This is a genomic window from Kribbella ginsengisoli, from assembly GCF_039537185.1.
Taxonomy (GTDB): domain Bacteria; phylum Actinomycetota; class Actinomycetes; order Propionibacteriales; family Kribbellaceae; genus Kribbella; species Kribbella koreensis.
The window spans coordinates 1-112,500 of sequence record NZ_BAABAA010000005.1 but is presented as its reverse complement, the minus strand read 5'-3'; the positions used below and the strand labels follow the sequence as shown (position 1 = coordinate 112,500).

Sequence of the window (112,500 nt, the reverse complement as noted above, 5' to 3'; positions counted from 1 at the left end):
CCGTAGGGCTTCGGGAAGCTGTACGCCGGCGCCGACCATCGACGAGAGGATCCGGCAGAATCGCTCGACCAGAGCGAACTGGATGGTGCCACCGAGCACGGGAAGCTTGAGGAACAGCTTGTCCCTGGCATAACGACCGCCGTGCGTCCTGGTGACAGCGAACACGAGCAGGCACACCGACGCCGCCCCGATGCCGACTGCCCACCACCAGGCAGTGAGGAAGTCGGTGACCGCGAGCAGCATCCGGGTCGGCAGCGGAAGCGTGGCGTGCAGACTCGCGAAGAACTCCTTGAACCGCGGCAGCACGAACGCGGCCAGCACCACGACGGTGACCAGCGACATCAGCGACACGATGGCCGGGTAGATCATCGCCTGCTTGATCTTGCGCCGCGCCTCCAGGTCACGCTCCAGGTACTTCGCGAGCTGGGCCAGCACCGAGTCGAGCTGTCCGCTGAGCTCCGCCGATCGCAGAATGCCGCGGTAGAACTCGGGAAAGATCTTGGGATGCCGGTCGAAGCAGTCGGACAGCTTCTCGCCACCCCGCAGGCCCTCCTCGACCTCGGCCATCATCCGGCGAACGGAGTTGTTGTCGGCCTCCTGGCCGAGACTGTGGACGGCATCGATCAGCGGCAGGCCGGCCTTGATGAACGCGCCGAGCTGGCGGGACAGGTGCATGACCTCCTCGCGCTTGACCCGCCGGGCGGTGATCTCCAGCTGGAGCACACCTGGCTTCTCGGTCACCCGGATGTCGCGGAGCTCGCGCTCGTACAGAGCCAGCTCGGCCTCCTCGCGGGTGTCCGCCTTGGTGATCCCCTTGGCGCGCTGACCGTCGGGCGCGATCGCGACGTACGCGTATCTGGTCATCTCAGCTCCCGACCACGTAGATGGAACGCACGACCTCGGCGACCGTGGTGACGCCCGCGCCGACCAGCCGGACCGCTTCCTCTTGCAGGGTTCGCATTCCCTCGTACCGTGCGGCCTTGCGGATCTCGTCGTGGGAGGCCCGGTCGACGATCAGCTCGCGGATGGTGTCGGACACCGGCATCAGCTCGTAGACCCCGGTCCGCTCGAGGAACCCGGTCTGCGCGCAGAAGTTGCAGCCTGCTCCGCGGACCAGCCCGCCGACCGGGACGCCACCGCCGAAGGTGTCCAGGAACGCGAGCTCCTCGGCGGGCGGCTGGTAGCTCTCGCGGCAGTTGTGGCAGATCCGGCGTACCAGCCGCTGGGAGACCACCGCGCTGATCGAGGATGCGATCAGGAAGTTCTCGATTCCCATGTCCAGCAGGCGATGCAGCGCCGTCGCCGCGTCGGTCGCGTGCAGCGAGGAGAGCACGAAGTGACCGGTCAGGGCGGACTGGACGGCGATCCGCGCGGTCTCCACGTCGCGGACCTCACCGACCAGGATCACGTCCGGGTCCTGCCGCAGGATCGACCGCAGCCCGCCGGCGAAGGTGATGCCGGCCGACTCGTTGATCTGGATCTGGTTGATCGAGGAGAACGTGTACTCGACCGGGTCCTCGATGGTCATGATGTTGCGCTCGGGGGTGTTGATCTCGCCCAGCGAGCCGTAGAGCGTGGTGGTCTTGCCACTGCCGGTCGGCCCGGCGCAGATCACCATCCCGTACGGCGACCTGAGCAGGCTGGAGTAGCGCGCGGCCATCTCCGGTGGCATCCCGAGCTGTTCCAGCTTGAACAGCGGACGGCTCTTGTCGAGCAGCCGGAGCACGACCTTCTCGCCACCGACCACGGCCGTCGTGGAGACGCGGATGTCGACCTCGCGGCCTTCGACGTCCATGCTGATCTGGCCGTCCTGCGGCCGGCGCCGCTCGACGATGTTGAGGTCTGCCAGGATCTTGATCCGGCTGACCACCGCGGGGCCGATCGAACCGGGCAGCTCGAGCTGGTCGTGCAGGGCGCCGTCGACGCGGAACCGGATCCGGACCCGGTCGTCGTGCGGTTCGATGTGCACGTCGGAGGCCCGGTCCCGCAGCGCTTGGGTGATGATGAGCTGGACAACCTGGACGACCGGGGCTTCGTCGTTGGCGGAAGCCACCTCGACCCGGCTGGAGTCCTTGCGGATCACGTCCCGCGCCTCGAACATCTTGAGCCGGGAGTCGATCCCGGTCAGGGCCCGGAAGCTGTTGCCGATGGCGGTGAGGATGTCGGTCGGCGCGGCGATCCGTAGTACGACTCTGCCGTCGAGCACTGCCCGCAGATCCGCCTCGACCTCCGGATCGGCCACCGCGACGGTGATGCTGTCCTCGTCGATGGTCAGCGGGACGGCGGTGAGCGCGCGGGCGGTCTGCTCGTCGATCAGCGCCGCTGCCGCGGGATCCGGGGTGACCGTGCGGAGATCGACCTGAGCGAGTCCGTGCTGTTCGGCGATCTGCCGAGCCCGGTTGCGCTCGATCTGGAGGTCCTCCTGGGTCGCGGCCGGACGGACGTCGGGCCGCGCGGTGAGGGTGACGACGGCCGCGGCCTGGTCACGCTTGCGGTGCCTCATGCCGGCACTCCTGCCCGCAGCCTCGGCCGCGACTCGATGTCCTTGGGATAGAGGCTGCGCGCGGCGGCGTCGTCGTACGAGACCGCGCCGGACTGGACCAGCCCGGACAGCGACTGCTCGAGCGTGAGCATGCCTTCGCGCTGGCCGGTGACGAGGGAGTTGCGCAGCTGGTGCGTCTTGCCTTCCTTGATCAGGTTGCGGATCGCGGAGTTCGCGACCATCACCTCGTACGCCGCGATCAGGCCGCCGCCGACGCGGGGAATCAAGCGCTGGTAGACGACTCCGCTGAGGGCCGCGGCGAGCTGGACCCTGACCTGGGACTGCTGCTCGGGTGGGAAGACGTCGATGATGCGCGCGAGGGACTGCGCGGTGTCGTTGGTGTGCAGGGTGGCGAAGACCAGGTGGCCGGTCTCGGCGATGGTGAGCGCGAAGCGGATCGATTCGAGGTCACGCATCTCGCCGACCAGCAGGACGTCGGGGTCCTCGCGGAGAGCCGAGCGGAGCGCGTCGGGGAAGGACGCGGTGTCACTGCCGACCTCGCGCTGGTTCACCGCGGAACGCTTGTGGTCGTGGACGTACTCGATCGGGTCCTCGATCGTGATGATGTGGCAGGCACGGTCGGTGTTGATCTGGTTGATCACGGCGGCGAGCGTGGTCGACTTGCCGGAACCGGTCGGGCCGGTGACCAGGACGAGGCCCTGATGCTGCTTGGCGAACTGGCCGAGGATCGGCGGCAGGCCGAGCTCGGCCATCGTCGGGATGGTGCGCGGGATCATCCGGAGCGCGATCGTGCTGTCGCCGCGCTGGCTGAACGCGTTGCCGCGGATGCGGGCGTGGTCGCGCCAGGAGAAGGAGAAGTCGAGCTCGAAACTGTTGCACCAGGCATCGGCCTGGGCCGGCGTGAAGAGCTCGGTCAGCAGGTTGTCGGTGTCGTCGTGGGTCAGCGCCGTGGTGCCGTTGACCGCGTGCAGTGCGCCGTGGACGCGGATCTGCGGAGGCATGCCCACGGTGAGCAGCAGGTCGGTGCCGCCTGCGTTCCAGAGCTCCTCCAGCAGCACGTCGACGCGGCTACCGCGAGCAAGACCTTTCATGAGATTCCTCCAGTGAGGCGGTTGGAACACTGCCGGGGAAAGCCCTTGGGGGTCAGCCCTCCCCGGCAGTGGCTTGTGGTGGATCGGTCAGCTGCAGGCACCGGAGGCGGTCACGACGCCGCCCGCCCCGAGCGTGATCACGTAACCGCCGTTCGCCATGGTGGCCGTCGGGGCGCTGCGCAGGAACTTGTCGGGAGCCGTGGTCAGCTGCAGGTAGCCGTCGGCGCCAGCGTCCGGATACCTGGTGTTCTTGGCGTAGTACGCCTCGACCGCAACCTCGACCGTCGAGCGGTCCGACTTGCAGGCGGCGGCGTTGCCGCGGTCCTGGATGCCGGAGACGGCGAAGACGACGATGCCGGAGAGGACGCCGAGGATGACGATGACGATCAGGAGTTCGATCAGGGTGAAGCCGGACTCGTTCTGACGAGCTTGACGCAATTGCTTGAGCATGATGGTTTCGCTTTCTTTTCAGGGATCTTTGAGTTGGTTCGAAGGCTGGTGCTAACCGGGCGGCGGATCGCGGCTGCACCTCCCGTCGCTGGGGAGGACGGCGGCGGCTAGTTGCCGGATCGCCTGGCTGACCGCGTGGTCGGGTTGGGCGGAGGTGAGTGGTTCGCCGCGGTTGATCGAGGCGGGGACGCCGTCCCAGGTCGGCAGGTGACCGGCGATCGGGCTTCTGAGCAGTTCGTCCAGGAGTCCGGGCGGCAAGGCCGACGAGGCGTCGGAGCGGTTGATCACGATCGAACGGGCGGTCCGGTCGTACGGCAGCAGGTCGAGCATGTCGAGCGTCACCCGGAGGTTCCTCAGCGCGGGCCGCTCCGGCGTCGTGACCAGGATCTGGTGGTCCGCGACGTCGAGCGCCGCCAGGACATGCGGGCCGAACCGGCTGGGCGTGTCCACGACGACGAAGTCGTAGCTGAGTGGAAGGACGGCGAGCAGGCGGCTCACCAGTGAGGCCGGGATCAGCCGATCGTCACCGGGCCGGGTCGGCGCCAGCAGACAGTCGAACCCGGGGAGGTAGTTCGTCATCAGTCCAGCGACGATCTCCGGGGTCAGCTGATCGGCCACCGGGAGCGCGTCGACCATGCTGCGCTCGGACCGCAGGCCGAGCAGGCTGGCGGCGTCGCCGAACTCGAGATCGAGGTCGAGCAGGCAGACTCTGCGGGCGCCACGGTCGTGCAGGACCGTGGCCAGGTTGGTCGCCACCGTGGTCTTGCCGCAGCCACCCTTGGCCGCGAAGACCGTGACGATCCGGCCGTCCGCCATCTCACACCCCCCGCCGTTTGGACGGGATCAGCACTCTGTGTCACTGCCTTCGGCACTGCTCCCGCCTAAAGAGTGGGCGCGAGGGGCTTGCCCGTTACAGCGGGTGAACGGGTGACAGAGAAGGTGGCGACCGGGTGGGCCATCCGTCCTACGCCTGTCGACCGAATGGCCGACAGACAGAACTGCGATTACGTGGCGTCGGGGAGGGTTGCCAGGAGGTGGAGGGCGACCTGGATGTTCAGGGCGCGGTCGGGGTCCAGCCAGCCCTGGCCGAGGAGGACCGTCACTCTGTCCAGGCGTTGCTGGACGGTGTTGGGGTGGACATGCAGGACCTCTGCGGCGCGGGTAGGGCTCTGGCCGGCCGCGAAGTACGCGCGGAGGGTGCCGAGGAGGTCGGTACCGCGCTGTCCGTCGTACTCGATGACCTTGCCCAGTACGTGGTTCACGTGGGTCGCGACGTCGACGTGGGCGGCGCCGACAAGGCCTGCGAGGCCGAGGTCGTCCGGTGCTGCGGCCTGGGCGGTTCTCTGCAGCCTGAGCATGGTCGCAACCAGGCGGCCGGCCTGCTGGTGCGCACTGACCAACTGGTCGCCCCACCGCGCTGGACCGGCCACTGCGATGGTCACGCCGGTACGCCGGGCTACGTCGTCCAGGCGTTGGGCCGCTGTTGTCGCGTTGGGCAGGTCGAGCAGCATGACGAGATCGCCTGCGTAGGCGCCTGACAACGTGAGCCTGTCCTGCAGTGGAGCGTCTAGGCGGGCCAGTACGCCGGTATGGTCACCGCGGCACACTGCGACGACTACCTGCTTGGGCAGTTCCTTCTTACCCAGCAGGCGAAACCGGTCTGCCAACGCTGTCGAGCCGGTGAGCGCATCACCCAGGATGTCGGCTTGCGCCCGCTCCGCCTGCTCAGCAGCCTGTCGACGGAACAGCAGTACCAACGCTGTCACCACAGCCGCCCGCTCCACAATCCGCTGGTCGGCGCCGGACAGCTCGTCCACTCCACCGATGACCAGCGCCCCCAGCCGCTCGCCCTTGGCCGTAGCGGCCACCACCCAGCAGTCGCCGGTCCGTGTCAGCCGCCCCGAGGCCGGCGACTCCGCCCAAGGCATCGGCCGACCGCCCGCCACTCCCGCAATGGGTTCGGGGTCCACCTCGCCCGCTCGAGCCAGTTCGTTGCCGATGGCATCGACCAGGACGACCCATACAGCCAGTAGTTCGGCTAGGGCGGCTGCTATAGCGTCTACGTCGCCGCCGGAGAGGACTATTTCGGCGAAGCGGTCGTGGGCGGCGGCTGCGTGTTCGGCGCCGGCGTGGGCGGCTGAGAGTTGCTCCAACGCGGCGGCGGTCTCGGCGGTGGCCCGGACCTGGACCAGGGTGACCGCGGCCAGGGTTGCCAGCGATCCGAGGAGGGAGACCTCTTCGCGGCTGAACGGGCGCCGGGTGCGGTTGGAGGCGAACAGTACGCCGACGAACGCGCCGTCGACGATCAGCGGCGTACCGCAGATCGCGACCAGCCCCTCCTCGCCGACCGCGTGGTCGATCCGGGACGTGTGCTTGAAGCGTTGGTCGCCGGGATAGTCGGCTGTCCAGTACGGCTTGTGGGTCTTCGCGACGAGCCCGCCGAGCCCCGCACCGAGTGGCAGCCGGAGTTGCTGGAAGGCGGCCGAGACGGACCCGTCGGTGGCCCGCATGAAGGTGTCGCCTTGCGCAGCGTCGTACAGGGTCAGGTACGCGACGTCGGTGCCGATCAGCGTGCGGGCGCGATGAACGATCGTGTCGAGGACGCCGCCGGGGTCGCGGGCGGAGGCGAGCTCGCGGGCGACGTCGACGAGCGCCGACAGTTCCGTCTCGCGCTTCTTGCTCGCGTCCATCCCGGCGCGGATCCGGAGCGCGAGATCGCGGGCGGCCTGGTTCGTCCCGGCCGCCCGCGCGAGCTCGCTCCCTGGCGCGTCATCGGCCAGCAGTCGCAGCAACTCCTCCATCAGCGGATCATGTCACCGCTTGAATCACAGCGTCGTGAGATCGCGTTGCCGGGTCTCGCCGTAGCTGAGCACCGCGACGATCGAGATCACCGCGCACACCGCGACGTACACCGAGATGGCAAAGCCGGAGTCATACGCCTTCAGCAGCGCGATCGCGATGAAGGGCGCCAGCCCGCCGGCGATGATCGAGGCGAGTTGGTAGCCGACCGAGACCCCGGAGTACCGGACCCTGGTACCGAACAGCTCGGTGAAGAAGGATGCCTGCGGCCCGTACATCGCGCCGTGCAGCACCAGCCCGATGGTGACCGCGACGACCGCGAGCCCGAAGTTCTTCGTGTCGACCAGCGCGATGAAGACGAATCCCCAGACACCGACCCCGATCGCGCCGAACAGATAGACCGGCTTGCGTCCGACCCGGTCCGACAACGCGCCCCACAACGGGATCGCGCAGAAGTGCACCGCGGCGGCGATCAGCACGGCGTTCAGCGCGAACGACTTGCCCAGCCCGAGATGCTCCTTCGCGTACGTCGCGATCACGATGGTGAAGATGTAGTAGCTGACGTTCTCCGCCATCCGCGCGCCCATCGCGGTCAGCACCTCGCGCGGGTAGTTCGTGATCACCTCGACGAACGGCAGCTTGTCGGCCGGCTCCTGCTTGGCCCGCGCCTCGCGGAACACCGGCGACTCCTCGATCCGCAGCCGCACCCAGAGTCCGACCAGGACCAGTACCGCCGACAGCAGGAACGGGATCCGCCAGCCCCACTTGTCGAACGCCGCGTCGCTCTGGAAGGCCGCCAGTCCTGCCAGAACTCCGTTGGCGATCAGCTGCCCTGCCGGTGCGCCCGCCTGAGGCCAGGACGACCAGAACCCTCGCCGCTTGGGATCGCCGTGCTCCGACACGATCAGTACCGCTCCACCCCACTCGCCGCCGAGCGCGAAGCCCTGGATGAGCCGCAGGACGGTCAGCAGGATCGGCGCCAGCGCTCCCACCTGCGCGTACGTCGGAAGCAGGCCGATCGCGAACGTCGCCATGCCCATCATCAGCAGCGACAGCACCAGCAGGTTCTTGCGGCCGAGCCGATCGCCGAAGTGGCCGAACACGACGCCGCCGATCGGCCGGGCGAAGAAGCCGACGGCGAAGGTGGCGAAGCTGAGCAGCGTCCCGGTGAGCTGCTCGCCCTTGGGGAAGAACAGGTCGCCGAAGACGACGGATGCCGCGACGCCGTACAGGAAGAAGTCGTACCACTCGACGGTCGTGCCGATCAGGCTGGCGCCGACGACCCTGGCGATCGGGGTCCTGGTCCGCGTGGGTTCTGTTGATGTTGCCATGTGGGCGGGCTCCTTGTTAGTGGGCGGTCCAGCCGCCGTCGAGGACTAGCGAGCTCCCCGTGAGCGAGGCCGAGGCGGGTCCGCACAGGAGTGCGACCAGCTCAGCCACCTCTTCCGGCTCGATCAGGCGCTTCACGGCGACCGGCTCGAGCAGGACCTTGTCGAGTACTTCAGCCTCGGTCAGGCCGTGGACGAGCGCCTGGTCGGCCAGTTGGGCGGTGACGAGCGGCGTACGGACGTACGCCGGATTGACGCAGTTGCTGGTGACGCCGTGCGGGGCGCCTTCGAGCGCGACGACTTTGCTGAGGCCTTCGAGCCCGTGCTTGGCCGCGACGTACGCCGCCTTGAACGGGCTGCCGCGGAGGCCGTGGACGGACGAGATGTTGACGATCCGGCCCCAGCCACGGCCGTACATGTGCGGGAGGGTCTGCCGGATCAGGCGGAACGGGGACTCCAGCATCAGGCGCAGCAGGTAGCCGAACCGGTCCGGCGGGAACTGCTCGATCGGCGCCACCTGCTGGACCCCGGCGCTGTTCACCAGGATGTCGATGTCGGTCGGCAGGTGTTCGAGGCTGTCCAGCTCGGTCAGATCGGCCGTGATCGTCTCGATGCCGTCGGCCGCCAGGTCGCTGAGCGCTGCGGTGTCGTAGTCGACCGCGACGACCTGTACGCCGTCCGCGGCCAGCCGGTGGACGCAGGCGGCGCCGATGCCGGACGCGGCTCCGGTGACGAGGGCTCGACGGGTCTCCATGGCCGAGGACTCTAGAAATCCGCGCCGCCGCGCACTATGGGGTGACCTCACACAGTGCGGGGTTCGGTCATGGTGCCGCACCCCACCCAGCCACACCGTGACCTATCAAACCTGCTTGTGGTGATAGGACGATTTACAGTTGAACCCATGGTCGACATCGAACAGCCGAAGAAGAAGGCCGCCGGCGTCCCCGCCGTGCTCTCGTCGTTCAAGTTCGGGCTGCGGGAGATGGGGGCGGCCCGGACCGGCAAGGTGTTCCTCAAGATGAACCAGGACCGCGGCTTCGACTGCCCGTCCTGCGCCTGGCCGGACCCCGACAGCAAGCGCAAACACGCGGCCGAGTTCTGCGAGAACGGCGCCAAGGCGGTCGCCTGGGAGGCGACCCGCAAGCGGGTGCCGCGGTCCTTCTTCGCCGAGCACTCGATCGATGACCTGGGCAAGATCTCCGAGTTCGAGCTGGGCAAGCTCGGCCGGATCACCGAGCCGATGCTGCTGCGGGCCGGCGCGACCCACTACGAGCCGGTCGGCTGGGACGAGGCGTTCCACGTGGTGGCCCGGCACCTCAAGGCGCTCGTCGACCCGAACGACGCCGTCTTCTACACGTCCGGCCGGACCAGCAACGAGGCGGCCTTCCTGTACCAGACCTTCGTACGGGCGTACGGCACGAACAACCTGCCCGACTGCTCCAACATGTGCCACGAATCCTCCGGTACTGCGCTGTCGCGGGTGATCGGCAGCGGCAAGGGCGCCGTGACGCTGGACATGCTCGAGGAGGCCGAGCTGATCGTCGTGGTCGGCCAGAACCCTGGTACCAACGCGCCGCGGATGCTCAGCCATCTGGAGATCGCGAAGAAGAAGGGCGCCGACATCGTCTCGGTGAACCCGCTGCCCGAGCCGGGGCTGATGAACTTCAAGAACCCGCAGCGGCCGTCCGGCTGGGTGGGCAAGGGGACGGCGCTGGCCGATCAGCACCTGCAGATCCGGATCGGTGGCGACCAGGCGCTCTTCCTTGCCGTCGGCCACTTGCTGCTGGAGGCCGAGGCGGCTGCGCCGGGGACGGTGCTGGACAAGTCGTTCATCGAGAGCCACACCAGCGGGTACGAGTTGTATGCGAAGCACAATTCGGAGCTGGACTGGGCTGCCGTCGAGCAGGCGACCGGGCTGACCCGGGCCGAGATCGAGGAGTTCACGCAGCGGTTCATCAAGTCGAAGGCGACGGTGATCTGCTGGGCGATGGGGCTGACCCAGCATCGCGAGGCGGTCGCCACGATCACGGAGATCGTGAACGTGTTGCTGCTGCAGGGCAATATCGGCAAGCCGGGCGCCGGGCCTTGCCCTGTTCGGGGGCATTCGAACGTACAGGGCGATCGATCGATGGGCATCTGGGAGAAGATGCCGGACGCGTTCCTGGATCGGCTGGATCACGAGTTCTCGTTCACGTCGCCGCGGGAGCACGGGATCGATGCTGCCGAGACCGTGCATCGGTTGCGGGACGGCGCGGTGCGGGTGTTCTTCGCGATGGGTGGGAACTTCGCTTCGGCTACGCCGGATACGGAGGTCGTGGCCGAGGGGTTGCGGCGGTGTGATCTGACCGTGCACGTGTCGACGAAGCTGAATCGGTCGCACACGATCGTCGGACGGGAGGCGTTGATCCTGCCGACGCTGGGGCGGACGGATCATGACCACACTCCTGCCGGGCCGCAGTCGGTGACGGTCGAGGACTCGCAGGGTGCTGTGCACCTGTCGACGGGGAACTTGTTGCCGCCGGCACCTGAGTTGAAGTCGGAGGTGGCGATCGTCTGCGGGATCGCTTCGCTGGTGGTGCCGGAGATCGGGGAGATTCCGTGGGCGGACTTCGCTGACGACTACAGCTTGATCCGGCAGCGGATCGGGCGGGTCTGCGATGGGTACGAGGACTTCGAGCAGCGGTTGCAGGCGACGGGTGGGTTCTTGCTCGCGCACGCGGCACGGGACAAGCGGGTCTTCAAGACGTCGGATGCGCGGGCGCAGTTCAGCGCCAACGAGTTGTCTTGGTTGCCTACTGAGCCGGGGCGGCTGCTGTTGCAGACGATGCGGAGTCACGACCAGTTCAACACGACGATCTACGGGTTGGAGGATCGGTACCGCGGTGTGCACGGGACGCGGGAGGTCGTCTTCGTCAACCCGTCGGACCTCGCGGAACTCGGGCTGGAGGACGGGCAGCGGGTCGACATCGTCAGCGAGTTCCGGGGTGTCGAGCGGCGGGCTTCGGGTTTCCGGCTGGTCTCGTATCCGACCGCGCGCGGCTGCGTAGCGGCGTACTATCCCGAAACCAACGTCCTGATGTCGGCCGACGACGTCGCCAAAGGCAGCAACACCCCCGTGGCCAAGGGCCTGACCGTCCGCCTGGAGCGCACCAACTAGCCTTGCGCGGCGACTGGTGGGTCAGGACTGCCAGTCGCCGATGTTGTTCCAGGTGTTCTGCAGGGTGAGGACTTCCTGCGGGATCCAGTCGGCGGCCAGCTCGTACGCGTCGCGCATCGCCTCGATACCGCCGGCCTCGTTGAGGATCTCCCCGATCGCCCGGGCCCGGCGGTCCCCCGCAGTACCTTCCCGGAACGACGTCGCCTGCCCGAGCCCGACCAGTTCGCGAACCAGCGGCGGCAGATCCTCCAGCGGAATACGCCGCGCCCGCCGGAGCTGCTCTTCCTTCTCGTTGTACGCCCGCAGGTGCTTGAGGTCCCGGAGATCCTTCTTACTCAGCCCCGGCCCACGCCGCCATCGCTCGAACATCCAGCCTCCTCGAATTGTCCGACCCGATGACTAGTGTCCCGTAAGCGATGTGGCTTGAACGATAGCGGTGTCCAGGTGCGTGCATCGTGGTGCTTGAGCAGTGGCCTCGATGCGGAGCATCGTGGGCGCTGGGCAAGTGCCGCGAGGTGCGTGCCTGGGCGCCGATAGCGTCGAGCCACATCGCTTACGGGGCGCTAGCATCCCGCATCGTGAAGGCATCTCGCATCGAGCAACCTACCGATCTCGACACGGTCCGCGCCTCGTACGACCGTGTGGCCGACAACTACGTCGCGATGAACCTCGGCGACATCACCGCCTACCCCTGGCTCCGCACCGCAATCGACGGCTTCGCGACCGCAGTACAGGGTGTCGGCCCGGTACTGGACGTGGGCTGCGGCCCGGGCGACGTGACCGCCTACCTGGCTGACCGCGGCCTCGACGTCTCCGGCGTCGACCTGTCGCCCCGGATGATCGACCATGCCCGCCGTCGGTACCCCGGCCGGCAGTTCTCCGTAGCCTCAGCCACCGACCTGAACCTCGCGGACTCATCACTCGGCGGAATCCTCGGCTGGTGGTCGCTCTTCAACCTCCCCCGCCACGTCCTCCCCCAGGTCCTGAACTCCTTCGCCCGAGCCCTGGTCCCCGGCGGCCACCTCATCATCGGCACCCACCAAGGCGACGACGACCTGGTACGAACGCAGGCGTACGGCGCAGTCCCGGTCACCTGGACCACCCATCTCTGGCAACCCGAACAGCTCTGGCAACTCCTCACGTCGGCCGGCCTCTCCCCAGTAGCCGACCTACGCCTGTCCGAAAGCGTCGCCGGCGTCCCCTCGCTGGTCCTCGTCGCCCAACGCCCCACCACCTGACCCCTCAACCGGTGGGCACAGGCGGCCTGCTCAACCGGTTTGGGGAGGTTCTTGTCCGAGCATGGGGAGCAAATTGCCCCCGATCCGGGCCATTTGTCTCCCCACTCCCCCTTCTCCTGAAGAGGTCCCGCTCACGGGTTCGTGAGCGGGACCTCTTGGCTTGGGAGTGTCAGCCGACTGGGGTCAGTTCTCGGTCGGGTTCGGGGGTGGGGGTGGTGGCGTGCTTGGGCTGGCGGCCTCGGAGCCACTTGGGGGCCCACCAGTTGGCGTCGCCCAGGAGGGTCATGATGGCGGGGAGGACGACGGCTCGGATGATGGTGGCGTCGATCAGGATTGCCACCGCGAGGCCTACGCCCAACTGCTTCATGTCCAAGGTGCTCAGGGTGGCGAAGACTGCGAAGACGCCGATCATGACGGCGGCTGCGCTCGTCACCACGCCTGCGGAGCCGGTGATGCCTTCGGCGACTGCTTGCTTGGTCGGGACGCCCCGGAGTACCGCCTCGCGGATCCGGCTGACCACGAACACGTGGTAGTCCATCGACAGGCCGAAGAGGACTACGAAGAGGAACAGTGGGAGCCACGAGACGACTGCTCCGTTGGAGCGGAAGTCGAGCAGACCCTCGGCCCAGGTGTTCTGGAAGACCGCTGTCACCACCCCGTACGCCGCACCCGCACTGAGCAGGTTGAGCCCGATGGCCGTGACGGCGACGACGACCGAGCGGAAGGTCACCATCATCACGATCATCGTGAGCAGCAGGACGAAGCCGATCACCAGCGGGAGTTTCGCCCGGGTGTGGGCGGCGTAGTCGACATCCGCCGCCACGAACCCACCGACCGCGTACTCGACCCCCGGCACCTTGCCGAACGTTTCCGGCATGAGCTCCTTGCGCAGCTTCGTCAGCGAGTCACGCGCCTCCTGGCTGCCACCCTCGTACGGCGTAGCGACCTCGAACACCGTCACCCGACCATCGGCCGAGACCTTCGGCTCCTCCAGACCGTCCTGCGCAAACAGCTTGTCCGACTGCGTCCGCTTGATCAGGTCGGCGAACGCGGCCTTCACCGCAGGCTGCTGGTTGGCAGGCGCCCGTACTGCGACCTCGTGGCTGGTCCCCGTGCTCGGGAAGGCCGCGGTCAACCGGTCGTACGCCTTCATCACCGCGGTATCGCGCGGCAGATCCTCCGTACCAGGGAACTTCAGCGTCATACCGAGCGCAGGCGAGGCCACCGCGAGCAGCGCGGTCACGGACACCAGCAGGGTGGCGACCGGGTGCTTCAGGGCCGGCTTGAGCACGGTCGGCCAGAAGCGGGGCTGCGACTTGTTCGCCGTCAGGCGCCACAGCAGCGGGATGCGGGGACGGTCGACCCAGCGGCCCAGCTTGGCGAGGATCGCCGGGAGCACGGTCAGCGAGCCGACCACCGCGACGGCGACCACGAGGATCGAGCCGACGGCGAAGGACGAGAAGACGGCGTCGCGGGCGAGGAAGAGTCCTGCCATCGAGATGATGACCGCGGTACCGGAGACGACGACCGCGTGCCCGGAGGTTGCCGCGGCGATCTCGACCGCGTCGACGTGGCCGCGGCCCTTGGCGCGTTCCTCTCGTTCGCGGCGCAGGTAGAAGAGTGAGTAATCGACGCCGACCGCCATACCGATCAGCAGGATGACGCTGTTGACCGCGTCGACCGCTGGTACGAGCTGTGATGCGGCTGCGGCCAATCCGATCGCGGCGGCGACGGCTGACAGCGCGAGCAGCAGCGGCACCGCGGCGGCGATCAGTGCGCCGAAGGCGATCAGCAAGATGATCAGGGTCACCGGCAGGCTGAAGATCTCGGCGCGCTGGAAGTCCTTGCCGAGCGTCTCGTTCAGCGCCTTGTCGATGGACTCGCCACCGACCTCCTCGACCCGCAGCCCCGGGAAGTCCTGCTGGACCTTGGCCGTCGTGTCGAGCAGCGGCTGGACCCGGTTCTCGTCGTCGCCGTCCTTCAGCGTGACCTGGACGATCAGCGCGTCCTTCTTCGGCGACAAGGTGGGCTTGGCGACCTCCGCGACCCCACCGAGGGCGCGCATCCGCTCAGTCACCACGCCGGCGACCTTGGTGGCCTCCGCCTGGTCGAGTTGACCCGAGCGCGGCGTGATCAGCACGCTCTCGACGTCGTGGTCGGGGAAGTTGCCGGACTTGACGATGTTGTCGGCGCGGGTGACCTCGCCGATGTCGCCCTCGTTGCTGGACTCCTTGGTCCCCGTCATATTGCCGAGCGCGAAACACGCCACGACTACGACCACCCACATGGCGATCGCGCGCCACGGATGGGTGGCACTCCAGCGTGCGGCCCGCACCGTGAGTTGTCCCCTGGAAGTGGACATGGTGGTTCCTACCCCTCTGCGCCCGCCTCTGGACGCACCCTCCCAGCCCGGCCCGACGCCGACTGCTGGCTACGTGTCTCAGCATTCGTTAAGCCGGGCACCGCCCACCATGCAGGAAGCCACCGACTCCACCCTGGTGCCAGCCCCACCCCACCCTGGGCGAACCCACAGCCCAGAACTTTCCCGTACTACGTACGAGCAGCGACCCGCCCCGTCCGACCTGACGGAACGCACCGGTAACCCAACCCACCGTGCCCCCACCCGCTCACCCACTCCCCCACCAGCCGGATCCACCCCCGGCCAACCCCTGGGGGGTCATCCCCGAGTACTACGCGGCACAGGCGCCCGCGACGCCGGACCGGACCGGACCGGACCGGACCGGGCGGCTGGCCGGGGAAGGGGGCCGGGCCGGGGCTGGGCCTGGCTGGGGCTGGGCCTGGCTGGGGCCGGAGCTGGCGCTGGCCGGGGCAGGGGCTGGGGCGGGGCAGGGGCTGGGGCGGGGGCGAGACCGGCGGGCGGCCGAGTGCTGGCGCCCGGGCAGCAGCCCGGGGGCGGAGGCCCGGACGGGGGGTGTGCGGGTGGTGGGAGGCGCGGCGTACCGGCGTACGGGGGTTAGAAGTCTTCGAGGTCGAGGGTGGAGGCGGCTGAGATGCCCTCCAGGTAGCCTTCGGCGCGCTCGGCTTTGGGGTAGCGGTGGACCAGTTCCCAGAACGCTGCGTTGTGGGACGGCTCCACCAGGTGAGCGAGCTCGTGGACCAGGACGTAGTCCACCACCCAGGCCGGCATCGACTGCAAACGGGTCGACAACCGGATCGAACGGTCGGCCGGAGTGCAGGATCCCCACCGTCGATTCTGGTTCGAAACCCACCTCACAGACGCAGGTTCGGGCACTTCTGGGAGGTGGCGACACGCGAGATCGTGTGCTCTGGCCAACAATTTTTCGTCCGACACGCGGGATCTGCTGCGCTGCTTCTCGAGCCGCTGGAGCATGGTTTCGACCCAGCGCGCCTCCTCGGCGGCGGACAGCCGATCGGGCATCAGCACGATCACCCGCTCACCGTCCCGGTAGGCGCTGACGGTCCGCTTGCGCCGCTTGCTGCGGCGGATGTCCACATACGGCGGGATCGGGCGCGGTGGAGAGTCGGCCATGACTCAGACCGTACCGCCTGAATCCCCCAACTTTCTTCTGTCCACATCCTGTGAATTGACGTTTCCGCAGGTCAGACGCCAGTTAGCGGATCGGTGGACGCTGGTTGTTCACATCCTGTTCCCCCGCTCGTCCACAGTGTCGACCGGCGCGCCCCACAGCTTGCACACAGGTTTATCCACAGGGGTGGACAACGTGGACTTGTCAGCGCGGCCGGCAACTCCTAGCGTCAGGTCCAGCAGGCTCCCGGACCGCCTCCGGGGCCATTCGGAGGGGAAGCCGAGTGGTTCCGAAGGCGGACAACCGGGAGCCTGCTCTGCGTCGCCGAAGACCACGGAAAGCGATTTCCAAGCGGCACGCGGAGCGGGAGATGGACTTGAGCCACTCTCAGCCTGCCGTAGGGTGAATCCCGATTGGGCCGAACGGCCTACGGCAGGACGGTCTGCCGAAAGCATCCACGACGGCCGGGCAAAGCCTCGGCTGGTATCAAGCAAGGAGAGGGCCCTCATGGCAGAGACCTGGAGCGGCGAGTTCTACTGCGTCAAGTGCAAGGCCAAGCGCACCGCCGACGGCGAGGTCAAGGTCAACGACAAGGGCACGCGCATGGCCAAGGCCAAGTGCCCCGAGTGCGGTACGAACCTGAACCGGATCCTCGGCAAGGCCTGACGCACCAAGTCGTGGGGGCGGCGGTGCGACCTTCGGGTCCACCTCCGCCCCTCCGTCGTCTACCAACCTTCACGTCCTGTGATCCGACTCGCGGTGCCCCTGCTGGGGTTCCGCTTGGGTGACCGGACAGAATGGGGAGCGTGTCCGACCTCCCCCGCAAAGCACTCAGCCGCACCGCCAAGCTGGCCAGCCTGCCACTCGGCGCCGCCGGGCGCGCGACCGTCGGACTGGGCAAGCGGATCGGCGGTGCGCCGGCCGAGACGGTGATGGCCGAGTTCCAGCGCCGTACGGCCGACCAGCTGTTCTCCGTCCTGGGTGAGCTCAAGGGCGGCGCGATGAAGTTCGGGCAGATGCTGAGCCTGATGGAGTCGGCGATGCCGGAGGAGTTCGCGGCACCGTACCGGGCAACGCTGACCAAGCTGCAGGACTCGGCGCCACCGATGCCGGCCTCGACCGTGCACACGATCCTGTCCCGCGAGCTGGGCAAGCGGTGGCGGGACCGGTTCCAGGAGTTCGACGACCTGCCCGCGGCAGCCGCGTCGATCGGCCAGGTGCATCGCGGCATCCTGAAGGACGGCCGTGAGGTCGCGATCAAACTCCAGTACCCGGGTGCCGCCGAGGCATTGCGGGCTGACCTCAAGCAGCTCGGCCGCTTCGCCCGTACCTTCGGCGCGCTCGTGCCTGGCGTCGACATGAAGCCGCTCGTCGCGGAGCTGCAGGAGCGGATCGGCGAGGAGCTCGACTACGACCGCGAAGCGCAGGCGCAGCAGCAGTATGCGGATGCCTTCAAGGACCACGACGAGTTCGTCGTGCCCCGCGTCATCAAGCACTCCCCCACGGTCATCGTGTCCGAATGGATCGAGGGCAAGCCGCTCTCGAAGGTGATCACCGAGGGTACGAAGGAAGAGCGGGACGAGATCGGGCTGAAGTACGTCCGGTTCATGTTCAGCGGCCCGCGACTCGCTGGGCTCCTGCACTCCGACCCACACCCCGGCAACTTCCGCGTGATGCCCGACGGACGGCTGGGCGTCGTCGACTTCGGCCTCTGCGCCCGGCTCCCGGATGGACTGCCGCCGGCGATCGGGCGGCTGCTGCGCATCTCGCTGGAGGGCGACGGCAACGCCGTACTGGAAGGCTTGCGGTCCGAGGGCTTCATCAAGCCGCGGATGGACATCGATCCGACGCAGTTGATGGACTACCTGGCGCCGTTCGCGGAGCCGGCCCGCGAGGAGTACTTCCACTTCAACCGCGCCTGGATGCGCGCCCAGGCCAACCGGACGAGCGACTTCCGCTCCCCCAACGCCTCAATGGCCCTCAAGATCAACCTGCCCCCGTCCTACCTGTTGATCCACCGAGTCTGGATCGGCGGCATCGCCGTCCTCTCCCAACTCGACACCGAGGCGCCCTTCCGCGCAGTCCTCGAAGAGTTCCTCCCCGGCTTCACCGACTGACCCGCTTCACCACCAGGCGCTGTCGAGCTTTCCTTCGATACTGCGCACGTTCTCGCGGGCGCAGCGGTCGCAGTACAGAAGCTTGCGTCCGTTCTCGACCGAGGTCGCCCAGGTGATCGGCGCGTCCTCGCTCTCGGCCTGAGTACCGCACAGGGAACAAGTGGCGTTAGGCATAAAACCATTCTGCTCCACCCCTGGCGCCGACCTAAAGAAGACCGCTCGGCTGTTGAAGAAGCGGTTGGCTTAGCTGCAACCTCGGCTGGAGACCGTGCCCGCGCTCGGCGCGCTTAGGCTCTCGGGCATGCGATGGCTGATTCATGGGGAGAGCGAGGCGTGGGGGAACCCGTGGCTGAGTGTGCGGCGGCTTGATGTTGAGCAGCCGGATGGGCGGCGGTTCGACTATCACGCGGTTCGGTTGAGGCATGTTGCGGCGGCTGTGGTGCTTGATGCCGACGAGCGGGTGTTGTTGATGTGGCGGCATCGGTTTTTGACTGATCGGTGGGGTTGGGAGTTGCCGATGGGGTTGATCGAGGTGGGTGAGACGGCGGCGGAGGCGGCGGCTCGGGAGGTTGAGGAGGAGACGGGGTGGCGGGTCGGGGAGCTGGAGGAGTTGGTGTATTCCGAGCCGGCGGCCGGGATCATGGACTCCGAGCATCATGTGTTTCTGGCCACCGCGGCGGTGTGGGTCGGTGAGCCGACCGAGCTGAATGAGTCGGATCGGATTGAGTGGATTCCGCTGAGCGATGTGCCGGGGATGATTGCCCGGCGGGAGATCGTCAGCGGAATCACTCTGGTGGGACTCCAGCAGGCACTACTTCAGGCCCGGTGACCGTCTGAGGGGTGGACGGTCACCGGGTGGCTGGGGTTACTCGGGCTGAGTCTTGAGGACGATGCGGAGGTTGGCCTTGGGCTGGTGTTGCCATGCCTCCTCGGCCTGTTCCAGGGGGTAGGTCTCGATGATGGGGCGGATTCCCTTCAGGACGGCGAAGTTGAGGGTTTCTTCGCTGTCCTGGGCAACGCCGCTGTACCAGCCGGAGACCGACAGTCTGGAGTCGGCAAGGTCGTGGCCGGTGACCTGGATGGGGTCGCCGCCCTCGAGCACGATCAGCTGGCCGTTCGGGCGCAGGCCCTTGACCAGGTCGGACTGCAGTTCCGCGCGAGACACCGTCGCCAGCACGGCCGCCGCGCCGCCGAGTGCCTTCAGCGCCGCACCGGCACCTTCGTTGCTGTCGATGTACTCGTCCGCGCCGAGCTCACGCGCCAGCTTCTCCTTGTCCCGCCCGCGGTTGATCGCGACGGTCCGGAAGCCCATCTTGTTCGCGAACTGAATCGCCAGATGCCCGACCCCACCGACACCCTGTACCGCCACCGTGTCCCCCGGCCCAGCATGCGCGTGCCGGAGCGCATTGAAAGCAGTGATCCCGCCACACATCAACGGCGCCGCCTCCTCGAAGGTCAGCCCCTCGGGAATCCGGGCGACCGCGTCCTGCGGAGCCACCATGTACTCCGCATAGCCGCCGTCGTAGGACGTACCGACGATCGTGTGCTGGACGCAGTTGGTGAAGTCACCGCGACGGCAGAACTCACAGGTGAAGTCGACACCACCCGACCAGCCGACCCCAACCCGCTGGCCGACCTGAAAAACCGTCACGCCGTCGCCGACCGCGTCGACCACACCGGCGATTTCATGGCCCGGAACCCGCGGAAGTACCGTCCCGAAGAGCGCGTTGCGGGGAATCGCGTCGCCGCCGCAGATCCCGCAGGCGTAGACCTTCACCCGGATCTGGCCGGCCGCGGGCTCGGGGATGGGCAGATCGGTCATCACGAAAGGACCACCGGCCTGCTGGACCTGGGCCGCACGCATTGTCGCTGTCATCTGTTGTTTCTCCCTCAGTGCATTCCGCCGTCGGCGACCAGTTGCTGGCCGGTGATCAGTCCTGCGTCGGGCCCGGCCAGGAAGGCCGCCACCCCTGCTACGTCGTCGGTCGTGCCCAGCCGGCCGATCGGGACCATCGCGATCAGGCTCTTCTTGTACTCGTCGTTGGCCGGGTCGGTGAAGATGCCCGCGCCGTCGATCGGGCCGGGCACGATGGTGTTCACGGTGATGCCGCGCGGGCCGAGTTCGAGCGCGAGCACCCGGGCCAGGTAGCCGGTCGCCACCTTGCTGGTGCCGTACAGGCCGACACCGACCTGCGGGACGGTGGTGGTGTTCGAGGAGATGGTGATGATCCGGCCGTTGTCCGCGATCCGCCGGGCCGCTTCGCGGAGTACGAAGTACGGGCCCTTCGTGTTGACCCGGAAGAGCAGGTCGAAGTCCTCCTCGGTGACGTCGGTGACGGGGATGTTCACCTTCTCCATCCCGGCGTTGGCGACCACGATGTCGATCTGGCCGAACGCCTCGACCGCCGCGTCGTAGACCTTGGTGATCCCGTCGAGCTGGGACACGTCGGCGGCGACCGTGATCGCCTTGACCCCGAGTGCCTCGGCGGCCGTCTGCACTTCCTTGGCGGCGGCCTCGTCGCGGGAGTAGTTGACGACGACGTTCGCGCCCTGCGAGGCCAGCTTCAGCAGGATCGCCCGTCCGAGACCCTTCGACGAGCCGGTGACGAGCGCCGTTTTTCCCTTCAGCGTCATGCTTTCCTTCTCCCATCAAGTGACTGCTTCGATCGTCCGCCTGGAGGTAGGGCGAAGGGAAACAGAGACTTGTTGGGGAGGGCACAACGCATCGTTGTGGCACGATGGAACGCGTGGACCTGAGCTTGCGCCTGCTGCAGGCGCTGGCGGCCGTTGCCGAAGAGGGCAGCATGACGCGAGCCGCCCGCCAACTCAACCTGACCCAGCAGGCGGTCAGCAGCCAGATCCGTCAGCTCGAGCGGGTCGTCGGGACCGTGCTGGTCGAGCGGTTGTCGACCGGGATCGAGCTGACCGCGGCCGGCCAGATCGTGCTCAAGCAGGGCGAGACGCTGCTGACGTCGGCGCAGGCGATGATGGCCGAGGCGCGCGAGGTCGGCGCCGAGCGGCCGCAGCCGCTGCGGATCGCGTTCAAGGCGCAGAGTACGGCGCACTTCATGCCCGGCGTCGAGGCGGCGATCCGGGCCCAGATGCCGGATCTGGAGGTCCGGCCGCTCGCCGTGCACACGCTGCCGGACGAGCTGGACGCGTTGCTCGAAGGGCGCGCCGACGCTGCTTTCCTCTGGCTGCCGATCGGCGACGACCCACGGTTCACAGTCCATCCGCTGCTCGCCGAGAAGCGCTGGGTCGCACTGCCGCCGGGGCATCCGCTGTCCGGCCGGGACTCCCTGAGGATCGATGATCTGGCCGACGTGCCCGTGGTCGGCCCCCGGGACGGGATGCCGGCGGCGGTCGTCGACTTCTGGTTCATCGATCCGCGGCCGGACGGCAGCCGGGCGTTGTTCGGACCACAGGCCCGTACGCCGGAAGAGTGCCTGCACCTGGTCGCGGCCGGACACGGGTGCTGGATCGCGCCCGCCTCGACGGTCACGTACTTCGCGCATCCGCGACTGGTCTGGCTGCCGCTGGTGGATGCGGAGCCGAACGAGCTGGCACTCGTCTGGCCGCGGCACAGCACGCATCCGTACCTGAATCTGCTTCTGCAGGAGACTCGACGTGCCACTGTCCCGTGCTCCTCGGAGCAACTGGGCTAGAACGCGCCGAGAGGCGGCATCCGCTAGATGCCGCCTCTCGGGGTGTCAGCTTCGGTGTTTCAGTTCGGGGCCGGCGCGCTGTGCTGGAGATTGGCTCCTAGCGCGCCGGCGACCGGGGGTGGATCAGACCATCCGGGCGAGGGTGAGGCGTGCCTTTGCACTGGCCCTCTCCGCGCGACGGGTGGCCCGCTCGGCCTGCTTCTGAGCCTTGGCGAGCTGGGTCGCCAGACGGAAGCGCCGGTTCTGCTCGGCGTCGATCAGGATGGAACGACAATGAGCACGAGCGAGATCTTCTTGAAGTAAATGCATTTCAACTCTCCTGGGTGAAGTCTGGGTCTTCATGACTGGTTGTCTCGATTCGGGTGGATGGAGTCGTCTGTCAGGGACTGATCAGGCTGCGGTGACGGTGTCGCACTTGCGAGGACGGCCGCGGGGCCGCTTGCGAGCGACCACAGCACCCTGGACGAACAGCTGTCCGCCCCACACTCCCCACGGCTCGGCGCGCTCGAGCGCTCCGGCCAGGCACTCGGCCACAAGTGGGCAGGTGTTGCACAGAGACTTTGCGTACTCGACGTCCGCCGGCGATTCGGCGAAGAAGAGTTCTGGCGCGTAGGACCGACAGGGCAGGTCCTGCGACGTCGCAACCTCGGTGAAGGCATCGAGGAAGCTAACGCTCATTCCGGTCACCTCCTAGTGACTGTCTTGCTGTGTTCTCTTGCTGTCTTCGACGGCCACCGGTTGGTGCCGCCAAACTCTTGGGACAAACAAAAGGGCCGCGGGACCCTGGTTAGGGTTCCGCGGCCTTGGAGGTGCCGGCTGACTTGTCGTCAGACCGGTGGACTCCATGCTCGAGAACCCTGACCGCCGTACTTCGCATCGCCCACAGCTCCGCCCTTGATCGGGGTGAAGACATTGGCGAGCACCACAACGGTCTCGACGTGCAGACGCGACGACAGGGCGGCACCCTGGATCTGGGCGCACGGCAGCGCGACGCTGACGCCGTTCGGCTTCATCGTGATGTTGACCATTTCCAAGGCACCTCCTCTCGTTGTGGCGAAGTGAGCGGCAAGCTCATCGCTATGGTTTGAAGTTTTCGGCCAGCCATCGACCGCAGAAAGAACAGTACGCCGACCTCACCGGAGGTCGCAAACTATTTAATCCTGGTTTTCGAAGTTGGCCGGAAGTTGCCGCCTGCCAGGCGGAAACTTGCTGCCCATCCACCGGTCCGGCACGCTCCGGCGCGCTCCCGGCACCCTCCGAGATCGTTGCCTGTGGCCACTAGATGCCACATCCCGACCCGTCGTCTGCCAGCAGCAGAAAACCTGCTCTCCGAGTGTCACCCGGGTTCGGCCAAGCCTGCAACGGCTTTTCCACTTGTTGCAGGGCGTGCTGCCTCAAAGGGCAAGTAGTTGAAGGCTGGAGGAGTCAACGGGTGCAGATGTTGAGTACGGACTCGCCGTACTTCATCACCTTGGTACGGCCGATGCCGGTGATCCGGAGCAGTTCACGCTCGTCCATCGGCCTGGCCTCGGCGATCGCGGTCAAGGTGGCGTCGGTGAAGATGACGAAGGCGGGCACCGACTCCTCGGCCGCCTTGTCGGCCCGCCACTCGAACAGGGCGTCGTACAGGGCCTGATCCATCGTCGACGGGCAGTCCTCGCAGCGGCCGAGCTTGCGGGCGGCCGGCTCGGTCAGCCCGCGGCCGCAGACCCGGCACTTCGGGATCGGCAGGTCCGAGCGCTCGGTGCGCTGAGCGCGGGCTCGGGGTGAGGGCTCTCGCTCGCCAGAGCGCGGAGTACGGACTCCGATCGGGTCCAGGAAGCGGGTCGGGCCGCGGCTGGCGCGGCCGCCGGGTGAGCGGGAGGTCGACCAGCTGATCGCGAGCTGGTCCTTCGCCCGGGTCACCCCGACATAGAACAGCCGCCGCTCCTCCTCGACCTGGGCCGGCGTCTGGGCGTACGTGATCGGCAGCGTGCCCTCATGGGCGCCGACGATGAAGACACAGCCCCACTCGAGGCCCTTCGCCGCGTGCAGCGTGGCCAGCGTGACGCCCTCGGCCAGCGGCGCATGCTGGATCGACGCGCGGCGGTCGAGCTCCGCGACCAGCTCGACGATGCCCGCCTCGGGATGGGCGGCCTTGAAGTCGGAGGCCATCGTGACGAGGGCGGCCAGCGACTCCCAGCGGTCCCGGACGGCTCCGGCTCCCGACGGGGGTTCCGGCTTCCAGCCTGCGCCGCCGAGAATGGCACGGACGGTCTCCACCAGGTCTCCCCCGGCGTCGCCGGCCTTGGCCTGGCCACGGAGCAGTACGGCGGCCTGCCGGATCTCGGCGCGCTCGAAGAACCGCTCGGCGCCCTTGAGCATCGCCGGGAGCTTGCGCTCGGCGAGGGCCTGCTCGAAGTTCTCCGACTGCGCGTTGGTACGGAACAGGATCGCGATGTCGCGCAGCGCGGTACCGGAGTCTTGGAGGCGGCTGACCGCTCGGGCGACCGCGTCGGCCTCGGCGACCTCGTCGGAGTACTCCCGGTAGGTCGGCGCGGGGCCGGGGTCGCGTTGGGAGCGGAGGGTGACGCGGCCGGGGAGTCCGGACGGGCCGGCGGCGTCGAGGACCTTGTTGGCGACGTCGACGATCTGCGGGGTCGAGCGGTAGTCGCGGACGAGCTTGATCACCTGGGCGGTCGGGTGGCGCTGGGCGAAGTGGACCAGGTTGGCCGGGTCGGCGCCTGCCCAGGAGTAGATGGTCTGGGCCGGGTCGCCGACTACACAGACGTCCTCGCGGCCGCCGAGCCACAGGTCGAGCAGGCTCTGCTGCAGCGGGCTGACGTCCTGGTACTCATCCACTACGAACGTGCGGTACTGCCGGCGGATCTCGGCTGCCACGCGCTCGTCTTCGGCGAGGAGGGCGACGGCGCAGAGGAGCACATCCTCGAGGTCGATGCGACCCCGCTCGAGCTTCACGTCCTCGTACGCCGCGAAGACGCGCGCGATCGTGGCCGGGTCGAAGGCCGCCAGAGCGCGGGCGGACTGCGGGGCGAGCTTGGCATAGTCATCTGGGCGGACGTTGCTGACCTTGGCCCACTCGACCTCTCCGGCCAGGTCGCGCAGGGCCGGGGTGTCGACGCGGACGCGGCAGCGGGAGGCCGCCTCGGTCAGCAGCGGGAACTTGCGGTCGATGATCGGGGGCAGCTCGCCGCCGAAGACCTTCGGCCAGAAGTACCTGGCTTGTCTGAGGGCGGCCGAGTGGAAGGTCCGGGCCTGCACGCCGTTGGCGCCGAGCTGAGCGAGCCGGCCGCGCATCTCGCCGGCGGCGCGTTGGGTGAAGGTGACGGCGAGGACGCGGGCCGGGTCGTAGGCGCCGATGCTGACGCCGTACGCGATCCGGTGGGTGATCGCGCGGGTCTTGCCGGTGCCCGCGCCGGCCATCACGACGACCGGGCCGTGCAGGGCGGTCGCGACCTCACGCTGCTCGGGGTCGAGGGCAGCGAGCAGCTCGTCGGCGGACCGGCCGGCGACGGCCTGCGTGATGTTGCTCACGGACTGAGACATGCGGGAACAGCACTCCGACCGACGGGGTTTGGCTACAAGGTAGAGCCACCTTATGCGGGTGCCCGGACAGTTTCGTCCTACCCGCCCCCACGCAGAGACGGAGCAAGCCACGATGGCGGCATTCACGATGTACTCGACCCCCTGGTGCGGTTACTGCCACCGCCTGAAGGGCCAGCTGAAGCGGGCGGGCATCGAGTTCACCGAGGTCGACATCGAGCAGGTCCCGGACGCCGCCAAGATCGTCGAGAAGGTCAACCACGGCAACCAGACCGTCCCCACCATCGTCTTCCCCGACGGCACCGCGATGACCAACCCCTCCATCGCCCAGATCGCCGACAAGCTCGTCGCGTAGGTAGCTACCAGCTGCCGGTTAGTTCTTTGCCGTACCAGCCTTCTATCAGGCGGCGGGAGATGGAGATGTTGCCGGGGAGGGCCATCGAGCCGTTCTCGACGAGGGCTCGGAGGTCGTCGCGGCTGAACCATTTGGCTTCGGCGATCTCGTCCTGGTCGACGTTGATGGCGTAGCCGGTGGCCTTGGCGTAGAAGCCGAGCATGAGGCTGGACGGGAGCGGCCAGGGCTGGCTGCCCGCGTAGTCGATGTCTTCGCCTATTACTACGCCGGTTTCTTCGAAGACCTCTCGGCGGACGGCCGCCTCCAGGGACTCGCCGGGTTCTACGAAGCCGGCGAGGGTGGAGTAGCGGCCCTCCGGCCAGGCCTCGTTACGCCCGAGCAGGGCGCGGTCCTGGTCGTCGGTGACGAGGACGATGATCGCCGGGTCGCTGCGCGGGAAGTGGCTGAGGCCGCAGTTCGGGCAGTGCCGGACATGGCCTGCGTCGACTACCTCGGTATGGGCTCCGCAGTTGGCGCAGTGGGTGTGTACTGCGTGCCAGTTGGCCAGCCCGACCACGTTGACCGCGATCCCGGCCTCCCGGTCGTCCAGTACTCCGCCTACCTCGCGCAGGCCGGCGTACGAATCGTCGGGCTCTCCAGTAACCAGTACTGCGAACACGGCGCGCCCGTCGGCCGTCATACCGGCTCCGGCGACACGGTCGATGCCCAGGAAGATGCGGATGCCGTCGGGGGCCGCAGCGGGCGGTACCAGGCGGAGCGCCGTACGGTCCTCGACTACTGCCAGCTTGTCACCGGCTACCAGAGCCACCTGGGTGTCCTCGGCGGCCCATGCTTTCTCCAGCCACTCCTGGTCGCGCCGTCGGTCGGCAGCTCGGTCCAGCACGGAACGCGACAGTGAGAGGGAACCGGGAACGATCGAATAGGCCACGGCTTCAACGTATCTCGCCCGGCGATCATGAGAGCATCCCGGCATGAGTATTCACATCGCTGCCGAGAAGGGACAGATCGCACCGCGTGTGCTGTTCCCCGGGGATCCACTGAGAGCCAAGTGGATCGCCGAGACCTACCTGTCCGACGTCACCTGCTACACCGAGATCCGGAACATGTTCGGGTTCACCGGCACCTACAAGGGTGAGCGCATCTCCGTGCAGGGCTCCGGCATGGGTCAGGCGTCGGCCTCGATCTACGCGAACGAGCTGTTCGCCGAGTACGACGTACAGACCCTGATCCGGGTCGGCACCTGTGGCGCGCTGACCGAGGCCGTCCGGGTCCGCGACGTGATCGTGGCGATGTCCGCGAGCACCGACTCGCAGATGAACCGGCTGCGCTTCCACGGCATCGACTACGCACCGACTGCTGACTACAAGCTGCTGCGCGCGGCGGTGGACGCGGCCGAGGCGGCCGGGCTGAACGTGCATGTCGGCCAGGTGTTCTCCGGCGACCTGTTCTACAACGACCGGCCCGACCTGGTGTCGCGCACGGCCGAGTACGGCGTACTGGGGATCGAGATGGAGGCGGCGGCGCTCTACACGCTGGCCGCCAAGTTCGGTCGCCGGGCGCTCGGCATCATGACGGTGTCGGACCACCTGATCACCAAGGAGGAGACGTCGGCCGAGGAGCGGCAGACGACCTTCTCCGAGATGATCACGATCGCCCTCGATGCTGCGATCGAGGTGCCGGTCTGAAGCGGGTCGCCGTCGCACTGGTGAGTGCTGCACTGCTCATCGGTACTACGGCCTGCTCCGGATCAGATGACAAGAAGTCCTCCGACGCTCCTACGCCCTCGGACACGACCGCAGGCTCGGAGACGGGCCAGCAGCCGGCGTCTGAGACCAGTGCCAAGTCGGACGACCCGGTACTGCCGGACCTCGCCGCTGCTCAGGTGGTCGCGGGGCTGGCCAAGGGTGGGTACAAGTGCGGGGCTGACGGGACGTACGCGATCTGTACTTCCGGCACGGTGTCGGTCTGGGTGCTGACCGGGAGCCACAAGCGGCCGCCGGTCGTGTCGCTGCACGCGAACGGCGCGAAGATCGCCGACGTCCGGGCGGAGATCGGCAAGCAGCTGCCGAAGGTGCTGGAGATCGCGCACATCAACCCGCGGACGCCGATCACGGACTGGTTCGGCGCGCTGGGCACGGTCGAGCGCGCGACGAAGGTCGGCGACTGGCGGGTCGACTGGTCCACCGAAACCGTCGACACCGAAGACCCAGGCGCCCACCTGACGCTCGTCGACAGCACCTGCAAGGTGAACTGCCAAGCAGAGTAAGAACACCGTCGCCGCGCGCCCTCCGGGCACGCGGCGACGGGAAGTACGGAAAGCGGAGTGCACCCGGTGACGGGGGTCCGGTGGGGGCCGGGGTCCGTGGCCGGGGACCGGGGTTCGGTGGCCGGGGTCCGGGGTCCGGGGTCCCGGGTCCAGGTGGCCGGGGGCCGGGGGGTGGTTAGGAGCTGCCTGCGGCGCCGGCTGAGCTGGCTACGACTATGGCGGCGGTTACTGCTGCCTGCATTTCCTGGACTGCTTTGCGGACGGCGGTGGCGGCCCATTCGGATTCCGCGATTTCCTTGGCTCGCTTCTTGAGGGCCTTCTTGTCCACGGCGTCGGTGACGACCTTCGGGACGACGTTGAGGGCGCTCAGGAGGGCGATCAGGGCGGCGGTGCGCTCAGTGGGCTGGGTGCCCAGCTTCAGGACGTTCTCCAGGGCGGCGCGGACCTCTGCCTCGTGGCGTGCGTCCTTGGCCGGCCAGCGGGTGACCGGGAACAGGCCCAGCACCTTGCCCTTGTCCGCCTCGAGCACACCCCGCTCAGCCAGCCTGGTGAGCACCTGCTGGCGCAGCTTGTTCGACAGCTTCTTCATCAGGTCCTTGGGCCGGGCGCCCGGCTTGCCCGCCAGGAACGCGAGCCGCTCGTCCAGTAGCGCGTCCCCGGTCGGCGTGGTGTCCAATACCTTCAACCGCCCCGCCTTGACCGTGTCACCCGCCTCGGCGATGTCCACCTTGCCCAGCAGCGTCAACTCGATCAGCACGGCTCCGCCGAGCGCATAGTCGAGCCCGGGCGACCCAGTGACGGGTTTCCCGCTCTCGTCGTCGTACAAGAGCAGCGCGAGGTCCTCTGCGATCAACATGCTTCCAACGTAGGACGCCTCTATCCATTGCGACATCCACCGCGCGGACTACCTGCGGCATCCACCCTCAGTAGTGGTGACCGCTGAGCAGCACCCGGGCTCTCCGACGGGGTATCGCCCCTCTGGGATACGGGTCACTTTCGGTGGACGGCGAAGCAGTTAGTAAGGTTAGCCTTAGCTAATCAACCGCCCGCTGATGTAGCACCTGGAGTCTTCCGTGCCCACCTTCCGCCGATTCGCCGCTGGGATCGGGACGCTCAGCCTGAGGCCGTTCGATCTCGACCAAGACGTGCCGACGCTGCACAGCTGGGTAACCCAGCCCTATGCGCAGTATTGGGGGCTGCTGACGGCCACCATCGACGACGTGCGTACGGAGTACGAGCGAATCGAACGCACCGGCTACCACCAGGCGTTCCTGGGCACGCACGATGGACGGCCGGCGTTCCTGATGGAGCGGTACCAGCCTGAGCACGACCCGGTCGGCGGTGTGTACCAACCGGCAGTGGGCGATATCGGCATGCACGTCCTGGTCGCGCCGCCCGAGCGGCGCGTGCCCGGCTTCACCGGCGCGGTGTTCGAGACGATCCTCGACTACCTGTTCAGCGATCCGCTGGTCGATCGCGTCGTGGTCGAGCCCGACGTCCGCAACACCAAGATCCAGGAACTCAACCAGCGCATGGGTTTCCGCAAGCACAGCATCGTGACGCTGCCCGACAAGCAGGCCTGGCTGAGCTTCTGCACCCGCGAGCAGTACGCCGATGCGACCCGGATGAACGAGGCAGGCTGACCCATGACCACCACACACCTCCAGCCGGACACCTGGGCCGTCGCGAACCGCGCACTGGTCCGCAAGGCGCTCGCCGAGTTCACCCACGAGCGGCTCTTCGAACCCGTCACCTCGGGCGAGGGCTACACGGTCGCCAACGACACGAGCTCGTACTACTTCAAGGCTGACCGCTATCCCTTGAATCATTGGGAGGTCGACGCGGCGAGCATCACCCGCACGCGCGCCGGCGTCGACGCGCCGGTCGACGCCCTGGACTTCATCACCGAGTTCCACGAACAGTTGGGGATCGGCGCCGAGATGTTGCCGGTCTACCTCGAGGAGATCAGCAGTACGCTCGCCAGTTCGGCGTACAAGCTGACGAAGGACGACCTGACCGCGGCCGAGTTGGTCACCGCCGACTTCCAGGCGATCGAGTCGGCGATGACCGAGGGACACCCTTGTTTCGTGGCGAACAACGGGCGGCTCGGGTTCGGCGTCGAGGACTACCGTGCGTTCGCACCCGAGACCGGCTCGGCGGTTCGGCTGGTCTGGATCGCGGTACGCCGGGATCGCGCGACGGTCTCGCACAGCAAGACGATCACGTACGACGCCATGCTGCGCGACGAGCTCGGAACGCCTGTGCTGCAACGGTTCAGCGAACGCATCCGGGCGGTCGGCGGCGACCCGGCCGACTATCACCTGATGCCCATGCATCCGTGGCAGTGGGAGAACAAGACCACGATCACGTTCGCCGCGGACATTGCTCAGCGGCACATTGTCTTTCTCGGCACCAGCGATGACGAGTACCAACCGCAGCAGTCGATCCGCACCTTCTTCAATCGGACCCGGCCATCGCGGAACTACGTGAAGACGGCATTGTCGGTGCTCAACATGGGCTTCATGCGCGGGCTCTCCCCGGCGTACATGGCGAAGACGCCGGCGATCAACGACTGGGTGCACGACCTGGTCGAGAACGACGCGATCCTCAAGCGCTACGGGTTTTCCGTGCTGCGCGAGATCGCCGCGATCGGCTACCACAACCGGTACTACGAAGCGGCGACGAGCCCTGGTTCGGCGTACCGGAAGATGCTGTCCGCGTTGTGGCGCGAGAGCCCGGTGCCGACTTTGGGTGAAGGCGAGCGGCTCGCGACGATGGCTTCGCTGCTGCATGTCGATCGGCAGGGATCGTCACTGGCAGGGGCGTTGATCAAGTCGTCCGGATTGGATGCTCGCGAATGGCTGCGCTCTTATCTCGATGCGTATCTGGTGCCGTTGCTGCATTGCTTCTACGCGTACGAGCTCGTCTTCATGCCGCATGGCGAGAACCTGATCCTGGTACTGCGCGATGGCGTGCCGGTTCGCGTGCTGATGAAGGACATCGCGGAGGAGATCGCGGTGTTGAGCACGGCGACCGCATTGCCTGCCGAGATCGAGCGGGTGCGCGTCACCAATGTGCCTGACGACGAGAAGTTGTTGAGCATCTTCACCGATGTGTTCGACTGCATCTTCCGGTTCCTGTCGCCATTGCTTGCCGGAGAAGGGCTGTTGTCGCCGACGGAGTTCTGGGCGGTCGTCGCGTCGTCGGTGCGCGATTATCAGGAGGCGACGCCGGAGTTGGCGGCGGCGTTTGCGAAGTACGACCTGTTCAGTCCTGAATTCGCCTTGTCCTGCTTGAACCGGCTGCAGTTGAAGAACAACCAGAGCATGGTCGATCTGGCGGACATGGCCGGCTCGCTGCAGTTCGTCGGAACGTTGCGGAATCCGCTGGCAGAGGTCTAGAGCAGCTGGGCGATGAGGGCGTCGCCCAGCCAGGCCTCGTACTCGTCGAGCGACCAGCCGCGCTCGATGACGAGGGTCCGGTAGGCCTCAGGGACCGTGCAGGCGAGCAGGATGTCCAGCGCGCGCTCCGCGGTCACCTTCAACTCGCCCTCGAAAGCAGCCAGGTACTTCGTGAGCTCGTGCTCCCTGGCCGCCCACACCCGGCGCATCTCCTCGGCCATCGCCGGATCGGCGCGCGCGGCCTCCTGGTAGATGACGATCACGTCGTACCCGGCCTCGAACTGGCGCCGATGCCAATGCGCGGTCTGGCGGAGGCGGTCGATCGGGTCGTCGGCGGTGAGCGCGTCGTCCGACAGCCTGCGTGTCTCGGCGTCGCGCATCCAGGTCTTGGAGATCTCGCCCAGGATGGCGGCCTTGTTGCCGAACGCGGAGTAGATCGTCTGCGCCGGGATCTCGGCGGCGGCCGAGATCGCCGCGATCGTGGTGGCGACATAGCCCTGCTCGGCGAACAGCCGCCGCGCGGCCGCCGCGACCTGCGCCTTGGTCGCCAGCGCCTGCCGCTCGCGATGCCCCGGAATGCCCTTGACAGCCACGGTGGGAATCTAGCACTCTCCTCATCATAGTCCTACTATGACGAAGAGAGTTGAGATCTGATGAATACACGTCGCCAGAGTCCGGCCCGCGCGCCGGAGTACGAGTTGTACGTCGATCCCGCCTGTCCGTGGAGCTGGCTGGCCGCGCGCTGGCTCCTCGGGGTCGCCGCCGAGCGGGAGCTGCCGCTGCGGTTGCGGTCGCTCAGCCTCTGGTTGCGGTCCGGTGACGAGCAGGCGGTCGGGATGCCGCCGATGTTCCGCGAACTGGCCGTTGCCACGAGCAAGCAGTCGCTGCGGTTGCTACGGGTCTTCGAGGCGCTGCGGGCGCAGGGGCGGGCTAGTGAGATCGAGCCGCTGTACCTGGCTTGGGGTGATCGCGTCTTCCAGCCGGGGCCGCCGACTCCGCCGTCGCCGACCTTGGTGGAGGAATTGCTGGTGGCCGCCGGACTGGAGGGGTTCCTGACGGCTGCTGACGACGTGTACTGGGATGCCGCGATCGAGGCGTCGACGGCGAAGCTTGCCGCGCTTGCCGGACCAGAACCGCTCGTACCGACGCTGGTCGGCGACGCTCCCGCACAGCCGCTCGCTTGCTACGCCCCGCGCCGCGTCATCTTCACCGGCGCCATCGTCTCCGCACCGCTCTCAGCTGCAGCCGGCCTGGAGCTGTGGGACGCAGTCAGCACCGCGTCGAAGGAGCCGGCCTTCGTGGCCATCACCACCGACAACCGCCCGATGCCCGCCTTCACCTAGCCGAGGAGTTGGGGCAGATGCTGTGGATAACTTTCGCGGGGTACGTGCCGTTTCCGCGATGCTGGTCAGGTGAGCGATCGAACCGCGAGACTCGAAGCAGCTGGCCTTACCTTCGCCGTGCCCGCCGGCCTCCCCGGTAGCTCGGTCCGGCCACCGGATGCGCGGCGGTACGAGGTGATCGACGGCCGGCTGGTGGTGACCGGCGTGCAACCGCCGGCACACCAAGCGGCCGTGGTCGCGCTGATGGTCGCCCTCAAACACGCCTGCCCACCAGACCTGCTCGTCTCCGTCGGCTCCCTCGACTTCCGCCCCACCCGCCGCCTCTCCCTCCGCCCCGACATCCTGGTCACCCCGCGCGCCGACGCCGGCCCTCAATACGTCCAAAACGCACTCCTGGCAGTCGAAGTCCTCTCCCCCACCACCAGAACCACCGACGTGGTAACCAAACGCGCCCTCTACGCGGAACACGGCGTACCGGCGTACTGGCTCCTGGACCCCGCCGCCCAGGAGCTCACGGTCCTGCACCTGAACCAAGACCACTACACCTGCGAAGCCGTAATCCAAGGCGAAGAAAACTTCCACACCACAACCCCCTTCCCCATCAGCCTCACCCCCTCGGCACTCATGGGGTGAGCGGGCAGATGCGGGGCAGATCGAGGGCAGTTGCGGGCAGATCCACCGAACCAGCCGAACGGCCTGCCGACAAGCACCATGCTGGTCAGGTGACACCGAAGGAGGCACCATGGAACTCGTGCAGCACATCGAGCCCAACAACTTCACCTTGGCCGATCTCGACGCTCTCCCTGACGACGGCAGCCAGTACGAACTCGTCGACGGGATTTTTCTGGTGACTCCGTCCCCCACTCTGCTGCATCAAGTGGCAGTGGCTGCGCTCAACTATGCACTGCAGCAGAACTGCCCGGCGAGATACCGCGTCATCACGGCGCCGATGGACTATCAGCCAACGGCCGGGCGTTCCCTGCAGCCCGATGTGCTCGTCGCGACGCGCGACGATCCGGGACCGGACGCGCTTCGCCTTCCGTTACTGCTGGCGGTAGAAGTGCTCTCCCCCGCGACCCGCTCCAAAGATCTGGTCCTCAAGCGGAACCTCTACGAAGAGGCAGGTGTCGCAGCCTACTGGATCTTCGATCCTGAGGCCGAGATCCTGACCGTTCTCGAGTTGGAGGACGGCCGGTATGTGGAGCGGGCCGTGGTGAAGGCCGAGGAGGCGTTCGAGGCTGAGGTGCCCTTCTCAGTTCGAGTGGTTCCGGCGGAGCTTGTTGGATAGGGCCCGCCAACTTGGCGACGGGCCCCAGCACGTTGTCAGTTGCAGGTGGTGTTGAGGCTGAAGCTTTCCATTTCGTTGTCGAAGGTGAGGGCGCCGATGGACTGGTTGGGGGCTACGCAGCCGAAGAAGCCGGTGGCGTCGTCGTTGGCGTACATCCGGACCCAGTAGCCGGTGCGGTTGTTCACGCTGCTGATCTCGTTGTCGCCTTCCCACCAGTCGATGTCGATGAAGCCGGGCTGGCCGACCACGTCGACGTACTTCGTGCCGTTGAAGCCCGGGTCCTCCCACATGCAGACGAAGTTGGCGCCGCAGGTACCTGACGTGGTGGTCGCCTGGGCCGGGCCGGTCGCGGCGGCGGTCAGCGCGGTCGCGGTCAGGACGGTACCGAGGGCAAGTTTCAGGAACGCTCGCACGAAATGACTCCTTCAATCGCTTGTTTGACACCTCCAACGTAGGAGGTTCAGCGCGCGCGAAACACCCTTTCGAGACTGCTGGAAATGTTGTCGCGGAAGGTTCAGCCGTTGAGCAGCGTGATCAGAGCGGGGCGGTCCGGGAGGTTCTCGGGCCGGACGACATCGCCGGTACGGACGTAGTAGAACGCGGCGCCGACCTGCTCGACCGGGATGCCGAGGAGTTCGGCCCAGGCCACCCGATAGATGGCCAGCTGGAGCGGGTCGGCGGTCTCGCTGCGGCTGGTTTTCCAGTCGACGACGTCGTACCCGCGGGAGCCGTCGGGGCGGATCACCTGGTAGACGGCGTCGATCCGGCCGCGAACCATCCGGCCGCCGATCGCGAGGGCGAAGGGAGCCTCGATCTCGTACGGCATCTGCTCGCCGTACGGTCCGACGCGGAAGGCATCCATCAGCTCGGTCAGGTCGGTGTCGTCGACGATGCCCTCGTCGGCCGCCCCCGGCAGGTCATCCGGATCGAGCAGGAACTGCTGGCCGAAGTAGCTCTCCACCCACGCATGGAAGCGGGTGCCGAATCGCGCCGCCCGGTTGGGTTTCCGCGGCATCGGGCGAGCCAGGTCGGCCGCCAAGCCGTCCGGGTCCTTCGCCAGCCGCATCACCTGGGTCGCCGACAGCGAGGCCGGCAGCGCGACGTCGTACGCCTTCCGGCTCCGGCTTTCCCTTGCCTCCGACAACAATCGCTCCAGCTCGGAGTCCCACCGCGCGACCGTCGCCTGCTCGTCCAGCAGCAGCGAGTCCTCGGCCTCCTGCGACGGACCTTCCGCGCGCGACTGCTCGACCAGCGCCACCGATTCGAGCCGACGCTGGTACGCCGCTGCGTCGTACGGCGCGGGCCAGGGCGCGAGCTGCTGCTCGGCGAGCTCCGGGTTCTCCTCGTTGAGGTCAGGCTGCGGTGTCCAGTCGATGACCCGCTCCCCCGCGTGCTGCTTCAACGTCTCCAGGTACGACGAGGGCCCGCGCGGCCGCTTCTGCGTCGGCCCCCACCAGTGCCCGGTCGCGACCAGGATCTCCTTCGCGCGGGTGAAAGCGACGTACCCGAGACGCCTCTCCTCCAGCGCGTTGACGTCCTTGCACTCGTCCGCAAAAGCCTTCAGCCCAGCGTTCGACAGGTCGTGGAAGTCGGGCAGCGTGTCGGCGTCGCCGCGCAACGGCCACGGCAGCACCTTCGCGTTGGTCGTCCACTTGTCGCGGCCGCGATCCGACGGGAACACCTTGTTCACCAGGGTCGGTACGAACACGATCGGCCACTCGAGCCCCTTCGACCGGTGCGTGGTCAGCAGCTTCACCGAGTCCGCTTCACTCGGTACTGCGAGGTCGAGCCCCGCCGCGTACTCCTCCTCCGCCGCCAGATACGCCAGCAACCCGTCCAGCGACCCACTCGACTCCGTCGACACGAAGTTGCCCACGGCATCCAAGAACGCGGCCAGGTGATCGCGACGGCCGGAGTCGACGTGATCGGGTGTCGCGGTCAGCTCGACATCGAGCCCGATGGTGCTGATCACCCGGCGGACCAGGTCGAGCAACGGCTCGCCCGAGTGCGCACGCAATTCACGCAGCTCGGTCGACAACTCCCTGAACCGCTCCAGCGCCTCAGCCGAGTAACCCCACCCGGCCGGCCCCGGATCGTCGACGGCCTCAGCCAGCGAGATGACCTCGGTGGAGTCCATCCCCGCGACCGCCGCGTCGAGCGCCGCGACAAGATCATCCGCGGCCGGGCGATCACCGGCGTCGGCGAGCGTGCGGGAACGGTTGGCCAGCAAGGCGAGGTCGCGATGGCCGATCCGGTAGCGCGGACCGGTGAGGATCCGGAGCATTGCCGCGTTGGCGGTCAGATCGTTGACCGCTTGCAGAGTGGCGACGACGTCGACGACCTCGGGCAGCGCGAGCAGGCCACCCAGGCCGACCACCTCCACCGGGACCTTGCGCGCGATCAGCGCCTCGTGGACCGCGCTGAGGTCGGTGTTCGTGCGCATCAGGATGCCGATGTCCTTCCATCGGCGGTTCGGCATCTTGTGCGCGGCGACGATCGCGTCCGCGACCCACTCGATCTCCTTCGAGCGCGTCTCGAACAGGCCGACCGTGATCGCGCCCTCGGGTGCCTCGGGCGGCGCCTCCAGCGGGATCACACCGGGGTGTTGCTGGTAGAGCTCGGCCGCGTGCTGGTTGGCGGCCGCGAGGATTCGGCTGCCACAACGCCGGTTCACACTCAGGACGTACCGCTGGGCCGGCGTACCGTCCGCGTTCTTGAAGTGGTCGGGGAATTCGTCGAGGTTCGCGACCGAGGCGCCGCGCCAGCCGTAGATCGCCTGGCACGGGTCGCCGACCGCGGTGACGGGGTGACCGTCGACGCCGAACAGCGCGGTCAGCATCCGACGCTGCGAGACCGAAGTGTCCTGGTATTCGTCGAGCAGGACGACCTTGTACCGACCGCGCTCGATCACCGGGACCTCGGGACACTCCTCGGCCAGCCGGGCACCGAGCGCCATCTGGTCGGCGAAGTCGACGACACCACGCTCGCCCTTGTAGGCCTGGTATTCCTCGACGAGTTGCAGGATCTCGCCACGCTTCAGCGCCGTCTCGGCCAGCTTCTTCACCTCGACCGTCTGCTTGCGCGCCGCCGCGACCTCGGCCCGCACGGCCTCGTCATGAGCCCGTACTTCGTTCGCGCCGAGCAGGTGATCGGCCAGCTCACCGTCGAGGGCGAGCAGGCTGTTGACCAGCGTCGGCACGTGATGGGACGCGAATCGGATCGGCCCGTTGGACCGGCGTACGACCCGGCCGGCGAGCTGGAACCTGGTCGCGTCGGCAAGCACCCGGACGTCGGGCTCGAGGCCGAGTCGCAGGCCGTGCTCGGCGATGAGCGTGCCGGCGAAGGCGTGGTACGTCGAGACGACGGGCTCGCCCGGCTCCTCGGGCTCCCAGTTGGGGACGTTGCTGCGCAGGTGCGCGGCGAGGATCGGGTGCTGGTCGCGCGGCAGGGTGGAGCCGAGCACGCCGGCCTTGGTGAGGTCGTCGCGGATCCGTACGTCGAGCTCGTTGGCGGCCTTCTTGGTGAAGGTCAGCCCCAGTACTTCCTCCGGCTGGACCTGTCCGGTGCAGATCAGCCAGACGACGCGTGCCGCCATCGCCGTCGTCTTGCCCGACCCGGCACCGGCCACGATCACGCCCGGTGCGAGCGGCGCCGTGATCGCCTGCAGCTGCTGATCACTGAACGGAATCCCGAGCAGATCACACAGCTCAGCAGTCGTCTCCAGCTTCGCTCTCATCGGACGACCTCCAAGCCTTGGCAGTTGGCGCGCATCAGCCGGCCGGCCGGTCGTCGCAGGTTGGCGCGCATCAGACGATCTCCCGGCCTTCGGGCTGGATGGGGCAGAGGCCGCGGACGTCGCAGCGGTCGCAACCGGCGTTGCGCTTGGCGATGAACTCCTCCGAGCGGACCATCGACTCGGCGTCCTCGACCGCCTCGTCCAGCCAGGTCCGGCCGTCCTCGTCAGCCTCCAGCGGAGCCTGTCCTTGGACCTTCGGGAGCCCGACGTCGTCGTGCCGCAACTGGACCAGCTCGGCGCCACCACTGCGCGGCTCCTCGCCCAGCTTCTTCATCTGCCGGGACTCGATCGCGCGCTGGTAGATCGCCAGCTGGACGTGCCGCTCCAACGCCGGTTTGGTCGGCATGTTGCGGCCGGTCTTCAGGTCGACCACCCGGATCGCACCGTCGCCGTCCTGCTCCAACCGGTCCATCCGGCCCTTGACCCGAACCGCGGGCTTGTCCTCGTCCGGCAGCAGTACGTCGAACTCCACCTCGGTGCCGAGCAGCGTCCGGTCCGGCCGCCCCTGGTGCCACGCGACGAACCGCCGCAACGCCTGCTCCGCCTCGACCCGCTCCCGATCGGAGATCCAGGACGACTCGAACTCGAGCTGCGTCCACACCTTGTCGAGCCAGCCGTTCAGCTCGTCGATGTCGGGCGGCAGCGTCCCGGTCGCGACGGCGTCGGCGAGCGTGTGGAGCACCATGCCGAAGCCGATGGCCGAAGTACTGGGTGTCTCGCCGCCTGCCCGACGCTGCAGGAACCAGCGCAGCGGACAGTCGACGATCGTCGTCAGCGCGCTCCCGGACAACGGCACCGGCAACTCGGGGTCGGTGATCGGACGCTCCGACTTGGTCCGCTCGCGCACGCCCCACCAGCGTTGCGGGTCGGCGGTCGGGACCAGCGCGTACTCCCGGTCGTCGACGGCATCGGCGAGCTGCGCCAACCGGTCGGCCGCGACTCGCTTCAAGGCGGGCGACGAGGCCGGGTCGGCCAGTACGCAACGAAGGTCGGCCACCAGACCGGGCAGCGACAAGGGTCGACGCGGCCGTCCGGCCACCAACTTCAAAGGAATGTCGAGCTCAGCAAGCAATCGGGAAGGCTGATCGCCGTCGGCCTCGGGGGCTTGGACGGCTGTCACGATCAGCCGCTCCCGGGCTCTCGTGATCGCCACGTAGAAGAGCCGTCTCTCCTCCGCGAGCATGGCCCCGGCCGACAGCGGATCCACCAGACCGTCGGGCCCGAGCCGATCCGGTTCCAGCAACGAACCGCGTCGGCGCAGATCGGGCCACTGCCCTTCCTGCACGCTCGCGACGACGACCAGCCGCCACTGCAGTCCCTTCGACCGGTGCGCGGTCATCAGCTGGACCCCGGCCTCCCGGTACGTCGCGTCGAAGCGGTTGTCGCCGGCGATGTCCAGCGCCTCCAGCTCGGCGAGGAACGTCGACACGCCCTTGAACCCGATCTGCTCCTCGGCCCGGCTCGCAGTGTCGAACAGTGCGCAGAGCGAGTCGAGGTCGCGGTTCGCAGTACGGGCTACCTCGCCGCCGCTGTTCGCCTGGCCTCGCAGGCGTCTGAGCCAGGGGGACTCCGACCAGAGTGACCACATCACCTCGTCGGGGGCGGCACCTGCCGTCACGATGTTTCTTGCCTTGAGCAACCTTTCGCCGAGGGCGACGAACCGGGCTTCGGCGGGCGAGGCCTGCTCGTCGAGCAGCAGGGGGTTCATCAGTGCTTCGCGGAGCAGGTCGTCGGATGAGCGCGGCAGCCGCTGGCCACCGGCTGCCTCACGGTCGCGCTTGCGGAGTACGCGCGCGAGGCGGCGCAACTGGCCGGCATCCATCGCGCCGAGCGGTGACAAGGCGAGAGCGCGGACGACGTCGACCGTCAACGTGGCCGGGTCGGCGACGGCTCTCAGCGCCAGCAGCATCGGCCGCACTGCGGGCTCGCGCGACAGCGGCAACTCGTCGCCGGCGACGTCGACGGGGATGCCCGCGGCGGCCAGAGCGCGACGCAACGGTGGGATCGACCAGCTGCCCGACCTGACCAGCACCGCCATCTCGTGCCAGCCGACGCCGTCCTGCACGTGGGCGCGACGGAGGATGTCGGCGATGTGCTCCAATTCGGCGCCGCTGGTCGAGTACAGGTTGGCCTCGACCTTGCCGGGGCCGTAGACGCAGGAGCTCGCGTCGGGGTTGCGGAAGCGCTCGAAGGTGTCGCGGTCGAGGGTGCCAGGGACGCCGAGGCGGTTGACGACGTTGCGCGAGACGCGCTGCAGGGTGGTGCCGAACCGGCGGGTGGTGGCCAGCGCGATCTGGGCTGCTTCGGCGCCTTCCGTAGTACGGAACTCGTCTGTGAAGCGGAGCAGGCCGCGGACGTCGGCGCCGCGGAACGTGTAGATGGACTGGTCCGGATCGCCGACCACGACGAGGTCGCGGCCGTCGCCGGCGATCGCCTGGAGCAGCTTGGTCTGGCCGGGGTCGGTGTCCTGGTACTCGTCGACGAAGACGGCCTTGAACTCCTCGCGGAGCCGCGCCTTCACGTGCGGCTGCTCGGCCAGGATGACCGCGCGGTGGATCAGCTCGGAGTAGTCCAGCACCTGCTCGTGGTCGAGGATCTGCAGGTACTCCTCGAAGAAGTCACCGACCGCGACCCACTCGGGCCGGCTGGCCGAATGCCCGATCGCGGACAGATCCTCCGGGTCGAGCCCGAGCTGCCGCGCCTTGCCGATGACGGCCTGTACTTCCTCGGTGAACCCGCGCGTCTTCAGCGCCGGATGCAGACTGGCCGGCCACTTCGTCACCCCGACCTCACGACTACCTTCGAGCGACTCGCTGAGCCTCAGTGTCTGCTCGGGACCCGATGGCAGCCGGAGCGGTACATCGAACGCGTCCGCCGGCGTGAACCGCCGCAGCAACGCATAGCAAAACGAATGAAAGGTCATCGACGGCATCGCCCGGGTAGTCCGCCCGAGCCGAGCCGTGATCCGGTCCCTGAGCTCGGTCGCCGCCTTCCGCCCGAAGGTCAGCACCAGAACCTCATCAGGCTTCAGCCCACGATTCCCCACCCGATCGACAACGGCCTCGACCAGCGTCGTCGTCTTCCCCGTCCCCGGCCCCGCCAGCACCAGCAACGGCCCACTCCCGTGCTCCACCACGGCCCGCTGATCAGCATCCAGCACCGGCGCCTCGGTGACCCGAGCCTGATGCCCGTCCCCCCGAACCAGCCGATACCTGGAACCCGTTCTACTGACCATCCCCCCATCCCACCAGACCCCACCGACAAATCCGAGTCGGCACTCGTTCGGCACCGCGATCCGCCGATTCGATTGCTTCGACAGTTTCTGATGTTTCGGATAGCCTCTGAGTGAGAGGAGTTTGACATGGCGATCAGCAAGAACAGCAAGACCACCTCCGGACCAGCCACCAAGGCCAAAGCGGCAGGCGCCCGCAAGCATGCGGCATCCGCTGACCAGCCCAACCGCAGCAGAGGGAGCACCGCTGGTACTGCGAAGTCCGTGGCAGGCCGACCTGCCACGGACAAGAAGGCAGCTCATCGGCCGCCCCACGAACCGCCTGCTGGAGATGGACGAGAGCGCCGAGAACACTTGGTGGTCTCGGTGCTGCCACCGAACAACAAGCAGCTCCGCGAGGTCGAAGAGCTCATCAACCGGGGCGCCTCGGTCACGATCGTCCAGGGCAAGAGCAGCGTGAAGGTCACCGGCAACACGCTGGCCGCGCTACGTCAGATCATCGCCACACTCGGAGCCGGTCCACTCAGGATGATCGTCGACGAGAGCCAGGACCCCGAAATCTCCAGCCAGGAGGCCGCCGACCTCCTCAACGTCTCACGGCCCTACGTCATCAAGATCGCCCGCGAGGGTCAGCTCGCACACCGACTGGTCGGCAACCGCCACCGCTTCCTACTCTCCGACGTCGAGGCCTTCCGCCAAGCCCAGCGCCGCATCAGCGAGCGAGCCCTCGCGGCGATTGTTCCCGAAGGCGGCTACGTGGACGGGGACTTCTGACCGATGTCCAAGGTCTGTTCAGAGCGCCCGGTCGGCGTCCTCGACGCGTGCGTACTGATTCCATCCGGCCTCCGAGATGTACTGCTCTCCTGTGCGCGGGAGGAGGCGTTCAAACCTATCTGGCAGGACGAGATCCTCGATGAGATCCGACGAAACTCGATCGACCTGCTGAAGACTCGCTCCGGTTTGAGCGACGGCGATGCCACCGCCGTCGCGACGCATGTGCTCGAACAGATGGACGTGGCGTTCCCCGACGCGTGCCAGCCTCCTGCCAGCTGGATACCGTTGGTACCTGGCCTTGCGTGCGACCAGAAAGACCGCCATGTGCTCGCCGTCGCGATCGGCACGGAAGCGACTCATCTGGTGACGGAGAACGCACGCGACTTCCCTCCCACGTCTGTGCCACCAGGTCTGGCCGTTGTACAGCCCGACAGATTCCTGCTGGATCTCCTGGAAACGGTGCCCAACCAGGTCGTGGGTGCGATGGAGAGGCTGTCCCGCCGCCTTCGCCAACCGAGGAAGACCGTCTTCGAACTGGCGGAAGATATGGCGAAGGGCAGACTCGTTCCAGGGTTCGGCGATGAGCTGGGGAGGATCCTCACCGACGGGATGCCCTGAACGGCGACCGATCTCTTACTGCTCTTCGGGGTTCCAGCGGACTTCGCGGAGGTTGACTTTGCCGTTGGTTACCCGGACGCCGTCGCCGCGGAGGAGTTGGATTTGTTGGTCGACTACCTCGTCGGCGGGGATGCCGCTGGCTCGGATGACTCGCCACCAGCCGACGGCTCCGCCGTACTCGCGCATGACGGCGCCGACCTGACGCGGGCCGCCCTGACCGACGTACTCGGCGATGTCTCCGTACGTCGCTACCCGGCCGGGTGGGATCGACTCCACGGCCACCAGCACGGCCTCTACGTACTCCTCCCGATCCACGCGCCTACGTTATCCGGCGGCGCCGGCGACGGGCCAGCTCAGGTTGCGGTCGCGCCGTCAGGACCGGGCATCGGCCGGTGGCTCGCTCGGGGCGTCGATCACGACGTACAGGCTGGTGATCTGATTGTCGCGGACCAGGAGCACGTCGCGGCCTGAAACGATCGGTGGCTGTCCGGTGGGGCCCAGCGTCCAGGCGTAGGTGACGAGATCCTGAGCGACCTGGATGGGTCCGGAGCGGGACAGTGCCGTGCCGGGAAGCTGCCCTTGGAGGGCGGAGATCGCTTCTTCCATTCCGGCGTGGCCTTCATGTGCGCTGTCGGGTTCTCCGATGAAGACGTCCGGTGAGTACGTGGCCGAGATCAGCTGGTCCCGGGCGGCCCCGGCCGGGGAGTTCCAAGTGTTGAGGTGGGTTTCGACGAGCTTCTCGAGCGAGGTCATGTGGTCCGTTCCTTCGTGGTACTCGTACCGTGACGGCACGAGATCGGTCATGGTTGTCTTTCTGCGGTCAGACCATCGGGTGTCCGTTGACCGACTCCGCCGACGGCACCTCGCTCTGGACGACGTCCCAGTGCTCGACGATGCGGCCGTTCTCGAGTCTGAAGATGTCGACGATGATCGCCGGCTCCGGCGCCCAGCCGAGCACCCTGCTGTGGGTCATCACCAGGTCGCCCTGGGCCGCGATGCGAGCAGGGGTCCAGGAGAACCCCTCGAGTCGAGGGGCGACCGTCCGAAGTCCTTCCAGCCCGTCGGGCATGGTGGGGTTGTGCTGGATGTAGGGCTCGGCCCAGTAGCGGTCCACGGCGGTCGGATCCTTCTCCGCGAAGAGCTCGCGCATAGCCCTGAGCACGATCTCCGTGTTGCGCTTCTCGAGCGAGCCGGCATCGGTCGTGTCGTTCATCAGGCCTCCTGGATGGCGCCGACGAAGCGGTGGAGCCGGCCCTCGACGGTGATGTTCGAGTAGAGCTTGCCGGTGCCGAAATCCTCGAGGTGCGACACGGTCGCTCCGGTCGCCTCGCGCCAGGAGTTCAGGAAGACGCCCGGGCGGATCTCGTGCAGCTCGATCGAGACTTGTTCGGTGTGCCCGTCCGGGGCCAGGCCGCCGCCGTTCTCCACGACGAAGGTCGCCGAGTCGGTGCTGTCGAAGGTGTAGCGGATCCGCAGGGCGCCGAGATCGAATCTGAACGACTTGCCGACCGGGGTGAAGGACGCTGGCAGGGACACGGGGTGCTCCTTGGACTGGGTGGCCGGTGGGGCCACGTAGTGACTTGAACATTCAAGTCGCCTACAGTGTTCCGCGCAAGCCCTGTCCATTTCCGTGGGATCACCAGGCCGGATCGAGGAGCCGATGCTCAACGAGGCAGAGAGCCGCGCCTGGCGAAACGTGGCGATGATGCTCCACCTGGTGGAGACCATGCTCGAGCGGCAGGTGCAGCGGGAGGCGGGCATCTCGCACGCGCACTACAAGATCCTGGTGCTGCTGGGCGACTCTCCCGACCGCACCCTCCAACTCAAGGCGCTGGCGCAGACGCTGCAGTTCTCGATCAGCCGGATCTCTCATGCGGTGACCCGGCTCGAAGGGCTCGGCCTGGTTGTCCGCTCACCCGTGCCCCAGGTCGGCAAGGCCTTTCAGGCGACGGTGACGGCCGCCGGACTGGACGTTCTGCGCCGGGTGGCGCCGATCCAGTCGGAAGCGATCCGGCAGCAGATCTTCGGGCCGTTGAGCAGTGGCGAGGTCGAGCTGCTGGACCGGATCGCTGTCGCGATCGTCGGCGAACTGGCCGAGCCGGAGCGACCGTAGGCGGCTCAGGCGAGGGCTTTGGCGAGGGGCTCGAGGATGGTCGGTGGGGTGTCCAGGGGGAGGTTGAGGACTACCAGGTCTACGCCGGCGTCGCCGTACGCCGCGGCGGTGGTGATCGCGGTGTCGATGGCTTGGTCGAGGGGGACGTCGGGGTCTATGCGGACGTTGACCGAGCAGGTGATTTCGGAGACGTCTCGGCCCAGGTCTTCGCAGTGGGCGACGAGGATGTCCTTCAAGGGCTTCCACTCTTCGGGGGTGGCGACGATGACGTTCCAGTGCTGGGCCCAGCGGGCGACCGCGCGGAGGGTTCGCTTGGGGCCCTTGCCGCCGATGGTGATGGGTGGGTGGGGGGTTTGGACCGGCTTCGGTTCGCAGTACGCGTCGGTGAGTTTGACGTACTGGCCGTCGAAGTTGGCGACCTTCTCGGTGAGCAGGGCGATCAGCGCCTGGGTGCCCTCGTCGAAGCGGTCGAAGCGTTCCTTCAGCGGCGGGAGTTCGATCCCGTAGGCGTCGCACTCCATCTGGTTCCAGCCGGCGCCGATGCCGAGCTCGAGGCGGCCGCCGGAGATGATGTCGGTGGTGGCCGCCATGTTCGCCAGTACGGCGGGGTGGCGGTAGATCATCCCGGTGACCTGGCAGCCCACCCGGATCCGCTTGGTCGCCTGGGCGAGGGCGGCCAGCGTCGTCCAGGCCTCGAGGTTCGGGCCGGCCATGTCGCCGCTCAGCGGGTAGAAGTGGTCCCAGTGCCAGGCCGACTCGAAGACCTCGTACTCGTCGGCCGCGATCCACACGTCCCGCAACTGCTGCCAGCTCGTGTGCTCGGGCCTGGTCTTGATCGCGAACCGCATCCGCTGCCTCCTCGGTAAGGGTTTTCCACCCGGCAATCTACCTCAGCAAACCGGCGCCCCGGGGTCGTGGAAGACGGTGACCAGGGCGAACAGCTCGAACACCACGCCCGCCACCGCGGTGACGAACAGGACGGTGACGATCGCGCGGCGGTCGCGGCCGAACCAGCGGCCCAGCAAGACGATCGCGGCGAGGCCGGCGAGCACCCCGATCACGCTCAGTACGTCGACGCTCATCGGCAGCCCGAGCGACCCGTCGCAGGACGCCGAGCGCCGGCGTACCAACTCTGCTTCCGCATTCACGCAGAGCAGCGCGACCACCACCCCGGCCACCATCAGGCCGAACACCAGCAGCTGCCGACGCCGGCCGGACGATCCCCCCACCGGAGTGGTCAGTCCAGGCCGAGACGGGCCCGTACTTCGGGGCGACGCAGCGGCGGCACGGTTTGCGGAGGAACTCGGCGCTCCGGCATCTCCTCCAGGAGCGCCTCGGTGATCTTGGCAACCTCGGCTGCGGCGCGCTCGATCGGGCCGCGGGTGGTCGCGCTGAGCGAGCCGACGCCGGTCACCTTGCGCACGTACTGCAGCGCCGCCGCGTAGATCTCTTCCGAGGTCGCGGCCGGCTCAAGTCCACGAAGAACGGTGATGTTTCTGCACATGAGAAAACAGTACGTGCCGCCGGGGACAGCGAACCCAAAACGCTACGAGCTGTTGACTTACCTACGACCATTAGGTTTTCCTCTAGCTATGAGCACAGCAGCAGCCCCGGATCGCAGGTCGCGGCGCCGGCAGCAGACCATCGACGAGATCCTCGACGTCTCGGTGGCGCTGATGGAGACCGAGGGCGTCGCGGCGCTGAGCCTGTCCGCGGTGGCCCGGCGGCTCGGGATGCAACCACCGTCGCTCTACCAGTACTTCCCGTCGAAGCTCGCCATCTACGACGCCCTCTTCCAGCGCGGAGCCGAGCAGATCCGCGACGCCCAGCGAGAAGCCCGCGACGGCGCCGAACCCGCGGACCAACTGAGCGCCGCCATGAACGCCTTCAGCCGCTGGTGCATGGCCAACCAGGTGCTCACCCAACTGCTCTTCTGGCGACCGATTCCCGGCTTCGAGCCGTCACCGGAGGCATTCGCCCCGGCGGTCGAGGGCCTGGCGGACCTGAAGGCATTTCTCCAGCAGGAGGTCGACTCCGGGCAACTGGATCCGCGGGCGACCAGCGACGACGGCATCGCCCTGTTCACGGCGATGACCGCCGGCGTGCTGTCGCAGCAGATGGCCAACGAACCACAGGCGACGTTCGAGAACGGCCGGTTCATGAAGCTGATGCCGGTCGTGCTCGAGATGTTCTACCAGCGCTACCAACCAACCAGGGGGAAAGAGAAATGACCACCACAGCGACAGCCGCGCGGGACATCGCCCGCGCCGACCGGACCGCCGCCCGCCGTCACCGCGACGCCGAGGTAGCGGCCTGGGACGACCTGATGGCCAGCCTCGACGGCACCGACTGGCAACAACGCACGGTCTGCACCGAGTGGGACGTCGCCGACATCGTCGGCCACCTGTGCGGACAGGCCGAGGACGTCAACAAACCCTGGTCTTTCCCACTCCGCGACCGGCGCGCCCGGCGCGTCTACCCGACCACTCCGCTGCTCGACGCGCACATGATGATCCAGGCCGACGACCACCGCGGTACGCCGTACGACGTCCTGCAACAGCGCTTCGACAAGCTCTGGGCCAAAGCCACCAAGACGATCAGCCGCAACCCGGCGCTGATCCGCAGGATGCAGGTGACGATCGAGGGCATGCCCGGCTTCGACAAGCTGGATCTCGGCTACATCCAGGACATCCTGCTCGCCCGCGACCTGTGGATGCACCGCGACGACGTCTGCCAGGCGCTCGGCCGCGAGTTCGACGCCGGCCCGTACGCCGATGAGCTGGTGGCCCAGGTGATGCGCGACATCGTGGACGGCCCGTTCTGGTCCGGTACGCCGGTAGTCCTCACCCTCACCGGCCAGGGCGGCGGCACCTACCGCCTCGGGCAGGGCGACCCGATCGCCACCGTGAGCACCGACGCGGTCGGGTACATGCGCACCCTCTCCGGCCGCGACGACCAGCCGACCGTAGTACTGATCGACGGCGACCCAACCGGCGCCGAAGCCGTCGCCACCTGCCGCATGCCCTTCTGAACAAGCGCAGGGCGCTTGGCAGTACGGCTGGCTGGTTCTCGATAGAGGCGGTCGGGCCAGTGAAGTTCGTCCAGGCGAGCGTTGTCGCCGACGATCCGGCGATCTCGGCCTGGCTGCTCGCCACCTGCACCGGGCGCGCTCGTGAGCTGGGTGCAGAGAACGGGCATCCCGAGGTGATCGTCGAGGTCGGCATGTTCCGGGCGGACGACGTACTGCGCGAAATCGTCGCCGAGCAAGGCTTCGAGTTCGCTACGTCGTACCAGCGGATGCGGATCGACCACGCAGGCCCACTCCCCCTGCCCGAACCCCCAACGGGTACGACGATCCGCCAAGGTGCCCACGACGACCAGACCCGGCGGGCTTTCCACGCGATGATGACCAAGGCGTTCGCCGGCCAGGACAGTGCCGCGCTCGCGCCGTACGCCGAATGGCTCGAAACCCACGAGAAGCGCGACGGATTCGACTGGTCGCAACTGACGATGGTCGAGCGCGACGGCCGGGTCATCGCCGGCAGCGACTGCAACCACGCCTTCGTCGAGACCGACAACTGCGGCTACGTCGGCCGCCTCGGCGTACTCCCCGAAGCCCGCGGACTCGGCCTGGCGAAGTACCTCCTCCGCCGCTGGCAACGGACTCTGGCCAGCAAATGAAATGCCCCGCCCCACAAAGGGGCGGGGCAGGGAGCTCAGTAAGCGGGCTGCGACGGGTCGATCTGGTCGACCCAGGCGACCACGCCGCCGCCGACGTGGACCGCGTTGGCGAAGCCGGCGGCCTTGGCGATAGCCAGGACCTCCGCCGAGCGGACGCCGGACTTGCAGTGGAAGACCAGCTGCTTGTCCTGCGGGAGCTTCTCCAGCGCGGCACCGGTCAGGAACTGGTCCTTGGGGATCAGCACCGAGCCCGGGATCCGGTTGATCTCGTACTCGTTCGGCTCGCGGACGTCGATCAGCTGGAAGTCCTTCTCGCCGTTGTCCTTGAGCTTGATCCACTCGCTCAGCGTCTTCACCGAGATGGTCGAGCCGACGGCCGCGTCGGCCGCTTCCTCGGTCAGTGCGCCGCAGAAGTTCTCGTAGTCGATCAGCTCGGTGACGGTCGGGTTCTCGCCGCAGATCGCGCAGTTCGGGTCCTTGCGGACCTTCAGCGCGCGCCAGTTCAGGTCGAGCGCCTCGTAGATGTTCAGCCGGCCGAGCGACACGTCGCCGATGCCGGTGAGCAGCTTGATCGCCTCGGTCACCTGGGCGGCGCCGACCGACGCGCACAGCACGCCCAGTACGCCGCCTTCGGCGCAGGACGGGACCATGCCGGGTGGCGGCGGCTCGGGGTACAGGCAGCGGTAGCAGGGACCGTGCTCCGCCCAGAAGACACTGATCTGGCCGTCGAAGCGGAAGATCGAGCCCCAGACGTAGGGCTTGCCGAGCAGTACCGCGGCGTCGTTCACCAGGTACCGGGTGGCGAAGTTGTCGGTGCCGTCGACGATCAGGTCGTACTGCTCGAAGATCTCGAACACGTTGTCGTTGTCGAGGCGGACCTCGTGCAGGACGACGTTCGTGTTCGGGTTGGTCTCCAGGATCGACTCGCGCGCCGACTGGGCCTTGGACTTCCCGACGTCGGACTGGCCGTGGATGATCTGGCGCTGCAGGTTCGACTCGTCGACGGTGTCGAACTCGACGATGCCGAGCGTTCCGACCCCGGCCGCGGCCAGGTAGAGCAGCGCGGGGCTGCCCAGGCCGCCGGCGCCGATCACCAGCACCTTGGCGTTCTTCAGCCGCTTCTGGCCGGCCATCCCGACCTCGGGAATGATCAGGTGCCGTGAATACCGGCGGACCTCGTCGATGGTCAGCTCGTCGGCCGGCTCGACCAGCGGTGGCAGCTGTGGCACGTGACACTCCTCGTCAGCGGGAAACTTCGCGGAACTCCGGTTACAACCCCTCGTTCCTCCTCCATGTTCCCGCACGACTCCAGCGCACCCCCGCCGGGTCCGCATGGCGGACCCCGCGTCTCATATTTCAGCCCTGGACAGACCGAAAGGCGACGTCCACCCTTTGGGAGGTGGTGGACGCCGCCGGATCAGGTGGAGCAGCTGTCAGTCGTTGTCGGTGATCGTCGCCTTGATCAGCGCGGGCACCAAGTAGTCGACGCCTTCGACGCTGGTCAGGTTGACCGAGAAGGTCTCGGCCGGTTCCTTGACGTGATCGTCGATCAGCTTGACCTCGATGTCGGCCGTCGTCTTGCCGGGCTCGATCTGCCCGTAGACGGAGGTGTCGGGCGGGTTCTGGGTGCCGTCGTCGTCCAGGGTCGTGAAGTCCTTGCGGATCACGGCCGTGCCGTCCTTCAGGTCACCACCGAGCCAGACGTACTTGTCGCTCGGCGCCGACAGCTTCAGCGGGAACTTGATCGTGCCCGCGTTCTCGGCCGCCGTCGGCGACCCGATCGTCAGGGTCGGCGTCGGGTCGTCGTCGATCACCTCGGCATTGCCGATCGACTGGCCGAGCAGCGCGTCGTGCGGTACGGACAGCACCAGGCCGAAGGGGGTGTCGTAGCTGTCCCGGGTGTTGCCGGTGACCGCCACGGTGACCTTCTGCTTGGTCTGGCCCGGCTTGAAGACCAGGTGCTTGGCGATCGAGGCGACCGCCGGGGAGTCGCTGTTCGACTCGGCGTACACGCTGACCGGGCGGATGCTCGGCCGCGACAGCGTCACCCAGAAGTCGAGGTTCTTGACGCCCGAGTTGCCCTCCGCGACCTTGCCGACGTTGGACGCCGACACCTGCGGCAGCTTCGACGGCGCCGACACTCCCAGACCAGGGGTCGCGAACGCCAGGTCGCTGACGAACACCGAGCCGGTCGCGACCTTGTCGGTCGCCAGCTCGATCGCCCGGACGTCGCGCAGGTCGATGCCCTTCAGCGAGCTGGTCGGGATCCGTACCGTCCGCAGCAGGTTCTTCGGCAGACCGCTGTCGTGCGCTCCCGGCATCCGCAGCAGCGCGTCGCTGACCGCTGACACCGGTACTACGGCCTTGCGGCCATGCCCGTCGACCACCCGGACGCTCAGATCCGTCTTGGGCGCACCCGACGGGTCGGGAGTCGCCCGGAACGTCAGCGCGGAGTACCGGCGGACATCCCGCTGGTACGCGCTGAGCTTGATCCGTACGACGCCGGTCTTGCCGGTCCAGGTGAGCTTGGTGACCGCCGTGGTCGGCGTCTTCGAGGCGAGGTACGCCGTCACCCAGTGCGGCGAGTCCGAGCCGTTGTCGGTCTTGAGGCAAGTGGCGACAGCAGCCGCACGTTGCGTGGCCTCGTCGACCCCGCCACACACTGTCGCCTTGGCGCTCCCCGTGACCGAGCCCTTCGGCAGCGCCGCGTCGAGCTTGCTGATGTCCCGCCGAGTCGCCACCGGAGCCTGCGACACGACCCGGGTGACAGCCTTGCCGATCGAGGCGGGGTGCGCGTTCGAGCCGTCGAGCAGCGGGAGCAGCTTCGTCTCGTGGCCGAGCTGCAACCGGAAGAAGCCGGCCACGTACGCCGTACCGACGGCCTGCTGCTGCTTCGGCGTCAACCGGCCCGCGTACTTGGCTCCGCACGGTGCGGCCTTGTCGTTGTCGCTGTACCAGTCGTCGTTCGACGGCGCCACCGACTGGCCCGGGGTCCACTCGGTGTTGAAGAAGTTGTGGTTCGCGCCGAGGACCGTGACGGTCGAGCGGGTCGCGGCGTCACCGGTCACGGAGTACCGGGTGTCGTCGTAGAACTTCTGCCCCTGCAGATCGGAGACGTCGCCGTCGCAGTACGGCAGGATGACGCTCATCGCGACGCCGGGCACCGTGGCCCGGGCGAAGTCGGTCGGGGCGAGTGGCAGCACCGCGCGGATCCCGTACTTCCCGCCGCGATCGGCGTTGAGCACTGCCGCGCGAGCGACGCCCTCGCCACCTCGCGAGTGACCCATCAGGCCGACGTTGTTCAGGTCGACCTTGCCGACGAACTTCTTGCCGAACGGCCCGCCGCCGACCGTGGACCACTTCTTCCACAGGTCGAGGTGGTCGAGGATCAGCTCGGCCCGGGCCTGCGCGCCGGTGTCGAAGACGCCGCCGTCGTAGGCGTTGATCGCGTTCGCGCTGATCGAGACGACCTGGTAGCCGTTGCTCGCGAGCGCCTTCGCCGGGCCGTCGTAGCCCCGGTAGCTCGGGATCGCCTTCTCGCCCTTGGCACACGGCCACGGGTTGGCCGGCTCATCGGTCGGAGTGCCGTAGCAGACCGAGTGCCGGCCGTGCAGGAAGATCACCAGCGGCCGGGCGCCGACGGCACCCTTGGGCGAATAGACCTTGCCGACGACCTCTGACTTCTGGCCGAGACCCGGCAGGTAGACCGCCTGGTCACCCAGGTTGTACTCCGCGGTCTCGACGGCATATTTGCCGGTGGCACCGGGATCGACGGCCAGCTTCGGGCCGAGCGGTGCCTTCAGCCAGTCCTTGTCGGTGGTCACGCCACCGGCCAGGCTCTTGCCTTTCTTCCCGTCGTTGCGGCCGAGATCCCCCGACCAGACCAGCTCGACGTTCTTTGCTTGCAGCAACGTCGGATCCGGGCTGACCAGCGAGACGGTGCGCTGGTCAGCAGACTGCTTGGCCACCCCCACCGGTTCGCCGTTCACCGCGATCAGCGGCAGCGCGTTGCGCATCGGCGCCGGCGTGTCCAGCCGCAACGTCACCTCGTACCCGTCACCTACCGGGCGCACTGTCCAATTCTTGCCTTGGGCAACTGATTGCCCTGGTTCCGGCGGCGCTGCGTGCGCAAGCCCCACCGGGGAAAGCAGCGCTCCACCGAGCAGCGCGACAGCCATCCCCGCTCTTCCGAATACCCGCACAGCGGTCCTCTCGTCAGCAGACAGATCACCTCGACTGACTCCCGGCTTTGGCGGCAGGTTGTCGGATTCGGCGAAATCGGCCGAAGATCATCCCTGGGGATGATCTTCTGGCCCCGGCCTGCTACCTGAGTAGGTACCCCCGGCCGCGCCGAACTGTTCGTACGTCAGTCGTCGACTGCCAATAGTGCGGGCTGAACGCGCTGCAATTGTGAGGATCTGATGGCAGGTTGATTGCAGTTATGCGATCAACTGACGGAATGCCCGCTCGACCTCTTGCGGGTGCTCCATCTGCGCGACGTGACCGGACTTCGGCAGGTAGAGCAGCCGGGCGTCGGGGAAGGCCTGCTGGGCCTTGGTCCTGATCTTCGAGTCGACCAGCCGGTCCCGGCCGCCGTACACCAGCAGCACCGGACAGCGGACCTTGGCGGCATCGGCCCACAGCGACCGGCGCGGCGGGGCGAGCTGCGACGAAAGGATGCTCCGGGCACCTTCCAATGTCGCCTGCGTTCCCCACGGCTGGGTGTCCCGCCGGTGCAACTCGGCCTCGTACGCCTCGAGCACCTCGGCCGGCAGCGCCTGCGGTTCGCCGAAGATCATCGACAGCGAAGCCTTGAACCGGCGCTCGAACGGCATCCGCCGGGTGCGCTCCAGGACGACCTTGCCCAGTCGCGGCGTGGCCAGAGCGGTGAACCAGACCGCGCTGGCCGAGACCCGCGGATGCGGCAGCGCCGGCGAGATCAAGGTCAGCGAGGCCACGGCAGTCGGTCGCCGGGCGGCCAGGGCCACCGCGGCCGCGCCACCCATGGAGTTGCCGAACACGTGGACCGGTTCGTCGAACTCCGCGTCCATCAGCTCACCGAGCACATCGGCCTGCTCGCTGATCCCGCCCATCCCGGCCAGCGGCGGCGTCCGGCCGAATCCCGGCAGGTCAGGCGCGACGCCACGGACGGTGTCGTTCAGCAACCAGCCCAGCGAGGTCCAGTTCAGTGAGGAGCCGCCCAGGCCGTGGACGAACAACGCCGGCGGAAGCTTCTTGTCCGCCTCCGGCACGTCCCGAACCAGCAGATCCACCCCAGCGACCGGCACCGTCCGGGCCGGCCATTCCTGCGTCCCCCCGGGCCCCGAATCCCCGGTTACTGCCGCGTAACTCTCCATTAGTGCATGGTAGGACGCATGGCGCCGGGACCGAAGCAGCTGACCACCGAGGTGGATGGGCAGACCATGAAGCTCACCAACCTCGACAAGGTGCTGTATCCACAGACCGGGTTCACCAAGGCCGAGGTGATCGACTTCTACCACCAGGTCGCGCCGGTGCTGCTCCCCCACCTGTCGGACCGGCCGCTGACCCGAAAGCGCTGGCCGGACGGCACCGGAGCGGCGTACTTCTTCGAGAAGAACGCACCGCGCGGTACGCCGGACTGGGTCCGCACGGTGGTACTGCCGACCCCCGGGAGTTCCACCGGGCGGGACGAGGCCGAGTTCGTGGTCGCCGACGACATCCAGACGATCGTCTGGCTCGCCAACCTGGCCGCCCTCGAACTCCACGTCCCGCAGTGGCGGATCGGGCTGTCCGACCAGGGCAGGAACCCGATGGCCGACCTGATCGTCTTCGACCTCGACCCGGGCCCCGGTACGACGATCGTCGAGTGCTGCGACGTCGCGCTGGCCCTGCGCGAACTGCTGAACCACTTCGGCCTCGAAGGCTGGCCCAAGACCTCCGGCAACAAAGGCATGCACCTGTACGTCCCGATCGAACCCGCCTCGTCGCGCGCAACCAGTGCCTTCGCCAAGCTGCTGGCCGAGCAACTGGCCGAGGCGCTGCCGGAGAACGTCACCGCGAACATGACCAAGGCGCTCCGCCCGGGCAAGGTCTTCATCGACTGGAGCCAGAACGCCAGCGCGAAGACGACGCTGGCGCCGTACTCGCTGCGTGGCGCCGAGGAGCCGCGGGTCTCCACCCCGATCGACTGGGACGAGGTCGCCGGCGCCACCGAACCCGCCGACCTGACCTTCCTTCCCCACGACGTGCTGGCCCGGATCGACGAGTACGGCGACGTCCTCGAAGGCTTGTACGACGCCCCACGCCCGCTACCGTCGTAACGGACCGCACCGAGGCGAGGAGAACGAGATGACGAGCAGCCCTGACGACCTGCCGACGGACCCGCTCGAACTCGACGAGGAGGACACCGGCGACATCGTCGTACCCCCCGAGGCCGACGCCGCCGATGTGGTCGAACAGCACCAATCGGCCGGTGAGCCGGACGAGTCCGACTACCGCTAGGTAGGATTCGGTTCAACTACCGGGGGTACAGCTCCGGTGCCGCACCATCGAAGGAGCCCGACGTGTCGACGACACCGGAGACCGCGCCCAAGCGCGGCAGCCGCCTGCCGCGGCTGGCCCGCCGCGCGCAGCTGCTCGAGGCGGCCCAGGAAGTGTTCGTCGCGAACGGCTACCACGCCGCCGCGATGGACGACATCGCCGACCGCGCCGGCGTCTCCAAGCCCGTGCTCTACCAGCACTTCCCCGGCAAGCTCGAGCTGTACCTGGCCCTGCTCGACTCGTCCTGCGAGGCGATCGTCGCCTCGGTCCGGGGCGCGCTGCGCTCGACCGAGGACAACAAGGAGCGGGTCGGCGCGACGATCCACGCGTTCTACGACTACGTCGCCAACGCGCAGGGCGCCTTCCGGCTGGTGTTCGAGTCCGACCTGACCAACGAGCCCGCCGTCCGCGAGCGGGTCGACCGGGTCACCCACGCGTGCGCCGAGGCCTGTTCCGAGGTGATCAGCGCGGACGCCGGGCTGAACAAGGAGCAGTCGATGGTGCTCGCCGTCAGCCTGGTCGGGATGGCACAGGTCAGCGCGCGGTACTGGCTCGCCTCGGACAACCCGACGCTGATGCAGGAGCAGGCCGCCGACCTGGTCGCCAGCCTCGCCTGGCGCGGCATCCGGGGCTTCCCTCGCACAGAGGGCTAGCCCGCGCACTGAGGGCCGGCCGCGGCAACTCGTCGTACCGGCTGCTGGGGTTCTGCTCTGGGCGGACGGGTGAGAACCCGATGGCCGCAGCGGATAGGCTCGAATCGGTTACCGGCGAGAGCCGCCGGTCGGAACGTGCCCGGGAGGGTTTCGTGGAGGTCAAGATCGGCGTTCAGCACGCCAATCGCGAGTTGGTGCTCGAGAGCGAGCAGAGCCCCGAAGAGGTCGAGAAGGCCGTCGCGGACGCACTGGGTGGCAAGACCGGTCTGTTGCAGCTGACGGACGAGAAGGGCCGCCGGGTGCTCATCCCGGCCGAGAAGCTGGCTTACGTGGAGATCGGCGAGGTCGCGATCCGCAAGGTCGGTTTCGGCGCGATCTGAGGACACCTGCGTGTCCTGGTTGCGGTGTGCCACGAACCGAGGACGATGAGTTGTAGACCTGTATGACTGGTGGTCAGGTTTAGCGCTGGGCACCAGTCGGCGGCAGGTCAGTCATCGCTCAAGGAGGAATCGTGGGTTTCTGGGTCTGGATGATCATCGTGAGCCTCATTGCCGGAATCATCTTCGGGCCGCTCGCGCGACTCGTACTTCCGGGCAAGCAGAACATCAGCCTTGGCTGGACCATTCTCGGCGGCGGGATCGGCGCCTTCATCGGCGGTGTGATCGCCTACGCGCTCGGCGTGAAGGACACCAGCGGTCCGGACTGGATCCAGTACCTGATCCAGATCATCTGTGCCGCGATCGTCGTCGCGATCATCTCGTCGCGCAACAGCGGTAAAGCCAGAGTCTGAGCAAGATCCTCAGAGCGGCCGCCACCCCGATCAGGGGCGGGCGGCCGCTCTGCGTTCCAGGCCCGTTCAGGTCAGGCTTGCAGGCCGAGCGCCGTCATCCGGGCGGTGTGGGCCTCGGTCAGCCGGGTGAACATCCGGCCGATCGCGGCCAGGTCGAGGCCGGGGCGGTCGACGCTGCCGGCCAGCAAGGCAGCGAGCGGGTCGCGGTCGGCGGCGATCCGCTGGGCCTGGCTGAGGGCCTCGCCCACCAGGCGGCGTCCCCACAGCGCGAGCCGGCCACCCAGCTTCGGGTCCTCCTCGATCGCGGCCCGGACCCGGTCCACGACGAACTCGGCCTGGCCGGAGTCGGCGAAGACCTCCAGCACCAGCGCCCGGGTCTCGGCGTCGACGTACGCCGCGACCTCGCGGTAGAAGTCGTTCGCGAGCCCGTCGCCGACGTAGGCCTTGACCAGTCCCTCGAGCCAGTCCGACGGCGCGGTGTGGTCGTGGAAGGCGTCCAGCGGGGTGACGAACGGCTGCATCGCGTCCATCGGATCCACCCCGAGGGTGACGAGCCGGTCCCGCAACTGGACGAAATGGCCGAACTCGGTGGTCGCCAGCTGGGCCAGCTGGGCCTTGTCGTCGAGCGTCGGGGCGAGCTTGGCGTCCTCGGCGATCCGCTCGAACGCGGTCAGTTCGCCGTACGCCAGAACTCCCAGCAGATCCACCGCCGCGGCCCGGTAGGCGGGATCATCGAAGGCCGTCATCTCGGTCATGCAGCGCACACTATCGGGCCCGGGCACGCGACGGCGGAAATGCAACGAAGCGGCCGTGCCGGGTATTCCGGCTACACTGGACCGTGTTTCGCCGGTGACGCGCCCAGATGGGCAGCTGGTGCGAGCCGCTTGCACAGTGTCCCGCGCCGTGAAAAGTAGGGCATTCCACGCCCACCCGGCCACTGATGCAACTGTCCGTACAAGCATGTGAGAGGCGATCAGCCTGACCACCTTCCGAGAGCTCGGCGTCCTGCCCGAGATCTGCGACGCGCTCGACCGCGTCAACATCAAAGAGCCTTTCCCGATCCAGGAGATGACGCTCCCCGTCGCGTTGATGGGGACCGACCTGATCGGCCAGGCTCGTACCGGGACCGGCAAGACCCTCGGGTTCGGCATCCCGCTGCTGCAGCGCACCATCTCCCCCGGCGAAGCCGACTACGAGGAGCTGGCCGCACCCGGCAAGCCCCAGGCGCTGGTCGTCACCCCGACCCGCGAGCTGACCATCCAGGTCGCCAAGGACCTGGTGACCGCGTCCACCGTGCGCTCGGTCCGGATCCTCACCATCTACGGCGGTGTCGCGTACGACCCGCAGCTCGACCAGCTGAAGGCAGGCGTCGACGTCGTCGTCGGTACGCCGGGCCGGCTGCTCGACCTCGCCAACCGCGGCGTGCTCGACCTGAGCCACATCAAGGTGCTCGTCCTGGACGAGGCCGACGAGATGCTGGACCTCGGCTTCCTGCCCGACGTCGAGCGGATCCTGCGCAAGACCCCCGAGCTGCGGCAGACCATGTTGTTCTCGGCAACGATGCCGTCGGCCGTGATCGGCCTGGCGCGCACCCACATGCGGCACCCGCTGAACATCCGGGCCGAGTCGCACGAGGACACCCAGATGGTCCCGACGACGGCGCAGTTCGTCTACCGGGCGCACGATCTGGACAAGCCCGAGGTGGTCGCCCGGATCCTGCAGGCCGAGGACCGCGGCCGGGTGATGATCTTCTGCCGGACCAAGCGCGAGGCGTCCCGGCTCACCGACGACCTGATCGACCGCGGCTTCCGGGCCGCCGCGATCCACGGTGACCTGAACCAGCAGGCCCGCGAGCGGGCGCTGACCCGGTTCCGCGGTGACAAGATCGACGTCCTGATCTGCACCGACGTCGCGGCCCGGGGTATCGATGTCGAGGGCGTCACGCACGTCATCAACAACACCTGCCCCGAGGACGAGAAGGCCTACATCCACCGGATCGGCCGGACCGGCCGGGCCGGCGCGAGCGGTATCGCCGTCACCTTCGTCGACTGGCCGGACCTGGTCCGCTGGAAGACGATCAACAAGGCGCTCGACCTGCCGTACGACGAGCCGCAGGAGATCTACTCGACGTCGCCCGAGCTCTACCACGACCTCGGCATCCCGACCGAGGCGAAGGGCCGGATCAAGCCGCCGCGCGAGGCCGTCGAGCGGCAGGAGCGCACCGACCGTCCGTCGCGCGGCGACAAGCCGTCCGGACGCCGTGGCGAGCAGGACCGGAACCGCGTTCGCAGCCATGACGGTGACTCGAAGCCCGCGGGCGACGGCGCTGCCGCGCATGGTGGATCGGACCGTCCGGCCCGGAAGCGGCCGAACCGCAACCGTCGCCGGTTGCGTGCCGGTCAGCCGCTCGAGGGCGGCGAGTCGACCGAGCAGAAGTCCGAGGCCGACGTCACCACCAACACCGTCGTACCGGCGGTCGTCGACTCTCCGGCCGAGGTCACCGAGGCGCCGACGGGCGAGCGCAAGCCGCGCTCCCGCACCCGGCGTCGCCGCGGGGCTGAGACCGAGACGGCCGAGACTCCGGTCGTAGCCGAGGCTGCACCGGTCGAGGCCGCGCCGGTCAAGGCTGCGCCGGTCGAGGCTGCTGCTGAGACGGCTGAGGCACCGGCGAAGCGGACGCGGAGTCGCCGGCGTGCGACCGAGCGGTCGGCCGAGTCGAGCGACACCAGCGCGGTGGCTCAGGCAGGTACGCCTGCGGTCGAGGCAGTTGCCGCACAGGCTTCGGTCGAGGCGCCGGCTGCTGAGGCGCCGGTGAAGAAGGCGACTCGGAAGCGGGCGGCCAAGAAGGTGGCCGAGCCGGTTGCCGAGGCGCCGGCGGTCGAAGTACAGGCTGAGAAGCCGGTCAAGAAGGCGGCGGCGAAGAAGGCTGCTGCCAAGAAGACCGCGGTCAAGAAGGCGGTGGCCGAGGACGAGGTCGCGCCGAAGAAGTCGACTGCCAAGAAGACGGTGAAGAAAGCCGCGGTGAAGAAGGCCGCGGTGAAGAAGAGTGCGGCCGGTGTGGTCGTGCCGACCTTCACCGCACCTGAATAGATTGTGACCGGCGCGTCACCTGCCCGTGCCTGAAAGGTGACCGCCGGAGCGCAACGCCCGGCTTCGCGCTCCCGTCCTTCCACGAAGGCAACCATCGTGGAGGGAAGGGTGTGGCGATGACGAGGACGCGTACGTCGGCCGCGGTCGCAGGAGTGATCCTGACCGCGGCCGTGCTGTTGTCCGGCTGCGGGGCGAGCGGCAACGACGAGGCGGGCACCAGCTCAGGGGCAGCAGCTCCACAGCAGGCCGACGGCGCGGCCGACTCCAAGGTCCCGAACAAGGCCGATGCGGGCGGCAAGCCGGCTGCCCCCGCGGCACCGGAGAGCGGCGCGGCCCAGCCCACCGTCACCCGGGCGATCATCAAGACCGGCTCGCTCACCGTCGAGGTCAAGAACGAGGACGTCAACGCCCAGCGCCAGAAGGCGATCGGCATCGTCACCGCTCTGCGCGGCCAGGTCGCGTCCGAGGACTCCAGCAGCAACCAGGACGGCAAGATCACCTTGTCGAACCTGGTCGTGAAGGTGCCGACGGCGTCGTACGAGACGGCGATCGACCGGCTGTCCGGACTCGGTGACCGGACCGCGATCCATCAGGAGTCCAGCGACGTGACCGAGCAGGTGGTCGACGTCGACAGCCGGATCTCGTCGCAGCGCGCCAGCCTCGACCGGATGCGCGCTCTACTCGCCAAAGCGACCACGATCGGCGAGATCGTCTCGGTGGAGAGCGAACTGACCCGCCGCGAGGCCGACCTCGAGGCGCTGCTCGCCAAGCAGAAGAACCTCTCCCTGCAGACCGAGCTGGCGACCCTCAACCTGACGCTGGCGGAGAAGGGCAAGGCGCCCGAACCGGCCAAGGCCGAGGGCCACGGCTTCCTGTCCGGGCTGCGCGACGGCTGGGACGCGTTCACCGCGACCTTCTCCGCACTCGCGACAGCGGTCGGCGCGATGCTCCCGTTCCTGATCGCCCTGGCCCTGATCGGCTACCCGATCTGGCGCTTCCGCCACCGCTTCCGCCGCCCACCGGCCCCGGCCGTCGCCACCGCCGGTACGCCGGGCAACACCACCCCGCCCGCTGCCGAAGCACCCGAACACGCCCGCGGGACCTTAGAGCAGGGAGAGCGCTAGCGCTCGGTAGGCCTTCGCGCCTGCCGAGCGGGGTGAGGTGGTGAGGATCGTCTGGCCGATCGCGGGGGCCTCGGCGAACCGGATGGACTTCGGGATCGCCGGGGCGAGCACGGTCAGCGCGTAGGTCTCGGCGATCGTCTCCAGGACGGCTCGCGCGTGCGTGGTGCGACCGTCGTACAGGGTCGGCAGGACACCCAGTACTTCGAGACTCGGGTTGGTCAGGCGCTGGACATCGTGGACGGTGTCCAGCAACTGACCGACGCCCCGATGCGCGAGCGTCTCGCATTGCAGGGGGATCAGTACGTCGGTCGCCGCGGACAACCCGTTGACGGTCAGCAGCCCGAGGGTGGGCGGGCAGTCGATCAGGATCCAGTCGTACGCCGCTTCGACCGGGCGCAGCGCGGTACGGACCAAGTGCTGTGGATTGCTCTCGGCCGCCAGGCTCGACTCGGCCGCGGCCAACTCGATCGTGGCGGGCAACAAGTCCGGGCCTTCGTCGGACGGCACGATCACATCGCGTGCCTTCACCCCGCCGAGCAGGACGTGATGGATCGACTTGTCCAGGTCCTCGGGGTCGAGCCCGACCGAGAACGTCAAGCAGGCTTGGGGGTCCAGATCGACCAGCAGGACCCGCTGTCCGAGCTCGGCCAGGGCAGCGCCGAGCGAGGCAACCGTGGTCGTCTTGGCCACGCCGCCTTTCTGGTTCGCAACCGCAATCGTGCGAGGCACCCGGCCATTGTGCCGCACCGTGGAATGCCCGGCCCGGCGGGGCGAGCCCACACTTGAAGCATTGTTGAGGTATCAGCCTGATCCGGGCGACCGGCTACCGTGGACGCGTGAGTACGCCACGGACGCTGACACTGCCCGACGGGGTTCACCCCGCGACTATGGAGACCGATCGTGGCAGCTTCGCCACCTTGCAGGCCCAGCCCGACATCGGCACCCCATTGGGTACCGTCCTGCTCGTTCCCGGCTGGACCGGGAGCAAGGAGGATTTCACTCCCCTGGTAGACCACTTGGCCCGCTACGGATGGCGGACGGTCGCGGTGGACCAGCGCGGCCAGTTCGAAACGCCGGGGCCGGACGACCCCGCGGCGTACACGCTGGCCGAGTTCGGGGCCGACGTGGTGGCGATGAGCAAGGCGCTCGGCGGCTACAGCCAATTGGTCGGGCACTCGTTCGGCGGGCTGGTCGCGCGCGAGGCGGTGCTGACCGATCCGAGCGTGTTCTCGACGATCACGCTGCTCTGCTCGGGGCCGGGCGCGTTCAGCGACGAGGCGAAACTGCAGGGCTTGCAGATGCTCGCGATGGGGCTGGACAACCTGCCGATCGAGCAGGTGTACGACCTCAAGCTCGAGCACGACGTCAAGGAGGCCCGCTACGTGCGGCCCACCGACGAGGTCGCCGCCTTCCTGCGCAAGCGATTCACCGGCAACACCCCGGCCGGGCTGGCCGCGATCACCCGGCGGTTGATGGACTCCGACGATCGGACCGAGAAGCTGACCAAGGCGGGTGTTCGGACGCAGGTCGTTTACGGCGAGACGGATGACGGCTGGCCGCTGGCTGTGCAGGACGAGATGGCCGAGCGGCTCGGCGTACGGGCTCAGGTCGTGCCGGACGCCGGCCACTCCCCCGCGATCGACCAGCCCGCCGCGACCGCCCGCCTCCTGGTGGACTTCTTCCACAAGCACTGAGCCGGCGCCGCGGCACACCATTTCCATCAGAACTGAAGGTCTGCGCTCTGGCCTCTCCCCGGCCTAACGTGGTCTAGACCGCGGTTACCGAGGGGGAAGGCCAATCATGTCCGAGCGGACCTATGGCGGGATCAGACGATGACCGCGGGCGTGATGGCACCACCCACCCGGAGCCCACGGCACTCGGAGCTTGGCCTGGGTCCGCTGGACCGGGTCCGGATCTCGGTGGCGCCCGCGCCGATGGCCAGCCTGCTGTCGCTGGTCGTGGACGCCCTCGGCGGACCGCGCCAGGGCATCGCGCCGGACTGGATCAGGAGTGTCCGGCGGGGGCTGCCAGTGGATGCGGCGCAGGCCGTGATCCCGATGTTCGACCGGACCCGCGCACTACTGCCGGCCTGCCTCACGCCGCTCGGTATCGACGGCGCGCCGGTCTCGGAGCAACTCGCCCGGGTCGCCGACGTATCCCCCGACGACCTGAGCGAGGGTGTCGCGCTACTAGCGCCTGGTGAGCCGCCCGTTCCCTGGCGGAGCGCCATGCGGCAGCCGCGCCGGTGGCTGGGCCTGTACGCGCGGCTGCTGTCGGCGGCCTGGAAGGCGTACTCGCCGATCTGGCAGCAGTCCACCGCGCTCCGGACCCGCGAGACCGAGCGCATCGGTGCGGCCGTGGTGACGGGCGGGCTGGACGTTCTCTTCGCGGGCTTGAGCAACCGGGTCAGGTACCAGGCGGAGACGCTCTACTTGTCTGACCGGCACCCGTACCGGATGGAGTTGGGCGACCGGCCGATCGTGCTCGTCCCGCTCGTCTCCGGGTCGGCCGCGTCGATCTTCAACCTTGACGAGCCGGACCGCGCCTGGCTCGGCTACGCAGTACCCGGGCTCAGCCGGCTGGGCTCCGGTACGCCGCAGTCCGTGGACGACAGCCTGACGCTGCTGATCGGGCCGATCCGCGCGTCGATCCTGCGCGCTCTGGACCGGCCGAGCAGCATGGGCCGGCTGGCCGACCACCTCGACGCCGGGCCGAGCACAGCGACGTACCACTGCAGTCAACTGGCCTCGGCCGGGCTCGTACTGCGCCAGCGGGCCGGCCGCGAGGTGCACATCCAGCGCACGCCGCGGGGCGATGCGCTGGTCGACCTGCTGAGCTGAGATTTAACGACGCGCCGGGCAGAATGGGAGCTGCTGCCCGGCGCGTCTTCAAATCGCCGGCCTGGTGCAACAGGCCTGGCGATGGTCTGGGCGCCAGGGCTGTCTCGTCCCCGATGGAAAAGATAACCCAGCCGCGAGGTCATCGCCGCTTGTTGCTATCAGTCGTGCCGCCGGTCGTTGCCGTTGGTCGTTGACGGCTGTCGCCGCCGGTGGTTGCTGCTGTTGGTTGTTGCTGTTGGCAAAGGGAGTCAGCGGACCGGGCGGACGTCCACGTCGAACTCGAAGTTGGCCAGGCCGAGCGGTGCGAAGGTGTCTGTGGCCTTCTCGTCGAGCACCAGCAGGCTGATCGGCACCGTGCCGTCGTCCGGCCCCTGGCCGCCGCTGGCGGTGATACCGAGATCGTTCCGGCCGACCAGCAGATTGTTGACGGCATCGGTGATCCGGTAGTTGTCGGTCAGGCTGACCTTGCCCCGGTACACACACAGATTGCCCTGGTAGACCGTCTCGAACGCCTTCCGGAAGGCGCCGAGGTCACCGTGCGCGACGCCGACCGCGATCACCACCGGCGCCTTGCGGCTCCGCCCTTCGGGATACTTGTACCGGGTCCCCGCGATCTCGTCCTGCCTGGCCGCCAGGAAGGTCTGCACGGTCTTCGACTCGAAGTTGCTCGGCTTCGACGGCCAGCCACCGGCCGGCGCCGGGCAGGCGAGCGCATCCAGGTCCACCGGTGGTGGCGTCCGGTACGCCGTCTGCTCCTCGACCGTGATCGTCTTGTCGTTCCAGACCCCGACCACATGCGCATTGCCGACGCTGACTCCCTTGACCGTCTTCGCGCCGGTCATCCGGGCCGGGTCGAACCCGATCAGCTTGACCCCGTTCTGGTCGCAGCTCGGTGCCGGCTGGAGGGCCGGGTCGACCACGGGCAGCGTGCTCATCACCGGCGGGCAGAACATCGCGTCCTTGCCGGGCGCAGCGACGACGTCGCCGTTGACCTCGACCTTGTCGCCGTTGCGCACCAGCAGGTCGTCGGCGGTCGGTTTGCCCGCCGCGCCGGTGCCCTCGGCAGCCTGAGGGGTCGGCTTGCTCGCCGGTGGGGCGACGGCCGGCTCGTTGTGGTCCGGGAGGATGGTCAGCGCGGCGACGGCGATCGCGGCGACGCTGGCGGCGGCCAGAGTCGGGATCAGCCAGCGACGCTTCGGTGTGTTCTTGGTGCTCATGATCCGGTCGAGATCCGGTTCGGGAGCCGACGGCTGGGTCGCGCGCCACTGGGCGCCGGCCTCCGCCAGCAGGTCGTCGACCTTGTCGGTCGGGTTCATTCGCTGACCTCCAGCAGGGAGCGCAGGCGGGCCCGCGCGTCGGAAAGAGTTGATTTGACGGTGCCTTCGGAGCAATCCATCACCGCTGCGGTGTCAGCGATCGACAGGTCGGCGAAGTAGAAGCAGTCGACCGCCAGCCGCTGCCGGGAGGACAGGGTGCCGAGCGCCTGGTTGACGTCGACCTGTCCCTCGACGTCGGGCCGGGCCACGGCCTCGTCGTGCTCCACCAGCTCCGCGACCGGGCGCAGCCGGCGTACCGCCTTGCGGGCCTGGTCGGCGGTGATCGCGAGCAGCCATGCCGAGGCGGTGCCGCGGGTCCCGTCGAACTGGTCGCGTTTGATCCAGGCCCGGGTGAGCGCCTCCTGGACGATGTCGTCGCGGTCGGCGCCGACCGCGAGCCGCGCGGCCAGCCTGGCCATCGCGGGCAGGTGCGGCCGCACCCACTCGACGAACCCGGCCCCGTCCGCGGGCGGGGCCTGCGCCGGCACCGGCTCGTTCGTCATCGTCGGCATACCTTGTCTACCCCGGGAACAGCCGTCCGGTTGGGGCCCTCCGGCAAGGTCAACGAGAGCGGCCTTGCCAAGTCATGGTCTTCGCGAGTCACAGCCTTGGTTCAATTGGGTTGACCGTACCCGGCGGATCGGCGTACCGTCGCGATCCTTGCCTTGACAATGGGTGCGCTTCGGCGTGCCTGCACAGTGGTGTCCGAACCCCCCGCCCGTTCCGGATCGGGGGCGGTTCTGCGTGTGCCACTGACCTGTTCGGACATCCCTGGGCTGATTCGAAGGGGGTTTCGTGGGCGTTTACTGGGCGATCGCGGTGCGGTCGTTCCGCCGGTTCTCGACGTACCGGATCGCCACCTTGTCCGGTGCTTTCACCAACACAGTGTTCGGTTTCATCTTCTGCGGCGTCTATCTGACGCTGTGGCACGCGCGGCCCGGCCTCGGTGGGTACGACACGGCCGACGCGCTCACCTTCGTCTGGCTCCAGCAGGGGCTGCTGATGCCGGTCGGGATCTTCGGCGCGACCACCACGATCGAGCTCGGCGAGCGGGTCCGGTCGGGTGAGATCGCGGTCGATCTGTACCGGCCGACGCAGCTGATGATCTGGTGGATGTCGGTCGACGCGGGGCGGGCGTTCTTCCAGTTGCTGGCGCGGGGTGGGCTGCCGTTGCTCGTCGGCGCGCTGGTCTTCGATCTGAGCTGGCCGTCCTCGGCGGTGCAATGGCTGGCTGTCGCGGTGTCGCTGGTGTTCGCCGTGCTGGTGAGTTTCGGGGTCAGGTACCTGGTGGCGCTGTCCGGGTTCTGGATCACCGACTCGCGAGGGACTGAGGCGGCGGCGCTGGTGCTGTCACTGTTCTTCTCCGGCGCGACCTTGCCGCTGGTGGTTTTCCCTGGGTGGATCGGTGAGGTCGCGCGGGCTACTCCGTGGGCGGCGACGCTGCAGGTGCCGATCGACGTGTGGCTGGGGCGGAATCCGGGTGGGGCCTGGTCCGCGCTGGGGTTCCAGGTGATGTGGATCGTGCTGCTCGGGCTGGCCGGCTGGGTGGCCACTTCGTTCGCGACCCGGAAGGTGGTGATCGCTGGTGGATGAGTCGATGCTCCGGAGGGCCCTGGGGTGGCCGGGGCAGTACTGGATGCTGGTGACGATGTGGATCAGGTCCTCGATGGTCTATCCGATGTCGTTCCTGCTCAATCTCGTCAGCACGGCGCTGATCACCGTCGGCGACTTCGCCGCGGTCCTGCTGATGTTCAGCCACATCGAGTCCTTCGGCGGCTTCAGCCTGGCCGAGATGGCGCTGCTCTACGGTACGACGTCCGCGGCGCTCGGGCTGGCCGATCTGCTCACCGGGTCGATCGAACGGGTCGGGCAACGGATCCGGACCGGTGAACTCGACGTCTGGCTGGTCCGGCCGGCGCCGGCCTTCATCCAGGCGATCGCCGACAACTTCGCGCTGCGGCGGCTCGGGCGGCCGTTGCAGGCGACGATCATCCTGGTGCTCGCCCTGACCCATCTGCCGCTCGACTGGACCGTTGCCAAGGGCATCGTTCTGGCGGTGTCGATCCTGACCGGGACGATCATCTTCGCGTGCATCTTCGTGCTCGGCGCGGCGTTCCAGTTCATCTCGATCGACTCGGCCGAGCTGGCCAACTCGTTCACCTACGGCGGGCAGCAGCTCACGCAGTACCCGCTGTCGATCTTCGGCAAGAACATCGTCCGGGCCGTCACCTTCGTGCTCCCGCTGGCCTTCGTGAACTACTACCCGGTGCTGTACGTGCTGGGCAAACCCGCCCCGCTGGGGCTGCCGTCCTGGATCGGCCTGCTCGCGCCGCTGGTCGCCGTCGTGATGATCACGGTGGCGTCGCTGGCCTGGCGCGGCGGGCTCCGCCGCTACCGCAGTACAGGGAGCTGAACATGTCAGTGATCGAACTCTCCAACGTCTCCCGGGCCTTCACCGTGTCGAGCCGCGTCGGGTTGCGGCGTACCCGCCGGGAGGTCCGGGCGGTCGACGACCTGACCTTCACCGTCGAGCCCGGCGAGGTGATGGGCTACATCGGCCCCAACGGCGCCGGCAAATCCACCACCATCAAGATGCTCACCGGCATCCTGGTCCCGACCGGTGGTTCGATCCGCGTTGCCGGCGTGGACCCGTCCCGCAACCGCCTCCGCCTCGCCCGCCGGATCGGCGTCGTCTTCGGCCAGCGCACCACCCTGTGGTGGGACCTCCCCCTGAAGGACTCCTTCGCCGTCCTCCAGAAGATGTACGGCGTCCCCCGCGCCCGCCACCGCGAAAACCTCGCCACCTTCGTAGACCTACTGGACCTAGGCGACCTACTGGACGTCCCCGTCCGCCAGCTCTCATTGGGCCAACGCATGCGAGGCGACATAGCCGCTGCCCTGCTCCACGACCCCGAGATCGTCTACCTGGACGAACCCACCATCGGCCTGGACATCATCAGCAAGTCCCGCCTCCGCGAATTCCTCGCCCAGATCAACAAAGACCGCGGCACCACCATCATCCTCACCACCCACGACCTCGACGACATCGAAGCCCTCTGCTCCCGGGTAATGGTCATAGACCACGGCCACCAGGTCTTCGACGGCACCCTCGACCTCCTCCGCTCCAGCCAGTCCGCCCCTCGAACCCTGATCGTCGACCTGGCCACCCCCCACCCACCCATCTCAATCCCCGGCACCACAGTCACCAAGACCGAAGGCCCCCGCCAACACCTAACCTTCCCTCCCACCACCAGCGCCGCCCCCCTGGTAGCCCAGATCGCCGCCTCCTACCCCCTGGTAGACCTCTCCATCTCCGACCCCACCATCGAATCAATAATCGCCCGCCTCTACGCCACCTCAGGCAAGATCAGCAACGTGTGAAGCGATCGCCGTCAGTGGACAACTCGCTCAGGGGTTGAAGCCGGCAGCCATGGAGAGGACCTCAGCCGGGTTGAGCGGTTTGCGGTCCGCGCGCCACTCGGCCAAGGCGTCGGCGTAGTCGTCTTCGTCGAACGGGGTGATGACGTCGTTGATCAGCCGACGCGCTTCGGCACTGCCGATCGGTTCGTAGCTGAAGTAGCGCTCCATGTAGAAGTCGTTGCGCAAGGCATTGTTGTCATGGAACATCCCCGTGTTCGGGACGTAGCCGTACATCGTTTCGTTCGCCAGCGCCGCGACCCACACGGGCTCGCCCTCGTGCTTGACCAGGTAGAGCTTCATCGGCTCATTCCATCTCGTCTCGTCGGTGCAATGCCTTGGCTCGAGGCTCGTTGATCCGGAGCCGTTCCGCCGGCCTGGTGGCCCGAGCCGGTCTTCGCGCGGGAGTCACTGTAGTTGTTGACCACCACTCGGCGACCACCGATCTCGGTCAGATCCGCGATGCCAGGTGGGTCGATCAAGGTCGCAGAGAGCCGGATGCATTCGCGTCGCGCAGCGGTGCGCTCCTCGGCCGCGGCGTCTGCGCTGCGCTCGATCTCGTAGTGCGGCGTGGTCGCCTCCTTGACCGCCACCGACTGCGCGGAGTGGAACTGCACCTCGACCGGATCACCCGTCGACGCCTTCATCCACGCGTGGATTCCCTTGTAGCGTGAGCCTTCCGTGTACGAGTGCATGGCCGAGCCGACCCGCCACCCGGCGCGATCCAGCCCATCAGTCGTACGCCGAGTGGCTGCGACGACTGTTTGCGGGTGTTCGGTCAGCACCGTGTACCGGAGTACATCCTCGATCGGCTGATTCCAAGCTCTGCCGCGCTGCCGATCCGCGAGTTTCCTCGCCAGAGATGCCGGCGACTTGATGCGCGAGGCGAGGTGGTAGGCCGACCCTGTCGATGGCATCGCGGCCAGGAACTCTGCGGTGACCCGAGGCTCCGATGCCACCAGGCGCTCCAACGTCCGCAGACTCCGCTCCGCTACCTTCTGGCCGTACTGCTCCACGATCTCCGCCGCGGTACCCGGATCCTCTCCCCAGTCGACCTTCCCGTGGACTTCGAAGGCACGCAGCAGGTCACGAGGTTCGGGCAGCGGGTCCGGAGGCGAACCGTTGAGTGCCATGAATCCCCCAGTACGTCGTCGAACTCCGACCGTACTGAGTTGAGATAGAGCTGTGGGGTGGGTTTTCGGATCTGTGGATAACTCACGCCGGGCGCCAAGCCGCGGTCAGCTACCGCCAATCTCAACCCACACTGCTGCCCTCAACCGCTCCTGCACTTCGCAGCCTCCCTGCCACCGATTCACCCCGCGCTGCCCGAGCGCGCGGCACCTCGCCAACCACAAACCGAAGAGGCGCACCGTTCTTTCCTCTTGTTCTTTGTTTACGTTAGTTCGGCTTCTAGGACTTGGGTTAGGAGGGTGGCGAAGGGGGTGGGGTGGCTGGCGTAGCCGGTGTGGGGGCCGGGGAAGGTTACTACTGGCCAGCCCAGGTGGGTGGAGAGGACGGCTACTGGGCGGGCGGGGAGGTGGGCGGAGGCTTGGCGGCCGGCGGCGGGGACGATTTTGTCGGTGTGCTGGAGGAGGGCTTGGAGGTTGGGGCGGTAGGTGGTGAAGGGGATCAGGTTGTGGGCGAAGTAGGTTTCGATGTTTTTCTGGGTGCGGTCCAAGAGGTCTCGGAATTCGGGGCGTAGGTCTTCTGGGGCGGGGAGGTCGTCCTCGTCGAGGCCGGTGCCGCCGGCGTAGAGGAGCTGGGCCATGGGGGCGCCTTCTCGGAGGTACGTGTCGTGGACGTCTTCGAAGAAGGCGCGGGCATCGGTTGCGTCTGGCAACAGTTCGATGCAGGGCGGCTCGTGGGCTACCAGCATGCGGACGCGGTCGGGGTGGCGGGTGATCAGGTCGAGGCCGGTGATCGCGCCTGTTCCGGTGCCGAAGACGAAGGCTGGGGCGTTCGGAGACAGTAGGTCTATGAGGGCCAGAGCATCGGCTGTTGAGGTTGCTACCGCGTCACCGGTTGGCTCGGCTGTGTACTGGCTGCGGGAGTTGCCGCGCGGGTCGTAGGCGACGACTGTGTGGGTGGCGGCCAACAAGTCGATCATGCTGTCGAAGGCGCCCGCGTCGCTGTCGCCGTCGGCGATGAGGAGGAGTAGAGGGCCGGTGCCGGTGACCTCGTAGTGGAGGGTGGCGCCGGGGACGGGGAGTCGGTTCAAGGTGCGGGCGGTCATCGCAGGGATCCCGTCAGTACGCGCTGCAGCAGCGTGGCGAATTCGAAGGGGTCGCTGGCATAGCCGCCATGCCCGCCAGGGAACGCGACGACATCCCAGCCGACGCGGTCGGCCAGGGCGAGGATGGGTTCGGCCGGGAGGACCTTCGACGATTCGCTGCCTACGGCCGGTACGAGCTTGTCTTCGAGCTCTACCAGCGCAGCGACGTCGGGGACCCAACTCGTGAACGGCAGAAGCTTGTGGGCGTAGAAGATCTCGCTGTTGGCGTCCATCCGCTCGGCGACCTCGCGGAACTCCGGCGGCAGGTCCTCGGTCGGCGGCAGCTGGTCGTCCTCGTCGATCCCGATCCCACCGAGGAACAGCTTGTCGGCGGCCAGCCGGCCGTCCCGCCGGTACGTGTCGTAGACCGACCGGAAGAACGCCCGCGCTGAAGTTGCGTCCGGCAACAGTTCGACGGCCGGCGGCTCGTGCGCGATCGCCAGCCGGATCCGGTCGGGGTGGCGGATCAGCAGTTCCATCGCCGTGATCGCTCCGGAGCTGCTGCCGAACACGTACGCCGATTCCGACCCGGCGACCGCGTCGAGCACGGCCAGCGCGTCCTCGGCGGCGACGTCGACGCGTTCGTCGGCCGGCTCACCGTCGTACGGGCTGCGCGAGTTGCCGCGCGGGTCGTAGGCGACGACCGTGTACTGCGCGGCGAGCTGCGGCACGATGCCGTCGAACACCGCCGCGTCGGTACCGCCCCCGGCGATCAGCAGCAGGACCGGGCCGGTGCCGGTCGTTTCGTAGTACAGCGCGGCGCCGGGCACAGCCACCCGGCCGACGGTCTTCACGGTCATCCAGTCACCCCTCGGATCAGCAGCCACCCTCACTTCGAAAAGGTGGTGACTACAGACTGCTGAACAGCGCTGGTACGCCGCGCACATCCGGCTGGCATGAGCCGCCCGACCGTGCCAGCGCCTCCCTAAGCGGCGTCCCCCGAGGCGCCGTCCGCCGAATCCGAGTCCGCGTCGGGGCCTTCGAGCGCGGCCCAGGGGTCTCGCGGGGCGGCCACCCGGCGGCCTTGCGGGCAGATCCGGGCGAAGTCGCACCAGCCGCACAACGCGGACGGCTCGGGCGGGAAGTACTCGTCGGCCTCGGCAGGCGTGAGCCCGCTGTGCCACCGCGCCTCGGCGGCCGCGGCGTCGTCCGCGATCGACTCGGCGCGACGCTGGTGACGAGCCAGCGACGCGTCGTCATGGTCGGCCGCGGCGACGGTGTTGGTCGGCAGGTGATGCAGCTCGACCCGCGTCGACGGCCGGCGCAGGACACGACGAGCGCCCAGCACGTAGAGCGCCATGGCGAGGGACGATCGCGCGTCCGCGCTGGTCAGCGGGTGGCGGCCGGTCTTGTAGTCGACGATGACCAGTTCGGTCCCGCCGCTGCCGTCGCGGGCCGGGCGCTCGTCGATGCGGTCCACGCGGCCGCGCAGGCTGGCGCGCTCCGTGGTGAAGGCGACAGTGCGCTCGACGCCGAGCGGTTCGTAGTACGGGTCGCTGTCTCGGAGGTAGCCGAGGACCATCTCCGTGGAGCGCTCGCGCCAGGTGAGCGCCTGCTGCTCGTCGCGGAATCCCTCCTGCCGCCAGCTCGAGCGGATCTTGGCGACGACCTCGTCCGGCGTACGCCGGGACGCCGGCCATCGTCCGAAGAACTCGGCCAGCACCTCATGCACGATCCCGCCGACCGTGTTGTGCGCCCACGGCGGTCCCTTCGGCGGGCGCGGCGTCTCGAGATACGTGTACCGGTACTTCCGCTTGCAGTCGGCGAAGTTGAGCAGCTTCGTCGGCGTCGCCACGAAGAGCCTCGTCGGCATCCCCGGCAGGGTGTCGCTCATCAACCCGCCTTGATGAAGTCGGTCACCGCATCCGCCACGAGCTGTACGGCGATCGCGCTCAGCAGCAGACCCGCGATCCGGGTGACGAGCAAGACCCCGTTCTCTCCCAGCACCCGCATGATCAGCCCGGAGAACCGCAGCGTCAGCCACATCACCAGGTGGATCAGCACGATCCCGACCGAGATCGCGACCACGTCCCGCAGCCTGCCGTCGGCCTGCTGGACGAACACCATGGTGGCGACGATCGCGCCGGGGCCGGCCAGCAGCGGCGTACCGAGTGGGACGAAGGCGATGTTCACGTTCTTCGTCTGGACCGGGTCCTCGGCGGTGTCGGTCAGCAGTTGCAGCGCGATCAGCAGGAGCAGCAGACCGCCCGCGCATTGCAGGGCCGGCAGCGAGATGCCCAGGTGGCTGAGGATCTGCTGGCCGAAGGCGGCGAACGCGACGATCACGCCGAAGGCGACCAGAACCGCCTGCCAGGCGGCCTTCTTCCGGACCGCGCGCGACTGCCCGGCCGTCAGCGAGATGAACACCGGGACGGTGCCCGGCGGGTCCATGATCACGAACAGCGTGACGAAGACCGAGCTGAGCAGCGAGAGGTTGATGATGCTGTTCACGGCAGGTAGGCCTCGGGCACCGTCGCGCCGGGGGCAGCCGCCGCGTTCGACTTGGCGACGTCGAGGAGTCGCTGGAACTGCTCCGGCTCGGTCGTGTTCACACCCAGGTCGTGGTCGATCTTGCCGATGCCGTGGTGGTCGCTGGAGCCCGTGTAGATGATGCCGAGGTCGTTGGCGATCGCGCGCAACGCAGTACGGGACTCGGGCGAGTGGTCCTGATGGTCGACCTCGATGCCGGCCAGGCCGTGGTCGGCGACGAGCTGAGCGATCCGCTCGGCGTCCATCACCTTGTAACTGGAACGGCCCCACGGATGGGCGATCACCGGTACGCCGCCGGCTTCGCGGACCAGGTCGATCGCGTGACCCGGCTCGATCGCGTAGTGCGACACGTGCCCCGGACGCCCGTCGGCCAGGAATCGGTCGAAGGCCTCGCTCCGGTTCGCGACCGTGCCGTTGGCGACCAGCGCGTCGGCGACGTGCGGGCGGCCGACCGACGGAGTACCGGTGGCTTGGGCAAGCACCTCGTCGACGGTCAGCGCGACGCCCATGCCGTTGAGCCGGGCCACGATCGACGGGATCCGGTCGGTACGGCCGTCGCGGACCGTGGCGAGCTCGACGGCCAGCGGCTGGTACGACGGGTCGGGGAGGTACCCGAGGAGGTGGACGCTGATGCCGTTCAGCTTGCAGGAGATCTCGATGCCCGGCACGAAACCGATCCCGAGGTCCTCGGCGGCACGGCGGCCCTCGCCCCAGCCGTCGGCCGTGTCGTGATCGGTCAGCGCGATCACGTCCAGGCCGTCCCGCTTCGCGTGTGCGATCAGGACGTCGACCGGGTCGGTGCCGTCCGAGCGGTTCGAATGGGTGTGCAGGTCGATGCGCACGAGTGATCGGGATCCCTTCTCTGGACAACTGTCAGCAGTGATGCTATCGGTGCTTGCCCTCAGCCCTATCGTTTTCCACATGGAACAGCCGCCAGAGACCGAACGGGTCGAGTGTGTCGGGGCTCTTGTGTACGACGAACAGCACCGGCTGCTCGTCATTCAGCGGGCCAACGAGCCCGGCCGCGGGCTGTGGTCGTTGCCTGGTGGGCGGGTCGAGCCGGGTGAGGACGATCCGACCGCGGTGGCGCGGGAGGTCGCCGAGGAGACCGGGCTGCGGGTCGAGGTCGGTGAGTTCGTCGGCGAGGTCGAACGGGACGCCCCGAACGGCAAGCTGTACGTGATCCGCGACTACCAGGCGGAGTCGGTCGGTGGCACCCTGGCGGCCGGCGACGACGCCCTGGACGCGCGCTTCGTGAACCGCGAGGAGTTCGAGAACCTCCCGACCTCGACGCTGCTCGCCTCCACCCTGGCCCAGTGGAACGCGCTGCCGGGTTAATTAGGTCGAACCCTGGCGACGGGGTGGCGGAGACTGGCGGGCATGGACGACGCGGAGCTGATCCGGGCGATCGAGGACAACACAGCCGAACTGCTGCTCGCAATGGGCGAGGCCGGCGGCGGCCGTCAACGCTCCGATGGGGTGCGGTGGAGTATCGGTGGGTCGCCGCTCGACTATCACAACGCGGTGGTCGGGTGCTTGGTCGAGGACGGCGCTGCGGCGGATCGGGTGGTTGCGGAATCCCTGCAGGAATTGAGGGATTCCGGCGTACCGGGGTGTTGGCATGTGGGGCCGTCGATGCGGCCGTTGGATCTTGGCGATCGTCTGCTGGCCGCTGGGTTCTCGTACGGCGGGCCTGAGCCCGGTATGGCGGTTCGGCTCGCTGACTTGCGCGAGGCCGAGGCGGACGGGCTGCGGATCGAGCGGCTCATAGAGGTCGATCAGCTGGAGGTCTGGGCTCAGACACTAGGCCGGGGCTTCGGTGAAGGAGTGAAGGAAGCGGAGTGGGTGGCCTCCGTGTACAGGCAGCTCGGGCTTGCCGATCCGTGGCGGCACTACGTCGGCTATCTCGACGATGAACCGGTTGCCACCGCGACCGTCTTGCTGGCGGCCGGCGTCGCTGGGTTGTACTTCGTGATGACCGTGCCCGAGGCCCGGCGGCGCGGGATCGGCGCTGCGATCACGGCCGCCGTACTACGGGAAGCGCGGGACTCAGGCGTCGAGTACGCCGTACTGGGCGCCTCCCCTGCCGGCCGGTCAATTTATGCGCGCCTCGGATTTCGGGAGCTCTGCGCCGTTCACCTGTACGAGTGGGCGCTCCCGGAGGAGTAGAACCGCGACCGCCGCGACGATGACGGCGGTCAGGCCGTGGATGCCGAGGGCGGTGGCGACCGAGCCGCCGTGGGTGAGGACGGCGACCATGTCGAAGACCGGGACGATCGTGACGAGGGCCATCGCGATGCCGGTCGCCCGGCGCTGACCGAGCGCGAGCAGAACCAGCAGGTTGAGCCCCAGGAAGAGGTCGCGACCGGCCTTGACCAGGTAGTAGCCGCCCGCGTTGCCGGTCGGCCAGGGGTCGATGCCGAATCCGCTCGCGGCGCCCAGCGGGTTGAACAGGAAGTTCAGCCCGAAGCTGATCGGCGCCAGCGCGAGGAGGACGGTGAGGATGGTGGTGATGCGGCGAAGGTTCATTTCGGACTCCAATTTCTAGCGTTGCTAGCTTTCTTAGCAACGCTAACACTGCCGTCGCTAGATTGTCTAGCAGTGCTAGCATCAACTCATGCCAGCAGAGCAGAGAAAAGCGAAGGCCCGCCACGAGCGTGGCCGCCTGATCGTCGCGGCCGCCCGCGAGCTGGCCGAGGCCGAGGGCTGGGAGGCAGTCACCACCCGCAAACTCGCCGACAAGGTCGAGTACAGCCAGCCCGTCCTCTACAGCCACTTCAAGAACATGGACGAGATCGCCGCCGCGGTCGCCCTCGAAGGAATCGAAGAACTCGGCGGCCTCCTGTCCAAGGCCACCGGCCTTCGCGGTCTGGCGGACACCTACCTGTCCTACGCGGCCGACCATCCCGCTGTGTACCAAGCGATGTTCGTCCGCCCAACCGACCTGACCTTCGCCACCGGCGACATCCCACCCGCCCTGCGCGCAGCCTTCGCGTCCCTCCGCGCCGGCGTCACTCCCTTCGCCAAGGACGACGCCGAAACCCTCACCGAACTCTTCTGGAGCTCACTCCACGGCCTGGCCACCCTGCAAGCAGGCTCCCGTCTCCGCCCGGATCACCAGCACCACCGAGTCAACCGCCTGATCGCCCTGATCACCGGCTGACCCGGGTCACCGGCTGACCCGGGTCACCGGCTGACCCGGGTCACCAGCTGATCCAGGTCATCGGCCGAGCCCAGCCGACTCTCCGCCTGAGGGCAATCGGACGGTTTGCAGGCGCAGGCTGTCCCAGCGCGGCGAAGGTAGTTGCCGCGGATACGTCGGCAGTTGCCGAACAGGCACGGGCGACTGCTGTTGCCGCGAGAGGACGGACGGCTGCTGTGGGACGAGGGGTGCTGGGTTGGCCGGGGTCACGCAGTTGGACCAGGCCGAGGACAGCGTTCCGTTGAAGGCCTTCACGCAGAAGGTATGAGCCGCGGCTCCATCCGGATACAGCATGTCCACCCGCTCTGTGGTCCGGCCGACGACGGGGAAGAACAGATCGTGGTACGGCTCGTTCCGGACCCAGTTGCGGTACTGCACGATGTAGCCCGCCGCACCGCTCACCGCGGACCAGGACATCGTCGCGGCGTACACGTTGTCCGCTGGAATCGTCGCGGTGAAGTTGGCCGGGACACCCGGCGTACCGGCTCCGGGGACGACCGGCATCGCGCCGTTGGGCAGGCCGTCGCCGTAGTAGTTGACCGATGCGACCGCGAGGTTGTAGCGATGCCCCGGAATCAGATTCGTGATCCTGTAGTTCGTCGCCGGGGTCTTGTAGGCGGTCAGCCAGGCGCCGGGGACGTTCTCGTCCACCGCGTAGACGATGAACGACGAGACGGTCTCGCTGTAGTCGCCGGTCGGTCGCGTCCAGGTCAGGTCGACGAAGTTCGAGCCGGGCAGCACCTTGGTGACGTTCGGACCGTTCGCCGTCTTCGGATTCGCGACAGCCGAAGCGGTCTGCGACGGCCCCGACTCGTAGTCGCCATGCGCCGCCGCCACCTTGAACTCATAGGTATGGCTGCGGAAGACCCAGGTGATCTTCCAGGTGTCCGCCGGGATCTGGATCGCCGAGCGCTCCCAGGCGCCGTCGACCGTCACATTGCGCTGGTAGAGCCAGTAGCCGCTGACGCCGAAACTGTGGTTCCACGAAATCGTGATGCCGGCATCGGTAGCCACTGCCTGGACGCCGGTCGGAGCGGCAGGCGTCAGATCCGTCACCGTCGCGGGGATCGCCGGGAACGCCCCGCCCAGACCGAACCGGGACGACAGCACAGTGGCGAAGACCTTGGCGATCTTGTACTCGCCGACCCCGTTGGGATGCAGCCCGTCGTAGGTGTCGGCGACTCCCATCGGCCCGTCGATGTCCACCAGGGCGACCGTCGATCCGGCCGTGCTCAAGGTGCTCAATGAATTGGCCAAGATCGAGTTGTACGACGAGATGGCGGCCGGCAGTCCCGGATTGCTGCCGAGCGGGGTGCGCTGGGTGACGTTCGCGACCAGGAAGTTGAGGTCCGGCCGCGCGGCCCGTGCCTCCCGGATGAAGGTCTGGAGGTTGGTCCACAGCCCATTCGGATCGGAGATCCCCCAGCCCAGGTCGTTGAAGCCGAGCTCGAGCAGGATGTACTTCGGATTCTGCGCGGCGACCGTCGCGCGGATGTTGTCCTTCGCCTCGGCCAGCTGACGACCCCAGCGGGCATAGTGCTCGCTGTCGAAGCTGATGCCCGGCCGGTAAGAACCCTCATAGGCCGGCGGGACCGGCACGTCCGGCCAGCCGTCCGGCAGGGTCGCCGGCAGGTTCGTCGTACCGCTCCAGGGCCCGACGAAGTCCACCTCCTGCCGGAGATGGTTCGCCAGCCGGTAGCGCCAGGTGTAGTCGCCCTCGTGTCCCTGGCTGATCGAGTCCCCGACCACCATCACCTTGGTGACAGTGGTCGAGAAGGTCAGCTTGACCGGCGGCGAGGTGAAGGGACCGGTCGCGGGAGCGTCCGAGTCGCCACCCTCGACCTCGATGGCGAGTGGACCACCGGCCGCCCACAACTGCCAGTCCTCGTCGGCCGGATGGAACTTGGTCTTGTTACCCAGATAGATGTTCGCCAGCGCTGCCGTTTGGCCGACGTGGCGGATCACCAGGGAGAACTCGTCGTACAGATGGCCGGCGGCACCACCGGGTGCCCATCGGAACTCGGGCGCTGTCGACGCGCTGGCCGGACCTGAGGTGTGGGAGGTGATCAGCGGGGTCAGTCCACTGAGCTGCAGGGCCGAGGCGGCCAGTTCACGCTCGGTCGACGAAGCACCGGCCAGCAAGGCTTGCAGTGCGGGCGTGAGGGTCTTGGGTTTCGCCGACCAGAGGGTGGAGTAGATCCGGGTCGCGGCCCAGGTCGCCGACTCGCCGTCGACCGGACTGTCCCACAGATCCCACAGCACGGCCTGAACAGCCATCTCGCTGGTCTCGCCTTGCGGCTTCGGCAGGCCGACGCTCCCGCAGTACGCTGCTCCGCCGTCTTCCATCGAGTAGCTGAACGAGCCGCCCGCGCTGTTCGGCGGCCACGACTTGTCGTCGTACCGGCCATCGCCGATGTCGGGGGCGATACCGGCCGGTTTCGCGACGTCGTGCAAGGCGACCTGGCCCCAGAAGCTCGCCCATCCCTCGCTCCAGGCCAGCCGCGCCGCGTCCGGCTTGGACACGCCGGCTGTCCAGGCGTCCTCGCAGACGTAGTGACCGAAGGCCGGCGAGCTGTCCATGTCAGCTCGATGGGCGACGACATGCCCGACCTCATGCGCGATCACGTCCCAGTCGAGGGCATCCTCCTCGCACCACCTGGTACCGCAGCGCACATTTCCGCCGCCGATGTAGATGGTGTTGTCCAGACCCGACGTATAGCTCCGGTCGTCGCCGCTCGGATAGCGGATGATGAGGCCCGCCTCCCAGCCCCCCGGCTTCTTGCTCAGGTAGTAGTCGGACATGGTCTTCAACGCATCCAGCGCGGCGAATGCGTGCCCGGTGTCGGAATCGCGGTCCGAGAGCACGTTCGCCCCGGTCCACGACATACCGTCGGACAGGCTCTTGGACGGGCCGACGGCGACGTACTGCCGGTTGTCGGGGTAGGTGACGCCGCCGTTGCCCATGTCGGCGACCATCCGGACCGAGTAGGTGCCGGTCGTCGCGGTGGACAGCGAGATCGAGTAGGCGCCGGTGGACGACGAGCGGGTGGTTCCCCGGAGGGCGGAGCCCAACCAGAGCTGGATCGGAGCATTACGTACCGGCAGTTGGACTCCGCGACCGTCGGTGTACTTCGCCGTTCCAGAGACAGTGATGCCGGCTGCCGCGGTCTGCGCGACCTTGCCAGGCGTTGACTTGCCTCGCGCTCTGCGGATGGCGGCCAGTTGTTCGTCGCCGGCGGGCTTGGTGAGCCAGCCGCGGCGCACGGCGTACTCGATCTTCGTCTGTTCCAGCAGTTCGGAGGTTGCCGCGGTCAGGAGGGTGGTTCGGACCTTGCCTGCCACGACCGACGCTCCGCCGGCTACGGCGCTCTGGGAGTTGGTGATCTCGGCGGTGACAGTGAAGGTGGGTGAGGGCGGCGCGCCGGCGCGGAGCAGCTTCGTGATCGCGTGACCGGCGGTGAGGGCGCCGAGGCCGGTCTTGCGGGTGAAGACGATCTTGTCGCCACTGAAGATCCGGAGCGTGACGTCGGCGGCCGGGACTGATCGGCGGGGAGTGATTCGCAGCCGATAGGTCCGTTGGTCAGCGTCGACCGCAATGCCGACCGCGACCTCAGGTTCACCCTCAGCTGACCCGACCGCGGCCCGCTGACCGGCAGTGGGAGTTGCTGCGGTTGCGGGCGGTGGCGTGCTGCTTCGGGTTGCGGTGGCAGGGGCGGTGGTTGGTAGGTCGATGCCTACCGCCACCAACAAGGTGGCGGCCAGGATGGTGGTGCAGCGGGACAGGTTCATCGTTCCCCCACGACGCTCGGCGTGCGGGGACAGTAGGCGGGTTCGGGCGGCCGCAACAAGGCTTGGGTGGCCTTGTTGCAGCTACTGACATCGGGCCCGGGGGCTGAGCGGTCAGGCGTTCCATTGGTGGATGGCTGGGGAGCCTCGTTCCCAGCCGAGGATGGAGATGGTGGCCGTGTTGAGGACGAAGTGGCGGCCTTCGGTGACGTCCAGTTCCAGCCAGCGGGCGGTCAGGGCCCGTAGGGCGTGGGAGTGGCCGAAGACCAGGACGTCGCCGTCCACCGCGGCGATGCGGGCGTTGACTCGGTCCAGGCGAGATGAGACCTCGGCGGGGGTTTCGCCGTTGGGTACCGGGTCTGCCCAGACTGTCCAACCGGGGACGGTCTTGCGGATGTCCGCGGTGGTGATGCCTTCGTAGTCGCCGTAGTCCCATTCGACCAGGTCGTCATCGACCTCGGCCTTCGGGAAGCCGGCCAGTTCTGCCGTACGCCGGGCCCGCTGCCGCGGGCTGGTGAGGACGAGGTCGAAGTCGTGGCCGGTCAGCCGCTCGGCCAGCGACGCCGCGATCCGCTCGCCCTCCGCGGTCAGCGGCAGGTCCGTCGTGGACGTGTGCCGCCCCGACTTGCTCCACTCGGTCTCGCCGTGGCGGACCAGCCAGAGCCGGTCCTTCCGCTCCGCTGACTCTGCGTGTGTGCTCACCCGGACATCGTCGCAGAAAAGCCGATCCACCCACCGCGAGCCCTTGACCAACAGCACCGGCACAAGGCAGGGTCGGAAACTGTAAGCGCTTCCATTTTGACTCGAGGAGACCGACGGATGGGGTCCGGACCGACCGGCAAGCCCGCGACGATCTATGACGTCGCGGCGCTGGCGAAGCTGTCGATCGCGACGGTTTCGCGTGTCCTGCAAGGGACCGGGCCGGTATCGGCGAAGGCCAGGGCCCGGGTCGACCAGGCGGCGCACGAGCTGAACTACGTGCCACTGCGCGCCGCCCGAAGCCTCGCGGTGCAACGTCATGAGGCGCACGGGCTCGTGCTGCCCGACCTGGCCGGCCCGTTCTACGGGGACCTGTTGATGGGGTACGAACGCTGGGCCGGCGAACACGGGCAGAGCGTCATCCTGACCGTCACACACGGCAACCCCGATCCGTCCCGCACCATTCGCGACCTGGCCGGCCGGGTGGACGGAATCGTTGTCCATGGCAATGCTCTCGAGCTTGCCGTGGTGCAGGACCTGCGGCGGGCCAATGTTCCGATCGTGCTGGTCGCGCATCCGCCGGTGACCGGCTGCGACTCGGTCCGCACCGAGAGCGCCTCCAGTGCCGAGCAGTTGACGAGCCGGCTACTCGAGCACGGGCGGCCGAAACTGCTGTTCGTCGGTGATCCAGACAGCTCGTACGACGTTTCCGAACGTTACGTGGGATTCTCCGCCGCCTTCAGGTCTCGCGGACTGGAGGTACCGAAGCCGGAGCGGGTGCCGCTGACGGAGACGGCCGGCGAGGCGTATGCCAATAAGTTGCTTGAGGCAAGCATTCGGGTCGACGGCCTGGTTTGTGCCAACGACGAGTTGGGGCTGGCGATTCTCAACACGCTGGGGGACGGGGGCGTCGTCGTACCTGATGACGTCGTGGTGACCGGGTGGGACGACGTGATGGCGGCTCGGTACGTGAGGCCGGGGTTGACGACCGTGCGGCAGCCGATGGCTGAACTGGGGCGGTTGGCGGCTCAGCGGTTGCACGAGCGGATCACCGGGGAGCGGACGCGGGCGCGTAACGACGTACTGGGGACAGAACTTGTGCTGCGGGGCAGCTGCGGCACAGGACCGGGGGAAACAAAGGCAACACGATCAACCGGTTGAGGAGAAACAACTGATGTTCACCCACACCACCCGCCGCCGACTGGTGATCGGCGGTGCGGCACTGACCGCGACCGCTCTGGCACTGACAGGCTGTGGTCGCTCCGCGGACAGCGGCGATTCGGCGCCCAAGGCAACCACCAGCATCGGCGACGGGCCGGCCACCGGAGACCTGACCGTGTGGGCGATGGGCACCGAGGGTGAGAACCTGCCCAAGCTGACCGCCGCGTTCGAGCAGGCCAACCCGGGCGTCAAGGTGAAGGTCACGCCGATCCCGTGGGACGCCGCGCACAGCAAGTTCACCACCGCGATCACCGCGCAGACGGTGCCGGACGCGGCGATGGTCGGTACCACCTGGATGGGTGAGTTCGCCGATCTGGGCGCGCTCGACCCGACGCCGGGCAGCATCGACACGAGCGGCTTCTTCGAGGGCGCCAACGAGACGACCAAGGTCGGCGACACCAGCTACGGCGTGCCCTGGTACGTCGAGACGCGGCTGGTCTACTACCGCAAGGATCTCGCCGCGAAGGCCGGCATCACCACTCCCCCGACCGACTGGGACGGGCTCAAGGCGATGGCCAAGGCGATGAAGGAGAAGGCGGGCGCGAAGTACGGGATCAACCTGCAGCCTGGTGGTACCGGGTCCTGGCAGACCGTGATGCCGTTCGCGTGGTCGGCGGGTGCGGCGATCACCGGGGACGATCAGAAGGAGTTCACCTTCGACACCCCGCAGATGCAGGAGGGGCTGAAGTACTACCAGAGCTTCTTCACCGACAAGCTGGCCGGGACCGATCTGCCGCCGAACCAGACCGAGGCGCAGTTCGTCAGCGGTCAGGTGCCGATGTTCATCTCCGGGCCGTGGATGGCCGGGTCGGTGGCCAAGCTCGGTGGCGAGAAGATCAAGCCGAACATCGGGGTCTTCCAGTTGCCGAAGAACAAGACGGCGACCTCGTTCGTCGGCGGCAGCAACTTCGTGGTCTTCAAGAACAGCAAGAACAAGGACAGCGCCTGGAAGCTGGTCAAGTGGTTGTCCGACGCGAAGACACAGGCGCAGTGGTTCAAGTTGTCGACGGACCTGCCGGCTGTGAAGAGCGCTTGGGAGGACCCGAGCATCGCGAGCGATCCGTTGCTGCCGGTCTTCGGTAAGCAGCTCGAGGACGCGAAGGCGCCGCCGGCGATCGTGAACTGGGAGCAGGTCGCCACCGCGTTCGATGCCGAGGTCGAGAAGATGGCGAAGTCCGGCCAGTCCCCCGCGGACACCGCGAAGGCGATCCAGACCAAAGCCGCGTCGATCGGCACCGGTAGCTGATCGCGGTGAATTCGACATCAGTACAAGACCTGGACGCGGCGGCGGGGTGGGGGGCGGGCAGGGCGCAACCGGTGGGCGAGGTGCCGGCCGGGGTCGCCGGTCGTCGGCCTCCGGCCGCCAGACGGCCGCGGCGTGGATCCTGACTCTGCCCTTTGTCGTTCTCTTCCTTGCGTTTACTGCCGGGCCGGTGCTCGGGTCGCTGGGGATGAGTTTCACCGACTTGAGGCAGCGGGATCTGCGGACGCCGTTCGCGGTCAACGGGGTCGGGTTCGACAACTATGTGAAGGCGTTGTCGGACGAGACGTTTCGGAAGGCTGCGCTCAATACGGCGTACTTCGTGCTGGTGGGCGTGCCGTTGACGCTGGCGCTCGCGCTGGCCGCGGCGGTGTTGCTGGATCGGGGCGTCAAGCGGTTCCAGAGTCTGTTCAAGGTCGCGTACTACCTGCCGGTGATCACCTCGATCGTCGCGATCGCCGTGATCTGGCGGTTCGTGCTGGCGCCGGAGTCGGGGCTGCTCAACACGGTCCTGTCCTGGGCCGGGATCGACGGGCCGAACTGGCTCGCGTCGAAGACCTGGGCGATGCCGTCGCTGATCATGATGGCCGTCTGGCGCAACTTCGGCTCCGCGATGATCATCTTCCTGGCCGGCCTGCAAGGCATCCCGGCCACCGTCGAGGAGGCCGGCCAGCTCGACGGCGCGGGCTCGTGGCAGCGGTTCCGCTACCTGATCGTCCCGTTGCTCAGGCCGACGATCCTGTTCACCAGCGTGACGACCGGGATCGGCTACCTGCAGTTCTTCGAGGAACCGTTCGTGATGACCCAGGGCGGACCTCTCAACAGCACGGTGAGTGTGTCGATGTACACCTACCAGCAGTTCGGCTTCGGCAACTACGGCGTCGCGACGGCGATGAGCTACATCCTGTTCGTCGTCATCGCCGTGATCACCTTCATCCAGTTCCGGCTGCTGAGGGAGAAGTGATGCGACGCACCTGGTGGATCTACCTGATCGCGGTCCTCGGCCTGATCGCGGTGGCCGCGCCGTTCGTCTGGATGCTGCTCGGCAGCTTCAAGACCCAGGGCGAGCTGCTCCGGGTCCCGCCGACCTGGTTGCCCGAGGCACCGACCACGCAGAACTACGACGACCTGTTCAGCAAGGCGAACTTCCCCCGGTACTTCCTCAACTCCACGATCGTCGCGCTCGCCGTGACGGCCGGCAACCTGCTGTTCTGCTCGATGGTCGGCTACGCCCTGGCGAAGCTCAACTTCCACGGCCGCAACGCGTTGTTCGTGGTCGTCCTGGGCACCTTGATGATCCCGGGCGTGGTCACCTTCGTGCCGCTGTTCGTGCTCGTCACCAACGCCGGTCTGGCCAACAGCTACCCCGGCCTGATCCTGCCGTTCCTGGTCTCGCCGTTCGGCGTGTTCCTGATGCGGCAGTTCTTCCAGGGCCTGCCCGACGACCTGATGGACGCCGCCCGGGTGGACGGCAGCGGCGAGCTCGGCATCTTCGCCCGGATCATGCTCCCGCTGACCAGGCCTGCCCTGGCCACCCTCGGGATCCTCACCTTCCTCGGCTCCTGGAACAACTTCCTCTGGCCGCTCGTGGTGGCCCAGACCGAGGAGAAATACACCCTGCCCGTCGCCCTGGCGCTGTACTCGACCGGACAGAACGCGCAGAACTTCGGCCTGCTGATGGCCGGCGCGGTCGTCGTCGTACTCCCGGTCCTGGTGATCTTCCTGGCCTTCCAGCGCCACGTCACCAAGGGCATCGCCATCACCGGCATCAAATAACCTCTGGAGGCTCGGATGACCGCCAATCTCACCCGACGCACGTTGCTAGCAGCCACGACCACCGCCGCCATCGCCGGATCCACCGGCTTACAGACCAGCTCGTACGCCGGTACGCCGGCCGCCGACCCCGGCAAACTCCTCCGCGGCAACTGGCAGCCGAGTCGCCAGGACCGTGCCCTGGTCGGCCGCTGGGCCAGGGACACCTGGCGCAGCCTCGTCGCGATGACCGACGAGCACACCGGCCTGCCCGCGGACAACATCGGCGACTCGGTGACCAGCCCGGTCCGCAGCAAGTACACGTCGCCGACCAACATCGGCGGCTACCTGTGGAGCGTCGTCGTCGCCCGCCACCTCGGCATCATCTCGCCGCAGGAGTCGCTGCGCCGGATCACCCAGACGCTGACCACGATGAAGAACGTCGACCATCACGAGCCCAGCGGCATGTTCTTCAACTGGTACGACGAGTCGACCGGCGAGGTCCGTTACGTCGACCCGGACGGCACCAAGCCGATCACGCCGTTCGTGTCGAGTGTCGACAACGGCTGGTTCGCCTGCGCGCTGATGGTGGTCCGCAACGCCGAGCCGCGCGCCAGGGCGCTCGCGGACTCGCTGCTCGACAAGATGAACTTCGCCTATTACTACAACCCCGCGGCCCGGCCGGGTGGGCTGATGCGCGGTGGCTTCTTCGAGACGCCGCCGCCGGACGAGGCGACCGACAAGGGCAACCACGCCGGGACCGGTCCGGACGTGTACTACCGCAAGTTCCACTACGACACGTTGAACACCGAGGCCCGGATCGCCGGGTACGTCGGGTTCGTGCTCGGCCAGGTGCCGCACACGCAGTACTTCGCGACGTACCGGACCTTCCCGGAGAGCTGCGACTGGTCGTGGGTGGAGCAGCAGCCGGTCGGCGTACACCGGACGTATCTCGGGCTCGACGTCTTCGAGGGCACCTACTCCTATCGCGGATTCCGGCTCGTCCCGTCCTGGGGCGGCGACATGTTCGAGTCGCTGATGCCTGACCTGTTCGTGCCGGAGGCGACCTGGGCGCCGCGCAGTTGGGGCATCAACCACCCGCTGACCGTGCGGGCGCAGATCGAACACGGGCTCGACGAAGCGAAGTACGGGTACTGGGGCTTCTCCCCCGCGTCGAATCCGAAGGGCGGCTACTCGGTCTACGGAGTAGAGCCGATCGGGATGGATCCGGGCGGGTATCCGTCGGACCTGGAGGGCACCAACTTCGACAGCGGGTTCGGGGACTGTCGCGTGGGCGTCAACCCGAATCCGACCTACGGCGACGGTGTGGTGACTCCGCACGCGGCCTTCCTGGCGATGGCGTACGCGCCGCGGCAGGCGATCGAGAACCTGAGCAAGATCGAGCGGGACCTGCATGCCTACGGCACCGGCGGGTTCTACGACGCGGTGGCGGTGAAGTCGGGGCTGATCGCCAAGCGGTACCTGGCGCTCGATCAGGCGATGGTGATGGGTGCCATCGGCAACGTGTTCGGCAACGACCTGATCCGGCGGAATTTCGCCGATCGGCGGGCCGAGCGAGGGATCCGGCCGTTGATCGCGATGGAGCAGTTCGGATCCGGTATCGAGTGACGGGGAGCGGCATGCAGAGCGATGCGAAGGCTGATTGGGACTCGCGGATCGCGATCCGCAGCGATGAGAGCCGTGAAGTGGAGTTGCCTGACCTGGACCCGCCGGCCTGGGTGACGGCGGTCGGTGGGGCCGGGCAGGTGACGGTGGACTGGTCGCTGGTGCCGGGCGCGGTCGGGTATGTGATCCTGCGCGGGACGGGCTCGGAAGAACTCGTACCGGTCGACCATCACAGCGGTGACATCTTGTCCGTGCCGTCGCCGCCGTACGTCGACACGACCTGCACACCCGGTACGGCGTACAGGTACGCGGTGGCGAGTGTGCCGGAGGTGACCGTGCACGGCCGGCCGGGCGCATCGGCCGAAGCGACCCCCTTGGTTGCTGACGGCAAGGTTCCTGGTCTGCGGTTGATGGTGGATGCCGTTGCTGAAGGCACCGAGTTGCAGCGGCCGTGGGTGCCGATGATCGGCAGTGAGCGGCTCAGCCAGTTGCTCTGCAAGGACCTCACCGGTGGACGCGAGATCGGCGGGGAGCTCGAGGACGCGCTGCGCCGGATGCATGACGAGATCGGGGTGCGGACCGTGCGGGCGCATGCGATCTTCCACGACGACACCCATGTCTTCGGTGCTGAGGGTTACGACTTCAGCGTGGTGGACGCGATCTACGACAAGCTGCTCGGGATCGGGTTGCGGCCCGTGGTGGAGCTCGGGTTCATGCCGCGGGAGCTGGCGTCGGATCCGTCGCGGACTGTCTTCGGGTACGGCGCGATCATCTCGCCGCCGGCCTCGTACGAGCGGTGGTACGACCTGGTGCGGGCGCTGGTCGGGCATCTCGTGGAGCGGTACGGGCTGGAGGAGGTGCTGGGCTGGGACTTCGAGGTGTGGAACGAGGCGAACCTCGAGGTCTTCTGGTCCGGCACCAAGGCCGAGTGGATGCACCTGTACGACGTGAGCGCGGCCGCGGTGAAGTCCGTCGACGAGCGACTGGCCGTCGGCGGGCCGTCCTCTGCGGCGGCCGGGTGGGTGGACGATCTGCTCGCCCATGCGGCGGCGCATGGCACGCCGGTGGATTTCGTGACGACGCATACCTATGGGAGTCCGCCGCTCGACGTACAGGCTTCGCTGGATCGGCACGGGTTCAGCGAGGCGCGGATCCTGTGGACGGAGTGGGGGGTGACGCCGCGGCACTTCAACCCGATCAACGACTCGGTGTTCTCCGGGGTGTTCCTGCTGCGCGGGATGCGGTCGGCGGCCGGGCGGGTGGAGGCGCTGTCCTACTGGGTGGCGTCGGACCACTTCGAGGAACTTGGCAGGCCGCCGCGGTTCTTGCATGGCGGCTTCGGCCTACAGACGGTCGGCGGGCTCGCGAAGCCGCGCTTCCACGCGATGTCCCTCCTGAGCCGGCTCGGTCCGGTCGAACTGCCGGTTGGTTTCGAAGGCGACGGCGGCGGCAGCCTGGTGGAGGCGTGGGCTTCGAGGGATCGCGACCGGATCGCCGTGCTGGTGTGGAATCTGACCCTGGATCAGTCAAAGGCGGAGGGCGCGGCTGACCTCACCCGCGAGATCACCCTCTCCTTCGCCGGAGTCGACCCGTCCTGGCAAGCATCCGCCACCTGGCTGACCCCGGGCGCCGGCTCTGGTGGCTCTGGCGACCTGGTGGCGGAGGCGGCCGCACTCGGGGTCGGCGAGTGGCCGACCGAGGAGCAATGGGAGCAGCTCGCAGCAAGCAACCAGCTTGAGACGACACCGCTGAAGCAAAGCGGCGAAGAGCTCACCCTGACGCTGCAAATGCCTTCAGCCGTCCTGATCGAGCTGAGGCCTAGCTGAGGGGTGTGGGGCGACCTGGTTGCTCGCCGCCGCGGGCTTCCAGGTAGGAGTTCTTGGGGACCATGACCTTGCGGGTGAAGAGGCAGACGACTGTGCCGTCTTGTTTGTAGCCCTTGGTTTGGACCTGGACTATGCCGCGGTCGTTCTTGGAGGTGGACTCCCATTTGTCCAGGACGACCGTCTCGCCGTAGATGGTGTCGCCGTGGAAGGTGGGGGCAACGTGGCGCAGCGACTCGATCTCCAGGTTGGCGATCGCCTTGCCGCTGACGTCGGGGACCGACATGCCGAGCAGGATCGAGTAGATGTAGTTGCCAACCACAACGTTCTTGCCGAACTGGGTGGTCTGCTCCGCGTAGTTGGCGTCCAGGTGCAACGGATGGTGGTTCATCGTGAGCAGGCAGAACAGGTGGTCGTCGGACTCGGTGACCGTCTTGCCGGGCCAGTGCTTGTAGACCGCGCCGACCTCGAACTCCTCGTAACTGCGACCGAACTGCATCCCTGCTCCTTCCGATGACCCCGTCCCGAGCCCCATGCTGCCCAAAACCGGGCGCCGGCGGCAGTACCGCGCCGCGTGGCCTACCTCTCAGTAGGGTTGCGGCCGGGCGAGAGATGCATCACGCGCTGAGCCATCGGGCGGTAAGTCATCGGTAAGAGGCAAATGTTTTCCTTTGCCACATGCTGCGGATCCACTTCACGGCCGACGACCTTGCCCGTACTACGCTCGCCGCCGAGCCGGACCCGCTCTGGGAGGTACTGCTGAGCTTGCACATGCTGCAGGTGGACGACGACCCCGTGGCCTACGGCACTTGGCGGCAGCGGATGCGCCGGACCCTCCCGCGGGAGACAGTGGGCCCGCTGGCCGCGCTTGCCCCGCCGGTCGGCTACTCCCCCGACTTCCTGACGCCATCAGCCCAGTCGAGCGGGCTGGACCACGCGCTCGAGCTCATGCTGTCCGTACCCCGCCACCAACTGCGCAGCGACCTCTCCCGGCTGTCCACCCGCCGTACTGCGGCCGCCTGGGTGCGCCAGCTCGCCGAAGCCCGTCCGGAGACCCTGCACCGGCTAGGTCACTCAGTACGCGTCTACCATCGCGAGGCGCTGGCACCGTACTGGTCGTCGCTGCGGTCGGCCGTACAGCTGGACAACCGGCGACGCATGCTGCAACTGACGGCCGGTGGTGTCGCCTCGATGCTCGAAGCCATCCATCCGCAGGCACGCTGGCGCGGTGACACGCTGGAGATCGCAGCCTTCGCCGACGAGGAGCTGCAGCTCAACGGCCGGGGCCTGCGCCTGCAGCCGTCGTACTTCTGCTGGCGAGACCCCACGAAGCTCCTGGACGCCAACCTGTCACCAGTGCTCGTGTTCCCCATCCAGCACGCCACCGGCCTACTGCAGCAGGCCAAGGAAGACGCCGACACCCAGGAGCGGCTGTCCGCCCTGGTGGGCAAGACCCGGGCGATAGTGCTGGCCCTGACCATCGAGGGCGCGACCACCACCCAGCTGGCTCGCTCCTGCAACATCACCCTCGCGACGGCCAGCCACCAGACCGCCGTACTACGCGACGCCGGCCTGATCGAGTCCCGGCGCCAGGGAAAGTCGGTGATCCACCAGGCGACCACCCTCGGCATCGCACTGCTGGATGGCCGCACTCCCTAACCGGGGCTAGCCGGAGCTAGCCCACTGCTAGTTGGTCTGCTCCGGCAGGCGCGGAGCCACCTCTCCCTTGAGGGCCAGCTTGGCCAGGTGGTTGCGTGCCTCTTCAGCGAACTTGAAGTCGCACAGGACGTCGTACGTCGTCGCCACCACCGCGGTCCGCGAGGTGAAGTCACGGCGCCCGGCGGACTGCGCGTACCCGATCGCGCCGAAGGCCATCCCGAAGACCGCGCCGAGCACCACACCGGTGACGAGCGCGGCCAGCCAGCCGCCGTTGCCGCTGGTGAACAACCCGAGCAGCACACCGACGAACAGGCCGAACCAGGCACCGCTGGCCAGCCCCGCGGTGAGCGCCCGGCCCCAGGTCAGTCGCCCGGTGATCTTCTCCACCTGGCGCAGGTTGTTGCCGACGATGGTGGTGTGCTCGACCGGGAACTTCTCGTCCGAGAGGTAGTCGACCGCTCGCTGTGCCTCCCGGTAGGTGTCGTAGGTCCCGATCGTCAGGCCGGTCGGCCGGGGGTCTATCGAACCCATGCCCTGCGTGGTCATCGTCGTTCCTCTCGCTTGCGTCCAACTCCATCATTGCCGACGACTGGTGACGGCACATTGATAGCCTCGCCTCGATGACCGGGCGGAAGTGGGACATGGGCGCGACACGCCGGGTAGGACGCGTCTTCGCGCGACGTCCCCCGGGTGCTGACGCACCGCTGGATCTGGTCGGCAGCGGCAAGCTGGACGGCGCCCTGGTCGACTGGGCCTACTACCGCGACGGCCGTCGCGACACCAGGATCGGATCGTATGTCGACGCGCTCACCCGGGCCAGGCGTGGCGACGGCTTCGTCTGGATCGGCCTGTTCGAGCCGAACGAGCATCAGCTGGCAGTGGTCGGCAACCAGTTCGGCCTGCACAAGCTGGCTCTGGAGGACGCGACCGAGGCGCACCAGCGCCCCAAGCTGGAGCGGTACGGCGACACGTTGTTCGCAGTACTGAAGACAGTCCGGTATGTCCCGCACGACGACCTGACCGCCACCAGTGAGGTGGTGGAGTCCGGTGAGGTGATGGTGTTCTGCGGTCCCGGCTTCGTGATCACCGTGCGGCACGGGGACCACGGCGAGCTGACCGGACTGCGGCAGGAGCTGGAGAAGGCGCCCGAGCGACTGGCCGCCGGACCGGGTGCTGTTCTGCACGCGATCACCGACCACGTGGTGGACAGCTACCTGGCGGTGGCGGACGCGGTACAGGCCGATATCGACCTGATAGAGATCGAGATGTTCAGCCCGCGCGGCTGGCGCAACATCGACCGGGTCTACCAGCTCAAGCGCGAGGTACTGGAGCTGAAGCGGGCAGTGGCCCCGCTGACCGGCCCGATGCGGCTGCTGTCGACGCTGCCGCACCCGATGATCGGTGACGACATCCGCAACTACTTCCGCGACGTCGACGACCACCTGTTGCGGGTGAAGGAGCAGGTCATCTCCTTCGACGAGCTGCTCAGCTCGATCCTGCAGGCCGGGCTGGCCCAGGTGCAGGTGTCGGAGAACGACGACATGCGCCGGATCTCGGCCTGGGTCGCGATCATCGCGGTGCCGACGCTGGTCGCCGGCGTCTACGGGATGAACTTCGACAACATGCCCGAGCTGGGCTGGCACTACGGGTACTACGGCGCGCTCGGGCTGATGGCAGTCGCCTGCACCGTGCTCTACCTGCTGTTCAAGCGCAATCGGTGGCTGTGACACCTCGTTGTCACTCAATCACCACCCGTACACATTGAGCGGTGAGTTGGCAACCTCGTGCCATGGCCGCCACTGCCCCGGCGCAGTGAGACAGATCCGGTTGTTGTTGGCCCCGTCCGCCTGATTCAATCGACGGGTCGCTTTCGGTCAGCGATCCGCCACATTCTGCGACCGACGGCATCTGGGGGATGTCGTGACGCTCAGGATCAGGGAGGGCCCCATGCTCCGCATACATTTCACGCCGCGCGATCTCGCCCGGACGACGGTCTCCACCAAGCCCGCGCCGTCGTGGGAGATCTTGCTCAGCCTGCACATGCTGCAGCACTCCGAGGGCCGGCTGATCTTCGAGGACTGGCGCCGCTCGATCCGGACCAAGGTGACCCCGGACCAGATGCGGCTGCTGCTCGAGCTGACCCCGGCCAAGGGCTACTCACCCGACTTCCTCACCCCGGCCGCGTCCGCACCGGACTTCGAGACCGGGCTGGACCTGATGCTGTCGACGCCGAAGGCGCAGCTGCGCAGCCAATTGGAGCTGCTGAGCAAGTACCGGCCGGTCTCGCCGTGGACCCGCGAGCTCGCCCACGGCGACAGCAGTTCGCTGCACAAGCTGGGCCGGGCCATCCGGTCGTACCACGACGCCGCGATCGCGCCGTACTGGAAGTCGATCGGCACGCACGTGTCCGCCGACCACTCGCATCGCGGCGAGGCGCTGGCCCGGCACGGGGTCGACCGGCTGCTGTCGACGCTGCACCCGCGGGTCCGCTGGGTCGCGCCGGTGCTGCAGGTGCTGGACATGAACGACCGCGACCTCTACCTGGACGGCCGTGGCATCGAGCTGCAGCCGTCCGCGTTCTGCTGGCAGGTGCCGACCAAGCTGCGGGATCCGGAGCTCAAGCCGATCCTGGTCTACCCGATCCAGCACGCGCCGGGCATCCTGCGCCAGTCGTCACTCGAGTCGGCCTCCTCGGACGTCCTGGGCTCGTTGCTCGGCTCCACCCGGGCAGCCGCTCTGGAAGCCACGGTGACCGGCTGTACGACGACAGAGCTGGCCCGTCGCTGCAAGATCTCCCCAGCCGCGGCCAGCCACCAAGCGACCGTGCTGCGCGAGGCAGGGTTGATCACCACGCGTCGGGTGGGCGCATCCGTGCGGCATGAGGTCACCCAACTGGGGATCTGGCTGCTGTCCGGCCACGGCTCGGGCAGTGTGCGGCCGCGTGTCGCAGTACCGGATGCCCTGGTGCGCTAGGCCTCTTCTGCTCGGCCGCCAGCCGCAGGCTCGCAGATTACCGCGAGTGGCCCTTCTGCGTGACAGGCTACTGACAGGGTGTTTTCGGCAGGATTGAAGCACCTAGGAGGGGGCGTTTCTCTTGTTGCGGATCCACTTCACCAGTCAGGACCTGACCCGTACGACGCTGGCCGAGGAACCCGACCCGATGTGGGAGGTGCTGCTGAGCCTGCACCAGCTCCAGGGGCGCGACGGCGCGGGCCAGTACGGCTACTGGCGTGAGCGCACGCGGCGGCAGTTCCCGCGGCATGCGGAGCGGCTGCTGCACCTGACGCCACCCCGCGGCTACTCGCCCGACTTCCTGACTCCCCCGCCCGCCGGCGGCTCCTTCGACGACGCCGTCGAGCAGGTGCTGTCCACTGCGCCCCGCCGGATCAACCAGGAGCTGGAGATGGTCCGGCGGCCCGGATCGAGCTGGACCCGGGACCTGGCAGTGGGGCGGCGCGACGCGCTCAACGGGTTGGGGCAGTCGCTCCAGATCTACCACCGGCATGCGATCGCGCCGTACTGGGACTCCATCCGCGCCTCTGTCCGGAGCGATCTGCACCAGCAGGTGAGCAGGCTGACCACCTCCGGAGTAGACGACCTGCTGAGCAACCTGCACCCCGCAGTGCGGTGGGAGCGGCCGGTCCTGAAGATCATGGGCTTCGCCGAGCGGGACCTGCACCTGGAGGGCCGCGGACTGCGGCTGCAGCCGTCCGTGTTCTGCTGGCGCACGCCTACCAAGCTGCGCGACCCGCAGCTCTCACCAGTGCTGGTCTATCCGGTCCGGGAAGCCCCAGGGATGCTGCACCTCACGAGTGTGGAGTCGCGTACCGAGCCACTGGCTGCCCTGCTCGGCACTACTCGAGCATCCGCACTAGCGGCCATCTCAGATGTCTGTACGACGACCGAGCTGGCCCGGCGCTGCGACATCTCCCTGGCCGGGGCGAGCCGCCAGGCGGGCATCCTGCGCGAGGCAGGGCTGATCACCACCCGCAGGGCGGGTCAGGCGGTCCTGCACGACCTGACCCCGCTCGGCAAAGCGTTGCTCGACGGCTCAGACCTGCCGATTCACAACTTGTAGTCCTCGAGGAGGCGGCGGCCGATGATCATCCGCTGGATGTCGGCCGTTCCCTCCCCGATCAGCAGCATCGGCGCCTCGCGGTACAGGCGCTCGATCTCGTACTCCTTCGAGAACCCGTAGCCGCCGTGGATCCGGAACGAGTCCTCGACCACCTGTGAGCAGTACTCGCTGGCCAGGTACTTCGCGACGCCGGCCTCGAAGTCGTTGCGCGAACCGGAGTCCTTCTTCCGGGCCGCCTTGACCATCAGCTCGTGCGCCGCCTCGACCTTGACCGCCATGTCGGCCAGCCGGAACAGCACCGCCTGGTGCTCGGCGATCTTCTTGCCGAACGTCTCGCGCTGCTGGGCGTAGGAGATGCCGAGCTCGAACGCCCGCCGGGCCACCCCACAGCCGCGGGCGGCGACGTTGACCCGGCCGACCTCGACGCCGTCCATCATCTGGTAGAAACCCTTGCCCGGTACGCCGCCGAGGATCTGGTCCGCCGCGATCTCGTACCCGTCGAAGATCAGCTCGGTCGTGTCGACGCCCTTGTAGCCCATCTTCTCGATCTTGCCCGGCACGGTCAGGCCCTTGTCGACCTCGCCGAAGCCCGGCTCCTTCTCGACCAGGAAGGTGGTCATGTTCTTGTAGACCGAGTCGGAACCCTCGTCGGTCTTGGTCAGCACCGCCACCAGGTTGGCGCTACCGCCGTTCGTCAGCCACATCTTCTGGCCGTTGATCGTGTAGGTGTCGCCGTCTTTCACCGCTTTGGTCTTGATCGCGGCGACGTCGGAGCCACAGCCGGGCTCGGACATCGAGAACGCGCCACGGACCTCGCCGGTCGCCATTCTCGGCAGGTACTTCTGCTTCTGCTCGTCGGTGCCGTGCTGGATCAGCATGTACGCGACGATGAAGTGCGTGTTGATGATGCCGGACACGCTCATCCAGCCGCGGGCGATCTCCTCGACGCAGAGCGCGTAGGTGAGCAGCGACTCACCCAGGCCGCCGTACTCCTCGGGGATCATCAGCCCGAACAGGCCGAGCTCCTTGAGGCCCTCGACGATCTGGGTCGGGTACTCGTCCTTGTGCTCCAGCTCGGTCGCGACCGGCAGGATCTCGGACTCGACGAAGGCACGCACCGTCTTCAGGATCTCTTCCTGGATGTCGGTGAGTCCCTCGGTCTGCTGCAACCTGCTCATCAGCGGCGCTCCTTCGGTCGGCCCACGTCGACACTACTCGCGAGTATCGCGGGTCCCCCAGCATGCTCGCCACCACCGACACCCGCTGTGACACCGACCACGCCCCAACAGTCACCTGCCTCACGCCACCGCGACCTGGTACTCCGCCGTGCCGGTTGCTAGGAGGTGCGGGGTGCCGTGGCTAGTTGCGGTTCCAGCCGTTGCCGGTGTCGCCGTCGTTGTTCTCGGCGCGCAGGGCCGCGCCGACGGCGGCGAACATGCCGGAGATCTGCGGCGTCGACTGCCAGCGGCCCTGCTGCTGAGCCTCGATCAATCGCTGCCTGGCCTGCTGGTACTGCTCCACGGCCTCGCCGGTGTCGCCCTCGTCGAGCGCCTTGGCTGCCTGCTCCAGATCCTTGGCGGCCTCTTGCACGGTCCGCTTGGCGTGCTCCTGCTTGTGATCCCGAACCATCTGGGCCAGCGTCCGCAGTGCCGCCGAGGTGTTGTTCTGCGGCTTCGACGGCTTCTTGGTCGGCGTCTCTTTCGGCGTCGGCTTCTTACTGGGCGTCTTGCTCGGGGTGGGCGTAGGAGTCGCCTTCGGCTTGGCTACCGCCTTCACCGTGGTCGACGGCGTAGTCGACGGCACTCCCCCGGCCTCAGCCGGCGTATCCGAAGACACACCCTCCCGCAGCAGCGCGGCAATCATCACCCCGACAACCAACACAGCAGCCCCGACCAGCACCCGCGTAAAGGTCATCCGCCGCTTACTAGGCTCCTCCCGCTCCGGATGCTCATCGAACGCTCCCGCAGGCAGCAGCCCCGCAGCCGCCGGCGGCTGCCCGTCCCCCGAGCCTGCACCGGCCGGCCCATCTCGGTAGCCGGCCCCGGCAGCCAGCGCATCGGCTGGGCTCGCCGGTCCCACTCCCACTCCTCCCGCAGGGAGTGGGAGGACTCGAGTGCTGTTGTCGACTGTTTGGGCCGCGGGAGCCGTCGGCACCAGGTAGGCGGCTAGCGCTGTGGTGGAGGAAGGGCGGGCTGCTGGGTCTTTGGCCAGTAGGTGCATGACCAGGTCGGCCAGACCGGGCACTGTGTCGGTACGGCGTACTGGGACTGGGATCGCGTCCAGGTGTTGGTGCATGACGTCCATGACGTCTGCGCCGACGAAGGGAGTGGTGCCCTCGAGTAGTTCGTAGAGGACGCAGCCCAGTGCGTACCAGTCGCTGGCAGGGGTCGCGCGCTCGCCGCGGACCTGCTCCGGCGAGACGTAGCCCGCAGTACCGAGCAGGACCGGACCGGTGGCGCCGTCTGCTCCGCTTGCCTGGGCGATGCCGAAGTCGGTGATCTTGAGCGTGCCGTCGGGGGCCAGCAGGAAGTTGGCCGGTTTGACGTCGCGGTGCACGATCCCGGCCGCATGGGCCGCGTCCAATGCGCGCGCGCCCTGCATCGCGATGTCGGCGACGAATCGCTCGGACGGCAGGCCCTTGGTGCGGAGCAACTGCGCCAGGTCGGGGCCGTCGACGAGTTCCATCACCAGGAAGACCTGGCCGTTCGCAGTACCGACGTCGTACGTCGCGACCACGTTGGGGTGGGTCAACCGCGCCGCCGCCTGCGCCTCGGTGCGGAATCGCTCGACAGCGTCCATCTGGTCGCCTTCGAGCCGGCGCAGCAGTTTCACCGCCACCGGACGGGCCAGAACCGAGTCCTCGCCCCGCCACACCTCGCCTGCGCCGCCATGCCCCAACGGAGCCAGCAATCGATAGCGCCCCGCGAGTACCTCGCCGTTCACACCTAACACCTCACAGTCAGCCCTGTTCGCCGCCCTACCCTAGGCGGCTCGCCGGGCATGAGCGAGTCCACAGCGAATTACTTCAGCAAACCTTTGAGGTGCTCGGTTAGACCAGCATCAAAAAGCATTGCCCGTGCCCGCCTGCGCTGGCACCTTTCGTGACGCCACCGTCGCAGTGCGCGACGACTCGTCTGCACGAAAGGAACAGGTCCTTGACTCTTTCTCGCTTCGCCCGGCGGATCGCTGCCGCGGGAACCGGACTGCTACTCGCCGGCACCACCTTCGTCACCGTCGGCGCGCCCACCGCATCCGCGGCCGGCCACGGTGCCGGCTTCTACGGCGTCTGGGCCGATGGTGTCGCCGTCCGCGGTGTCACCGGCGAGCAGTGCAGCCTGTACCCCGGACCGTTCAACTGCCCGAACGTCATCGACACCGTCAACTCGTGGAGCGTCGTCAAGATCTTCTGCCAGAACAGCGCCGGAACCGTCGTCGGCGGTAACCCGTACTGGGTCTGGGTCGAGACCCCGAACAACATCCGCGGCTACATGTCGAGCTACTACATCGAGAACGCGACGAACAGCATCGACGGCCTGGAGGAGTGCTGACCCAGCGTCCTGTCACCGGAAACCACACCGGTTTCCGGTGACAGCGCTGTCATGTCAGGACTAGGTTGGCGACCATGTTGCGCAGACTGAGTTTGCTGGTCGTGGCCGGCCTTGCCGCCGCGACCCTTACGTCCACCACCGCGAACGCCGCGTCCGCAGTACCGGCCGGGCACCAGCGGCCGACCGTGCGATGCGAGTTCACGCCGACGCCGGAGAACCCAGCCGCCAAGCCGGTCACCGTGCCGAAGGCGAAGGCGCTCGCGAAGGGCACGGTCGACGTGTTCTTCGTGACCAACTACGGGCCGTTCGTGGTGCGGATGGACCGGGCCAACGCGCCGTGCGGGGTGTCCAGCTTCGTCCACCTGGTGAACAGCCGGTTCTACGACCGGACGCAGTGCTTCCGGCTGACGAACTCGGCCCGGCTCGGTGTCCTGCAATGCGGTGACATCTACCGCCAGGAGGAGGGCGGGCCGGGGTACAAGTTCCCCGACGAGGTGACCGGCAAGGAGACCTACCCGCGCGGCACCGTTGCTATGGGCAACCAAGGGCCGGGGACCAACGGGAGTGAGTTCTTCGTCGTGCACTCGTTCGCCAACATCCCGCCGAACTACACCGTGCTCGGGCACGTGATCTTCGGGATGTCCACCTTCGACCGGATGGTCAAGGCCGGCATCGCCGACCCGGACCAGGACGGCCCGCCCACCTACCCGATCCGCATCCTCAAGGTCCTCACCTTGGACTGAGTCCCCTTGGGGGAGGGTAATTCGGGCGGCCGCGGGCTAGCTTGAAGGCGTGACCACACGACGCGGTCGCCCGCGGCATCCCGACGTACTGACTCCTGCCGAGTGGCGGGTGGTGGACGCGGTCCGGCACGGGTTGTCGAACCGGCAGATCGCCGCCCGCCGCGGGATCAGCGTCGACGCGGTCAAGTTCCACGTCGCCAACGCGTTGCAGAAGCTCGGGCTGGATCGCCGGGCCGAGCTGCGCGGCTGGCGTGGGATACCAGTCGGCAGCGCGCTGCGAGAGGGAGTCTGCGGGATGGCAGTCCAGCTAGGCGTGATCGGGCAGATCTCGCGACCTGTCCGCGACATCCAGGTCGCCGTTCGGTGGTACGGGGAAGTGCTCGGGTTGCCGCATCTCTACACCTTCGGCGACCTGGCGTTCTTCGACTGCGGTGGGACCCGGCTCTTCCTGAGCGCGAGCGACGAGGCGGTCGGTGAACCTTCGGTCCTGTACTTCCGGGTCGATGACATCAACGCGGCGTACGACGAACTGGCCGCGCGCGGCGTCACCTTCGAGGCGGCGCCGCATCTGATCCACAAACATGACGACGGGGTCGAGGAATGGATGGCGTTCTTCCCCGACCCCGACGGACATCTGCTGGCGCTGATATCCCAGGTCTAGTCTTCGGGCTTCCAGACGTCCGTGCGGGTCATCCCGGCCGCGCGGCCCTTGGCGGAGATGACCAGGGCCATCTTGCGGGAGGCCTCGTCGATCATCTCGTCGCCCAGCATCACCGCGCCGCGGGCACCGCCGGCGGCCGAGGTGTAGTGGTCGTAGGCGTCGAGGATGTTCTCGGAGTGGTCGTAGTCCTCCTGCCGCGGCGAGAAGACCTCGTTGGCGGCGGCGATCTGGTCGGGGTGCAGCACCCACTTGCCGTCGAAGCCGAGGGCGGCGGCGCGGCCGGCCACCCGGCGGAACCCGTCGACGTCCTTGATCTGCAGGTACGGGCCGTCGATCGCCTGCTTGCCGTAGGCGCGGGCCGCCATCAGGATCTGCATCAGGATGTAGTGGTAGGCGTCGCCGACGTCGTACCCGGGCGGCTGCTCGCCGACCACCAACGACTTCATGTTGATCGACGCCATGAAGTCGGCCGGCCCGAAGATGATCGTCTCGACCCGCGGCGAGGCGGCCGCGATCGCGTTCACGTTGGTCAGCCCGAGCGCGTTCTCGATCTGCGCCTCGATCCCGATCCGGCCCTGCTCGTAGCCGTGCACCTTCTCCAGCTGGGTCAGCAGCAGGTCGAGCGCGACCACCTGCTCGGCGGTCTGCACCTTCGGCAGCATGATGCAGTCGAGGTTGGCGCCGGCCCCGGCCACCACCTCGATCACGTCGCCGTAGGTCCACTCGGTGGTCCAGTCGTTCACCCGGACCACGCGGATCTTGTTCCCCCAGCCGCCCTCGTTCAGCGCGGCGACGACGCTCTTGCGCGCGTCCACCTTCGCGATCGGCGCGACCGAGTCCTCCAGGTCGAGGAACACCTGGTCGGCGTCCAGGCCCTTGGCCTTCTCCAGGAAACGGGGGTTGGAGCCCGGTGTGGCCAGGCAGGAACGCCTGCTCCGGAGGGCCTTGCTGGTGGTCGTCTGGTCAGCCATCGCCGCATCCTTCAGTCCGGTTACCCGTCGGTCACTCGCAGCGTACGGCGAAACCTCGGGCCGTACCTCGGTGACATCCCTCACGCCCGAAGGGGATGTGTCCGGGGTCACCGGCTCCCGGACGACCCCAGGCGTGAGCGATGATCGGTGCTGTGCTGGAGCCTCTCGGACTAACTCGTGCTGAGCAGGACCTCTACGAAGACCTGGTATCGCGGCTGCCGGTGACCGAGGCGGAGGTCAGTGACCCCGCTGCCGCGAAGCGCCTGGTCGAGCTCGGTCTGCTCTCCCTGATGCCCTCCAACCCCCCTCGCTACCTGGTACTGCCGCCAGACATCGCCCTGGAACTCCTACTCCGGGACCGCGAGCTGGAGTTGGCCAAGGCGCGGCAGGAGACGGTGCTGCTCGCCACCAGCTTCCACACCAGTACTACGCGCAGCGAGCCGGCCGAGCTGATCGAAGTACTCCGGGGTGAGCCTGAGATCGCAGCGGGCATCGAACGGCTGGTCCGGAGCGCCAGGAGTGAGGTCTGCTTCTCGGACGCGCCGCCGTTCATGGCTGACCCGAGTCAAGTCCACCAGAACGAGCTGGAGCACCTCCGCGAGGGCATCTCGTTCCGGATCCTCTACGACCGGAAGGGGTCCGTCGACCGGCCCGGGCGGCTGGCGTCGCGGGTCAGCGGCGTCAACGACGGCGAGCGGGCCCGGGTGGGCGAGGTACCGCTCAAGCTGATCCTGACCGACGGGCCGATGGCGTTCGTGCCGATCGACATCGGCGCCAGCCAGTACTCCGCAGCGCTGCTGATCCACGACCCGACGCTGGTGGCGACTCTGCAGGCGCTGTTCGAGCTGCTGTGGAGCAGGGCCGTCCCACTGGCCACGTACGCCGGGCAGTCGGGCCGTACGGACCGTCCGACCGAGCAGGAGCGGGAGTTGCTCGCCCTGCTGATGTCAGGGCTCACGGACAGTGAGACGGCGACTCAGCTGGGCTGGACCGAGCGCAATGTCCGCTCCCGGATCGAGCGGATGCGTCAGCGGCTTGGCGCCGACACCAGGTTCCAGGCGGGCCACCAGGCCGTACTCCGGGGATGGCTGGACTCACATGACGGATGACCTCGCAGTACTCGGCCTGACACCGGCCGAGCAGGCGGCGTACCGGGCGCTGATCGCGCATCAGCCTGTACCGGCCGGTGAGGTGTTGACGGCCCTGGTGGACAAGGGGTTGGCGACGCCTGTCGACGGCGGGCATGAGGCCGTGGCGCCGGACATCGCGCTGGAGGTGCTGATCCTCGACCGGGAGCGGCAGCTGCGGGAGGCCCGCGAGCACATCTCGTCGCTCATGGTTGCCTACCGCAAGCATGTGACGGCGCCACGGCCGACGCTGCTCGAATACGTCGGGGATGCCGCTGCTGTGCGACAGCGGATCGTGCAGGTCCAGCAGGCGGCGCGGCTGGAGGTGCGTCGGCTGATCCGGACTCCGCAGGTGCCTCTTGAGGTTCACGTCGAATGCCGGACGATCTACGAGACAGCAGCGTTGCAGCCGGATCCGTGTGGCGAGGTGCGGGTGGTGCCGACGCTGCCGGTGGAGCTTTACCTCGTCGACGACCGCATGGCGTTGATCATGCTCGGTGAGGACCGCGCTGCGATTCTTCAGCCGTGTGGGTTGCTCGATGCGTACCAAGAGCTGTTCGAGCGGCTGTGGGAGCGGGCACTGCCTGCTGTGCCCGACGAGGAGGCAGAGGCTCGCTTGCTGACCTCGCTGCTGCTGTCGGGGCTCTCGGACGGGCAGATCGCTCGTGAACTCGGGGTGAGCCCGCGGACGGCACAGCGGAAGCTCGCTGGGCTGATGCAGGAGCTGGGCGCGCAGACCCGGTTCCAGGCCGGGGCACAGGCGGCTCTGCGCGACCTCTGACCGCTTGCCCAGGTGGTGTGACAACCTAGGCGGGTGACGACTGACGAGGCTGTTGCGGAGATCGCCGGGGTGATGAAGAAGGCCGGGCTCGTCTGGTTGTCCTGGAACGGCGGACGGCCTGCACCGGCTTGGTTTGCGACGGTGGACGGGGCGTACGTAGTACTGGCCGACAGGGCTGGGAGTGCCGAGCAGCCGCTGCCTGGGTTGGCTGAGGCGGGGACGGCTGAGGTCGTAGTACCGGCTAAGCCCGCTACTAACCGGCTGGCAGGGTGGAAGGCGTCGGTACGGCGCCTGGATCCCGCTAGCGAGGAGTGGACGGCCGCTGCGCTGGTACTGCGCACAGAGCGCCTCAACGCGGACGGCCTGGACACCCAGCTCGACCGCTGGCGGGTGGAGGCCGACCTGCTCATCCTGGAGCCCACTGGCGAGATCACCGAGACTGTCGGCCGGTACGACGGGCAGTCCCGGCTGGAGACGCCTACAGGGAGCACTGCGACCACCCGTGGCAAGCGGCCGATCACCTTCCACCGGCGCTCCAACCGCCGCCCCAAGCTCACCTGAAACATGTCTTAGGCGGGGAGAGCTAGCCGGGGGCACTAGCCTTCGAGTTATGAGCGGCCCTCCTACGCGCGTCTACGTGGCCCGGCTGGCTGGTCTTCCCGTGTACGACCCGAACGGGGACCAGGTCGGCAAGGTCCGCGACGTCGTCGTCATGCTCCGGCAGGGGACCCAGCCGCCGCGGGTGCTCGGGCTGGTGGTCGAGGTGTTCACCCGGCGGCGGATCTTCCTGCCGATGACCCGGGTGACCTCGGTGGACGTGGGGCACGTGATCACGACCGGGCTGGTCAACATGCGCCGGTTCGAACAGCGCAGTACCGAAGTACTGGTGCTCGGCGAGCTACTGGACCGGACGGTGACGATCGTCGAGTCGGGTGCGCAGGCCACTGTGTTCGACCTCGCGATGGAGCAGTGGCGGACCCGCGACTGGGTGCTGACGAAGGTGGCCGTCACTGAGGGCGGCAAGCGGTTCCGGCGACGCAGGGGTCAGTCGCATGTGCTCGACTGGGCCGACGTGAGCGGGTTCGCTTCGGTGGAGGAGGGTCAGGGCGCCACCCACATCCTGGCGGCCTTCGACTCGATGAAGGCGGCGGACCTGGCCGGCGTACTGCATGAGCTGTCGCCCAAGCGGCGCAAGGAGATCGCTGCGGCGCTGGACGACGAGCGGCTGGCCGACGTACTGGAAGAGCTGCCCGAGGACGACCAGGTGGAGATCCTGGCCGGCCTGGATACCGAGCGGGCCGCGGACGTGCTCGAGGAGATGTCGCCCGATGATGCGGCCGACCTGATCGCTGAGCTGCCGACCGAGACCGCCGAGGCGCTGCTGACGTTGATGGAGCCGGACGAGGCTGAGGACGTCCGGCGGCTGCTGACGTACGAGGAGCGGACCGCTGGTGGTCTGATGACGTCGGAGCCGGTGATCCTGCCTGCGGACGCCACTGTCGCCGATGCGCTCGCGCATGTGCGGAATGCCGAATTGAGCCCGGCGCTGGCCGCGATGATCTACGTCTGCCGGCCGCCGCTGGAGACCCCGACCGGCCGGTTCATCGGCATCGGCCACATCCAGCGGCTGCTGCGCGAGCCGCCGTCAGCGCTGGTGTCCGGGGTGCTGGACACCGACCTCGACGGGCTGCGGCCGGATGACAGCCTGCATGCCGTGAGCAAGTACCTCGCTACCTACAACCTGGTGGCGGCACCTGTGCTCGACGACGAGGGCCGCTTGCTCGGCGCGGTCACCGTGGACGACGTGCTCGACCATCTGCTCCCCGACGACTGGCGCGAACCCGATCAGCAGGAGGTGGACGGCCATGCCCCGTGACGACCGCAGTACCGACGAGCGCCGGTTGACCCGGCCGGCCGCCGACCGGCTGGACATCCCGCGCGAGCTGCGGCGGACGATCGTGCGGCGGCGGGCGTACGACGCGGACGCGTTCGGCCGGCTGTCGGAGCGGATCGCCCGGTTCCTCGGCACCGGGCAGTTCCTGGTCTACATGACCCTGACGATCGTGCTCTGGGTGCTCTGGAACATCTTCGCGCCGGAGAACATGCGCTGGGACCAGTACCCGTTCATCTTCCTGACGCTGGCCCTGAGCCTCCAGGCCTCGTACGCCGCTCCGCTGATCCTGCTCGCGCAGAACCGGCAGGAGGCCCGCGACCGGGTCCAGTACGAGCGCGATCGCGACGTCGACGCCCGGACCCGGGCGGACATGGAGTTCCTGGCCCGCGAGATGGCCGCCCTGCGGATGTCCGTCGGCGAGGTCGCCACCCGCGACTTCCTCCGCTCGGAACTGCGCTCGCTGCTGGCCGAGCTCGACCTCAAGGACCGCGAGGACGACCGCGTCTGAGGTAGGTCTGGGGCCCGCGTGATCGGTTAGGTTCGCCTTGCCGGGCCTAGGTCACAGTGGACTGGGGTCCGGTGGGGGTTGCGCAGCACGTAGCCTTGTGGACATGGCCCCAACTGCTGACCAAGTGACCGCCGCACTGGGTGGCGTCATCGACCCGGAGATCAAGAAGCCGATCACTGAACTCGGCATGGTCGAATCCGTCGTGGTGAAAACCGACGGCGTGGTCGCGGTGAAGATCCTGCTGACCGTCGCCGGCTGCCCGATGAAGGACACCCTGCGCCGCGACACCACCGCCGCCGTCAGCGCCCTCGACGGCGTGACCGGGGTGGAGATCGAGCTCGGCGTGATGTCGACCGAGCAGCGCGCCGCCCTGCAGACCCAGCTGCGTGGCGGGGTGGCCGAGAAGGAGATCCCGTTCGCACGGGCCGACTCGCTGACCAAGGTGTTCGCGATCGCGTCCGGCAAGGGTGGCGTCGGCAAGTCGTCGGTGACGGTGAACCTGGCCGTCGCGATGGCGGCCAAGGGGCTGTCGGTCGGCGTACTGGACGCCGACATCTACGGCCACTCGATCCCCGCGATGTTCGGCGTCGCGGACGAGCGGCCGACCGCCGTGGACGACATGATCATGCCGGTGCCCGCGCATGGCGTGAAGGTGATCTCGATCGGCATGCTCAAGCCCAAGCGCGACCAGGTCGTCGCCTGGCGTGGGCCGATCCTGGACCGCGCGCTGGTACAGATGCTGGCCGACGTCTACTGGGGCGACCTCGACGTCCTGCTGCTCGACCTGCCGCCGGGTACCGGCGACATCGCGATCTCGGTCGGCCAGCGGCTGACCAGCGCGGAGGTCATCGTGGTGACGACCCCGCAGGAGGCTGCCGCCGAGGTGGCCGAGCGGGCCGGCACGATGGCGCAGATGGTCCACCAGCGGGTGGCCGGCGTGATCGAGAACATGTCGTTCCTCCCCTGCCCGCACTGCGGCCCTTCCCACCGCATCGAGATCTTCGGCTCGGGCGGTGGAGCCCGCGTCGCGTCGACCCTGTCCCAGCGCCTCGGCTACGAGATCCCGCTGCTCGGCGAGGTCCCCCTCGACGAACGTCTCCGCAGCGGCGGCGACATCGGCCAGCCCCTGGTGATGGCCGACCCGGAGACTCCCGCCGCCCTGGTCCTCAACGAAATAGCCGACCGCTTGGGCGGCAAGCCCCGAGGCCTCCTCGGCCGCCAGCTAGGCCTCTCCCCAGCCGGCCGCTAGGTCTTCAGTGGGTTGCCGGCCTCCGCGAGAGCGGGTTTGGCCGGTGGATGCCATCGGGCGGAGTCAGGCCTTTGGCGTCGGTAGTTTGGACGGATGTTTCTGAGAGCTGTTGGGGTGGTGGCGGGCTGCCTGTGTATGGCGCTGGCCGTCGTCGGATGTGACGACGCAGCGCCTAGGCAGAGCGCGAGTGTGTCGCCGGAGAAGCCGGTGCCGCCCAAGTGGGAGGTTGCCTACTCCAGCAAGTCGGTGGACTCGTCGTTCTTCTCCGTCGCCGTGACGGCGAACGAGGTGTGGGCACTGGGCGTGCAAGACCCCAGCGGCGCGCGACCCGGGCGCGAGTTGCTGATGCGGCTGCGGGACGGCAAGTGGGAGCCGGTTGCGCTGCCACCGGCGTACGCCGGCGCGACAGACCTTTCCAACGTGCAGTTCGCCGCGGCTCCTGATTCGAACGACGTCTGGCTGTACGCCGCGGTCAAGAGCAAGCCGTACGCCTGGCGCTGGGACGGCAGCCGCTGGCTGGCCGCACCTGGTGCCATCAGCCCGCTGGCAGTACTGGTACTGGCACCGGACGACATCTGGGCCGTCGACTCCTTCGGCGCGGTCGTCCGCCACTGGAACGGACGACGCTGGAACGACGCCGGGCTGAAGAACTTCCAGGCCACCACGTTCTCAGCGGTTGCCCCGGACGACATCTGGGCGGTCGGCGCGACCGTCACGGCCAGCGTCCTGCAGCCGGCGGCCAGGCACTTCGACGGGCGGACCTGGCGGACGGTCCCGGTCCGGCCGTACCACTTCAAGACCAAGTCGCTGGAGAGCGAATCCACCAGCCTCACCAAGGTGGTCGCCGTCGGACCCGACGATGTCTGGGCCCTCGGCAGCCATACCGGCAGCGCCGGCATCGCGGAGGACAACCCGCCGGAGGAGAAGATCGTCCTGCACTGGACCGGCGACCGCTGGGAGGAGGCGCCGAAGTCCCTGCACAGCTGGACTCTCGGCGTCGACGGCGAAGGCGGCGTCATCCTGCCGGACATCAGTACGCAGCGAACAGCCGGCGGCCAACTCCGTCGAATCGGCCCACCCCAGCTGCTGCCCGGCCCCACCGGCAAGCTCACCCCCGCCGACCGCGCCCAGAAGCCGAGCGTGTCCGCGCTGTCCCCCGACCCGCGAACGAAAACCATCTGGGCCGTCGGCTACGTCGGCATCAGCGCCTACGACGCCACCTCCCCCAGCAAAGGCCCGTTCTACCAACGCGCCGTCATCCTTCGCTTCAACCCCGGCAAACTCTGATCAAGCGCGGGCTTACGAAAGCCGTGCCTACGAGGCAGGGGCACCAAGAGCCTGCACAGACAACAATTATGGTGCATTTGTTGCAAGGGTGGCATTATTTATGCGCTAGATGTTGCACAGGGGCCGTAGACGAGTGGACTTTGCTGATGAACGTTGCACAGACTGCGCATCCTGCGGGCCGCCTTGAGTTCGCAACCGAGAGCACTCGCTCGCGCCTGTCCCGGTGGCACAAGTCTGGTCGGGCGATTCGCCTGGCGCCAGGGCTTTACGCTGTCGATGCGACCCTTCCGCCGGAGAAGGTCGCCTATCAGCACCGCTTTGCCATCGCGGCCCATCTGTGGCCTGGTGCGGTGCTGTGCGACCGCACGGCGCTGAGTGGCGGTGAGCCAGTCGACGGGTGGCTCTTCCTCTGTCATCCGGATCCTCAACGCCGGGCGGATCTGACGGTGCCTGGACTCACCTTCTCGGTCCGGATCGGACCAGGGCACTTGCCGGGCGATATGGCCATGCCATCAGGCTTGTTTCTCTCTGGCCGCGCCAGAGTTCTGATCGAGAACGCGCAGACTCGAGGTCGTCCCAGGGAAGGTAAGCCCGCCAGGCAAGCTGGAATCGCCACCGTCGAGGACCAGATGGACGAGCAGGCCCGGGTCGGCGGAGCAGGTCGAGTTCGCGCTCTGCTTCAACAGTTGGACGTGATCTCCGGCCACTTCAACGATCGTTCCGTCGAGGCTGTTCGAAGCCGGCTGGCGGCGTTGATCGGCACCCGCGCCGAGACGGAGTTCAAGTCAGCCAAGTTCGCGGCACGGCTCGAGGGGCAGCCCTATGACGAGCACCGGCTGCAATTGCTCGGCCGTCTGGTCGACTATCTCCACACGGTCCCTCCCGTGCCCAGACCTGCCCTCGGTGGAACACAGCAATGGCAGTGGCTGCCGTTCTTCGAGTCGTACTTCTCCAATTTCATCGAAGGCACCCAGTTCGGCGTCGAGGAAGCCCGGCGTATCGCGATCGACGGCGATGTGCCCGTCGCGAGACCACAAGACGCCCACGATGTCGCGGCGACCTACCGGATCGCCTCGGATCCGGAGCTGTCCGCCGAGGTGCCGATGTCCGGGGAGAAACTACTGGACCTTCTGGTCGAAAGGCACGCCACGTTGATGGCTGCCCGCGAAGACAAGCGGCCCGGACAGTTCAAAGAACAGCAGAACTACGCAGGCGGCTACGCCTTCGTGGCGCCCGAGATGGTTCTTGGCACACTTCGCCGCGGCTTCGATGCCATCTCCTCTGTCATCGATCCATTTCAGCGCGCGGTCGCGATCATGCTGTTGCTAACCGAGGTACATCCGTTCGACGACGGCAACGGACGGATCGCCCGGTTGTTCGCCAACGCCGAACTCAGCACCGCGGGGCAGATCCGGATAGTGATCCCGACCGTCTTTCGAAACAACTATCTCGCCGGACTGGTCGGCGTCAGCAACGGCGCCGGCGACGGCCAGACCCTTCACTCGGTACTGGACTTCGCCCAGCGATGGACCGCAACCGTCGACTGGCGTACCTATGAGGCGGCCGACACAGAACTGCGAGAAGGCAACGCCTACATGGACTCCGCGGTAGCCGAGTCGAGCGGCATTCGGCTCCGTCTGAGGAGCTAGCGCTACACGCCAGCCGGTTCAGGCGGGCACCTCGACAGGTGGCACCAGCCTGGCCAGCGACCTCGCAGTCACCTCACACCTGCACCAGCCAGCCCCGGCATACGACCTGACAGTCACCTCACCCGTACGGTGCCTGCGACGATCACGCTGCTCTCACCAAGCGGGCGGCGAAGCAGCCCGCGCACCAGGGCGGGTGGGAGCTCAGCGCCGTGGGAGCGACGTAGGAGCGAGCGTGGCGCCGGCGTGGGGTGGTACCTGGTGGCTGGTGGGTGCTACGTGGCTTCGGGGTCGAAAGGGGCTCGGGTGCCGGCTGGGAGGCGTTCGGGGGCGGTGTAGCCGTTGGAGACGGGCTTGTCGTCGAAGTCGCCGTCGATGCCGTCGAGGAGGTGTTTGCGGACGAAGCTGCGGGGGTTGAGGTCGCGGACGTCCAGGTCGGCGAACTCCGGGCCGAGCTCCTCGCGGAGGTCGTTCTGGGCCTTGCTGACCATCCCGCGGACCTGGCCGAGCAGCTTGGCGGCGGTGCGGACGAACTCCGGGAGCCGGTCTGGGCCGAAGACGAGAATCGCGACGATGGCGATCACCGCTATCTCGAGCGGACCGATGTTGAACATGCCCCACCTTTTCCGAGGTTCCGTTGCGCCGCGGACAGCCTAGCCCGCTGCTGGTCGACAACCAGTCCGGGTCGCTCAGCCTTCCTGGGCGGTCAGCTTGAGCGTCACCTCGCGCGGTTTGCCGCCGCGCTCGAAGACGAGCCGGACGTTCTCGCCGGGCTGGTGCGTGCGGATCGCGACGATCAGCGCCTCGGCGGTGTCCACCGGCTGACTGTTGATCTGGGTGATCACGTCACCGGTCCGCAGTCCGGCTCGCTGGGCCGCGCTCTTCGGCAGGATCTCGCTCACCCGGGCGCCGCCCTCGAACTGCATGTCCACGTTCGCGCCGATCACCGGGTACGACGCGTGGCCGGAGGCGATCAGTTGCTGCGCGGTACGCCGCGCTTGGTCGATCGGGATCGCGAAACCGAGCCCGATGTTTCCACTCGAACCCGGCTCAGCACCACGCACCGTAGCGATCGCCGAGTTCACGCCGATCACATGAGCGTCCATGTCGACCAAGGGCCCGCCCGAGTTGCCCGGGTTGATCGCCGCGTCGGTCTGCAGCGCGTTGATGTACGAGGTCTGCTCGCCGTCGCCGCCGGCGCTGACCGGGCGGTTCTTGGCCGACACGATGCCCGAGGTGACCGTTCCGGCCAGGCCGAGCGGCGAACCGATCGCCACCACGTCCTGCCCGACGACCGCCTTCGCGGACTCACCGAACTGCACCGACGGCGCGTCGACCCCGAACACCTGGACCACCGCCAGGTCGTACGCCGGTGAGCGGCCGACCAGGCGAGCCGTGGCGACCTTGCCCTTCTGCGTCACCACCTGGATCGAACCGCCGTCCGCCGCGGCCGCGACGACGTGGTTATTGGTCAGGATGTGCCCGGAGCCGTCGATGACGAAGCCGGAGCCGGTGGCGCTGGAGTCGTCCGACCCCTCCACCTTGAGCTGGACCACGCTCGGCAGCAGCGTCTGGGCGACGGCCGAGACGGAGCCGGTCTTGATCTTCGGGTCGGCGCCGGTACCGATCTCCGGACCGGAGTCGTCGACGCTGTTCTTGTCCAGAGCCACCACCGCCACGGCCGCACCTCCGCCTGCGACCAGACCGACCAGCAGCGCGACCACGGCGGCCAGGCTGATGATCTTGTTGCGCTTCTCCGGCGGTGCCGGGGTGTAGGCGCGCGCCTGCTGCTGGTGCCAGTCCAGCGGCGGCGGAGGCACATATGTCCCCTGCATGGCCTGCCCAGCGGAGTACGTGGGCCGGAACCCGTTCTCCTGCGGCTCGGGCCGCCCGAAGCTGCGCTGGGTCGTCGACCGCCCGTTGCTCTGCCGGTACGCCGAACTGCTGCTCCCCGGCGCCGGCAACGGCTGCGACCCCGCCATGGTGTTCGGCGGAGTCAGCGCGGAGACCGCCGGACTCCCCGCGTGCCCATTGGTCGGAGGAGCCGCCCCGAAGAAGCCCGTGCCCGCCGCCGGCACTGCAGGGGGAGGTGTGGGGGCAGGCGCAGGAGTAACCGGCGTCGGCGCAGTCAGACCTGCGGCCGCCTCGGCGAGGGTCGAGTCGCCCGCCGGCGCCCCACCCTCCTGGCTGCTCTCCGGAACCGCAGGGTTCCGGGGCGTCGGTTCGGCGTCATCCCAGCTCACGGTGCCCGCCTCACGTCGTCGTCATCTTGGAGTCGGGAGCCGCCCGCACCGGGGTGCCGGCAGGTAGTCCCACAATTCATTATCCCAGCTTGTGGGAAAGCGCACCCATCGGTGTGAGCCAAGAGGCGATTTTAGCCAACCCGGTGCCCATCCGCTGGACCGCCGTCACCTTCGGCGGCGGCACATGCGGGAACGCCGCGACAACCTTGCCGAGCGTCTCGAACGGCAGGTCGCCGACCATCGTGTAGACGATCCCATCGGACGACCAGACGACGTACGACGGCATCCCGTACCGCTGGTAGACCCGAGCCCCCTCAGGCGTCGTCGACGCCGTGTAGCCCGCCACTGCGGCCGGGTCGAGCTCCCCGCGCTGCTCGAAGAGCGAGACGTTGAACAGCCCGTCGGAGTACGAGAACTGCAGCGACTTGGTCGCCTGGTCCTGGTGCACGTCGTAAAGCTGCAGCGACGCCGGCAGCACGGGCGAGCACGTCCAGCCCTGCGAGCGCAGCCCGTCGACACTGCCCATCCCGACCGCCTCGACGCTGCCCGGAGCCATCGGAGGCAGGTGGCCGATGAACTCGGACTCCTCGATCTCCAGGTCGGTGAACACGGTCGCCCGGACCAGCGTCTTGCCGTCATCGCTGAACAACTGCCGCTGCAGCAGCAACCCGGTCGCCTGGTCGATCCAGAACCGCGCCGCCAGCGTCCGGTCACCCCGGAGCGCCTCGATCAGTACCGCCGCCCGCCCGATCGTGTCCGTGCAGCACTTATAGGCGAGCTCGTAGGTCGCCTTGAGCAGCGAGAGCGGCCCGCCGTCGACAGTCGGCCCCACTGCGTGGCTGGCGCGCTGTACGAACGCCTTGGCGCCCGGTGACGCGGACGACCCGACCACGCTGATCTCAGACCCCTGCGATGCCGCGTGGACGATGTCGAGCATCGCGGAGCTCGACCCCTGCGATCCCCAGGAGGTGATGATCTGGGTGCCGTGGTACGACACGTGGTCCGGCGCTGCCGCCGCACGCTCCAGCCAGGCGACAGCGTTCGGATTGTCCTCGCGCTGCGCCACCGGGACAGGCGTCGCCGCAGCAGGCATGGGCAGGCCGAAGCCGATCAGCGCAGTGCCGACCAGTACGGCGAGCCGGGAGAGGCTCATCGGTCAGCGGCCTGTCAGAGCCACCGGCTGCAGCGTCGGGCTCAGCCCGGCGTAGCCAGCCCCGTTGAAGGAGTTCATCAGCGCTACCGGGTCCGCGAACGGAGCACCGGCGGTTGCAGCCGCGTGGTCGACGCTGAAGCTCGTGACCGGCGGTTGCAGTGACGGCGGTTGCTCCGACCGAGCCGGGTCGCCCAGCACGAACGCAGTACCGAGCAGGGAGGCCATGGCGGCGGCAGAGCCGGCTGCGCCCAGTACGCCGGTACGCCGGCGGCTGCGGACCGCAGTACGGGACCCTGGTCGCGTTGCGTCGCTCCGAGCAGCCGGGAAGGCCGACCGCTGCGGGCTGAGCGTGAAGGCGGCCGGGGTGAGCACCGGGCGGATCTCCTCGCGCGGCTCCGTGCCGAACGACGAGACGCCCATCAGGCGCTGCATCAGGTCCATCGAGGGGTCCGGAGCGGCCGTCGCGGCCAGCCGGGCCTTGAGCCGCCGCTGGGCATCCACCTCGGAGCGGCAGGTGTCGCAGCCGACCAGGTGGCTCAGCACCTTGTCGCGCGAGTCGTGGTCGAGCTCACCGTCGACGACGGCGCTCAGCTTGTCCAAGGGGTGTTGCACGGTCACCGGTCGCCACCTCCGGCAATGCCAGGCCCGTCCGTGGGCGGGCCGCTGATACGGGTCTGACCGGACCGCGGCGCGCGGTGCTCGAGGTGCTTGCGCAGCATCGAGCGGCCCCGGTGGATCCGGCTGCGGACGGTGCCGAGCTTCACATCCAGCACGTCGGCGATCTCGTCGTACGTCATGCCC

General features: G+C 67.9%; 113 protein-coding genes and 1 pseudogene (1 of these 114 only partly in view). 56 read left to right on the top strand and 58 right to left on the bottom strand.

All coding sequences use genetic code 11. From position 1 onward, the window contains the following. From ABD768_RS19275 to ABD768_RS19240, 8 genes are all read right to left on the bottom strand, one after another. Positions 1-864, bottom strand: the 5' portion of a protein-coding gene (locus ABD768_RS19275; RefSeq protein WP_344842405.1) for a type II secretion system F family protein. Its footprint begins 342 nt before the window's first position; only the first 864 of its 1,206 coding nucleotides appear in the window; its start codon is at positions 862-864; its stop codon lies beyond the left edge, outside the window. A gap of 1 nt (position 865) precedes the next feature. Continuing rightward, complete coding sequence (locus ABD768_RS19270) at positions 866-2,503, bottom strand: GspE/PulE family protein (RefSeq protein WP_344842403.1); 1,638 nt, start codon at positions 2,501-2,503, stop codon at positions 866-868. Next, entirely contained in the window at positions 2,500-3,594 is a 1,095-nt protein-coding gene (locus ABD768_RS19265; protein WP_343964262.1) for a type IV pilus twitching motility protein PilT, read from the bottom strand. The genes ABD768_RS19270 and ABD768_RS19265 overlap by 4 nt, the downstream gene beginning before the upstream one ends. An 87-nt stretch (positions 3,595-3,681) precedes the next feature. Next, positions 3,682-4,032, bottom strand: a complete 351-nt coding sequence (locus tag ABD768_RS19260; RefSeq protein WP_344842400.1) for a type II secretion system protein — start codon at positions 4,030-4,032, stop codon at positions 3,682-3,684. A 63-nt stretch (positions 4,033-4,095) separates the two neighbouring features. Continuing rightward, the gene (locus tag ABD768_RS19255) at positions 4,096-4,860 is read right to left on the bottom strand and encodes a CpaE/TadZ family protein (protein WP_344842397.1); all 765 of its coding nucleotides are present in this window, start codon (positions 4,858-4,860) and stop codon (positions 4,096-4,098) included. A 188-nt stretch (positions 4,861-5,048) separates the two neighbouring features. Beyond that, positions 5,049-6,845 (bottom strand): helix-turn-helix domain-containing protein, encoded by a 1,797-nt coding sequence (locus tag ABD768_RS19250; protein ID WP_344842394.1) that lies wholly within the window; start codon positions 6,843-6,845, stop codon positions 5,049-5,051. A 24-nt stretch (positions 6,846-6,869) separates the two neighbouring features. Then, positions 6,870-8,174 (bottom strand): MFS transporter, encoded by a 1,305-nt coding sequence (locus tag ABD768_RS19245; protein WP_343964254.1) that lies wholly within the window; start codon positions 8,172-8,174, stop codon positions 6,870-6,872. 16 nt (positions 8,175-8,190) lie between these two features. Continuing rightward, on the bottom strand, positions 8,191-8,925 hold the full coding sequence (locus ABD768_RS19240; RefSeq protein ID WP_343964252.1) for an SDR family NAD(P)-dependent oxidoreductase: 735 nt from the start codon (positions 8,923-8,925) through the stop codon (positions 8,191-8,193). A 147-nt stretch (positions 8,926-9,072) separates the two neighbouring features. Here ABD768_RS19240 and ABD768_RS19235 point away from each other — a divergent pair, with 147 nt between their 5' ends. After that, positions 9,073-11,328 carry an FdhF/YdeP family oxidoreductase gene (locus ABD768_RS19235; protein WP_344842391.1) on the top strand — a complete coding sequence of 752 codons (2,256 nt, stop codon included), beginning with the start codon at positions 9,073-9,075 and terminating at the stop codon, positions 11,326-11,328. A 21-nt stretch (positions 11,329-11,349) separates the two neighbouring features. On the opposite strand, the gene ABD768_RS19230 is transcribed toward ABD768_RS19235, so the two are convergent. Then, positions 11,350-11,697, bottom strand: coding sequence for a hypothetical protein (locus tag ABD768_RS19230; RefSeq protein ID WP_344842388.1), 348 nt, complete (start codon positions 11,695-11,697; stop codon positions 11,350-11,352). A gap of 209 nt (positions 11,698-11,906) precedes the next feature. Between ABD768_RS19230 and ABD768_RS19225 the strand changes: the two genes are divergently transcribed. Continuing rightward, the gene (locus ABD768_RS19225) at positions 11,907-12,566 is read left to right on the top strand and encodes a class I SAM-dependent DNA methyltransferase (RefSeq protein WP_344842385.1); all 660 of its coding nucleotides are present in this window, start codon (positions 11,907-11,909) and stop codon (positions 12,564-12,566) included. Positions 12,567-12,735: 169 nt separating this feature from the next. On the opposite strand, the gene ABD768_RS19220 is transcribed toward ABD768_RS19225, so the two are convergent. Further along, on the bottom strand, positions 12,736-14,928 hold the full coding sequence (locus ABD768_RS19220) for an MMPL family transporter (RefSeq protein WP_344842383.1): 2,193 nt from the start codon (positions 14,926-14,928) through the stop codon (positions 12,736-12,738). A 612-nt stretch (positions 14,929-15,540) separates the two neighbouring features. Continuing rightward, positions 15,541-16,077, bottom strand: a complete 537-nt coding sequence (locus tag ABD768_RS19215) for a M48 family metallopeptidase (protein ID WP_343983010.1) — start codon at positions 16,075-16,077, stop codon at positions 15,541-15,543. A 505-nt stretch (positions 16,078-16,582) separates the two neighbouring features. Here ABD768_RS19215 and ABD768_RS19210 point away from each other — a divergent pair. After that, the gene (locus ABD768_RS19210; protein WP_012922897.1) at positions 16,583-16,741 is read left to right on the top strand and encodes a DUF5679 domain-containing protein; all 159 of its coding nucleotides are present in this window, start codon (positions 16,583-16,585) and stop codon (positions 16,739-16,741) included. 131 nt (positions 16,742-16,872) lie between these two features. Continuing rightward, positions 16,873-18,192: an ABC1 kinase family protein gene (locus ABD768_RS19205; RefSeq protein WP_343983007.1), complete on the top strand. Its 1,320-nt coding sequence runs from the start codon at positions 16,873-16,875 to the stop codon at positions 18,190-18,192. 6 nt (positions 18,193-18,198) lie between these two features. Here ABD768_RS19205 and ABD768_RS19200 read toward each other — a convergent pair whose 3' ends face one another. Beyond that, entirely contained in the window at positions 18,199-18,366 is a 168-nt protein-coding gene (locus ABD768_RS19200; protein WP_343983005.1) for a hypothetical protein, read from the bottom strand. A gap of 94 nt (positions 18,367-18,460) precedes the next feature. On the opposite strand from ABD768_RS19200, the gene ABD768_RS19195 reads away from it, so the two are divergent. After that, positions 18,461-19,021: an NUDIX domain-containing protein gene (locus tag ABD768_RS19195; RefSeq protein ID WP_344842378.1), complete on the top strand. Its 561-nt coding sequence runs from the start codon at positions 18,461-18,463 to the stop codon at positions 19,019-19,021. 36 nt (positions 19,022-19,057) lie between these two features. Here the strand turns inward: ABD768_RS19195 and ABD768_RS19190 are convergent, their stop codons facing one another. Together ABD768_RS19190 and ABD768_RS19185 are read right to left on the bottom strand one after the other, a co-directional pair. Next, on the bottom strand, positions 19,058-20,068 hold the full coding sequence (locus ABD768_RS19190) for an alcohol dehydrogenase catalytic domain-containing protein (protein WP_344842376.1): 1,011 nt from the start codon (positions 20,066-20,068) through the stop codon (positions 19,058-19,060). 14 nt (positions 20,069-20,082) lie between these two features. After that, positions 20,083-20,826 carry an SDR family oxidoreductase gene (locus ABD768_RS19185; RefSeq protein ID WP_343982997.1) on the bottom strand — a complete coding sequence of 248 codons (744 nt, stop codon included), beginning with the start codon at positions 20,824-20,826 and terminating at the stop codon, positions 20,083-20,085. Positions 20,827-20,939: 113 nt separating this feature from the next. Here ABD768_RS19185 and ABD768_RS19180 point away from each other — a divergent pair, with 113 nt between their 5' ends. After that, on the top strand, positions 20,940-21,857 hold the full coding sequence (locus ABD768_RS19180) for a LysR family transcriptional regulator (RefSeq protein WP_344842373.1): 918 nt from the start codon (positions 20,940-20,942) through the stop codon (positions 21,855-21,857). 123 nt (positions 21,858-21,980) lie between these two features. On the opposite strand, the gene ABD768_RS19175 is transcribed toward ABD768_RS19180, so the two are convergent. The 4 genes from ABD768_RS19175 to ABD768_RS19160 all read right to left on the bottom strand — a co-directional run bounded on the left by ABD768_RS19175 (position 21,981) and on the right by ABD768_RS19160 (position 25,403). After that, positions 21,981-22,199, bottom strand: a complete 219-nt coding sequence (locus tag ABD768_RS19175; RefSeq protein ID WP_328327714.1) for a hypothetical protein — start codon at positions 22,197-22,199, stop codon at positions 21,981-21,983. A 48-nt stretch (positions 22,200-22,247) separates the two neighbouring features. After that, positions 22,248-22,535 carry a WhiB family transcriptional regulator gene (locus tag ABD768_RS19170; protein ID WP_343982990.1) on the bottom strand — a complete coding sequence of 96 codons (288 nt, stop codon included), beginning with the start codon at positions 22,533-22,535 and terminating at the stop codon, positions 22,248-22,250. Positions 22,536-22,684: 149 nt separating this feature from the next. Further along, a complete protein-coding gene (locus ABD768_RS19165) occupies positions 22,685-22,885 on the bottom strand; it encodes a hypothetical protein (protein ID WP_343982988.1) in 201 nt (66 codons plus the stop codon). A gap of 397 nt (positions 22,886-23,282) precedes the next feature. Then, positions 23,283-25,403 (bottom strand): ATP-dependent DNA helicase UvrD2, encoded by a 2,121-nt coding sequence (locus tag ABD768_RS19160; protein ID WP_343982985.1) that lies wholly within the window; start codon positions 25,401-25,403, stop codon positions 23,283-23,285. Between the two features lie 112 nt (positions 25,404-25,515). Here ABD768_RS19160 and ABD768_RS19155 point away from each other — a divergent pair, with 112 nt between their 5' ends. Continuing rightward, positions 25,516-25,755: a mycoredoxin gene (locus ABD768_RS19155; RefSeq protein ID WP_328327721.1), complete on the top strand. Its 240-nt coding sequence runs from the start codon at positions 25,516-25,518 to the stop codon at positions 25,753-25,755. Between the two features lie 4 nt (positions 25,756-25,759). Here the strand turns inward: ABD768_RS19155 and nudC are convergent, their stop codons facing one another. Then, positions 25,760-26,683, bottom strand: coding sequence for an NAD(+) diphosphatase (gene nudC / locus ABD768_RS19150; RefSeq protein ID WP_344842367.1), 924 nt, complete (start codon positions 26,681-26,683; stop codon positions 25,760-25,762). Positions 26,684-26,726: 43 nt separating this feature from the next. Between nudC and deoD the strand changes: the two genes are divergently transcribed. Both deoD and ABD768_RS19140 read left to right on the top strand, forming a co-directional pair. After that, positions 26,727-27,440, top strand: a complete 714-nt coding sequence (gene deoD / locus ABD768_RS19145) for a purine-nucleoside phosphorylase (protein ID WP_343982980.1) — start codon at positions 26,727-26,729, stop codon at positions 27,438-27,440. A gap of 20 nt (positions 27,441-27,460) precedes the next feature. Next, positions 27,461-28,021, top strand: coding sequence for a hypothetical protein (locus tag ABD768_RS19140; protein ID WP_344842364.1), 561 nt, complete (start codon positions 27,461-27,463; stop codon positions 28,019-28,021). Positions 28,022-28,196: 175 nt separating this feature from the next. Here ABD768_RS19140 and ABD768_RS19135 read toward each other — a convergent pair whose 3' ends face one another. Further along, complete coding sequence (locus tag ABD768_RS19135) at positions 28,197-28,877, bottom strand: GOLPH3/VPS74 family protein (protein ID WP_344842361.1); 681 nt, start codon at positions 28,875-28,877, stop codon at positions 28,197-28,199. 217 nt (positions 28,878-29,094) lie between these two features. On the opposite strand from ABD768_RS19135, the gene ABD768_RS19130 reads away from it, so the two are divergent. Both ABD768_RS19130 and ABD768_RS19125 read left to right on the top strand, forming a co-directional pair. Further along, a complete protein-coding gene (locus ABD768_RS19130) occupies positions 29,095-29,664 on the top strand; it encodes a GNAT family N-acetyltransferase (RefSeq protein ID WP_344842357.1) in 570 nt (189 codons plus the stop codon). 3 nt (positions 29,665-29,667) lie between these two features. Next, positions 29,668-31,422 (top strand): IucA/IucC family protein, encoded by a 1,755-nt coding sequence (locus ABD768_RS19125; protein WP_344842353.1) that lies wholly within the window; start codon positions 29,668-29,670, stop codon positions 31,420-31,422. Here ABD768_RS19125 and ABD768_RS19120 read toward each other — a convergent pair. After that, positions 31,419-32,015 (bottom strand): TetR/AcrR family transcriptional regulator, encoded by a 597-nt coding sequence (locus tag ABD768_RS19120; RefSeq protein WP_344842350.1) that lies wholly within the window; start codon positions 32,013-32,015, stop codon positions 31,419-31,421. The two genes, ABD768_RS19125 and ABD768_RS19120, sit on opposite strands and share 4 nt — an antisense overlap. Before the next feature lie 60 nt (positions 32,016-32,075). On the opposite strand from ABD768_RS19120, the gene ABD768_RS19115 reads away from it, so the two are divergent. From ABD768_RS19115 to ABD768_RS19105, 3 genes are all read left to right on the top strand, one after another. Then, complete coding sequence (locus tag ABD768_RS19115) at positions 32,076-32,765, top strand: mycothiol-dependent nitroreductase Rv2466c family protein (protein ID WP_344842347.1); 690 nt, start codon at positions 32,076-32,078, stop codon at positions 32,763-32,765. A gap of 69 nt (positions 32,766-32,834) precedes the next feature. After that, positions 32,835-33,398: a Uma2 family endonuclease gene (locus ABD768_RS19110; RefSeq protein WP_343982958.1), complete on the top strand. Its 564-nt coding sequence runs from the start codon at positions 32,835-32,837 to the stop codon at positions 33,396-33,398. 109 nt (positions 33,399-33,507) lie between these two features. After that, entirely contained in the window at positions 33,508-34,053 is a 546-nt protein-coding gene (locus ABD768_RS19105; RefSeq protein WP_343982953.1) for a Uma2 family endonuclease, read from the top strand. 35 nt (positions 34,054-34,088) lie between these two features. Here the strand turns inward: ABD768_RS19105 and ABD768_RS19100 are convergent, their stop codons facing one another. The 3 genes from ABD768_RS19100 to ABD768_RS19090 form a co-directional block, all read right to left on the bottom strand. After that, entirely contained in the window at positions 34,089-34,466 is a 378-nt protein-coding gene (locus ABD768_RS19100) for a peptidase inhibitor family I36 protein (RefSeq protein ID WP_344842343.1), read from the bottom strand. 101 nt (positions 34,467-34,567) lie between these two features. Continuing rightward, positions 34,568-37,789, bottom strand: a complete 3,222-nt coding sequence (locus ABD768_RS19095) for an ATP-dependent helicase (RefSeq protein WP_344842339.1) — start codon at positions 37,787-37,789, stop codon at positions 34,568-34,570. Positions 37,790-37,859: 70 nt separating this feature from the next. Then, positions 37,860-41,084, bottom strand: a complete 3,225-nt coding sequence (locus ABD768_RS19090) for an ATP-dependent helicase (protein ID WP_344842337.1) — start codon at positions 41,082-41,084, stop codon at positions 37,860-37,862. A gap of 126 nt (positions 41,085-41,210) precedes the next feature. Between ABD768_RS19090 and ABD768_RS19085 the strand changes: the two genes are divergently transcribed. Further along, complete coding sequence (locus ABD768_RS19085) at positions 41,211-41,855, top strand: helix-turn-helix domain-containing protein (protein WP_344842334.1); 645 nt, start codon at positions 41,211-41,213, stop codon at positions 41,853-41,855. A 3-nt stretch (positions 41,856-41,858) separates the two neighbouring features. After that, positions 41,859-42,473 (top strand): PIN domain-containing protein, encoded by a 615-nt coding sequence (locus ABD768_RS19080; protein ID WP_344842331.1) that lies wholly within the window; start codon positions 41,859-41,861, stop codon positions 42,471-42,473. Between the two features lie 15 nt (positions 42,474-42,488). Here ABD768_RS19080 and ABD768_RS19075 read toward each other — a convergent pair whose 3' ends face one another. The 4 genes from ABD768_RS19075 to ABD768_RS19060 are packed head-to-tail and all read right to left on the bottom strand — an operon-like array spanning position 42,489 to position 44,009. After that, positions 42,489-42,788, bottom strand: a complete 300-nt coding sequence (locus ABD768_RS19075) for an MGMT family protein (RefSeq protein WP_344842328.1) — start codon at positions 42,786-42,788, stop codon at positions 42,489-42,491. A gap of 57 nt (positions 42,789-42,845) precedes the next feature. After that, positions 42,846-43,277 carry a hypothetical protein gene (locus tag ABD768_RS19070; protein WP_344842326.1) on the bottom strand — a complete coding sequence of 144 codons (432 nt, stop codon included), beginning with the start codon at positions 43,275-43,277 and terminating at the stop codon, positions 42,846-42,848. A gap of 16 nt (positions 43,278-43,293) precedes the next feature. Next, positions 43,294-43,686 (bottom strand): nuclear transport factor 2 family protein, encoded by a 393-nt coding sequence (locus tag ABD768_RS19065; protein WP_343982929.1) that lies wholly within the window; start codon positions 43,684-43,686, stop codon positions 43,294-43,296. Next, positions 43,686-44,009 carry a MoaF-related domain-containing protein gene (locus ABD768_RS19060; protein WP_343982926.1) on the bottom strand — a complete coding sequence of 108 codons (324 nt, stop codon included), beginning with the start codon at positions 44,007-44,009 and terminating at the stop codon, positions 43,686-43,688. The genes ABD768_RS19065 and ABD768_RS19060 overlap by 1 nt, the downstream gene beginning before the upstream one ends. Before the next feature lie 124 nt (positions 44,010-44,133). Here ABD768_RS19060 and ABD768_RS19055 point away from each other — a divergent pair, with 124 nt between their 5' ends. Continuing rightward, on the top strand, positions 44,134-44,586 hold the full coding sequence (locus ABD768_RS19055; protein ID WP_344842321.1) for a MarR family winged helix-turn-helix transcriptional regulator: 453 nt from the start codon (positions 44,134-44,136) through the stop codon (positions 44,584-44,586). Positions 44,587-44,591: 5 nt separating this feature from the next. Here ABD768_RS19055 and ABD768_RS19050 read toward each other — a convergent pair whose 3' ends face one another. From ABD768_RS19050 to ABD768_RS19040, 3 genes are read right to left on the bottom strand one after another with little or no spacing between them, the layout of a single operon-like run. Next, positions 44,592-45,434: an LLM class F420-dependent oxidoreductase gene (locus ABD768_RS19050; protein ID WP_343982920.1), complete on the bottom strand. Its 843-nt coding sequence runs from the start codon at positions 45,432-45,434 to the stop codon at positions 44,592-44,594. Between the two features lie 42 nt (positions 45,435-45,476). Continuing rightward, positions 45,477-45,815 (bottom strand): hypothetical protein, encoded by a 339-nt coding sequence (locus ABD768_RS19045; protein WP_344842317.1) that lies wholly within the window; start codon positions 45,813-45,815, stop codon positions 45,477-45,479. 8 nt (positions 45,816-45,823) lie between these two features. Further along, positions 45,824-46,090, bottom strand: a complete 267-nt coding sequence (locus ABD768_RS19040) for a DUF2277 domain-containing protein (RefSeq protein WP_020385754.1) — start codon at positions 46,088-46,090, stop codon at positions 45,824-45,826. An 88-nt stretch (positions 46,091-46,178) separates the two neighbouring features. On the opposite strand from ABD768_RS19040, the gene ABD768_RS19035 reads away from it, so the two are divergent. Genes ABD768_RS19035 through ABD768_RS19025 form a run of 3 tightly spaced genes read left to right on the top strand, consistent with a single transcriptional unit; the run spans position 46,179 to position 48,267 of the window. After that, on the top strand, positions 46,179-46,817 hold the full coding sequence (locus tag ABD768_RS19035) for a TetR/AcrR family transcriptional regulator (RefSeq protein WP_344842314.1): 639 nt from the start codon (positions 46,179-46,181) through the stop codon (positions 46,815-46,817). Then, positions 46,814-47,617, top strand: coding sequence for a maleylpyruvate isomerase family mycothiol-dependent enzyme (locus tag ABD768_RS19030; RefSeq protein WP_344842310.1), 804 nt, complete (start codon positions 46,814-46,816; stop codon positions 47,615-47,617). Before ABD768_RS19035 ends, ABD768_RS19030 begins: the two co-directional genes overlap by 4 nt. A gap of 59 nt (positions 47,618-47,676) precedes the next feature. Next, positions 47,677-48,267, top strand: coding sequence for a GNAT family N-acetyltransferase (locus ABD768_RS19025; protein WP_344842307.1), 591 nt, complete (start codon positions 47,677-47,679; stop codon positions 48,265-48,267). A 35-nt stretch (positions 48,268-48,302) separates the two neighbouring features. Here ABD768_RS19025 and moeZ read toward each other — a convergent pair whose 3' ends face one another. From moeZ to ABD768_RS19010, 3 genes are all read right to left on the bottom strand, one after another. Next, the gene (gene moeZ / locus ABD768_RS19020; RefSeq protein WP_425558436.1) at positions 48,303-49,496 is read right to left on the bottom strand and encodes an adenylyltransferase/sulfurtransferase MoeZ; all 1,194 of its coding nucleotides are present in this window, start codon (positions 49,494-49,496) and stop codon (positions 48,303-48,305) included. A 204-nt stretch (positions 49,497-49,700) separates the two neighbouring features. After that, on the bottom strand, positions 49,701-52,340 hold the full coding sequence (locus ABD768_RS19015; protein ID WP_344842305.1) for a Calx-beta domain-containing protein: 2,640 nt from the start codon (positions 52,338-52,340) through the stop codon (positions 49,701-49,703). Positions 52,341-52,706: 366 nt separating this feature from the next. After that, positions 52,707-53,624 carry an alpha/beta fold hydrolase gene (locus ABD768_RS19010; RefSeq protein WP_343982901.1) on the bottom strand — a complete coding sequence of 306 codons (918 nt, stop codon included), beginning with the start codon at positions 53,622-53,624 and terminating at the stop codon, positions 52,707-52,709. Positions 53,625-53,642: 18 nt separating this feature from the next. Between ABD768_RS19010 and ligD the strand changes: the two genes are divergently transcribed. The 5 genes from ligD to ABD768_RS18985 all read left to right on the top strand — a co-directional run bounded on the left by ligD (position 53,643) and on the right by ABD768_RS18985 (position 56,232). Beyond that, on the top strand, positions 53,643-54,569 hold the full coding sequence (gene ligD / locus ABD768_RS19005; RefSeq protein WP_344842302.1) for a non-homologous end-joining DNA ligase: 927 nt from the start codon (positions 53,643-53,645) through the stop codon (positions 54,567-54,569). 28 nt (positions 54,570-54,597) lie between these two features. Then, on the top strand, positions 54,598-54,750 hold the full coding sequence (locus tag ABD768_RS19000; RefSeq protein WP_344842299.1) for a hypothetical protein: 153 nt from the start codon (positions 54,598-54,600) through the stop codon (positions 54,748-54,750). A 62-nt stretch (positions 54,751-54,812) separates the two neighbouring features. Further along, on the top strand, positions 54,813-55,442 hold the full coding sequence (locus ABD768_RS18995) for a TetR/AcrR family transcriptional regulator (RefSeq protein ID WP_343982892.1): 630 nt from the start codon (positions 54,813-54,815) through the stop codon (positions 55,440-55,442). A gap of 152 nt (positions 55,443-55,594) precedes the next feature. Beyond that, entirely contained in the window at positions 55,595-55,822 is a 228-nt protein-coding gene (locus ABD768_RS18990; RefSeq protein ID WP_328327787.1) for a DUF3107 domain-containing protein, read from the top strand. A 131-nt stretch (positions 55,823-55,953) separates the two neighbouring features. Continuing rightward, on the top strand, positions 55,954-56,232 hold the full coding sequence (locus ABD768_RS18985) for a GlsB/YeaQ/YmgE family stress response membrane protein (protein ID WP_343982889.1): 279 nt from the start codon (positions 55,954-55,956) through the stop codon (positions 56,230-56,232). A 71-nt stretch (positions 56,233-56,303) separates the two neighbouring features. Here the strand turns inward: ABD768_RS18985 and ABD768_RS18980 are convergent, their stop codons facing one another. Next, positions 56,304-56,978: a ferritin-like fold-containing protein gene (locus tag ABD768_RS18980; RefSeq protein WP_328335020.1), complete on the bottom strand. Its 675-nt coding sequence runs from the start codon at positions 56,976-56,978 to the stop codon at positions 56,304-56,306. 322 nt (positions 56,979-57,300) lie between these two features. On the opposite strand from ABD768_RS18980, the gene ABD768_RS18975 reads away from it, so the two are divergent. Both ABD768_RS18975 and ABD768_RS18970 read left to right on the top strand, forming a co-directional pair. Next, entirely contained in the window at positions 57,301-59,322 is a 2,022-nt protein-coding gene (locus tag ABD768_RS18975) for a DEAD/DEAH box helicase (protein WP_344842295.1), read from the top strand. A gap of 116 nt (positions 59,323-59,438) precedes the next feature. After that, positions 59,439-60,446 (top strand): DUF4349 domain-containing protein, encoded by a 1,008-nt coding sequence (locus tag ABD768_RS18970; RefSeq protein ID WP_344842293.1) that lies wholly within the window; start codon positions 59,439-59,441, stop codon positions 60,444-60,446. Here ABD768_RS18970 and ABD768_RS18965 read toward each other — a convergent pair. After that, positions 60,426-61,175 carry a ParA family protein gene (locus tag ABD768_RS18965; RefSeq protein ID WP_343982878.1) on the bottom strand — a complete coding sequence of 250 codons (750 nt, stop codon included), beginning with the start codon at positions 61,173-61,175 and terminating at the stop codon, positions 60,426-60,428. The two genes, ABD768_RS18970 and ABD768_RS18965, sit on opposite strands and share 21 nt — an antisense overlap. A gap of 107 nt (positions 61,176-61,282) precedes the next feature. Here ABD768_RS18965 and ABD768_RS18960 point away from each other — a divergent pair, with 107 nt between their 5' ends. Both ABD768_RS18960 and ABD768_RS18955 read left to right on the top strand, forming a co-directional pair. After that, positions 61,283-62,140 (top strand): alpha/beta fold hydrolase, encoded by an 858-nt coding sequence (locus ABD768_RS18960; RefSeq protein WP_344842291.1) that lies wholly within the window; start codon positions 61,283-61,285, stop codon positions 62,138-62,140. A 138-nt stretch (positions 62,141-62,278) separates the two neighbouring features. Beyond that, positions 62,279-63,286 (top strand): winged helix-turn-helix domain-containing protein, encoded by a 1,008-nt coding sequence (locus ABD768_RS18955; RefSeq protein ID WP_343982874.1) that lies wholly within the window; start codon positions 62,279-62,281, stop codon positions 63,284-63,286. Positions 63,287-63,534: 248 nt separating this feature from the next. Here the strand turns inward: ABD768_RS18955 and ABD768_RS18950 are convergent, their stop codons facing one another. Continuing rightward, positions 63,535-64,602, bottom strand: coding sequence for a hypothetical protein (locus ABD768_RS18950; protein ID WP_344842288.1), 1,068 nt, complete (start codon positions 64,600-64,602; stop codon positions 63,535-63,537). Further along, positions 64,599-65,105, bottom strand: coding sequence for an RNA polymerase sigma factor (locus ABD768_RS18945; protein WP_344842285.1), 507 nt, complete (start codon positions 65,103-65,105; stop codon positions 64,599-64,601). Before ABD768_RS18945 ends, ABD768_RS18950 begins: the two co-directional genes overlap by 4 nt. A 292-nt stretch (positions 65,106-65,397) precedes the next feature. On the opposite strand from ABD768_RS18945, the gene ABD768_RS18940 reads away from it, so the two are divergent. The 3 genes and pseudogenes from ABD768_RS18940 to ABD768_RS18930 all read left to right on the top strand — a co-directional run. Beyond that, on the top strand, positions 65,398-66,195 hold the full coding sequence (locus ABD768_RS18940; protein ID WP_343982863.1) for an ABC transporter permease: 798 nt from the start codon (positions 65,398-65,400) through the stop codon (positions 66,193-66,195). A gap of 4 nt (positions 66,196-66,199) precedes the next feature. Further along, entirely contained in the window at positions 66,200-67,015 is an 816-nt protein-coding gene (locus ABD768_RS18935) for an ABC transporter permease (RefSeq protein ID WP_344842281.1), read from the top strand. Between the two features lie 89 nt (positions 67,016-67,104). Beyond that, positions 67,105-67,983, top strand: a pseudogene (locus ABD768_RS18930) (ABC transporter ATP-binding protein); the annotation flags it as partial. Positions 67,984-68,010: 27 nt separating this feature from the next. Here ABD768_RS18930 and ABD768_RS18925 read toward each other — a convergent pair. The 7 genes from ABD768_RS18925 to ABD768_RS18895 all read right to left on the bottom strand — a co-directional run bounded on the left by ABD768_RS18925 (position 68,011) and on the right by ABD768_RS18895 (position 73,623). After that, on the bottom strand, positions 68,011-68,322 hold the full coding sequence (locus ABD768_RS18925; RefSeq protein ID WP_344842276.1) for a hypothetical protein: 312 nt from the start codon (positions 68,320-68,322) through the stop codon (positions 68,011-68,013). Further along, positions 68,319-69,152 carry a hypothetical protein gene (locus ABD768_RS18920; RefSeq protein ID WP_344842273.1) on the bottom strand — a complete coding sequence of 278 codons (834 nt, stop codon included), beginning with the start codon at positions 69,150-69,152 and terminating at the stop codon, positions 68,319-68,321. The genes ABD768_RS18925 and ABD768_RS18920 overlap by 4 nt, the downstream gene beginning before the upstream one ends. A 260-nt stretch (positions 69,153-69,412) precedes the next feature. Then, complete coding sequence (locus tag ABD768_RS18915; RefSeq protein ID WP_344842270.1) at positions 69,413-70,252, bottom strand: alpha/beta hydrolase; 840 nt, start codon at positions 70,250-70,252, stop codon at positions 69,413-69,415. Continuing rightward, on the bottom strand, positions 70,249-71,091 hold the full coding sequence (locus tag ABD768_RS18910) for an alpha/beta fold hydrolase (protein ID WP_343982839.1): 843 nt from the start codon (positions 71,089-71,091) through the stop codon (positions 70,249-70,251). Before ABD768_RS18910 ends, ABD768_RS18915 begins: the two co-directional genes overlap by 4 nt. A gap of 125 nt (positions 71,092-71,216) precedes the next feature. Beyond that, a complete protein-coding gene (locus tag ABD768_RS18905) occupies positions 71,217-72,125 on the bottom strand; it encodes a RecB family exonuclease (RefSeq protein ID WP_344842267.1) in 909 nt (302 codons plus the stop codon). Continuing rightward, complete coding sequence (locus tag ABD768_RS18900) at positions 72,125-72,742, bottom strand: MarC family protein (RefSeq protein WP_343982834.1); 618 nt, start codon at positions 72,740-72,742, stop codon at positions 72,125-72,127. Before ABD768_RS18900 ends, ABD768_RS18905 begins: the two co-directional genes overlap by 1 nt. After that, positions 72,739-73,623 carry a PHP domain-containing protein gene (locus ABD768_RS18895; RefSeq protein WP_344842264.1) on the bottom strand — a complete coding sequence of 295 codons (885 nt, stop codon included), beginning with the start codon at positions 73,621-73,623 and terminating at the stop codon, positions 72,739-72,741. The genes ABD768_RS18900 and ABD768_RS18895 overlap by 4 nt, the downstream gene beginning before the upstream one ends. A 79-nt stretch (positions 73,624-73,702) precedes the next feature. Between ABD768_RS18895 and ABD768_RS18890 the strand changes: the two genes are divergently transcribed. Together ABD768_RS18890 and ABD768_RS18885 are read left to right on the top strand one after the other, a co-directional pair. Further along, positions 73,703-74,119: an NUDIX hydrolase gene (locus tag ABD768_RS18890; RefSeq protein ID WP_344842261.1), complete on the top strand. Its 417-nt coding sequence runs from the start codon at positions 73,703-73,705 to the stop codon at positions 74,117-74,119. A 42-nt stretch (positions 74,120-74,161) separates the two neighbouring features. Continuing rightward, entirely contained in the window at positions 74,162-74,950 is a 789-nt protein-coding gene (locus tag ABD768_RS18885) for a GNAT family N-acetyltransferase (protein ID WP_344842258.1), read from the top strand. On the opposite strand, the gene ABD768_RS18880 is transcribed toward ABD768_RS18885, so the two are convergent. Beyond that, positions 74,876-75,310: a DUF4267 domain-containing protein gene (locus ABD768_RS18880; RefSeq protein ID WP_343982824.1), complete on the bottom strand. Its 435-nt coding sequence runs from the start codon at positions 75,308-75,310 to the stop codon at positions 74,876-74,878. The two genes, ABD768_RS18885 and ABD768_RS18880, sit on opposite strands and share 75 nt — an antisense overlap. Before the next feature lie 88 nt (positions 75,311-75,398). On the opposite strand from ABD768_RS18880, the gene ABD768_RS18875 reads away from it, so the two are divergent. Then, positions 75,399-75,944, top strand: a complete 546-nt coding sequence (locus tag ABD768_RS18875) for a TetR/AcrR family transcriptional regulator (RefSeq protein ID WP_344842253.1) — start codon at positions 75,399-75,401, stop codon at positions 75,942-75,944. A gap of 57 nt (positions 75,945-76,001) precedes the next feature. Here the strand turns inward: ABD768_RS18875 and ABD768_RS18870 are convergent, their stop codons facing one another. Together ABD768_RS18870 and ABD768_RS18865 are read right to left on the bottom strand one after the other, a co-directional pair. After that, positions 76,002-79,772 carry an SGNH/GDSL hydrolase family protein gene (locus ABD768_RS18870; RefSeq protein ID WP_344842250.1) on the bottom strand — a complete coding sequence of 1,257 codons (3,771 nt, stop codon included), beginning with the start codon at positions 79,770-79,772 and terminating at the stop codon, positions 76,002-76,004. A 111-nt stretch (positions 79,773-79,883) separates the two neighbouring features. Then, on the bottom strand, positions 79,884-80,471 hold the full coding sequence (locus ABD768_RS18865) for a histidine phosphatase family protein (protein WP_344842247.1): 588 nt from the start codon (positions 80,469-80,471) through the stop codon (positions 79,884-79,886). 117 nt (positions 80,472-80,588) lie between these two features. On the opposite strand from ABD768_RS18865, the gene ABD768_RS18860 reads away from it, so the two are divergent. The 6 genes from ABD768_RS18860 (at position 80,589) to ABD768_RS18835 (ending at position 88,154) form a co-directional block, all read left to right on the top strand. Beyond that, the gene (locus tag ABD768_RS18860) at positions 80,589-81,629 is read left to right on the top strand and encodes a LacI family DNA-binding transcriptional regulator (RefSeq protein WP_344842243.1); all 1,041 of its coding nucleotides are present in this window, start codon (positions 80,589-80,591) and stop codon (positions 81,627-81,629) included. 13 nt (positions 81,630-81,642) lie between these two features. Further along, entirely contained in the window at positions 81,643-82,935 is a 1,293-nt protein-coding gene (locus ABD768_RS18855) for a sugar ABC transporter substrate-binding protein (protein ID WP_343982814.1), read from the top strand. Positions 82,936-83,140: 205 nt separating this feature from the next. Beyond that, entirely contained in the window at positions 83,141-83,914 is a 774-nt protein-coding gene (locus ABD768_RS18850; protein ID WP_344842239.1) for a carbohydrate ABC transporter permease, read from the top strand. Then, a complete protein-coding gene (locus tag ABD768_RS18845) occupies positions 83,914-84,726 on the top strand; it encodes a carbohydrate ABC transporter permease (RefSeq protein WP_343982812.1) in 813 nt (270 codons plus the stop codon). Before ABD768_RS18850 ends, ABD768_RS18845 begins: the two co-directional genes overlap by 1 nt. Before the next feature lie 15 nt (positions 84,727-84,741). Next, on the top strand, positions 84,742-86,331 hold the full coding sequence (locus ABD768_RS18840) for a glucoamylase family protein (protein WP_343982810.1): 1,590 nt from the start codon (positions 84,742-84,744) through the stop codon (positions 86,329-86,331). Between the two features lie 11 nt (positions 86,332-86,342). After that, on the top strand, positions 86,343-88,154 hold the full coding sequence (locus ABD768_RS18835) for a GH39 family glycosyl hydrolase (protein ID WP_344842236.1): 1,812 nt from the start codon (positions 86,343-86,345) through the stop codon (positions 88,152-88,154). On the opposite strand, the gene ABD768_RS18830 is transcribed toward ABD768_RS18835, so the two are convergent. After that, a complete protein-coding gene (locus ABD768_RS18830) occupies positions 88,147-88,650 on the bottom strand; it encodes a MaoC family dehydratase (protein WP_344842234.1) in 504 nt (167 codons plus the stop codon). The genes ABD768_RS18835 and ABD768_RS18830 overlap by 8 nt on opposite strands. 179 nt (positions 88,651-88,829) lie before the next feature. Here ABD768_RS18830 and ABD768_RS18825 point away from each other — a divergent pair, with 179 nt between their 5' ends. Next, positions 88,830-89,810 (top strand): ArsR/SmtB family transcription factor, encoded by a 981-nt coding sequence (locus tag ABD768_RS18825; RefSeq protein WP_343982804.1) that lies wholly within the window; start codon positions 88,830-88,832, stop codon positions 89,808-89,810. Between the two features lie 27 nt (positions 89,811-89,837). Here ABD768_RS18825 and ABD768_RS18820 read toward each other — a convergent pair whose 3' ends face one another. Next, positions 89,838-90,356, bottom strand: a complete 519-nt coding sequence (locus ABD768_RS18820; protein WP_343982802.1) for a YflT domain-containing protein — start codon at positions 90,354-90,356, stop codon at positions 89,838-89,840. Positions 90,357-90,430: 74 nt separating this feature from the next. Here ABD768_RS18820 and ABD768_RS18815 point away from each other — a divergent pair, with 74 nt between their 5' ends. From ABD768_RS18815 to ABD768_RS18805, 3 genes are all read left to right on the top strand, one after another. Next, positions 90,431-91,537, top strand: a complete 1,107-nt coding sequence (locus ABD768_RS18815; protein WP_344842230.1) for a magnesium and cobalt transport protein CorA — start codon at positions 90,431-90,433, stop codon at positions 91,535-91,537. A gap of 220 nt (positions 91,538-91,757) precedes the next feature. After that, the gene (locus ABD768_RS18810) at positions 91,758-92,783 is read left to right on the top strand and encodes an ArsR/SmtB family transcription factor (protein WP_343982798.1); all 1,026 of its coding nucleotides are present in this window, start codon (positions 91,758-91,760) and stop codon (positions 92,781-92,783) included. 121 nt (positions 92,784-92,904) lie between these two features. Further along, positions 92,905-93,888, top strand: a complete 984-nt coding sequence (locus tag ABD768_RS18805) for an ArsR/SmtB family transcription factor (protein WP_344842227.1) — start codon at positions 92,905-92,907, stop codon at positions 93,886-93,888. Here ABD768_RS18805 and ABD768_RS18800 read toward each other — a convergent pair. After that, complete coding sequence (locus tag ABD768_RS18800) at positions 93,876-95,066, bottom strand: acyl-CoA dehydrogenase family protein (protein ID WP_343982792.1); 1,191 nt, start codon at positions 95,064-95,066, stop codon at positions 93,876-93,878. The two genes, ABD768_RS18805 and ABD768_RS18800, sit on opposite strands and share 13 nt — an antisense overlap. 181 nt (positions 95,067-95,247) lie before the next feature. Further along, on the bottom strand, positions 95,248-96,831 hold the full coding sequence (locus ABD768_RS18795; protein WP_344842222.1) for a serine/threonine-protein kinase: 1,584 nt from the start codon (positions 96,829-96,831) through the stop codon (positions 95,248-95,250). A gap of 212 nt (positions 96,832-97,043) precedes the next feature. Between ABD768_RS18795 and ABD768_RS18790 the strand changes: the two genes are divergently transcribed. The 3 genes from ABD768_RS18790 (at position 97,044) to ABD768_RS18780 (ending at position 98,840) form a co-directional block, all read left to right on the top strand. Then, the gene (locus tag ABD768_RS18790) at positions 97,044-97,436 is read left to right on the top strand and encodes a hypothetical protein (protein ID WP_343982785.1); all 393 of its coding nucleotides are present in this window, start codon (positions 97,044-97,046) and stop codon (positions 97,434-97,436) included. Positions 97,437-97,510: 74 nt separating this feature from the next. Then, positions 97,511-98,179, top strand: a complete 669-nt coding sequence (locus ABD768_RS18785; RefSeq protein ID WP_344842219.1) for a peptidylprolyl isomerase — start codon at positions 97,511-97,513, stop codon at positions 98,177-98,179. A 49-nt stretch (positions 98,180-98,228) separates the two neighbouring features. After that, a complete protein-coding gene (locus ABD768_RS18780) occupies positions 98,229-98,840 on the top strand; it encodes a VOC family protein (protein WP_344842216.1) in 612 nt (203 codons plus the stop codon). Here ABD768_RS18780 and ABD768_RS18775 read toward each other — a convergent pair. After that, on the bottom strand, positions 98,837-99,811 hold the full coding sequence (locus tag ABD768_RS18775; protein WP_344842213.1) for an HpcH/HpaI aldolase/citrate lyase family protein: 975 nt from the start codon (positions 99,809-99,811) through the stop codon (positions 98,837-98,839). The genes ABD768_RS18780 and ABD768_RS18775 overlap by 4 nt on opposite strands. Positions 99,812-99,951: 140 nt before the next feature. Between ABD768_RS18775 and ABD768_RS18770 the strand changes: the two genes are divergently transcribed. From ABD768_RS18770 to ABD768_RS18735, 8 genes are all read left to right on the top strand, one after another. Further along, a complete protein-coding gene (locus ABD768_RS18770; RefSeq protein WP_344842210.1) occupies positions 99,952-100,920 on the top strand; it encodes a LuxR C-terminal-related transcriptional regulator in 969 nt (322 codons plus the stop codon). Further along, positions 100,910-101,719, top strand: a complete 810-nt coding sequence (locus ABD768_RS18765; RefSeq protein ID WP_344842207.1) for a hypothetical protein — start codon at positions 100,910-100,912, stop codon at positions 101,717-101,719. Before ABD768_RS18770 ends, ABD768_RS18765 begins: the two co-directional genes overlap by 11 nt. Before the next feature lie 33 nt (positions 101,720-101,752). After that, positions 101,753-102,280 (top strand): hypothetical protein, encoded by a 528-nt coding sequence (locus ABD768_RS18760; RefSeq protein WP_344842204.1) that lies wholly within the window; start codon positions 101,753-101,755, stop codon positions 102,278-102,280. 49 nt (positions 102,281-102,329) lie between these two features. After that, positions 102,330-103,595 carry a magnesium transporter MgtE N-terminal domain-containing protein gene (locus ABD768_RS18755; protein WP_343982763.1) on the top strand — a complete coding sequence of 422 codons (1,266 nt, stop codon included), beginning with the start codon at positions 102,330-102,332 and terminating at the stop codon, positions 103,593-103,595. After that, on the top strand, positions 103,585-104,121 hold the full coding sequence (locus tag ABD768_RS18750) for a DUF1003 domain-containing protein (RefSeq protein WP_343982761.1): 537 nt from the start codon (positions 103,585-103,587) through the stop codon (positions 104,119-104,121). Before ABD768_RS18755 ends, ABD768_RS18750 begins: the two co-directional genes overlap by 11 nt. A gap of 103 nt (positions 104,122-104,224) precedes the next feature. Beyond that, positions 104,225-105,370, top strand: a complete 1,146-nt coding sequence (locus tag ABD768_RS18745) for an Mrp/NBP35 family ATP-binding protein (RefSeq protein ID WP_343982758.1) — start codon at positions 104,225-104,227, stop codon at positions 105,368-105,370. A gap of 93 nt (positions 105,371-105,463) precedes the next feature. Next, entirely contained in the window at positions 105,464-106,657 is a 1,194-nt protein-coding gene (locus tag ABD768_RS18740; protein ID WP_344842200.1) for a hypothetical protein, read from the top strand. Positions 106,658-106,803: 146 nt separating this feature from the next. Then, positions 106,804-108,306 carry a Fic family protein gene (locus ABD768_RS18735; RefSeq protein WP_344842197.1) on the top strand — a complete coding sequence of 501 codons (1,503 nt, stop codon included), beginning with the start codon at positions 106,804-106,806 and terminating at the stop codon, positions 108,304-108,306. 272 nt (positions 108,307-108,578) lie between these two features. Here the strand turns inward: ABD768_RS18735 and ABD768_RS18730 are convergent, their stop codons facing one another. The 5 genes from ABD768_RS18730 to ABD768_RS18710 form a co-directional block, all read right to left on the bottom strand. Further along, positions 108,579-108,917 (bottom strand): sec-independent translocase, encoded by a 339-nt coding sequence (locus ABD768_RS18730; RefSeq protein WP_344842194.1) that lies wholly within the window; start codon positions 108,915-108,917, stop codon positions 108,579-108,581. Between the two features lie 75 nt (positions 108,918-108,992). Next, positions 108,993-110,546: a S1C family serine protease gene (locus ABD768_RS18725; RefSeq protein ID WP_344842191.1), complete on the bottom strand. Its 1,554-nt coding sequence runs from the start codon at positions 110,544-110,546 to the stop codon at positions 108,993-108,995. A 79-nt stretch (positions 110,547-110,625) separates the two neighbouring features. Next, positions 110,626-111,699, bottom strand: coding sequence for a sigma-E factor regulatory protein RseB domain-containing protein (locus ABD768_RS18720; protein WP_344842188.1), 1,074 nt, complete (start codon positions 111,697-111,699; stop codon positions 110,626-110,628). Between the two features lie 3 nt (positions 111,700-111,702). Further along, positions 111,703-112,317, bottom strand: coding sequence for an anti-sigma factor family protein (locus ABD768_RS18715; protein ID WP_343982741.1), 615 nt, complete (start codon positions 112,315-112,317; stop codon positions 111,703-111,705). Further along, positions 112,314-112,500, bottom strand: a 187-nt coding sequence (locus ABD768_RS18710; RefSeq protein ID WP_344842184.1) for a sigma factor-like helix-turn-helix DNA-binding protein, incomplete at its 5' end; no start/stop codon positions are given. The genes ABD768_RS18710 and ABD768_RS18715, both read right to left, overlap by 4 nt.

Coding starts and splice junctions, on each gene's coding strand:
- ABD768_RS19270 (WP_344842403.1), bottom strand. CDS start 2,503: ATGAGGCACCGCAAGCGTGACCAGGCCGCGGCCGTCGTCACCCTCACC.
- ABD768_RS19265 (WP_343964262.1), bottom strand. CDS start 3,594: ATGAAAGGTCTTGCTCGCGGTAGCCGCGTCGACGTGCTGCTGGAGGAG.
- ABD768_RS19255 (WP_344842397.1), bottom strand. CDS start 4,860: ATGGCGGACGGCCGGATCGTCACGGTCTTCGCGGCCAAGGGTGGCTGC.
- ABD768_RS19250 (WP_344842394.1), bottom strand. CDS start 6,845: ATGGAGGAGTTGCTGCGACTGCTGGCCGATGACGCGCCAGGGAGCGAG.
- ABD768_RS19245 (WP_343964254.1), bottom strand. CDS start 8,174: ATGGCAACATCAACAGAACCCACGCGGACCAGGACCCCGATCGCCAGG.
- ABD768_RS19240 (WP_343964252.1), bottom strand. CDS start 8,925: ATGGAGACCCGTCGAGCCCTCGTCACCGGAGCCGCGTCCGGCATCGGC.
- ABD768_RS19235 (WP_344842391.1), top strand. CDS start 9,073: ATGGTCGACATCGAACAGCCGAAGAAGAAGGCCGCCGGCGTCCCCGCC.
- ABD768_RS19230 (WP_344842388.1), bottom strand. CDS start 11,697: ATGTTCGAGCGATGGCGGCGTGGGCCGGGGCTGAGTAAGAAGGATCTC.
- ABD768_RS19220 (WP_344842383.1), bottom strand. CDS start 14,928: ATGTCCACTTCCAGGGGACAACTCACGGTGCGGGCCGCACGCTGGAGT.
- ABD768_RS19215 (WP_343983010.1), bottom strand. CDS start 16,077: ATGGCCGACTCTCCACCGCGCCCGATCCCGCCGTATGTGGACATCCGC.
- ABD768_RS19210 (WP_012922897.1), top strand. CDS start 16,583: ATGGCAGAGACCTGGAGCGGCGAGTTCTACTGCGTCAAGTGCAAGGCC.
- ABD768_RS19205 (WP_343983007.1), top strand. CDS start 16,873: ATGGGGAGCGTGTCCGACCTCCCCCGCAAAGCACTCAGCCGCACCGCC.
- ABD768_RS19200 (WP_343983005.1), bottom strand. CDS start 18,366: ATGCCTAACGCCACTTGTTCCCTGTGCGGTACTCAGGCCGAGAGCGAG.
- ABD768_RS19190 (WP_344842376.1), bottom strand. CDS start 20,068: ATGACAGCGACAATGCGTGCGGCCCAGGTCCAGCAGGCCGGTGGTCCT.
- ABD768_RS19185 (WP_343982997.1), bottom strand. CDS start 20,826: ATGACGCTGAAGGGAAAAACGGCGCTCGTCACCGGCTCGTCGAAGGGT.
- ABD768_RS19175 (WP_328327714.1), bottom strand. CDS start 22,199: ATGAAGACCCAGACTTCACCCAGGAGAGTTGAAATGCATTTACTTCAA.
- ABD768_RS19170 (WP_343982990.1), bottom strand. CDS start 22,535: ATGAGCGTTAGCTTCCTCGATGCCTTCACCGAGGTTGCGACGTCGCAG.
- ABD768_RS19165 (WP_343982988.1), bottom strand. CDS start 22,885: ATGGTCAACATCACGATGAAGCCGAACGGCGTCAGCGTCGCGCTGCCG.
- ABD768_RS19160 (WP_343982985.1), bottom strand. CDS start 25,403: ATGTCTCAGTCCGTGAGCAACATCACGCAGGCCGTCGCCGGCCGGTCC.
- ABD768_RS19155 (WP_328327721.1), top strand. CDS start 25,516: ATGGCGGCATTCACGATGTACTCGACCCCCTGGTGCGGTTACTGCCAC.
- deoD (WP_343982980.1), top strand. CDS start 26,727: ATGAGTATTCACATCGCTGCCGAGAAGGGACAGATCGCACCGCGTGTG.
- ABD768_RS19135 (WP_344842361.1), bottom strand. CDS start 28,877: ATGTTGATCGCAGAGGACCTCGCGCTGCTCTTGTACGACGACGAGAGC.
- ABD768_RS19125 (WP_344842353.1), top strand. CDS start 29,668: ATGACCACCACACACCTCCAGCCGGACACCTGGGCCGTCGCGAACCGC.
- ABD768_RS19115 (WP_344842347.1), top strand. CDS start 32,076: ATGAATACACGTCGCCAGAGTCCGGCCCGCGCGCCGGAGTACGAGTTG.
- ABD768_RS19105 (WP_343982953.1), top strand. CDS start 33,508: ATGGAACTCGTGCAGCACATCGAGCCCAACAACTTCACCTTGGCCGAT.
- ABD768_RS19095 (WP_344842339.1), bottom strand. CDS start 37,789: ATGAGAGCGAAGCTGGAGACGACTGCTGAGCTGTGTGATCTGCTCGGG.
- ABD768_RS19090 (WP_344842337.1), bottom strand. CDS start 41,084: ATGGTCAGTAGAACGGGTTCCAGGTATCGGCTGGTTCGGGGGGACGGG.
- ABD768_RS19085 (WP_344842334.1), top strand. CDS start 41,211: ATGGCGATCAGCAAGAACAGCAAGACCACCTCCGGACCAGCCACCAAG.
- ABD768_RS19080 (WP_344842331.1), top strand. CDS start 41,859: ATGTCCAAGGTCTGTTCAGAGCGCCCGGTCGGCGTCCTCGACGCGTGC.
- ABD768_RS19070 (WP_344842326.1), bottom strand. CDS start 43,277: ATGACCGATCTCGTGCCGTCACGGTACGAGTACCACGAAGGAACGGAC.
- ABD768_RS19065 (WP_343982929.1), bottom strand. CDS start 43,686: ATGAACGACACGACCGATGCCGGCTCGCTCGAGAAGCGCAACACGGAG.
- ABD768_RS19055 (WP_344842321.1), top strand. CDS start 44,134: ATGCTCAACGAGGCAGAGAGCCGCGCCTGGCGAAACGTGGCGATGATG.
- ABD768_RS19050 (WP_343982920.1), bottom strand. CDS start 45,434: ATGCGGTTCGCGATCAAGACCAGGCCCGAGCACACGAGCTGGCAGCAG.
- ABD768_RS19040 (WP_020385754.1), bottom strand. CDS start 46,090: ATGTGCAGAAACATCACCGTTCTTCGTGGACTTGAGCCGGCCGCGACC.
- ABD768_RS19035 (WP_344842314.1), top strand. CDS start 46,179: ATGAGCACAGCAGCAGCCCCGGATCGCAGGTCGCGGCGCCGGCAGCAG.
- ABD768_RS19030 (WP_344842310.1), top strand. CDS start 46,814: ATGACCACCACAGCGACAGCCGCGCGGGACATCGCCCGCGCCGACCGG.
- ABD768_RS19010 (WP_343982901.1), bottom strand. CDS start 53,624: ATGGAGAGTTACGCGGCAGTAACCGGGGATTCGGGGCCCGGGGGGACG.
- ligD (WP_344842302.1), top strand. CDS start 53,643: ATGGCGCCGGGACCGAAGCAGCTGACCACCGAGGTGGATGGGCAGACC.
- ABD768_RS19000 (WP_344842299.1), top strand. CDS start 54,598: ATGACGAGCAGCCCTGACGACCTGCCGACGGACCCGCTCGAACTCGAC.
- ABD768_RS18980 (WP_328335020.1), bottom strand. CDS start 56,978: ATGACGGCCTTCGATGATCCCGCCTACCGGGCCGCGGCGGTGGATCTG.
- ABD768_RS18975 (WP_344842295.1), top strand. CDS start 57,301: ATGACGCTCCCCGTCGCGTTGATGGGGACCGACCTGATCGGCCAGGCT.
- ABD768_RS18970 (WP_344842293.1), top strand. CDS start 59,439: ATGACGAGGACGCGTACGTCGGCCGCGGTCGCAGGAGTGATCCTGACC.
- ABD768_RS18955 (WP_343982874.1), top strand. CDS start 62,279: ATGACCGCGGGCGTGATGGCACCACCCACCCGGAGCCCACGGCACTCG.
- ABD768_RS18950 (WP_344842288.1), bottom strand. CDS start 64,602: ATGAACCCGACCGACAAGGTCGACGACCTGCTGGCGGAGGCCGGCGCC.
- ABD768_RS18945 (WP_344842285.1), bottom strand. CDS start 65,105: ATGACGAACGAGCCGGTGCCGGCGCAGGCCCCGCCCGCGGACGGGGCC.
- ABD768_RS18935 (WP_344842281.1), top strand. CDS start 66,200: ATGCTCCGGAGGGCCCTGGGGTGGCCGGGGCAGTACTGGATGCTGGTG.
- ABD768_RS18925 (WP_344842276.1), bottom strand. CDS start 68,322: ATGAAGCTCTACCTGGTCAAGCACGAGGGCGAGCCCGTGTGGGTCGCG.
- ABD768_RS18920 (WP_344842273.1), bottom strand. CDS start 69,152: ATGGCACTCAACGGTTCGCCTCCGGACCCGCTGCCCGAACCTCGTGAC.
- ABD768_RS18915 (WP_344842270.1), bottom strand. CDS start 70,252: ATGACCGCCCGCACCTTGAACCGACTCCCCGTCCCCGGCGCCACCCTC.
- ABD768_RS18910 (WP_343982839.1), bottom strand. CDS start 71,091: ATGACCGTGAAGACCGTCGGCCGGGTGGCTGTGCCCGGCGCCGCGCTG.
- ABD768_RS18905 (WP_344842267.1), bottom strand. CDS start 72,125: ATGAGCGACACCCTGCCGGGGATGCCGACGAGGCTCTTCGTGGCGACG.
- ABD768_RS18890 (WP_344842261.1), top strand. CDS start 73,703: ATGGAACAGCCGCCAGAGACCGAACGGGTCGAGTGTGTCGGGGCTCTT.
- ABD768_RS18885 (WP_344842258.1), top strand. CDS start 74,162: ATGGACGACGCGGAGCTGATCCGGGCGATCGAGGACAACACAGCCGAA.
- ABD768_RS18880 (WP_343982824.1), bottom strand. CDS start 75,310: ATGAACCTTCGCCGCATCACCACCATCCTCACCGTCCTCCTCGCGCTG.
- ABD768_RS18875 (WP_344842253.1), top strand. CDS start 75,399: ATGCCAGCAGAGCAGAGAAAAGCGAAGGCCCGCCACGAGCGTGGCCGC.
- ABD768_RS18870 (WP_344842250.1), bottom strand. CDS start 79,772: ATGAACCTGTCCCGCTGCACCACCATCCTGGCCGCCACCTTGTTGGTG.
- ABD768_RS18860 (WP_344842243.1), top strand. CDS start 80,589: ATGGGGTCCGGACCGACCGGCAAGCCCGCGACGATCTATGACGTCGCG.
- ABD768_RS18855 (WP_343982814.1), top strand. CDS start 81,643: ATGTTCACCCACACCACCCGCCGCCGACTGGTGATCGGCGGTGCGGCA.
- ABD768_RS18850 (WP_344842239.1), top strand. CDS start 83,141: ATGAGTTTCACCGACTTGAGGCAGCGGGATCTGCGGACGCCGTTCGCG.
- ABD768_RS18845 (WP_343982812.1), top strand. CDS start 83,914: ATGCGACGCACCTGGTGGATCTACCTGATCGCGGTCCTCGGCCTGATC.
- ABD768_RS18840 (WP_343982810.1), top strand. CDS start 84,742: ATGACCGCCAATCTCACCCGACGCACGTTGCTAGCAGCCACGACCACC.
- ABD768_RS18835 (WP_344842236.1), top strand. CDS start 86,343: ATGCAGAGCGATGCGAAGGCTGATTGGGACTCGCGGATCGCGATCCGC.
- ABD768_RS18830 (WP_344842234.1), bottom strand. CDS start 88,650: ATGCAGTTCGGTCGCAGTTACGAGGAGTTCGAGGTCGGCGCGGTCTAC.
- ABD768_RS18825 (WP_343982804.1), top strand. CDS start 88,830: ATGCTGCGGATCCACTTCACGGCCGACGACCTTGCCCGTACTACGCTC.
- ABD768_RS18820 (WP_343982802.1), bottom strand. CDS start 90,356: ATGACCACGCAGGGCATGGGTTCGATAGACCCCCGGCCGACCGGCCTG.
- ABD768_RS18815 (WP_344842230.1), top strand. CDS start 90,431: ATGACCGGGCGGAAGTGGGACATGGGCGCGACACGCCGGGTAGGACGC.
- ABD768_RS18810 (WP_343982798.1), top strand. CDS start 91,758: ATGCTCCGCATACATTTCACGCCGCGCGATCTCGCCCGGACGACGGTC.
- ABD768_RS18800 (WP_343982792.1), bottom strand. CDS start 95,066: ATGAGCAGGTTGCAGCAGACCGAGGGACTCACCGACATCCAGGAAGAG.
- ABD768_RS18785 (WP_344842219.1), top strand. CDS start 97,511: ATGTTGCGCAGACTGAGTTTGCTGGTCGTGGCCGGCCTTGCCGCCGCG.
- ABD768_RS18775 (WP_344842213.1), bottom strand. CDS start 99,811: ATGGCTGACCAGACGACCACCAGCAAGGCCCTCCGGAGCAGGCGTTCC.
- ABD768_RS18770 (WP_344842210.1), top strand. CDS start 99,952: ATGATCGGTGCTGTGCTGGAGCCTCTCGGACTAACTCGTGCTGAGCAG.
- ABD768_RS18765 (WP_344842207.1), top strand. CDS start 100,910: ATGACGGATGACCTCGCAGTACTCGGCCTGACACCGGCCGAGCAGGCG.
- ABD768_RS18755 (WP_343982763.1), top strand. CDS start 102,330: ATGAGCGGCCCTCCTACGCGCGTCTACGTGGCCCGGCTGGCTGGTCTT.
- ABD768_RS18750 (WP_343982761.1), top strand. CDS start 103,585: ATGCCCCGTGACGACCGCAGTACCGACGAGCGCCGGTTGACCCGGCCG.
- ABD768_RS18745 (WP_343982758.1), top strand. CDS start 104,225: ATGGCCCCAACTGCTGACCAAGTGACCGCCGCACTGGGTGGCGTCATC.
- ABD768_RS18740 (WP_344842200.1), top strand. CDS start 105,464: ATGTTTCTGAGAGCTGTTGGGGTGGTGGCGGGCTGCCTGTGTATGGCG.
- ABD768_RS18735 (WP_344842197.1), top strand. CDS start 106,804: ATGAACGTTGCACAGACTGCGCATCCTGCGGGCCGCCTTGAGTTCGCA.
- ABD768_RS18730 (WP_344842194.1), bottom strand. CDS start 108,917: ATGTTCAACATCGGTCCGCTCGAGATAGCGGTGATCGCCATCGTCGCG.
- ABD768_RS18720 (WP_344842188.1), bottom strand. CDS start 111,699: ATGAGCCTCTCCCGGCTCGCCGTACTGGTCGGCACTGCGCTGATCGGC.